This is a genomic window from Streptomyces sp. S3(2020), from assembly GCF_013044505.1.
Taxonomy (GTDB): domain Bacteria; phylum Actinomycetota; class Actinomycetes; order Streptomycetales; family Streptomycetaceae; genus Streptomyces.
Genome location: NZ_JABERD010000001.1, coordinates 112,921 through 216,332 on the forward strand (window position 1 = coordinate 112,921; position 103,412 = coordinate 216,332).

General features: G+C 70.9%; 104 protein-coding genes and 2 pseudogenes (1 of these 106 running past the window's edge). 63 read left to right on the top strand and 43 right to left on the bottom strand.

The window, feature by feature from the left end:
• The 11 genes in view from HLK59_RS00535 to HLK59_RS00585 are tightly spaced (at most 11 nt apart) and all read left to right on the top strand, a layout consistent with a single transcriptional unit that may run on beyond the window.
• A protein-coding gene (locus tag HLK59_RS00535) for an ABC transporter permease (RefSeq protein ID WP_171139116.1) crosses the window boundary here: on the top strand, positions 1 to 1,726 show its 3' portion. 386 nt of this gene lie to the left of the window's left edge; 1,726 of the gene's 2,112 nt are visible here — the last part of the coding sequence; the start codon falls outside the window, past its left edge; its stop codon occupies positions 1,724 to 1,726.
• Positions 1,707 to 2,417, top strand: coding sequence for an ABC transporter ATP-binding protein (locus tag HLK59_RS00540; protein ID WP_171139117.1), 711 nt, complete (start codon positions 1,707 to 1,709; stop codon positions 2,415 to 2,417). Before HLK59_RS00535 ends, HLK59_RS00540 begins: the two co-directional genes overlap by 20 nt.
• Positions 2,414 to 3,121: an ABC transporter ATP-binding protein gene (locus tag HLK59_RS00545; protein WP_171139118.1), complete on the top strand. Its 708-nt coding sequence runs from the start codon at positions 2,414 to 2,416 to the stop codon at positions 3,119 to 3,121. Before HLK59_RS00540 ends, HLK59_RS00545 begins: the two co-directional genes overlap by 4 nt.
• The gene (locus HLK59_RS00550; RefSeq protein ID WP_171139119.1) at positions 3,118 to 3,513 is read left to right on the top strand and encodes a hypothetical protein; all 396 of its coding nucleotides are present in this window, start codon (positions 3,118 to 3,120) and stop codon (positions 3,511 to 3,513) included. Before HLK59_RS00545 ends, HLK59_RS00550 begins: the two co-directional genes overlap by 4 nt.
• Positions 3,479 to 3,796, top strand: coding sequence for a hypothetical protein (locus tag HLK59_RS00555; RefSeq protein ID WP_171139120.1), 318 nt, complete (start codon positions 3,479 to 3,481; stop codon positions 3,794 to 3,796). The genes HLK59_RS00550 and HLK59_RS00555 overlap by 35 nt, the downstream gene beginning before the upstream one ends.
• Before the next feature lie 11 nt (positions 3,797 to 3,807).
• Positions 3,808 to 5,106 carry an amidohydrolase family protein gene (locus tag HLK59_RS00560; RefSeq protein ID WP_171139121.1) on the top strand — a complete coding sequence of 433 codons (1,299 nt, stop codon included), beginning with the start codon at positions 3,808 to 3,810 and terminating at the stop codon, positions 5,104 to 5,106.
• Positions 5,103 to 5,861 carry an SDR family NAD(P)-dependent oxidoreductase gene (locus HLK59_RS00565; protein WP_171139122.1) on the top strand — a complete coding sequence of 253 codons (759 nt, stop codon included), beginning with the start codon at positions 5,103 to 5,105 and terminating at the stop codon, positions 5,859 to 5,861. Before HLK59_RS00560 ends, HLK59_RS00565 begins: the two co-directional genes overlap by 4 nt.
• Positions 5,861 to 7,084 (top strand): CaiB/BaiF CoA-transferase family protein, encoded by a 1,224-nt coding sequence (locus HLK59_RS00570; protein WP_171139123.1) that lies wholly within the window; start codon positions 5,861 to 5,863, stop codon positions 7,082 to 7,084. The genes HLK59_RS00565 and HLK59_RS00570 overlap by 1 nt, the downstream gene beginning before the upstream one ends.
• The gene (locus tag HLK59_RS00575; RefSeq protein WP_171139124.1) at positions 7,081 to 7,881 is read left to right on the top strand and encodes an enoyl-CoA hydratase; all 801 of its coding nucleotides are present in this window, start codon (positions 7,081 to 7,083) and stop codon (positions 7,879 to 7,881) included. The genes HLK59_RS00570 and HLK59_RS00575 overlap by 4 nt, the downstream gene beginning before the upstream one ends.
• The gene (locus tag HLK59_RS00580; RefSeq protein ID WP_171139125.1) at positions 7,866 to 9,002 is read left to right on the top strand and encodes a thiolase family protein; all 1,137 of its coding nucleotides are present in this window, start codon (positions 7,866 to 7,868) and stop codon (positions 9,000 to 9,002) included. The genes HLK59_RS00575 and HLK59_RS00580 overlap by 16 nt, the downstream gene beginning before the upstream one ends.
• Entirely contained in the window at positions 9,002 to 10,150 is a 1,149-nt protein-coding gene (locus HLK59_RS00585; RefSeq protein WP_171139126.1) for an acyl-CoA dehydrogenase family protein, read from the top strand. Before HLK59_RS00580 ends, HLK59_RS00585 begins: the two co-directional genes overlap by 1 nt.
• Positions 10,151 to 10,156: 6 nt before the next feature.
• Here HLK59_RS00585 and HLK59_RS50675 read toward each other — a convergent pair.
• The 3 genes and pseudogenes from HLK59_RS50675 to HLK59_RS00595 all read right to left on the bottom strand — a co-directional run.
• Positions 10,157 to 10,309, bottom strand: a pseudogene (locus HLK59_RS50675) (DUF6336 family protein); the annotation flags it as partial.
• A gap of 71 nt (positions 10,310 to 10,380) precedes the next feature.
• Positions 10,381 to 11,403 carry a phosphotransferase family protein gene (locus tag HLK59_RS00590; protein ID WP_171139127.1) on the bottom strand — a complete coding sequence of 341 codons (1,023 nt, stop codon included), beginning with the start codon at positions 11,401 to 11,403 and terminating at the stop codon, positions 10,381 to 10,383.
• Positions 11,403 to 12,689: an acyl-CoA dehydrogenase family protein gene (locus HLK59_RS00595; protein WP_171139128.1), complete on the bottom strand. Its 1,287-nt coding sequence runs from the start codon at positions 12,687 to 12,689 to the stop codon at positions 11,403 to 11,405. Before HLK59_RS00595 ends, HLK59_RS00590 begins: the two co-directional genes overlap by 1 nt.
• Positions 12,690 to 12,726: 37 nt before the next feature.
• On the opposite strand from HLK59_RS00595, the gene HLK59_RS00600 reads away from it, so the two are divergent.
• From HLK59_RS00600 to HLK59_RS00610, 3 genes are read left to right on the top strand one after another with little or no spacing between them, the layout of a single operon-like run.
• Positions 12,727 to 13,380: a TetR/AcrR family transcriptional regulator gene (locus HLK59_RS00600; RefSeq protein WP_171139129.1), complete on the top strand. Its 654-nt coding sequence runs from the start codon at positions 12,727 to 12,729 to the stop codon at positions 13,378 to 13,380.
• Complete coding sequence (locus HLK59_RS00605) at positions 13,377 to 13,829, top strand: VOC family protein (RefSeq protein WP_171139130.1); 453 nt, start codon at positions 13,377 to 13,379, stop codon at positions 13,827 to 13,829. The genes HLK59_RS00600 and HLK59_RS00605 overlap by 4 nt, the downstream gene beginning before the upstream one ends.
• Positions 13,826 to 14,650 carry an SDR family oxidoreductase gene (locus HLK59_RS00610; RefSeq protein ID WP_171139131.1) on the top strand — a complete coding sequence of 275 codons (825 nt, stop codon included), beginning with the start codon at positions 13,826 to 13,828 and terminating at the stop codon, positions 14,648 to 14,650. Before HLK59_RS00605 ends, HLK59_RS00610 begins: the two co-directional genes overlap by 4 nt.
• On the opposite strand, the gene HLK59_RS00615 is transcribed toward HLK59_RS00610, so the two are convergent.
• Genes HLK59_RS00615 through HLK59_RS52270 form a run of 3 tightly spaced genes read right to left on the bottom strand, consistent with a single transcriptional unit; the run spans position 14,634 to position 16,454 of the window.
• The gene (locus HLK59_RS00615; protein WP_171139132.1) at positions 14,634 to 14,939 is read right to left on the bottom strand and encodes a DUF1330 domain-containing protein; all 306 of its coding nucleotides are present in this window, start codon (positions 14,937 to 14,939) and stop codon (positions 14,634 to 14,636) included. The two genes, HLK59_RS00610 and HLK59_RS00615, sit on opposite strands and share 17 nt — an antisense overlap.
• Before the next feature lie 49 nt (positions 14,940 to 14,988).
• Positions 14,989 to 15,177, bottom strand: a complete 189-nt coding sequence (locus tag HLK59_RS00620; RefSeq protein WP_171139133.1) for a ferredoxin — start codon at positions 15,175 to 15,177, stop codon at positions 14,989 to 14,991.
• On the bottom strand, positions 15,177 to 16,454 hold the full coding sequence (locus HLK59_RS52270) for a cytochrome P450 (protein WP_171139134.1): 1,278 nt from the start codon (positions 16,452 to 16,454) through the stop codon (positions 15,177 to 15,179). The genes HLK59_RS00620 and HLK59_RS52270 overlap by 1 nt, the downstream gene beginning before the upstream one ends.
• Before the next feature lie 122 nt (positions 16,455 to 16,576).
• On the opposite strand from HLK59_RS52270, the gene HLK59_RS00630 reads away from it, so the two are divergent.
• The 5 genes from HLK59_RS00630 to HLK59_RS00650 all read left to right on the top strand — a co-directional run bounded on the left by HLK59_RS00630 (position 16,577) and on the right by HLK59_RS00650 (position 20,736).
• The gene (locus HLK59_RS00630) at positions 16,577 to 16,948 is read left to right on the top strand and encodes a carboxymuconolactone decarboxylase family protein (protein WP_171139135.1); all 372 of its coding nucleotides are present in this window, start codon (positions 16,577 to 16,579) and stop codon (positions 16,946 to 16,948) included.
• Entirely contained in the window at positions 16,945 to 17,790 is an 846-nt protein-coding gene (locus HLK59_RS52275; RefSeq protein WP_206326598.1) for an NAD(P)-dependent oxidoreductase, read from the top strand. Before HLK59_RS00630 ends, HLK59_RS52275 begins: the two co-directional genes overlap by 4 nt.
• 87 nt (positions 17,791 to 17,877) lie before the next feature.
• Positions 17,878 to 19,149, top strand: a complete 1,272-nt coding sequence (locus HLK59_RS00640) for an aromatic ring-hydroxylating dioxygenase subunit alpha (protein WP_171139136.1) — start codon at positions 17,878 to 17,880, stop codon at positions 19,147 to 19,149.
• Positions 19,150 to 19,159: 10 nt separating this feature from the next.
• Positions 19,160 to 19,492 carry a hypothetical protein gene (locus tag HLK59_RS00645; RefSeq protein WP_171139137.1) on the top strand — a complete coding sequence of 111 codons (333 nt, stop codon included), beginning with the start codon at positions 19,160 to 19,162 and terminating at the stop codon, positions 19,490 to 19,492.
• Positions 19,492 to 20,736 (top strand): amidohydrolase family protein, encoded by a 1,245-nt coding sequence (locus HLK59_RS00650; RefSeq protein WP_171139138.1) that lies wholly within the window; start codon positions 19,492 to 19,494, stop codon positions 20,734 to 20,736. The genes HLK59_RS00645 and HLK59_RS00650 overlap by 1 nt, the downstream gene beginning before the upstream one ends.
• A 91-nt stretch (positions 20,737 to 20,827) precedes the next feature.
• Here HLK59_RS00650 and HLK59_RS00655 read toward each other — a convergent pair whose 3' ends face one another.
• Both HLK59_RS00655 and HLK59_RS00660 read right to left on the bottom strand, forming a co-directional pair.
• Positions 20,828 to 21,592: a glucose 1-dehydrogenase gene (locus HLK59_RS00655; RefSeq protein ID WP_171139139.1), complete on the bottom strand. Its 765-nt coding sequence runs from the start codon at positions 21,590 to 21,592 to the stop codon at positions 20,828 to 20,830.
• A 6-nt stretch (positions 21,593 to 21,598) separates the two neighbouring features.
• Positions 21,599 to 23,083: an AMP-binding protein gene (locus HLK59_RS00660; protein ID WP_171139140.1), complete on the bottom strand. Its 1,485-nt coding sequence runs from the start codon at positions 23,081 to 23,083 to the stop codon at positions 21,599 to 21,601.
• 75 nt (positions 23,084 to 23,158) lie between these two features.
• On the opposite strand from HLK59_RS00660, the gene HLK59_RS52280 reads away from it, so the two are divergent.
• Positions 23,159 to 24,325 carry an acyl-CoA dehydrogenase family protein gene (locus HLK59_RS52280; RefSeq protein WP_171139141.1) on the top strand — a complete coding sequence of 389 codons (1,167 nt, stop codon included), beginning with the start codon at positions 23,159 to 23,161 and terminating at the stop codon, positions 24,323 to 24,325.
• Between the two features lie 34 nt (positions 24,326 to 24,359).
• On the opposite strand, the gene HLK59_RS00670 is transcribed toward HLK59_RS52280, so the two are convergent.
• The 8 genes from HLK59_RS00670 to HLK59_RS00705 form a co-directional block, all read right to left on the bottom strand.
• On the bottom strand, positions 24,360 to 25,322 hold the full coding sequence (locus HLK59_RS00670) for an electron transfer flavoprotein subunit alpha/FixB family protein (RefSeq protein ID WP_171139142.1): 963 nt from the start codon (positions 25,320 to 25,322) through the stop codon (positions 24,360 to 24,362).
• A 36-nt stretch (positions 25,323 to 25,358) separates the two neighbouring features.
• Positions 25,359 to 26,144 carry an electron transfer flavoprotein subunit beta/FixA family protein gene (locus HLK59_RS00675; protein WP_171139143.1) on the bottom strand — a complete coding sequence of 262 codons (786 nt, stop codon included), beginning with the start codon at positions 26,142 to 26,144 and terminating at the stop codon, positions 25,359 to 25,361.
• 62 nt (positions 26,145 to 26,206) lie between these two features.
• Entirely contained in the window at positions 26,207 to 26,953 is a 747-nt protein-coding gene (locus tag HLK59_RS00680; RefSeq protein WP_171139144.1) for a GntR family transcriptional regulator, read from the bottom strand.
• 16 nt (positions 26,954 to 26,969) lie between these two features.
• Positions 26,970 to 28,160: a CaiB/BaiF CoA-transferase family protein gene (locus HLK59_RS00685; protein WP_171139145.1), complete on the bottom strand. Its 1,191-nt coding sequence runs from the start codon at positions 28,158 to 28,160 to the stop codon at positions 26,970 to 26,972.
• Between the two features lie 117 nt (positions 28,161 to 28,277).
• Positions 28,278 to 28,544 (bottom strand): hypothetical protein, encoded by a 267-nt coding sequence (locus HLK59_RS00690; RefSeq protein ID WP_171139146.1) that lies wholly within the window; start codon positions 28,542 to 28,544, stop codon positions 28,278 to 28,280.
• 38 nt (positions 28,545 to 28,582) lie between these two features.
• Positions 28,583 to 30,043, bottom strand: a complete 1,461-nt coding sequence (locus tag HLK59_RS00695) for a FadD3 family acyl-CoA ligase (protein ID WP_171139147.1) — start codon at positions 30,041 to 30,043, stop codon at positions 28,583 to 28,585.
• Positions 30,040 to 31,218 (bottom strand): amidohydrolase family protein, encoded by a 1,179-nt coding sequence (locus tag HLK59_RS00700; RefSeq protein WP_171139148.1) that lies wholly within the window; start codon positions 31,216 to 31,218, stop codon positions 30,040 to 30,042. The genes HLK59_RS00695 and HLK59_RS00700 overlap by 4 nt, the downstream gene beginning before the upstream one ends.
• A gap of 38 nt (positions 31,219 to 31,256) precedes the next feature.
• A complete protein-coding gene (locus HLK59_RS00705) occupies positions 31,257 to 32,819 on the bottom strand; it encodes an AMP-binding protein (RefSeq protein WP_171139149.1) in 1,563 nt (520 codons plus the stop codon).
• A 97-nt stretch (positions 32,820 to 32,916) separates the two neighbouring features.
• Between HLK59_RS00705 and HLK59_RS00710 the strand changes: the two genes are divergently transcribed.
• Entirely contained in the window at positions 32,917 to 33,636 is a 720-nt protein-coding gene (locus tag HLK59_RS00710; RefSeq protein ID WP_171139150.1) for an enoyl-CoA hydratase/isomerase family protein, read from the top strand.
• A gap of 162 nt (positions 33,637 to 33,798) precedes the next feature.
• On the opposite strand, the gene HLK59_RS00715 is transcribed toward HLK59_RS00710, so the two are convergent.
• From HLK59_RS00715 to HLK59_RS00730, 4 genes are read right to left on the bottom strand one after another with little or no spacing between them, the layout of a single operon-like run.
• Positions 33,799 to 34,572: an SDR family NAD(P)-dependent oxidoreductase gene (locus HLK59_RS00715; protein WP_171139151.1), complete on the bottom strand. Its 774-nt coding sequence runs from the start codon at positions 34,570 to 34,572 to the stop codon at positions 33,799 to 33,801.
• Complete coding sequence (locus tag HLK59_RS00720; protein ID WP_171139152.1) at positions 34,569 to 35,405, bottom strand: TauD/TfdA family dioxygenase; 837 nt, start codon at positions 35,403 to 35,405, stop codon at positions 34,569 to 34,571. The genes HLK59_RS00715 and HLK59_RS00720 overlap by 4 nt, the downstream gene beginning before the upstream one ends.
• 25 nt (positions 35,406 to 35,430) lie before the next feature.
• Positions 35,431 to 36,645, bottom strand: coding sequence for a CoA transferase (locus HLK59_RS00725; RefSeq protein ID WP_171139153.1), 1,215 nt, complete (start codon positions 36,643 to 36,645; stop codon positions 35,431 to 35,433).
• Positions 36,642 to 38,090, bottom strand: coding sequence for an aldehyde dehydrogenase family protein (locus HLK59_RS00730; RefSeq protein ID WP_171139154.1), 1,449 nt, complete (start codon positions 38,088 to 38,090; stop codon positions 36,642 to 36,644). The genes HLK59_RS00725 and HLK59_RS00730 overlap by 4 nt, the downstream gene beginning before the upstream one ends.
• A gap of 205 nt (positions 38,091 to 38,295) precedes the next feature.
• On the opposite strand from HLK59_RS00730, the gene HLK59_RS00735 reads away from it, so the two are divergent.
• From HLK59_RS00735 to HLK59_RS00775, 9 genes are all read left to right on the top strand, one after another.
• On the top strand, positions 38,296 to 39,093 hold the full coding sequence (locus HLK59_RS00735; RefSeq protein WP_171139155.1) for an NAD(P)-dependent oxidoreductase: 798 nt from the start codon (positions 38,296 to 38,298) through the stop codon (positions 39,091 to 39,093).
• A 69-nt stretch (positions 39,094 to 39,162) separates the two neighbouring features.
• Positions 39,163 to 40,023 carry a mycofactocin-coupled SDR family oxidoreductase gene (locus HLK59_RS00740; RefSeq protein ID WP_171139156.1) on the top strand — a complete coding sequence of 287 codons (861 nt, stop codon included), beginning with the start codon at positions 39,163 to 39,165 and terminating at the stop codon, positions 40,021 to 40,023.
• A 49-nt stretch (positions 40,024 to 40,072) separates the two neighbouring features.
• A complete protein-coding gene (locus tag HLK59_RS00745; RefSeq protein ID WP_171139157.1) occupies positions 40,073 to 40,264 on the top strand; it encodes a ferredoxin in 192 nt (63 codons plus the stop codon).
• 73 nt (positions 40,265 to 40,337) lie between these two features.
• Positions 40,338 to 41,702 (top strand): cytochrome P450, encoded by a 1,365-nt coding sequence (locus tag HLK59_RS00750; protein WP_171139158.1) that lies wholly within the window; start codon positions 40,338 to 40,340, stop codon positions 41,700 to 41,702.
• 32 nt (positions 41,703 to 41,734) lie between these two features.
• Positions 41,735 to 43,390, top strand: coding sequence for an OB-fold domain-containing protein (locus tag HLK59_RS00755; protein WP_171139159.1), 1,656 nt, complete (start codon positions 41,735 to 41,737; stop codon positions 43,388 to 43,390).
• Positions 43,391 to 43,406: 16 nt separating this feature from the next.
• The gene (locus HLK59_RS00760; protein WP_171139160.1) at positions 43,407 to 44,306 is read left to right on the top strand and encodes an alpha/beta fold hydrolase; all 900 of its coding nucleotides are present in this window, start codon (positions 43,407 to 43,409) and stop codon (positions 44,304 to 44,306) included.
• Positions 44,307 to 44,311: 5 nt separating this feature from the next.
• Entirely contained in the window at positions 44,312 to 44,815 is a 504-nt protein-coding gene (locus tag HLK59_RS00765) for a DoxX family protein (RefSeq protein ID WP_171139224.1), read from the top strand.
• A complete protein-coding gene (locus tag HLK59_RS00770) occupies positions 44,815 to 45,633 on the top strand; it encodes an NAD(P)-dependent oxidoreductase (RefSeq protein WP_171139161.1) in 819 nt (272 codons plus the stop codon). The genes HLK59_RS00765 and HLK59_RS00770 overlap by 1 nt, the downstream gene beginning before the upstream one ends.
• 84 nt (positions 45,634 to 45,717) lie before the next feature.
• The gene (locus tag HLK59_RS00775; protein WP_171139162.1) at positions 45,718 to 46,071 is read left to right on the top strand and encodes a hypothetical protein; all 354 of its coding nucleotides are present in this window, start codon (positions 45,718 to 45,720) and stop codon (positions 46,069 to 46,071) included.
• Between the two features lie 12 nt (positions 46,072 to 46,083).
• Here HLK59_RS00775 and HLK59_RS00780 read toward each other — a convergent pair whose 3' ends face one another.
• The gene (locus tag HLK59_RS00780) at positions 46,084 to 47,070 is read right to left on the bottom strand and encodes a helix-turn-helix domain-containing protein (protein WP_171139163.1); all 987 of its coding nucleotides are present in this window, start codon (positions 47,068 to 47,070) and stop codon (positions 46,084 to 46,086) included.
• Between the two features lie 83 nt (positions 47,071 to 47,153).
• Positions 47,154 to 48,128, bottom strand: coding sequence for an alpha/beta hydrolase (locus tag HLK59_RS00785; RefSeq protein WP_171139164.1), 975 nt, complete (start codon positions 48,126 to 48,128; stop codon positions 47,154 to 47,156).
• 225 nt (positions 48,129 to 48,353) lie between these two features.
• Between HLK59_RS00785 and HLK59_RS00790 the strand changes: the two genes are divergently transcribed.
• Both HLK59_RS00790 and HLK59_RS00795 read left to right on the top strand, forming a co-directional pair.
• Complete coding sequence (locus HLK59_RS00790; protein WP_171139165.1) at positions 48,354 to 49,319, top strand: TerC family protein; 966 nt, start codon at positions 48,354 to 48,356, stop codon at positions 49,317 to 49,319.
• A 79-nt stretch (positions 49,320 to 49,398) separates the two neighbouring features.
• A complete protein-coding gene (locus tag HLK59_RS00795; RefSeq protein ID WP_171139166.1) occupies positions 49,399 to 50,280 on the top strand; it encodes an LLM class F420-dependent oxidoreductase in 882 nt (293 codons plus the stop codon).
• On the opposite strand, the gene HLK59_RS00800 is transcribed toward HLK59_RS00795, so the two are convergent.
• Positions 50,256 to 50,498 (bottom strand): hypothetical protein, encoded by a 243-nt coding sequence (locus tag HLK59_RS00800; RefSeq protein WP_171139167.1) that lies wholly within the window; start codon positions 50,496 to 50,498, stop codon positions 50,256 to 50,258. The genes HLK59_RS00795 and HLK59_RS00800 overlap by 25 nt on opposite strands.
• Positions 50,499 to 50,612: 114 nt before the next feature.
• On the opposite strand from HLK59_RS00800, the gene HLK59_RS00805 reads away from it, so the two are divergent.
• Positions 50,613 to 51,518: a LysR family transcriptional regulator gene (locus HLK59_RS00805; protein WP_171139168.1), complete on the top strand. Its 906-nt coding sequence runs from the start codon at positions 50,613 to 50,615 to the stop codon at positions 51,516 to 51,518.
• A gap of 33 nt (positions 51,519 to 51,551) precedes the next feature.
• A complete protein-coding gene (locus HLK59_RS00810; protein WP_171139169.1) occupies positions 51,552 to 52,202 on the top strand; it encodes a hypothetical protein in 651 nt (216 codons plus the stop codon).
• Between the two features lie 117 nt (positions 52,203 to 52,319).
• Here the strand turns inward: HLK59_RS00810 and HLK59_RS00815 are convergent, their stop codons facing one another.
• Positions 52,320 to 52,883, bottom strand: a complete 564-nt coding sequence (locus tag HLK59_RS00815) for an NAD(P)H-dependent oxidoreductase (RefSeq protein WP_171139170.1) — start codon at positions 52,881 to 52,883, stop codon at positions 52,320 to 52,322.
• Between the two features lie 99 nt (positions 52,884 to 52,982).
• Between HLK59_RS00815 and HLK59_RS00820 the strand changes: the two genes are divergently transcribed.
• The 3 genes from HLK59_RS00820 to HLK59_RS00830 are packed head-to-tail and all read left to right on the top strand — an operon-like array spanning position 52,983 to position 55,955.
• Positions 52,983 to 53,663 (top strand): TetR/AcrR family transcriptional regulator, encoded by a 681-nt coding sequence (locus HLK59_RS00820; RefSeq protein ID WP_171139171.1) that lies wholly within the window; start codon positions 52,983 to 52,985, stop codon positions 53,661 to 53,663.
• A 27-nt stretch (positions 53,664 to 53,690) separates the two neighbouring features.
• Positions 53,691 to 54,737 carry a LacI family DNA-binding transcriptional regulator gene (locus tag HLK59_RS00825; RefSeq protein WP_240982103.1) on the top strand — a complete coding sequence of 349 codons (1,047 nt, stop codon included), beginning with the start codon at positions 53,691 to 53,693 and terminating at the stop codon, positions 54,735 to 54,737.
• A 39-nt stretch (positions 54,738 to 54,776) separates the two neighbouring features.
• Positions 54,777 to 55,955, top strand: a complete 1,179-nt coding sequence (locus tag HLK59_RS00830) for a 4-hydroxybenzoate 3-monooxygenase (RefSeq protein ID WP_171139173.1) — start codon at positions 54,777 to 54,779, stop codon at positions 55,953 to 55,955.
• A 37-nt stretch (positions 55,956 to 55,992) separates the two neighbouring features.
• On the opposite strand, the gene trxA is transcribed toward HLK59_RS00830, so the two are convergent.
• A complete protein-coding gene (gene trxA / locus HLK59_RS00835) occupies positions 55,993 to 56,379 on the bottom strand; it encodes a thioredoxin (RefSeq protein WP_171139174.1) in 387 nt (128 codons plus the stop codon).
• Between the two features lie 133 nt (positions 56,380 to 56,512).
• On the opposite strand from trxA, the gene HLK59_RS00840 reads away from it, so the two are divergent.
• The gene (locus HLK59_RS00840; protein ID WP_171139175.1) at positions 56,513 to 57,940 is read left to right on the top strand and encodes an NAD(P)/FAD-dependent oxidoreductase; all 1,428 of its coding nucleotides are present in this window, start codon (positions 56,513 to 56,515) and stop codon (positions 57,938 to 57,940) included.
• Between the two features lie 76 nt (positions 57,941 to 58,016).
• Here HLK59_RS00840 and HLK59_RS00845 read toward each other — a convergent pair whose 3' ends face one another.
• Positions 58,017 to 58,661 carry a peptide deformylase gene (locus HLK59_RS00845; RefSeq protein WP_171139176.1) on the bottom strand — a complete coding sequence of 215 codons (645 nt, stop codon included), beginning with the start codon at positions 58,659 to 58,661 and terminating at the stop codon, positions 58,017 to 58,019.
• Between the two features lie 139 nt (positions 58,662 to 58,800).
• On the opposite strand from HLK59_RS00845, the gene HLK59_RS00850 reads away from it, so the two are divergent.
• A complete protein-coding gene (locus HLK59_RS00850; RefSeq protein ID WP_171139177.1) occupies positions 58,801 to 60,198 on the top strand; it encodes a PepSY domain-containing protein in 1,398 nt (465 codons plus the stop codon).
• Between the two features lie 63 nt (positions 60,199 to 60,261).
• On the opposite strand, the gene HLK59_RS00855 is transcribed toward HLK59_RS00850, so the two are convergent.
• From HLK59_RS00855 to HLK59_RS00865, 3 genes are read right to left on the bottom strand one after another with little or no spacing between them, the layout of a single operon-like run.
• Positions 60,262 to 60,609: a tetratricopeptide repeat protein gene (locus tag HLK59_RS00855; protein WP_171139178.1), complete on the bottom strand. Its 348-nt coding sequence runs from the start codon at positions 60,607 to 60,609 to the stop codon at positions 60,262 to 60,264.
• Positions 60,610 to 60,658: 49 nt separating this feature from the next.
• Positions 60,659 to 61,105: a winged helix DNA-binding protein gene (locus HLK59_RS00860; RefSeq protein ID WP_171139179.1), complete on the bottom strand. Its 447-nt coding sequence runs from the start codon at positions 61,103 to 61,105 to the stop codon at positions 60,659 to 60,661.
• Positions 61,102 to 61,593, bottom strand: coding sequence for a MarR family transcriptional regulator (locus HLK59_RS00865; RefSeq protein WP_171139180.1), 492 nt, complete (start codon positions 61,591 to 61,593; stop codon positions 61,102 to 61,104). Before HLK59_RS00865 ends, HLK59_RS00860 begins: the two co-directional genes overlap by 4 nt.
• 119 nt (positions 61,594 to 61,712) lie before the next feature.
• Here HLK59_RS00865 and HLK59_RS00870 point away from each other — a divergent pair, with 119 nt between their 5' ends.
• The 7 genes and pseudogenes from HLK59_RS00870 (at position 61,713) to HLK59_RS00900 (ending at position 68,642) form a co-directional block, all read left to right on the top strand.
• A complete protein-coding gene (locus tag HLK59_RS00870; RefSeq protein WP_171139181.1) occupies positions 61,713 to 62,678 on the top strand; it encodes a pirin family protein in 966 nt (321 codons plus the stop codon).
• Positions 62,679 to 63,186: 508 nt separating this feature from the next.
• A complete protein-coding gene (locus HLK59_RS00875; protein ID WP_171139182.1) occupies positions 63,187 to 63,741 on the top strand; it encodes a hypothetical protein in 555 nt (184 codons plus the stop codon).
• Between the two features lie 8 nt (positions 63,742 to 63,749).
• A pseudogene (locus tag HLK59_RS00880) lies at positions 63,750 to 63,929 on the top strand (site-specific integrase); the annotation flags it as partial.
• Between the two features lie 1,008 nt (positions 63,930 to 64,937).
• The gene (locus tag HLK59_RS00885) at positions 64,938 to 66,326 is read left to right on the top strand and encodes a glycoside hydrolase family 43 protein (RefSeq protein WP_171139183.1); all 1,389 of its coding nucleotides are present in this window, start codon (positions 64,938 to 64,940) and stop codon (positions 66,324 to 66,326) included.
• A 63-nt stretch (positions 66,327 to 66,389) separates the two neighbouring features.
• On the top strand, positions 66,390 to 67,067 hold the full coding sequence (locus HLK59_RS00890) for a PAS domain-containing protein (protein ID WP_171139184.1): 678 nt from the start codon (positions 66,390 to 66,392) through the stop codon (positions 67,065 to 67,067).
• Between the two features lie 94 nt (positions 67,068 to 67,161).
• Positions 67,162 to 68,139, top strand: a complete 978-nt coding sequence (locus HLK59_RS00895) for a pyridoxal-phosphate dependent enzyme (RefSeq protein WP_171139185.1) — start codon at positions 67,162 to 67,164, stop codon at positions 68,137 to 68,139.
• Between the two features lie 140 nt (positions 68,140 to 68,279).
• Positions 68,280 to 68,642: a cupin domain-containing protein gene (locus tag HLK59_RS00900; protein WP_171139186.1), complete on the top strand. Its 363-nt coding sequence runs from the start codon at positions 68,280 to 68,282 to the stop codon at positions 68,640 to 68,642.
• 171 nt (positions 68,643 to 68,813) lie between these two features.
• On the opposite strand, the gene HLK59_RS00905 is transcribed toward HLK59_RS00900, so the two are convergent.
• The 4 genes from HLK59_RS00905 to HLK59_RS00920 all read right to left on the bottom strand — a co-directional run bounded on the left by HLK59_RS00905 (position 68,814) and on the right by HLK59_RS00920 (position 73,634).
• Positions 68,814 to 70,166: a VWA domain-containing protein gene (locus HLK59_RS00905; protein ID WP_171139187.1), complete on the bottom strand. Its 1,353-nt coding sequence runs from the start codon at positions 70,164 to 70,166 to the stop codon at positions 68,814 to 68,816.
• Positions 70,163 to 71,020, bottom strand: a complete 858-nt coding sequence (locus HLK59_RS00910; protein WP_171139225.1) for a MoxR family ATPase — start codon at positions 71,018 to 71,020, stop codon at positions 70,163 to 70,165. The genes HLK59_RS00905 and HLK59_RS00910 overlap by 4 nt, the downstream gene beginning before the upstream one ends.
• A 511-nt stretch (positions 71,021 to 71,531) precedes the next feature.
• A complete protein-coding gene (locus HLK59_RS00915) occupies positions 71,532 to 72,845 on the bottom strand; it encodes an FtsX-like permease family protein (RefSeq protein ID WP_171139188.1) in 1,314 nt (437 codons plus the stop codon).
• Positions 72,846 to 72,848: 3 nt separating this feature from the next.
• Positions 72,849 to 73,634, bottom strand: coding sequence for an ABC transporter ATP-binding protein (locus HLK59_RS00920; protein WP_171139189.1), 786 nt, complete (start codon positions 73,632 to 73,634; stop codon positions 72,849 to 72,851).
• 169 nt (positions 73,635 to 73,803) lie between these two features.
• Between HLK59_RS00920 and HLK59_RS00925 the strand changes: the two genes are divergently transcribed.
• Genes HLK59_RS00925 through HLK59_RS00945 form a run of 5 tightly spaced genes read left to right on the top strand, consistent with a single transcriptional unit; the run spans position 73,804 to position 76,940 of the window.
• Positions 73,804 to 74,484, top strand: a complete 681-nt coding sequence (locus HLK59_RS00925) for an ABC transporter permease (protein WP_171139190.1) — start codon at positions 73,804 to 73,806, stop codon at positions 74,482 to 74,484.
• Positions 74,481 to 75,152, top strand: coding sequence for an ABC transporter permease (locus tag HLK59_RS00930; protein WP_171139191.1), 672 nt, complete (start codon positions 74,481 to 74,483; stop codon positions 75,150 to 75,152). Before HLK59_RS00925 ends, HLK59_RS00930 begins: the two co-directional genes overlap by 4 nt.
• Positions 75,149 to 76,084, top strand: a complete 936-nt coding sequence (locus HLK59_RS00935) for an ABC transporter substrate-binding protein (RefSeq protein ID WP_171139192.1) — start codon at positions 75,149 to 75,151, stop codon at positions 76,082 to 76,084. The genes HLK59_RS00930 and HLK59_RS00935 overlap by 4 nt, the downstream gene beginning before the upstream one ends.
• A gap of 30 nt (positions 76,085 to 76,114) precedes the next feature.
• On the top strand, positions 76,115 to 76,684 hold the full coding sequence (locus tag HLK59_RS00940) for a hypothetical protein (RefSeq protein WP_171139193.1): 570 nt from the start codon (positions 76,115 to 76,117) through the stop codon (positions 76,682 to 76,684).
• 22 nt (positions 76,685 to 76,706) lie between these two features.
• Positions 76,707 to 76,940, top strand: a complete 234-nt coding sequence (locus tag HLK59_RS00945) for a hypothetical protein (protein ID WP_171139194.1) — start codon at positions 76,707 to 76,709, stop codon at positions 76,938 to 76,940.
• A gap of 164 nt (positions 76,941 to 77,104) precedes the next feature.
• On the opposite strand, the gene HLK59_RS00950 is transcribed toward HLK59_RS00945, so the two are convergent.
• Positions 77,105 to 78,259, bottom strand: coding sequence for an ATP-binding cassette domain-containing protein (locus HLK59_RS00950; protein ID WP_171139195.1), 1,155 nt, complete (start codon positions 78,257 to 78,259; stop codon positions 77,105 to 77,107).
• Positions 78,260 to 78,466: 207 nt separating this feature from the next.
• On the opposite strand from HLK59_RS00950, the gene HLK59_RS00955 reads away from it, so the two are divergent.
• Complete coding sequence (locus HLK59_RS00955) at positions 78,467 to 81,520, top strand: alpha-L-rhamnosidase (protein ID WP_171139196.1); 3,054 nt, start codon at positions 78,467 to 78,469, stop codon at positions 81,518 to 81,520.
• On the opposite strand, the gene HLK59_RS00960 is transcribed toward HLK59_RS00955, so the two are convergent.
• The 6 genes from HLK59_RS00960 to rhaI all read right to left on the bottom strand — a co-directional run bounded on the left by HLK59_RS00960 (position 81,493) and on the right by rhaI (position 89,240).
• A complete protein-coding gene (locus tag HLK59_RS00960) occupies positions 81,493 to 82,161 on the bottom strand; it encodes an LUD domain-containing protein (RefSeq protein ID WP_171139197.1) in 669 nt (222 codons plus the stop codon). The two genes, HLK59_RS00955 and HLK59_RS00960, sit on opposite strands and share 28 nt — an antisense overlap.
• Positions 82,158 to 83,660, bottom strand: a complete 1,503-nt coding sequence (locus HLK59_RS00965; RefSeq protein WP_171139198.1) for a LutB/LldF family L-lactate oxidation iron-sulfur protein — start codon at positions 83,658 to 83,660, stop codon at positions 82,158 to 82,160. Before HLK59_RS00965 ends, HLK59_RS00960 begins: the two co-directional genes overlap by 4 nt.
• Positions 83,657 to 84,412, bottom strand: a complete 756-nt coding sequence (locus HLK59_RS00970) for a (Fe-S)-binding protein (protein ID WP_171139199.1) — start codon at positions 84,410 to 84,412, stop codon at positions 83,657 to 83,659. Before HLK59_RS00970 ends, HLK59_RS00965 begins: the two co-directional genes overlap by 4 nt.
• 71 nt (positions 84,413 to 84,483) lie before the next feature.
• Positions 84,484 to 85,920, bottom strand: a complete 1,437-nt coding sequence (locus tag HLK59_RS00975) for a rhamnulokinase family protein (RefSeq protein ID WP_171139200.1) — start codon at positions 85,918 to 85,920, stop codon at positions 84,484 to 84,486.
• Positions 85,921 to 85,925: 5 nt separating this feature from the next.
• A complete protein-coding gene (locus HLK59_RS00980) occupies positions 85,926 to 87,965 on the bottom strand; it encodes a bifunctional aldolase/short-chain dehydrogenase (RefSeq protein WP_171139201.1) in 2,040 nt (679 codons plus the stop codon).
• Between the two features lie 114 nt (positions 87,966 to 88,079).
• Positions 88,080 to 89,240 (bottom strand): L-rhamnose isomerase, encoded by a 1,161-nt coding sequence (gene rhaI / locus HLK59_RS00985; RefSeq protein ID WP_171139202.1) that lies wholly within the window; start codon positions 89,238 to 89,240, stop codon positions 88,080 to 88,082.
• Between the two features lie 295 nt (positions 89,241 to 89,535).
• On the opposite strand from rhaI, the gene HLK59_RS00990 reads away from it, so the two are divergent.
• The 10 genes from HLK59_RS00990 to HLK59_RS01035 all read left to right on the top strand — a co-directional run bounded on the left by HLK59_RS00990 (position 89,536) and on the right by HLK59_RS01035 (position 100,075).
• The gene (locus HLK59_RS00990) at positions 89,536 to 91,053 is read left to right on the top strand and encodes a sugar ABC transporter ATP-binding protein (RefSeq protein ID WP_171139203.1); all 1,518 of its coding nucleotides are present in this window, start codon (positions 89,536 to 89,538) and stop codon (positions 91,051 to 91,053) included.
• Positions 91,050 to 92,090: an ABC transporter permease gene (locus HLK59_RS00995; RefSeq protein WP_171139204.1), complete on the top strand. Its 1,041-nt coding sequence runs from the start codon at positions 91,050 to 91,052 to the stop codon at positions 92,088 to 92,090. The genes HLK59_RS00990 and HLK59_RS00995 overlap by 4 nt, the downstream gene beginning before the upstream one ends.
• Positions 92,083 to 93,072 carry an ABC transporter permease gene (locus HLK59_RS01000; RefSeq protein WP_171139205.1) on the top strand — a complete coding sequence of 330 codons (990 nt, stop codon included), beginning with the start codon at positions 92,083 to 92,085 and terminating at the stop codon, positions 93,070 to 93,072. Before HLK59_RS00995 ends, HLK59_RS01000 begins: the two co-directional genes overlap by 8 nt.
• Positions 93,073 to 93,102: 30 nt before the next feature.
• Positions 93,103 to 94,182, top strand: coding sequence for a rhamnose ABC transporter substrate-binding protein (gene rhaS / locus HLK59_RS01005; RefSeq protein ID WP_171139206.1), 1,080 nt, complete (start codon positions 93,103 to 93,105; stop codon positions 94,180 to 94,182).
• A gap of 17 nt (positions 94,183 to 94,199) precedes the next feature.
• Positions 94,200 to 94,520 carry an L-rhamnose mutarotase gene (locus tag HLK59_RS01010; RefSeq protein WP_171139207.1) on the top strand — a complete coding sequence of 107 codons (321 nt, stop codon included), beginning with the start codon at positions 94,200 to 94,202 and terminating at the stop codon, positions 94,518 to 94,520.
• Positions 94,521 to 94,551: 31 nt separating this feature from the next.
• Positions 94,552 to 95,976: a BNR repeat-containing protein gene (locus HLK59_RS01015; protein ID WP_171139208.1), complete on the top strand. Its 1,425-nt coding sequence runs from the start codon at positions 94,552 to 94,554 to the stop codon at positions 95,974 to 95,976.
• 79 nt (positions 95,977 to 96,055) lie between these two features.
• Positions 96,056 to 97,081, top strand: a complete 1,026-nt coding sequence (locus tag HLK59_RS01020) for a LacI family DNA-binding transcriptional regulator (protein ID WP_171139209.1) — start codon at positions 96,056 to 96,058, stop codon at positions 97,079 to 97,081.
• 103 nt (positions 97,082 to 97,184) lie between these two features.
• Positions 97,185 to 98,486, top strand: coding sequence for an alpha/beta fold hydrolase (locus HLK59_RS01025; RefSeq protein ID WP_171139210.1), 1,302 nt, complete (start codon positions 97,185 to 97,187; stop codon positions 98,484 to 98,486).
• 28 nt (positions 98,487 to 98,514) lie between these two features.
• A complete protein-coding gene (locus tag HLK59_RS01030) occupies positions 98,515 to 99,258 on the top strand; it encodes a PIG-L deacetylase family protein (RefSeq protein WP_171139211.1) in 744 nt (247 codons plus the stop codon).
• A gap of 103 nt (positions 99,259 to 99,361) precedes the next feature.
• On the top strand, positions 99,362 to 100,075 hold the full coding sequence (locus tag HLK59_RS01035) for a hypothetical protein (protein WP_171139212.1): 714 nt from the start codon (positions 99,362 to 99,364) through the stop codon (positions 100,073 to 100,075).
• Here HLK59_RS01035 and HLK59_RS01040 read toward each other — a convergent pair.
• Together HLK59_RS01040 and HLK59_RS01045 are read right to left on the bottom strand one after the other, a co-directional pair.
• Positions 100,040 to 101,116, bottom strand: a complete 1,077-nt coding sequence (locus HLK59_RS01040; RefSeq protein WP_171139213.1) for a hypothetical protein — start codon at positions 101,114 to 101,116, stop codon at positions 100,040 to 100,042. The two genes, HLK59_RS01035 and HLK59_RS01040, sit on opposite strands and share 36 nt — an antisense overlap.
• A 333-nt stretch (positions 101,117 to 101,449) precedes the next feature.
• The gene (locus HLK59_RS01045; protein WP_171139214.1) at positions 101,450 to 101,650 is read right to left on the bottom strand and encodes a DUF5999 family protein; all 201 of its coding nucleotides are present in this window, start codon (positions 101,648 to 101,650) and stop codon (positions 101,450 to 101,452) included.
• Positions 101,651 to 101,800: 150 nt separating this feature from the next.
• Between HLK59_RS01045 and HLK59_RS01050 the strand changes: the two genes are divergently transcribed.
• Positions 101,801 to 102,628 (top strand): pentapeptide repeat-containing protein, encoded by an 828-nt coding sequence (locus HLK59_RS01050; RefSeq protein ID WP_240982105.1) that lies wholly within the window; start codon positions 101,801 to 101,803, stop codon positions 102,626 to 102,628.
• A 12-nt stretch (positions 102,629 to 102,640) separates the two neighbouring features.
• Here the strand turns inward: HLK59_RS01050 and HLK59_RS01055 are convergent.
• Positions 102,641 to 103,412, bottom strand: a 772-nt coding sequence (locus tag HLK59_RS01055) for a cytochrome P450 (RefSeq protein WP_171139216.1), incomplete at its 5' end; no start/stop codon positions are given.

The following is a 103,412-nucleotide window of genomic DNA, read 5'->3' on the forward strand; positions in this document are numbered from 1 at the left end:
CCGGACCCCCTTCCACCTCGGCCCCGCCACCGTCACCTGGCACCAGGCCCTCACCATGACCGTCGCCGTGGCGGTCGCGGCGGGCCTGTGGTTCCTCCTCAACCGCACCCGCACCGGCGCCGAGATGCGCGCCACGGTCGACGACCGCGCCCTGGTGCAGCTGACCGGCGCCGACCCGGTCCGGGCCAGCCGCGTCGCCTGGATCCTCGGCACCCAACTCGCCGCGATCGGCGGCATACTGATCGCCCCGACCGTCGCCCTCGACGCCTCCCAGCTCTCCCTCCTCATCGTCAGCGCCTACACCGCCGCCGTCTTCGGACGGCTCCGCAGCCTCCCCCTGACCTTCGCCGGCGCCATCGTCGTCGGCTGCCTGGAGAGCTACCTCACCGGCTACCTCCCCCAGAACGACTACCTGCCGGGCCTGCGTCTCGCCGCCCCCGCCCTGCTGCTCTTCCTGGCGTTGCTGGTCTTCCGCCATCCCCGGCTGCGAGGGCGGGACCGCCGGCTGGTCCAGGTCCCGGCCCCGACCCTGCGCGGTACGGCGGTCTTCGCGCTGTCGACCGTCGCCTTCGCCGTCGTCCTCGCCACCACCCTGGGCGAGGCGGACCTCGTCACCTACGGCCCGATCTTCTCCCTGGGCATCGTCGCCCTCTCCTACATCCCCCTGGCCGGATACGCCGGACAGATCTCCCTGTGCCAGCTGAGCATGGCCGGCATCGGAGCCGTCGTCTGGGGGCACCTCGGCACACACGGCGGGCTGTGGGCGCTGGCGGCCGCGATCGCGGTGTCGGCGGCGGCCGGGGCGCTCATCGCGGTGCCCGCACTGCGGTTCTCCGGCGTGTATCTCGCCCTGGGCACCGCGGCGTTCGCGGTCGTCCTCGACCGCTGGATCTTCACCCTGCCCTCGTTCGACGTTATCGGCGTACGGATCGCGCTGTTCGACCAGGGCTCGGTGGAGATGGCGGGTCCGAGCCTCTTCGGCCTACGGCTGGACTCCGAGGCCGAGTTGATGGTCCTGGCCGCGGTCTGCCTCGGCCTCGCCTCCCTCGGTGTCGCCCGGCTGCGCCGCAGCGGCTTCGGACGCCGGCTGATCGCGCTCCGGGACAGCGAGGCGGCGTACGCCACGCTCGGCGGCAACCTCCTGACCACCAAGGTGCTGGTGTTCTCCCTGTCCGCGGGCATCGCGGGACTCGGCGGCGCGCTCTACGGCATGCAGCAACGGTCCATCACCGCCGAGCAGTTCAGCCTCGTCGCCGGACTGCCCATCTTCCTGGTCGCCGTGATCGGCGGCCTCGGCGCGGTGGGCAACGGCCTGTTCGCCGGCACGGCCTTCGTCGGCCCGAACCTGCTGATCGGCCTGGCCTCCTGGACCCAGAACATCGTCAGCGTCCTGCCCGCCCTGGCCGGCATGGGCCTCGGCCACAGCCCCCAGGGCATCATCACCAGATTCCGCCGGCAGTGGGAGCCCCTCGGCCGCGACCGCATCGCCCTGCCCGCGCTCCTCGGCGGGCTGACACTCGGCTGGCTGCTGCGGCTCACCGACCTCGTCAACGGCTGGACGTACCTGCTCGGTTCACTCGTCCTCGCCTACGCCCTGCGCGGCTGTGCGGCCGCCCGCCAGGCCCCGAGGACCGAGCCGGACGTCCCGGTCGAATGGTGGGGCGTACGACGTCCCTGGCGCCCTCAGGACGGGGAGGTGCTGGCCCGTGCCACTGCTGGACGTTAGCCAGGTGACCGTCGCCTTCGGCGGCAACCGCGCCCTGGACGGCGTGGGCCTCCAAGCCGAACGCGGCCGGGTCACCGGCCTCATCGGACCCAACGGGGCGGGCAAGAGCACCCTGTTCGACGTCGTGTCCGGGCTGCGCAGGCCCGCCACGGGCAAGGTCGTCCTCGACGGCCGGGACGTCACCCGGCTCGGCCCCGCCCGCCGCTCCCGGCACGGGCTGGCCCGCACCTTCCAACGCCTGGAGCTCTTCGGCCGGCTGAGCGTCCGCGACAACCTCCTCGTCGCCGCGGAACTCGGCCCCGACCGAGGACGGGCGGCGGAGACCGCCGACGGCATCCTCGAACGCCTGGGCCTCACCGGCATCGCCGACGCGAGCGCCGACACCCTGCCCACCGGAGTGGCCCGCCTGGTCGAGGTCGGCCGCGCCCTCGCCGTACGCCCCGGCCTGCTCCTCCTCGACGAACCCGCCGCGGGCCAGGACGGCGAGGAGACCGAGCGGTTCGCGGGTCTGCTGCGCTCGCTCGCCGCCGACGGGACGGCCGTCGTCCTCGTCGAGCACGACATGGGACTGGTGATGAGCGTGTGCGACGAGGTGTACGTGCTCGACCTCGGCAAGGTCATCGCCGTAGGGCCCCCCGAGGTGATCCGCACCGACGAGACCGTGCTGGCGGCCTATCTGGGGGACGCGTGAACACTCTGCTCGAACTGCGCGCCGTACGCGCCGCCCACGAGGGCATCACCGTCCTGCACGGAGTGGACCTGGCCGTCGCCGCCGGCCAGGTCGTGGCGCTGCTCGGCCCCAACGGCGCGGGCAAGACGACCACCTTGCGGGTCGCCGCCGGAATCCACCCCGCGCTCTCCGGTCAACTCCTCCTCGGCGGACGGGACATGACCGGGGCGAACCCGCGCGACCTCGCCCGGGCCGGCATCTGCCTCATCCCCGAGGGCCGCGGGGTGTTCCCCAACCTGTCGGTCCGCGACAACCTCCTGATGATGACCTTCACCGGCCGCGGCCGCGAGGAGATCGAGGAGACCGCGTTCACCCGCTTCCCCGTCCTCGCCAGGCGGGCCGGACAGGCGGCCGGCACCCTCTCCGGCGGCGAGCAGCAGATGCTCGCCCTCGCCCGCGGACTGGCCACCGACCCCGCCGTCCTCCTCCTCGACGAACTGTCCATGGGACTGGCCCCGTTGGTCGTCTCCCGCCTCTACGAACAGGTCGCCGAGATCGCCCGGCAGGGCGTGGCCGTCCTGGTCGTCGAGCAGTTCGCGGCAGCCGTCCTCGGCATCGCCGACCACGCCGCCGTCCTCGTGCGCGGCCGGGTCGGGCGGCAGGGCAGCCCGGACGACGGCCTGCGCGACGAACTGTCCGCCCTCTACCTGGGGAGTTCCGCATGACACCCACCGAGCCACGAACAGACTCCCGTGCGGATCGTTTCGTCCGCGAACTCGCCGAGCTCAGGATCCCCGACCCGGCCGCCACCCGCTCCGCCCTCTGGCTCCGCCTCGGCGGCACCCTGATGGCCGCGGGGCTGCTGCTCGCGCTGTCGGCCTACTTCGTCACCCACAACACCCAGAACCCCCTCGACCAGCGCGACGGCCTCGCCCTCGGCCTCGGCGGCATCGCCGCCACCGTCGTCGGCGCCGCGCTGTTCCTGCGCCACTCGCTCACCGGCTTCCTGCGGTTCTGGATGGCCCGCCAGTCCCACGACCTGGCCGTGCTAGCCGACCGTCTGTGCGAAAGGGACCTGAACCATGACCTCACCGGCACCGACACTGCGCCCCGGTGACCAGCTCGCGGGAACACAGGCCACCACCCGGGTGGTCGTCGTCCGCGCCCCCGCCGGCCGGCGCCCGGAGATCACCTGCGGCGGCACCCCGATGATCCCCGCGACCGGCGCACCGCCCGCACCCGCCACGGACGCCGCCCCCGACACCCTTCTGGGCAAGCGCTACGTCGACGCCGACGGCACCCTCGAACTGCTCTGCACCAGCGCCGGAGCCGGGGAACTCGCCTGCGACGGCGTCCCCATGACCGTCAAGGCCGCCAAGCCCCTGCCCGCCTCCGACTGAAAGGCACGCGCATGCTCAAGGACGACATGATCCTGATCAGCGTCGACGACCACATCATCGAGCCGCCCGACATGTTCGTGAACCACCTCCCGGAGCGGTACCGCAAGGACGCCCCCCAACTCGTGCACCGCGACGACGGCACCGACGTCTGGCAGTTCCGGGGCGTCACCATCACCAACTCCGCGCTGAACGCGGTCGCGGGCCGCCCCAAGGAGGAGTACGGCGTCGAACCGCAGGGCCTCGACGAGATCAGGCCCGGCTGCTACGACGTCCACGAACGCGTCAAGGACATGAACGCGGGCGGTGTCCTCGCCCAGATGAACTTCCCCTCCTTCCCCGGCTTCTCGGCCCGCCTCTTCGCCACCGAGGACACGGACTTCTCGCTCGCGCTGGTCCGGGCGTACAACGACTGGCACATCGACGAGTGGTGCGGCGCCTACCCCGGCCGCTTCATCCCCATGGCGCTGCCCGCCATCTGGGACGCCGAACTGTGCGCGGCCGAGGTCCGCCGGGTCGCCGAGAAGGGCTGCCACTCGCTGACCTTCACGGAGAACCCGGCCGTGCTGGGCTACCCGAGCTTCCACGACGAGTACTGGAACCCGCTGTGGCGCGCCCTGTCCGACACGAACACCGTGATGTCCGTGCACATCGGATCGTCGGGCCGCCTCGCGATCCCCGCCGCCGACTCGCCGCCCGACGTGATGATCACGCTCCAGCCGATGAACATCGTCTCGGCCGCCGCCGACCTGGTGTGGTCCCGCCCGGTCAAGGACTTCCCCGACCTGAAGATCGCCCTGTCGGAGGGCGGCACGGGCTGGATCCCGTACTTCCTGGAGCGCCTGGACCGCACCTACGAGATGCACTCGACGTGGACCCTCCAGGACTTCGGCGGCAAGCTCCCCTCCGAGGTCTTCCGCGAGCACTTCCTGACCTGCTTCATCACCGACAAGCTCGGCGTACGGCTGCGGCACGAGATCGGCATCGACAACATCTGCTGGGAGGGCGACTACCCGCACAGCGACTCCCTGTGGCCGGACGCGCCGGAACAGCTCCACGACGTCCTGGAGTCCTGCGACGTCCCCGACTCCGACGCCTCGAAGATCACCTACGAGAACGCCATGCGCTGGTACTCCTTCGACCCCTTCGCGCACATCCCGCGCGAGCAGGCCACGGTGGGCGCCCTGCGCAAGGCGGCCGAGGGCCACGACGTCAGTGTCCGCTCGCGCAGCCATCAACTGGTCGAGCCCGCGGAGAAGCTGGCCTCGTTCCGGTCCAAGGCCCGCGCGGCGGCCGCGGCGGCCGCCCAGTGACGGGACTCTTCGACCTCACGGGCCGCTCGGCGCTGGTGACGGGAGCGGCGGGCGGCATCGGAGCGGCGGTCGCCCACGCCCTCGCCGAGGCGGGCGCCGCCGTCCTCGTCACGGACGTGGACGGTGCCGCCGCCGCGGCCGTCGCCGGGAAGATCACGGCCGCGGGCGGTACGGCGGACAGCGCGGCGCTGGACGTACGGGACCGGACGGCGGCCGACGCGGCGGTGTTCCGGGCCGCCGCGCCGACCGACGGCACGCTGCACATCCTGGTGAACAACGCCGGCGTCACCGCGCCGGCCATGTTCGCGGATCTGGACGAGGAGAGCTTCCGCCGCCTCCTCGACATCCATGTCCTCGGCACCTTCACCTGCTCCCAGGCCGCGCTACCCCTCCTGCCCGTCGACGGCACCGGACGCATCATCAACGTCACCTCGTCGGCCGGTCTGACCGGCACCCTCGGGCAGGTCAACTACTCCGCCGCCAAGGCCGCCGTCATCGGCATGACCAAGTCCCTGGCGCGGGAACTGGCCCGCAAGCAGATCAAGGTCAACGCCCTGGCACCGCTGGCCGCGACCCCCATGACCGAGACCATCCGCACCCACGAGAAGTTCGCCCCGACCATGCTCGCCCGTATCCCGCTGGGCCGCTGGGCCGAGCCCGAGGAGGTCGCCGGAGCCTTCGTGTTCCTCGCCTCGGACGCGGCCTCCTTCGTCACCGGGCAGGTACTGCCGGTGGACGGGGGCCTGGTGATCTGATGCCGGACTCGCCAAGGAAGGGGCCGCTGGAGGGCGTCACCGTCGTCGCCCTCGAACAGGCCGTCTCCGCCCCCTTGTGCACCCGGGCCCTGTGCGACCTGGGGGCCCGTGTCATCAAGGTGGAGAACCCCGACGGCGGCGACTTCGCCCGCCACTACGACGACGTCGTGGGCGGCATGGCCGCACACTTCGTCTGGGCCAACCGGGGCAAGGAGTCGGTGACACTCGACCTCAAGTCCGAGACGGGCATGGCGGTCCTGCACCGGCTGCTGGACCGCGCCGACGTCCTGGTCTCCAACCTCGCGCCGGGCGCCACGGCCAAGCTCGGCCTCGCCCCCGAGGACCTGGCCACCCGCCACCCCGACCTGATCGCCGTCGAGATCGACGGATACGGCCAGGGCGGCCCGCTCTCCCACAAACGCGCCTACGACCTCCTCGTCCAGGCCGAGGCGGGCGCCTGCGCCATCACCGGCCGGCCCGGAGCCCCGGCGAAACCGGGACCGCCGGTGGCGGACGCGACGACAGGGCTGTACGCGGCACTGTCGATCGTGGCGCTGCTGTACGCGGGGGAGCGGCGTCCGGTCACGGTGAGCCTGTTCGACGCCATGACCGAGATGATGGGCTACGCCCTCACCCACGCCCGGCACTCCGGTGTGGAACAGGAACCCCGCGGCATGGGCTCCCCGGCCGTGGCACCGTACGGCGCCTACCCCACGGCCGACGCCCGGACGGTCGTCCTCGGCACCACCAACGACCGCGAATGGCAGCGCCTGGCAAGGGAGTTGCTGGACCGCCCCGACCTGGCGGACGACGAACGCCTCAGGACCAACCCGGGCCGGGTGGCGCACCGGGAGCTGCTCGACACGGAGATCGGTGCCTGGTGCGCCCGGCACGACCTGGCGCACATCCAGCGGTGCGCGGACCAGGCGGGCATCGGCAACGCCCGCTACAACACACCCCGCGACGTCATCGCCCACCCCCAGCTGGCGGCTCGCGACCGCTGGCGCAGTATCGACACCCCGGGCGGCCCGATCCCGTCGCTGCTGCCGCCGCCCGTCATCGCCGGGTACGAGCCGCCGATGGGGGCCGTACCGGGGCTGGGCGAGCACACGGCGAGGGTGCTGGCCGAACTGGGCTTCACCGACACGGAGATCGACGGGGAGACCGACGCGGAGAACGACGGGGAGACCGACGCGGAGAACGACGGGGAGACCGGCGAGTGACCGTACTGCTGTCGAGCGACACCGGGGGCGTACGGACCCTCACCCTGAACCGGCCGCACCGCAAGAACGCGATCGACCCCGAGCTGTGGAGCGCCCTGCGGGACGCCCTCACCGAAGCGACCGGCGACGGGGTGCGGGCCCTCGTCCTCACCGGCGCCGGGGGAGCCTTCTGCTCCGGCGCCGACCTCAGGACCGTGGACACCAGGCACCCCCTCGACAAACTCCGTGCCCTGAACGAAGTCGCCCTCCTGCTGCACGAGTTGCCGATCCCGACGATCGCCAAGGTCGACGGCGTCGCCGTCGGCGCGGGCTGGAACCTCGCCCTCGGCTGCGACCTGGTCGTGGCCACCCCGCAGGCCCGCTTCGCACAGATCTTCACCCGCCGAGGCCTCTCCCCGGACTGCGGCGGCACCTGGCTGCTGCCGAAGCTCGTGGGACTGCAACAGGCGAAACGGCTCGCGCTGCTGGCCGACATGATCGACGCCGAGGAGGCGCGGTCGCTGAACCTCGTCACCTGGGTGGTGCCGGGCGAGCGGATCGACGACTACGTCAGCGACCTCGCCGAACGGCTGGCCGCCGGCCCGCCCGTGGCCCTCGCCCAGACCAAGGCGCTGCTCAACGAGGGGACCGACCGCACCCTGCGCGAGGCGCTCGCCGGGGAGGCCCGCGCGCAGGCGGTCAACTTCGCCACGACCGATGTACCGGAGGCGTACGCGGCGTTCACGGAGAAACGCGAACCGCACTTCACCGGCCGCTGGTACCGACCATCGAAGGACCCTTCATGCGCGAAGCAGTGATCGTCGAGGCCGTCCGCACACCCGTCGGCAAACGCCACGGCGGCCTGTCCGGCATGCACGCGGCCGACCTCTCCGCCGTGGTCCTGGAAGCGCTCGCCGAGCGCACCGGCATCGATCCGGCGGTCGTGGACGACGTCGTCTGGGGCTGTGTCTCCCAGGTCGGCGACCAGTCGAGCAACATCGGCCGCTACGCCGTCCTCGCGGCCGGCTGGCCCGAGTCGATCCCCGGTACGACGGTCAACCGGGCGTGCGGTTCGAGCCAGCAGGCCCTCGACTTCGCCGCGCAGGCGGTGATGTCCGGCCAGCAGGACGTGGTGGTCGCGGGCGGCGTCGAGGTGATGAGCCGGGTGCCGCTCGGCTCGGCGCGGGCGACGGGGATGCCGTACGGGCCCAAGGTGCTCGCCCGCTACCGGGACTTCTCCTTCAACCAGGGGATCTCCGCCGAGAAGATCGCGGAGAAATGGGGTCTGTCGCGGACGCGGCTCGACGAGTACGCGGTGCTGTCCCACGAGCGGGCGGCGGCCGCGCAGGACAGCGGGGCCTTCGAGGGACAGATCGTGTCCGTGGCGTCGACCGGTGCGGACGAGGGGGTACGACGGGACAGTACCGTCGACCGGCTGGCCGCGCTGAAGCCCGCCTTCGCCGACGACGGCGTGATCCACGCCGGGAACTCCTCCCAGATCTCCGACGGGGCGGCGGCGCTGCTGGTGACGACTCCGGAGAAGGCGCGGGAGCTGGGCCTGACCCCCCTGGTGCGCTACCGCGCGGGAGTGGTCGTGGGCGCCGACCCGGTGCTGATGCTCACCGGTCCGATCCCCGCGACGGAGAAGGTGCTCCGCAAGGCGGGCGTGGGCCTGGCCGACATCGGTGTCTTCGAGGTGAACGAGGCCTTCGCGCCGATCCCGCTCGCCTGGCTGACCGAGACGGGCGCCGACCCGGCCCTGCTGAACCCGCTCGGGGGCGCCATCGCGCTGGGGCATCCGCTCGGCGCGTCCGGCGCGGTCCTCGCCACCCGCATGATCCACCACATGCGCGCCCACGGTCTCCGCTACGGACTGCAGACCATGTGCGAGGGCGGCGGCACGGCCAACGCCACGGTTCTCGAACTCCTGGGGGTGTGATGCGACGCGACGTCTTCGACGGCGACCACGAGGACTTCCGCAAGCTGGTAAGGGAGTTCGTGGCCAAGGAGGTCGTGCCGCGGTACGCCACCTGGGAGAAGGACGGCCGGCTGCCACGCACGCTCTTCGAACAGCTCGGCTCCCTGGGCGTGTTGGGCATGGCGATCCCGCGGGAGTACGGGGGAGCGGGGCTCGACGACTACCGCTACAACGTCGTGCTCCAGGAGGAGGCCGCCCGCGCCCTGGTCACCCTGGGCACCGTCCGCACCCAACTCGACGTGATCCTGCCCTACTTCCTGGCCTACGCCGATGACGCACAGCGCGCCCGCTGGTTCCCCGGTCTGGCGGCGGGCAGTCTGCTGACGGCCATCGCCATGACCGAACCGGGAACGGGCTCGGACCTGGCGGGCATCCGTGCGACGGCGGTACGCGACGGGGAGACGTACGTCCTCAACGGGTCGAAGACCTTCATCACCGGCGGCTTGCTCGCCGACCTGGTCATCGTGGTCGCCCGTACCTCCACCGACCCCGAGAACCGCCGGGCGGGTCTGACCCTGCTGGTCGTGGAGGACGGCATGCCCGGCTTCACCCGCGGCCGGGTCCTGGACAAGATGGGCATCAAGGTCCAGGACACCGTCGAGCTGTCCTTCACCGACGTACGCGTCCCGGTGGCCAACCGACTGGGGGAGGAGGGCGCGGCCTTCGGCTACCTCGGCCACAACCTCCCGCAGGAACGGATGACGGTCGCGGTCGGCTCGGTCGCCCAGGCCCGGGCGGCGCTGGACACGACGGTCGACTACGTCCGGGAGCGACAGGTCTTCGGCAGGCCGGTCGCGTCCTTCCAGAACACCAAGTTCGAACTCGCCGCCGTCTCCGCCGAGATCGAGGCCGCCCAGGCCATGCTGGACCGCGCGGTCCTCGAACTCGTCGTCGGCGAACTCTCCGGCGCGGACGCGGCCAGGGTCAAACTCCTCTGCACGGAGACACAGGCCCGAGCGGTCGACCGCTGCCTCCAACTCTTCGGCGGCTACGGCTACATGGCGGAGTACCCGATCTCCCGCCTCTACGCCGACGCCCGCATCACCCGCATCTACGCCGGCACCAGCGAGGTGATGAAGGTGATCATCGCGAAGTCGCTGGGGCTGTGAGGACCGTCAGCGGTTGAGCCAACTGTCATAGGAGGCACGGTCGATGAGATCGGCCAGGCCGAGCGCGGCGGGGGCGACGACGAGCACGGCGACCCCGAACCGTACACAGCCGGGGGCGAACACGCTGACCGCGTCGGCCTGGGTCCTGACCGTCGACCAGTCCCGCCAGCGGCACCCGCCCCGTACAGCGCGCCCCGTCCCTGCCCACGATCATGGACGCACCTTAACGGTCATGCCCCGTAGCGTGTCGTCTCCGCCAGGTCGGCCGCGCTCTTCATCAGGTCGAGCACCATCGGTCCGAAAGCCTGCAACTTCTCGTTGTCGCCGGCCCGTTGGAACCCCTGCTCAAGGACGACACCCAGCTTCCACTGGGCGAGGACGTCGTAGTAGTCCATGTCGTCGACCTGGCGGCCCAAGACGTCGGAGTAGTGGTGGATCAGCGCGTCACGGGAGGGCATGCCCGTGAGGTCGACGTAGGACGCTGTCGCCGCCTCGGGGGCGTTGGTGTCGTCGGGCCAGCCGCGGAGCATCCAGGCGAGGTCGAGTTTGGGGTCTCCCACCGTGCCCATCTCCCAGTCGACGATGGCGGCGAGGCGGGCGGGGGCGCCGTGGCGGTACATGACGTTGGCGAACTGGTAGTCGCCGTGCATGAGGCCGGGGACGTAGTCGAGCGGCTTGTGGACGCGCAGCCAGGCCGCCGCGGTCTCGAAGCCGGGCAGTTCGCGGGTCCTCACCCGTTCCAGATAGCGGCTCCAGCGGTCGACCTGGCGTTCGTGGAAGCCCTCCGGGCGCCCGAGGTCGTGCAGCCCCTTGGCCTTCCAGTCCACGCGGCCGAGCAGGGCGACCCCTTCGGCCAGCTGGTACGCGAGCCCCGCACGGGCGGCGAGGTCCGTGTCGAAGGGGGCCGTCCAGCCCCGGCCCACGTTCATCGGCGACCAGCCGTCGACGAACTCCATGAGATAGAAGGTGCGGCCCAGGACGGACGGGTCCGCGCAGACCGCGATCGCGCCGGTGTGCGGGACGTCCGTGCCGTTCAGCGCCTCGATGATCCGCCACTCCCGGAAGATGCCCTCGTCACGGGCGGCGGGCGCGGTGGCCGGGGGGATCCGCAGCGCGCAGTGCAACTCGCCGCGGCGGATCTCGTAGATCTCGTTCTGGGCGCCGCCCGAGACATAGGCGTGCTCGATCGGCTCGCCCTTGCCCGGCAGCCCGGACTCGTCCAGCCAGCCCGCCAGGCGCTCGACGTCGATCATCAGGCCTCCAGGAAGTCGGCGTACTTGGCGCGTGCCGCCTCGACGCGCTTCGGTAGATAGGCGCTGGGCCACAGGTCGTCGCTCGGTTTGTGGTCGCGCAGCACCTGCCGGGCCACCGTCACCTTGTGCACCTCGGTGGGCCCGTCGGCGATACCGAGGACGCTCGCGCCCAGCAGCATCCGGAACAGGGGCATGTCGCCGCTCACGCCGAGGGCACCGTGGACCTGGATGGCGCGGTGCGCGACGTCGTGCAGGACGCCCGGCAGCAGCACCTTGACCATCGCGATGTCCTTGCGGACCTTGCGGTAGTCGTTGTACTTGTCGATCTTCCACGCGGTGTGCAGCACGGCGAGACGGAACTGCTGGAGCTGTGCCCACGAGTCGGCTATGTGCCCCTGCACGAACTGCTTGTCCGCCAGCACACTGCCCTGCGTGTGCCGGCTCAGCGCCCGCTCGCACATCATGTCGAAGGCCTTGCCCGCCAGCCCGATCGTGCGCATCGCGTGGTGGATCCGCCCGCCGCCGAGCCGCGTCTGGGCGATCACGAAGGCCTGGCCCTCGCCCCCGAGCAGCGCGTCCGCCGGGACCCGTACCCCCTCGTAGCGCACGAGCGCGTGCGAGCCCCGTTCCTCGGGCTCACCGGCGAGAGCGACGTTCCGCTCGATGACGATCCCCGGGGTGCCGGCCGGGACCAGGAACATCGACATGCTCTTGTACGGGTCGCCCTCGGGATCCGTCACGGCCATGACGATGAAGAACTCGGCCGTCTTCGCGTTGGACGAGAAGTACTTCCACCCGTCGATGATCCACTCGTCACCCTCGCGCACCGCCCGTGTCGTGAACTCCTTCGGGTCGGCGCCCGCCTGCGGTTCGGTCATCGAGTAGCAGGAGAAGATCTCGCCCTCCAGCAGCGGCCGCAGATACCGCTCCTTCTGCGCCTCGGTGCCGTAGTGGGCGAGGATCTCGGCGTTCCCCGTGTCCGGGGCCTGGCAGCCGAAGACGATCGGGGCCCAGGAGGCGCGGCCCAGGATCTCGTTGAGCAGGCACAGCTTGACCTGTCCGTGTCCCTCGCCGCCCAGCTCGGGGCCGAGGTGGGTCGCCCACAGTCCGTGGGCGCGCACCTCCTTCTTCAGCGGGTCCAGGACCCGGCGGAGGTTCTCGTCGGGCGGGGTGAACTGGAGGCCGTCCCACAGGAGATCGAGGGGCTCGACCTCCTCCCGCACGAAGCGGTCCGCCCAGTCGAGCTGTGCCTGAAATTCGGGTTCGGTTTCGAAGTCCCACGACATTGTGTCTCCCTCCGGCGGCTGTCAGAATAGCGTTCTCATGAACGAGAACACAATTCCCCTGTCACGGAACAGCGTTGCCGACCGCATCGCGCAGCGTGCGCTGGCGAGTCGGGGAGCCCACTACGCGACCGAGGTGCGCGCGCTCCTCGACGCGGCACTGGAGGTGATGCGCCATCGCGGCACGGCCTCCCGGCCGCGGGTCGCGGACATCGTGGCGGCGGCCGGACTGTCGAACGAGGCGTTCTACCGGCACTTCCGCTCGAAGGACGCCCTGGTCGCCGCGCTCATGGAGGACGGCGCCGAGCGGCTGTGCGGCTACATCGCCCACCAGATGGCCAAGGAGTCCACCCCTCGGGACAAGGTCCGCCGCTGGGCCGAGGGCGTCCTCTCGCAGGCCATGGACGAGGACACCGCGGCGACGACGCTCGCCGTGATGTGGAACGCGGGCACGGTGGCCGAGGGCTTCCTCGCCGGGCCCCCGACCGCCGCCGGCCTCCTGGCGACGCTGCTGCGCGAGCCGTACGCCGAACTCGGCAGCGCCGACCCGGACCTGGACGCGTCCCTGGCCGCCCACGCGACCGTGGGCCGGCTCGCGGACCACCTGTGGCGACGGGAGCGGCCCACGGCGGCCGACGTCGACCACATCACACGGTTTCTGCTCCGTACCGTCGATCAGGAGGTGGGCCCGTGAAGGCCGCCGATCAGTTCCACATCGGGTTGGTCGTCGACGACCTCGCCGCGGCGGCGGCCGAGCTGTCGGCCGTGTTCGGCTACGAGTGGTGCGCCGAGACGGGCGCCGAGGTGAAAGTGACCCTGCCGGCCGGGGACACCGTGCTCGACCTCAGGAACGTGTACTCGACGACCACACCCCGTCTGGAGCTCGTGCGCAGCATCCCGGGCACGCTGTGGGAGCCGGGCTCGGGCGTCCACCACCTGGGCTACTGGTCCGACGACGTGGCCGCCGACTCCGCCGAGCTCACCCGGTACGGCTACCGGACCGAGGCCGTCGGGAGACGGCCCGACGGCATGCCGTACTGGGCCTTCCACCGCAGCGGCACCGGACCGCTCGTCGAGCTCGTGAGCCGTGAACTCCAGCCGGTGCTGGAGCGGTTCTGGGCGAGCGAAGGGGTGGCGTCATGACGACCGTGGGGATCGTGACCGGGGCGGGCCGCGGCATGGGCCTGGAGTGCGCGCGCCGGCTCACCGGCGCGGTGGACCGGCTGCTGCTCGTCGACCTGGACGAGAAGACGGTCACCGAGGCGGCCTACGCGCTGTCCGGACAGGGCGCGGCGGTCGAGCCGTTCGCCCTGGACGTCACCGACCGCGAGGGACTCGCGCGTCTCGCGGACCGCGCCGCGGAACTCGGCACGCTCCGCGCCGTCGCCCACGCCGCCGGCATCTCGCCGACCATGGCCGACTGGCGCCGCATCCTCACCGTGGACCTCGTCGGCACGGCCCTGCTGGCCGAGGCGCTGCGCCCGCTCGCCACCACCGGGACGGCGACCGTGTGCTTCGCCTCCATGGCCGCGCACATCGGCATCCCCGAGCCGAACCCGGTGGCGGACGCGGCGCTCGCGGACCCGCTGGACGACCTGTTGCCCGACCGCCTCCATGACGCGCTGGGCCCGGCCGTCGAGGACCCGGGCGTCGCCTACTCCTGGGCCAAACGCGGCGTGCACCTCCTCGTCCGGCGCGAGGCGGTGCGCGTCGGTCCCGTCGGCGCACGCGTCTGCTCGGTGTCACCCGGCATCGTCACCACCCCGCAAGGACTCCAGGAGGCGGCGCACCACCCCTCGATGAAGGCGCTCGTGGACGGATCGGCCCTCGGCCGCGAGGGGCGACCCGAGGAACTCGCCTCTGTCGTCGCCTTCCTGCTCTCCGCCGACGCGTCGTTCCTGACCGGCGTGGACGTGCTCGTGGACGGCGGGGTGTGCGCGGCCCTGGCTACGCGCCGGGCATGACGAAGCCGGTCACGATCACGGCGTGGGACTCGGCCGCCGCCTGCCGCAGCGGCTTCGCCTTCTCGTAGGCCGGCGACTCGTACCAGGCGCGGGCCGCCTCCACCGACTCGAATTCGAGTACGACGGTCTGGTCGCCGTGCCACTCACCCTCCAGGACCTGGGGCGAGGGGTCGGCGGCCAGCACGGCGGCCCCGCTCTCGGCCAGCGAGGCCCCGGCGGCGCGGCCGTACGCGGCCATGCCGGCCGGGTCCTTGATGGCCTCGGTCACGATGACGTACGCCTTCGGCATGGCTCTCCTCGAAGCTCGAAGTCAGCTGTGCGAAGTCAGCTGCTCGAAGTCAGCTGACGGTGATGGCGCGCTCGGGACACATCCCGGCGGCGGAGCGCACGACGTCCTCGAACTCGACGGGGACGTCCGGGGTCTCGACCACGGCGTAGCCGTCGTCGCCGATGTCGAACACCTCGGGGCAGAGCGAGCAGCACACACCGTGCCCCCGGCAGCGGTCGTCGTCCACGGTGACCTTCATCAGGCCTCGCTCCACTCCAGGCCGAGGTGGGTGAGCCCGCGCAGGATGAAGGTCGGGACGTACTGGTAACGGCGGGCGTCGGCCGGGCCGTGCGCACGCTCCGAGACACGGATGTCGGAGGTGCGGTCCAGGAGCCGTTCGATGGTCACCCGGGCCTCGGCGCGGGCCAGCGGGGCGCCGGGGCAGGCGTGGACGCCGCGGCCGAACGCCATGTGCCGCCGCACGTTCGCCCGGGCGACGTCGAACGCGGCCGGGTTCTCGAACTGGCGCGGATCGCGGTTCGCGGCGCCGTTCAGCACCATCACCGTGGTGCCCGCCGGGATGTCGACCCCGCCGACCGTCGTCGGCACCTTCGACAGCCGGAAGTCGCCCTTGACCGGGCTCTCGATGCGCAGCGTCTCCTCGACGAAGTTCGGGATGCGGTCGCGTTCGGCACGCAACAGCCTTTGCAGCTCGGGCTGTTCGGCGATCAGCCGCAGCGCCGCGCTGAGCAGGCGGACGGTGGTCTCCTGGCCCGCCGCGAAGAGGTTGGCGGCGACCCGGACCACATCGGCGACCTCGGGTGTCGAGCCGTCCGGGAAGGTCGCGGTGGCCAGCCCCGTCAGCACGTCCGCGCGGGGTTCGCGGCGGCGCTCCTCCACATAGGTGGTGAAGCGGCCGTACAGGTATTCCAGCGGGGAGTGGTGCAGTGTGTCGTCGCCGGTGCTGCCGATCCCGGCCTCGTCCTGCGGCTGCCGCCGGAGCTTCGCCATGAACTCCTGGCGGTCGTCCTCGGGCACGCCGAGCAGGTCGGCGATGACGAGCAGGGTGAAGGGTCCGGCGAAACCGCCGATGAACTCCCCTTCGCCCGGGGCGAGATACGTGTCCAGGAGACCGTCGGCGAGATGCCACATGGACGCCTCGTTCTCCTTGAGGCGCTTCGGTGTGATCAGCCGCATCAGCAGTGCGCGGTGGTCCGTGTGCGTGGGCGGATCGAGGGTGGGCAGCTGGTCGCTCATCGGGAGCTCGTCGCGGTGCCGCTCGATGAGCCCGCTGATGTCGTCGCCCGCCAGCGGCACCGGGAAGCCCGGGAAGGGGCCGCTGACGGAGACGCAGGCGGAGAAGGCGTCGGTGTCGTTGTAGACCTGCAACGCCTCTTCGTAGCCGGTCACCATCACCACGTCGTGATGGCTCTCGCGCCGCACGGGACACTGCCCGCGCAGCGCCTCGAAGTAGGGGTAGGGGTCCGCGACGAGCGCCTCGTCCCGGAAGAAGTCGATCGCCTCGAAGTCGTCCACGTCTGCTCGGCTCTCTGTCGGTCAGGGCCCTGACGTCGAGGGACGGTAGCACAATTCTCCATTTGCTGGAATCGTGGATGTGCGTTTACGAGAGCGACATTCTCATTCAAGTGGGGAGACCGATGGAAGAGTCCGAGGCGCTGAGCGCCGCCCGCGGTATGCGCCGGTCCGTGCTCGGCGACACCTACGTCGACGGCGCCACCGCCGACCCCGACCCCGTGGCCGTCGAGTTCCAGGACTACCTCACCGCGACGGCGTGGGGCGTCTGGACGCGTGGCGGTCTGACCCCGCGTGACCGCAGCCTCCTCGTCCTGGCGATGACCGCCGCGCTCGGCCGCATGGAGGAGTTCCGCGTCCACACCGAGAGCGCGCCCCGCGCCGGCGTGACCGACGCCGAGGTCGACGAATTGCTGTTCCAGATCGCCGCCTACGCCGGTGTACCGGCGGGGAGTTCCGCCCGCCGGATCGTCACGGCCGTACGGAGGGAGCGGTGACCGTCGGCTTCGTGGGCCTCGGCAACATGGGCGGAGTCCTGGCCGCGAACCTCGTCGCCACCGGTCATGACGTGGTGGCCCACGACGCCCTCGGCCCCCAGTGTGCGCCCGAGGGGTCCACCTACGCCCCTGACGTGGCCGAAGTCGCCCGCGCCGCCGACGTGTTGGTGCTCAGCCTCCCCGACGGCACCGCCTCCGAACAGGTCGCCCGCGCGCTCCTCGCCACCGACGGCCGGCGCGTCCGCCACGTCGTGGACACCTCGACCGTCGGAGTGACCGCGGCCCGGACCGTGGCCGCACTGCTCGCCGCCGAGAAGGTCGGCTATGTCGACGCCCCGGTGTCGGGCGGCGTCGCCGGCGCACGGGCCCGCACCCTCACCGTGATGTACGCGGGCTCCGACGACGACTGTGCCGAGGTCGAGGACGTGCTGGCCGGCCTCAGCGACCGCCGCCACCGGGTCGGCGCGCGCCCCGGCATGGCCCAGGCGCTCAAGCTCGCCAACAACTTCCTGTCCGCGACGACCCTCGCCGCCACCGGCGAGGCCATCGCCTTCGGACTGGCGGCGGGCCTCGACATGGCCACCATGCTCGACGTGCTGAACGGATCGAGCGGCCGCAGCGCCGCCACCGAGGACAAGTTCCCCCGCCATGTCCTCACCGGCCGCTATGCCGCCGGCTTCACCAACTCCCTGATGAACAAGGACGTACAGCTCTATCTGCGCGAGGCGGAGGAGGGCGCGGGCTCGATCGGGGACGCCGTCGGGGCGCTGTGGGAGCGGTTCGCGCAGGTCGAGCCGGGTGCCGACTTCACCCGGATCTATCCGTACGTGGCGGGTTCTTGACGCTCCGACGCGGGCGAGAATAGCATTCTCATGCGGAGAGACTGAGATTATCGTTCCTCCGTACAAGCGACTGGAGGACCAGACCCCATGGCGCACTTCAAGAAGCCCGAAGCGGGCAGCTGGACCGAGCACCTCAAGATCGGCACGGAGCCGGTCAGTTACGAGGACTCGATCTCGCCCGAGCACTACGAACGCGAACGGGACGCGATCTTCCGGAAGACCTGGCTGAACGTCGGCCGTGTCGAGCAACTCCCCAAGCGGGGCAGCTTCTTCACCAAGGAGCTGGACGCGGCCCGCACCTCGGTCATCGTCGCGCGCGGCACGGACGACGAGGTGCGCGCCTTCCACAACGTGTGCCGGCACCGCGGCAACAAACTCGTGTGGAACGACTTCCCGCGCGAGGAGACCAGCGGGGTCTGCCGCCAGTTCACCTGCAAGTACCACGCCTGGCGCTACGACCTGGAGGGCAAGCTCGCCTTCGTCCAGCAGGAGCAGGAGTTCTTCGACCTCGACAAGTCGCAGTACGGGCTGAAGCAGGTGCAGACGGAGGTGTGGGAGGGGTTCGTCTTCGTGAACCTCGACCCCGACAACGCCACCCCGCTACGGGAGTACCTGGGCGAGTTCGCGCACGGCATCGAGGGCTATCCGTTCCACAAGATGACGCAGGCCCACAAGTACCGGGCGGAGATCGGCGCCAACTGGAAGCTCTTCATCGACGCGTTCGCCGAGTTCTACCACGCGCCGATCCTGCACGCCGGGCAGTACACCTCCGACGAGGCCCGCAAGATCCAGAAGTACGGCTACGAGGCGCTGCACTACGACATCGACGGCCCGCACAGCATGGTCTCCTCCTGGGGCGGCATCGCCCCGCCGCACGACCGCGCGATGGTCAAGCCCATCGAAGGCGCCCTGCGCAGCGGTCTGTTCGGCCCGTGGGAGGCACCGGACATCGGTATGGAGACGGCCGACCTGCCGCCGGCCATCAACCCGACCCGCGACAAGCGCTGGGGCATGGATTCCTTCGTCTTCTTCCCCAACTTCATGCTGCTGGTCTGGCGGCCCAACTGGGTGCTCACGTACCACTACTGGCCGACCGCCTACAACAGCCACATCTTCGAGGCGACCTGCTACTTCGTCCCCCCGGAGAACGCCTTCCAGCGCCTCCAGCAGGAGCTGGCCGTCGTGTCCTTCAAGGAGTACGGCCTTCAGGACGGCAACACCCTGGAGGCGACGCAGACGATGCTCGAGTCGCGTGCGGTGGGGGAGTTCCCGCTCAACGACCAGGAAGTCCTGCTCCGGCATCTGCACCAGACCGCCCGCCAGTACGTCAGCGACCACGAGCAGCGCACCGCGTCCTGAGGAGCCGACCATGACCACTGCTGTCTTCCCGCCCGAGTTCGCCGCCCTGGAGCCGTTCGCCGACTGGGCGGTGCCGACCGAGAAGGCCCGCTACGCCAAGCGGATCGCCTCCACCATGGATGAGCTCGACACCTTCTACGGCACGGCGTTCCCTCTGCTGAAGGACGGCACGGAGTACCTCCAGAACGTCTCGATGGAGGACATCTCCGAGCCGGACAAGCATCTGCTGTGGCTGTTCTGCGCACTGGTGACCGTCGCCTTCTCGGTGGAGGCCTGGCGTCAGCCCAAGGTCCCCGACACCGGGCCCGCGAGCATCGACGCCGTGGTCGAGCCGGCCGTCTGATGCCCCGTCCCCGAACCCCGCAGCCACCCGTCCGGCTCCGCGGCGCCCGCATGCTCGACGTCGACAAGGGCGAACTCGTCGAGCCGGGCGACCTGTTGATCGAGGGCGACCGCATCACCGCGATCGCCCCGACGACGGTCCCCGAGGACACTGTGGAGATCGACCTCGGCGATCTGACGCTCCTGCCGGGCCTGATGGACATGGAGGTCAACCTGCTGCTCGGCGGCCCCGACCACCGCAGCCCGCTGAACCCGGTCCAGGACGACCCGGCCGTACGCACCCTGCGTGCCGTGGCCAACGCCCGCCGGACGCTCCGCTCGGGCTTCACGACCGTACGCAACCTCGGCCTGTTCGTGCAGACGGGTGGGCTGCTGCTGGACGTGGCCCTCAAGAAGGCGATCGACCTCGGCTGGATCGAGGGCCCGCGGGTGGTCCCGGCGGGCCACGCCATCACCCCGACCGGCGGTCACCTGGACCCCACGATGTTCCAGGCGTTCGCCCCGCACATCATGCCCCTCACCGTGGAGGAGGGCATCGCCAACGGCGTCGACGAGGTGCGCAAGGCGGTCCGCTACCAGATCAAGCACGGCGCCCGCGTCATCAAGGTCTGCGCGTCCAACGGCGTCATGTCCCACACGGGCCCGGCCGGCGCCCAGCAGTACTCCGACGAGGAACTGCGGGCGATAGCCGACGAGGCCCACCGGGCCGGCCTCAAGGTGGCGGCCCACTGCATGGGCGACCGGGCGATCAGGGCCGCGCTGGACGCGGGCATCGACTGCATCGAGCACGGCTTCCTGGCGAGCGACGAGGTCCTGGACCTGATGGTGGAGAGGGGCACGTTCCTGGTGGCGACGACGTACATCGCCGACGGCATGGATGTGTCGAAAGCGGCCCCCGAGTTGCAGGCGAAGGCAGCCGACGTCTTCCCCCGAGCCAAGGCGACGATCAGCAGGGCCATCGAGCGAGGCGTACGGATCGCCTGCGGCACGGACGCCCCGGCGGTGCCGCACGGTAGGGGGGCGAAGGAACTGCTGGCGTTGGTGGACCGCGGGATGACCCCGCTGGCAGCCATCCGCGCGGCCACGACGACAGCCGCAGACCTCATAGACGCGGATGACCGTGGCCGCTTGGAGCCGGGCCTGCTGGCGGACGTGATCGCGGTTCCGGGCGACCCGCTGAGGGACATCGGGGTGACCGAGGACGTCCGGTTCGTCATGAAAGGCGGGCATGTGTATGTGTCTTAGGGGCGCGGGGCTGTGTCGATATGCGGCTACCGCCGCGTGAGCGCGACCAGCCACAACGAACCCGCAGCCGCCGTCGCGCAGAAGCCCCCACTCACACCTTGCGAGTGATCCCCCCGTCCACCCGCACCATCGCACCGGTCGTAAAACTCGACGCCCCGCTGGCGAAATGCAACGCCAGCGGGGCGACGTCATCCGGCACCCCCAACCGCCCCAACGGCACGAACGACGCGTCGAACCCCTCCGCCTCCCACTCCTTGTGCGCCCCCGTCCGCACCGGCCCCGGCAGAATCGCGTTCACCCGCACCTTGGGCGCGTACGCCTCCGCCAGCCCGACGGTGAGCGCGTTGAGGCCCGCCTTGGCGCAGGCGTACGGCAGTTCGTGGACGCTCGCCAGCAACGACCCCGCCGTACCGATGTTGATGATCGACCCGCCCCCGTGGTCCGCCATGTACGTGGCGGCCAGTACCGCGAGCCGGAACGGACCCTTCAGATTCACGGCGAGGGTCTTGTCGTAGAGCTCCTCGCTGACGCTGTCGAGGCTCTCGTACGGCGGCGACATGCCCGCGTTGTTGACCAGCACGTCGAGCCGGCCGAACTCGGCGAGGGTCTGTGCGACCAGGCCCTCGCAGTCGGCCCATCTGCCCACATGGCAGGCGATGCCCACCGCCCGCCGCCCGGTGGACGCCCGTACCTCCTCGGCCACCGCCCGGCACGCCTCGATCTTGCGGGAGGCGACGACGACGTCGGCGCCGGCCTCCGCGAGGGTTCCCACGATGGCCCGGCCGATGCCGCGCGACCCGCCGGTGACCACGGCCACCTTGCCGGTGAGGTCATGGAGTTCCGTGAAGGAGGTCATGGGCGATCAGCCCTTCCGTATCGTCGTCAGCAGCTGGCGCCGCAGGAGCTTTCCGGTGGGGGTGTACGGGAGTTCGTCGCGGAAGACGACCACGTCCGGTGTCTTGGAACCCCGCAGCCGGCCGCGCACCCAGGCGCGCAGCGCGTCCGCGTCGACACTCGCCCCCGGGTGGGTGACCACGAACGCGGCGATCCGCTCGCCCCACTCCTCGTCGGGCACCCCGACCACCGCGGCCTCGCGCACGGCGGCATGCCGCAGCAGCACGTCCTCGACCTCGGCCGGGGCGATGTTCTCCCCGCCCCGGATGATGGTGTCGTCGGCGCGGCCCTCGATGAACAGATAGCCGTCGTCGTCGAAGCGGGCGAGATCGCGCGTGTGGAACCAGCCGTCCGGCGCCGGGAGCGTGGCATCCCCCCTGTACTCCCCGGACACCTGCGGCCCGCGCACCCACAACTCACCCGCCACACCGGCCGGTTGGGCGGCGCCCGACGCGTCCCGGATCTGCGCCTCCACCCCCGGCACCATGCGACCGGCCGACCGCAGCCGGGCCCGCACCGCCGGATCGGCCGAGGACAGGGCGGCCCGGTGGTCCTCGGGCCCCAGCAGCGCGATGGTCGAACTGGTCTCGGTCAGACCGTAGGCATTGGTGAACCCGGTGTCGGGGAAGGCCCGCAGCGCCGCCTCCAGCACGGTGTGCGGCATACGGGCCCCGCCGTACGCCAGCGACCGCAGCGTGGGCACCCCGGCCGGCCGCCCGTCCAGATGCTCGACGACACGGGCCAGCATGGTGGGCACGACCATGGCGGACGAAACCCCTTCGGAGCGCACCAGCCGCAGCCAGTCCCCGGGTTCGAAAGCGCTCAGATGCACCATGCGCCGCCCCGCGTAGAGGTTGCTGAGCACGGAGCCGACGCCCGCCACGTGGTACGGCGGGACACTGGCCAGCACGGCGTCGTCCGGGGCCGCGGAGCCGAACTCCACGGTCTGGAGGATGTAGCTGCTCAGATGCCGGTGCCGCAGCACCGCCGCCTTCGGCGCGGCGGTCGTCCCGCTGGTGAACAGCAGCACGGCCGGGTCGTCCGCGTCCGCCTCCAGGCCCTCGGCCGGCTCCGCCGCCAGTCCCTGCGCCACCAGCGCTTCGGGGGTGAGGACATCGAGCCCCGGGAACGCCTCGGCGAGCTCTTCCTCGGCGATCACCAGAGGCTTCCCGGTGTGCTTCAGCAGACCGGCCAACGCCTCCGCCGACAACCGGTAGTTCACCGGCACCAGCGGCACACCCGCCAGCGCGGCACCGAACAACAGCACGGTGAAGGCAGGGCCGTTGACCCCCGCGAACACCAACTCCCGGGCGCCGGTGCGGTGGACGACGGTCGCGACACCGGCCGCGGCCCGCCGCAGCCGCGCACAGGTCATTCCGGAGTCGCGCGGGCCGACCGCCACCCGGTCCGGATCGCCGGCCGCGGCCATGTCGAGCAACATCGCGATGTTCAAGACGGGGTCTTCCTTTCTCGACGAGTGCGAACGATATTCTACGTACAGGGAAACCTCATTCTCCAGGGAGCGTCCGTGGATTTCGAGCTCACCGAACAGCAGGAGGACATCCAGGCGGGCGTCCGCGCACTGGCCGCCTCCTTCGGACCCGGGTACTGGGCCGAACGGGACGAGCGCGCGGAGTTCCCCTGGAGCTTCTACGACGCCTTCGCCAAGGCCGGCTGGCTGGGCATCGCCGTCCCCGAGGAGTACGGCGGGGGAGGACTCGGTGTCCTGGAGGCCTCGCTGCTGCTGGAAGAGGTGGCTGCCTCGGGCGCCGGTATGAACGGGTGCAGCACCATGCACCTGACCATCTTCGGCCTCAACGTCCTGGCGAAACACGGCAGCGAGGAACTCCGCCGCGAGGTCCTGCCGCACGCCGCCTCGGGTGACCTGCACGTCTGCTTCGGTGTCACCGAACCCGACGCCGGCACCGACACCACCAGCATCTCCACGTTCGCCCGCCGAGACGGCGACCACTACGTGATCGACGGCCGCAAGATCTGGATCACCAAGGCGGGCGACTCCCAGAAGATGGTCCTCCTCGCCCGCACCACTCCCCGCGAGGAGGTCGACAAGCCGACCCAGGGCATCTCCGTCTTCCTCGTCGACGTCGACCGAGGCGCCATGGACATCCGGCCGATCCCCAAGATGGGCCGCAACGCCGTGGCGTCCAACGAGATCTTCATCGACGGACTGCGGGTGCCGGCGGGCGCGCGCATCGGCGAGGAGGGCGAGGGCTTCCGCTATCTGCTCGACGGGCTCAACCCGGAGCGCATCCTGCTCGCCCACGAAGCCCTCGGCCTCGGCAGGGCCGCCCTGGACGCGGCGACCCGCTACGCCCGCGACCGCGTCGTCTTCGGCCGCCCCATCGGCCAGAACCAGGGCATCGCCTTCCCGCTCGCCGAGGCCCTCACCCGGCTCGACGCGGCCCGGCTCATGGCCCGTAACGCGGCCTGGCGCTACGACCGGGGCCTGACGTGCGGTCGCGAGGCCAACATGGCCAAGTTCCTGTGCGCCGACGCGGGCTTCCAGGCCGCCGACCGCGCCGTGCAGACCCTGGGGGGCATGGGGTACGCCCGTGAGTACCACGTCGAACGGTACTTCCGCGAGTCCCGGCTGCTACGGCTCGCCCCCGTCAGCCAGGAGATGGTCCTCAACTACGTGTCCCAGCACGTACTGGGGCTGCCCAGGTCGTACTGACCCGGACAGCCCATAGCCTCGCGTCCGGCTGCGGTCAGCCCTTGCGGGTGTTGATCTCTTCGGTGAGGGCGGGGACGACGTCGAAGAGGTCGCCGACGATGCCGTAGTCGACGAGGTCGAAGATGGGGGCTTCGGCGTCCTTGTTGATGGCGACGATGGTCTTGGAGGTCTGCATGCCGGCGCGGTGCTGGATGGCGCCGGAGATGCCGGAGGCGATGTAGAGCTGCGGGGAGACGGACTTGCCGGTCTGGCCGACCTGGTTGGTGTGGGGGTACCAGCCGGCGTCGACGGCGGCGCGGGAGGCGCCGACGGCCGCGCCGAGGGAGTCGGCGAGGGCTTCGATGAGGGCGAAGTTCTCGGCGCCGTTGACGCCGCGGCCGCCGGAGACGACGATCGCGGCCTCGGTCAGCTCGGGGCGTCCGGTGGCCTCGCGCGGGGTGCGGGCGGTGACCTTGGTGCCGGTGGCCAGCGCGCCGAAGGACACGGCGAGTTCGGAGACCTCGCCGGAGGCCGGGGCGGCTTCCACGGCGGCGGAGTTGGGCTTGACGGTGATGACCGGGGTGCCCTTGATGACGCGGGTCCTGGTGGAGAAGGAGGCGGCGAAGACGGACTGGGTGGCCACCGGGCCCTCGTCGCCGGCTTCGAGGTCGACGGCGTCGGTGATGATGCCGGAGCCGATGCGCAGTGCGAGGCGGGCGGCGATCTCCTTGCCCTCCGCGGAGGAGGGCACCAGCACGGCGGCCGGGGAGACGGCCTCGACGGCGGCCGTCAGGGCGTCGACCTTGGGGACGACGAGGTAGTCGGTGTACTCGGTGGCCTCGTGGGTGAGGACCTTGACGGCGCCGTGCTCGGCGAGCGCGGCGGCGGTGTCGGCGGCGCCCGCGCCGAGTGCGACGGCGACCGGCTCGCCGATGCGGCGGGCCAGGGTCAGCAGCTCCAGGGTGGGCTTGCGGACGGCACCGTCCACGTGATCGACGTAGACGAGAACTTCAGCCATGGGACAGCAACTCCTGTGGGATCAAGGACGGTGGGATCAGATGAACTTCTGGCTCGCGAGGTACTCGGCGAGCTGCTTGCCGCCCTCGCCCTCGTCCTTGACGATCGTGCCCGCGGTACGCGCCGGACGCTGTGCGGCGGAGTCGACCTTGGTCCAGGCGCCGTCCAGACCGACCTCTTCGGCCTCGATGTCGAGGTCGGACAGGTCCCAGGACTGAACCGGCTTCTTCTTGGCGGCCATGATGCCCTTGAAGGACGGGTAACGCGCCTCGCCCGACTGGTCGGTGACCGACACGACGGCCGGCAGCGAGGCCTCCAGCTGCTCGGAGGCGGCATCGCCGTCCCGGCGGCCCTTCACGACACCGTCCTCGACGGAGACCTCGGACAGCAGGGTGACCTGCGGGACGCCCAGGCGCTCGGCGACCAGCGCGGGCACGATGCCCGCGGTGCCGTCCGTGGACGCCATGCCGGAGATCACCAGGTCGTAGCCGGCCTTCTCGATCGCCTTCGCCAGCACCAGCGAGGTACCGATCGCATCCGTGCCGTGCAGGTCGTCGTCCTCGACATGGATGGCCTTGTCGGCACCCATGGACAGGGCCTTGCGCAGCGCGTCCTTGGCGTCCTCGGGACCGACGGTCAGCACCGTGATCTCGGCGTCGTCGGCCTCGTCGGCGATCTGCAGGGCCTGCTCGACCGCGTACTCGTCCAGCTCGGAGAGCAGACCGTCCACGTCGTCCCGGTCGACGGTCAGGTCATCGGCGAAGTGCCGGTCGCCAGTGGCGTCGGGCACGTACTTCACGGTCACAACAATCTTGAGACTCACGGCAATTGCTCCTCTTTCGACTCTCTAGGCTCTTCGGCTCTTCGACAGTTCGGCTTACGGCGTCACCGGCCGCTGCGCCGCAGCCGTACGCGGTACGAGTAGTGCTCGGGCAGGAAGTGGCTGATCGCCAGCTCGACTAGCTGTCCGGCGACCGACTGGTAGACCCGGTCGATGCGCAGCAGCGCGCGGCCCGGCTCGCAGCCGAGGTGTCCGGCGAGTTCGGGGGTGGCCTCCGCGACGGTGATGCTCTGCTCGGCCTCGGCGATCGGCTCGGGCAGCCGGCCGTCCAGGAAGCCGATGACGGTGGAGGCGCTGGGGGTGCTGGGCTCGATGAGTTCGGGTACCGACTCCAGCAACTCACCGACGGCCGGCGGCAGGAAGACGGCGGTGTGGCAGAACGCGGTGTCCTCGTGCAGCCGGAGGAAGGCCAGTTTGTGCACCTGGTCGGTGTGCAGGCCCAGTCGTCCGGCCGCGTCGACGTCGACCCGCCGGTGCAGCGGGGTGACGACGTGCATACGGGTGTCGATGGACAGGCCCATCAGGTCGTCCACCGAGCCGAACTGGCGCAGATACCGCTCGTCGCGGGGCGTGGCGAAGGTGCCGCGCCCCGGCACCCGGTGGACCAGGCCTTCCGCCACCAGGTCCTGGAAGGCCCGGCGCACGGTCTGCCGGCTGATCCCGTAGTGCTCGGCGAGCTGGGCCTCCGTCGGCAGCCGTACCCCCTCGGGGTAGTCGTGCCGCAGGATCGCGGTGCGCAGTTCGCGGGCGAGCTTCAAGTAGGTGCTCTCACGCTGTGGTTGCTCAAGCATCGGCGTCGCCCCGTGATCAGACGACGCCGTCGGCGCGCAGCGCCTCGATGTCGTCGCGGCCGCGGCCGAGCGCGGTGAGGATCGCGTCGGTGTGCTCGCCCACCGCCGGTACGGGGTCCATGCGCGCGGGCAGCCCCGCCAGGTCGGCCGGCGGGAGCAGGGCCTGCACGGTGGCGCCCGGTACACCGACCTCACGCCAGCGGTCACGGGCGGCCAGCACGGGGTGGTCGAGGAACGCGGCGATGTCGTTGACGCCGGCGCAGGCGATGCCGATGTCCTCCAGGTCCTTGAGGAGTTCGTCGGCGTCGGAGCGCGCACAGCGCTCGGCGACCACGGCGTTGAGCTCCTCGCGGTGGGCGACGCGGTCGGAGCCGGTGGCGAAGCGCGGGTCGGTGGTCAGCGCGGGATCACCGAGGAACCGCGCGCACAGCACGGCCCACTCGCGCTCGTTCTGGATGGAGAACAGCACGTCCTTGCCGTCGGCGCTCCTGAAGGTGCCGTAGGGGGCGATGGTGGCGTGCTGGGTGCCCAGGCGCGGGGGCTGGCTGCCGCCGTACCGCGTGTAGTTGGCGGGCTGGCCCATCCACTCGGCCAGTGCCTCGAAGAGGGACACCTCCACCGGGTGGGCCGTGCCCGTGGTGGCGCGCGTGTACAGGGCGGTCAGGACGCCGCTGTAGGCGTACATCCCGGCGGCGATGTCGGCGACCGAGATCCCGACCCGCGCGGTCTCCTGGGGGGTTCCGGTCAGCGACACCAGGCCGGTCTGGCACTGCACCAGCAGGTCGTAGGACTTGCGGTCGGCCCACGGGCCGTCCGTGCCGTATCCGGAGATCGTGCACGGGATCAGCCGCGGCCGGCGCTCGGTGAGCGTGCCGGTGTCGAGGCCGAGCCGGTCCGCCGCGCCGGGGGCCAGGTTCTGTACGAAGACGTCGGCGCCGTCCAGCAGATCGTGCAGGATCTCCCGGCCGCGCGGGTCCTTGAGGTCCAGGGTGAGGGATTCCTTGGAGCGGTTCAGCCAGACGAAGTAGCTGGAGTGTCCGTGGACCGTCGTGTCGTAGCGGCGCGCGAAGTCACCGCCGCCCGGCCGCTCCACCTTGATGACCCGGGCGCCGAGGTCGGCCAGCTGCCGGGTGGCATAGGGGGCGGCCACCGCCTGCTCCAGGCTGACGACCGTGATCCCGGACAGAGGAAGCTTCGGGACGCTCATATGGCCCATTTGTACGGCCAAATCGAGGACCCTGTCAAAGTGATCCAAGTCATGTGGGCGTGGTCCTGTCCGGGCGGGGAGGAAGGACCCCCGGTCCTCCCTCCTCACCCCGCGTGATCAGGACTGGCGGCTCGGATGGCAGAGCACCATCACCGCGCGGGCGACGAGTTCGCCGGCGCCGCCGAGCTCCTGCCGGTAGCGGTCCGTCATCTCCCGTACGGTCTCGGTGAACTCGGGATCGACGGCGCGGGCGCGTGCGGGGGGAGGCAGCTCCTGTGCCATGGCGCGGCGACGGGCGAGGAGGGTGATGATCTCCTCGTCGAGTCGCTCTATCCGGTCCGGTGACGGGTCCGCCGTCAGGTCGGCGGTGCTGTTGGTCGTCACTGTGAATCTCCGTTCTCCCGCGGGTGACGCGACGGGCCTCATCGCAATTGGTCCTTCAACACCTTGCCCGTGGCACCGATCGGCAACTCCTCCCGGAACTCCACGGATCGGGGCACCTTGTAACCGGCCATGCGTTCCCGGCTCCAGGCGATCAGCTCGTCCGCCGACACCGGGCCGTGCGGGACGACGAAGGCCTTGCCCACCTGGCCCAGCCGAGTGTCGGGGACGCCCACCACCGCGGCCTGGGCGACCGCCGGGTGCCGGAGCAGGAAGCCCTCGATCTCGGCGGGGTAGGCGTTGAAGCCGCCCACCACGAACATGTCCTTCTTCCGGCCGACGATCCTCAACCGTCCCCGGTCGTCGAGCGTGCCCAGGTCGCCGGTGTGCAGCCAGCCGTGAGGGTCGATCGCCTCGGCCGTCGCGGCGGGGTCGTCGAGGTAGCCGAGCATGACGCTGTAGCCGCGCACCAGCACCTCGCCGTCGTCGGCGACGCGGACCTCCAGTCCGTCGCAGGGGAGGCCGACGGTCGTGGCGATCTCCTCGAAGGAGTCGCCGGACCGGGAGGCGGTGACCGTGCCCGCCTCGGTCAGGCCGTACCCCGTCATGATCGTCCGGAAGGGCAGTTCGCTCCTGATCCGGCGGATGAGCTCCACGGGGATGTCCGCCGACCCGGTCACCGCGGCCCGCAGCGAGGAGAGGTCCCGGCCGCCCTTCGCCTCCGCCTCCAGCAGGGAGTGGTAGAGCGTGGGCGGGCCGGGCAGCATCGTCACCCGCTCGCGTTCGACCAGGTCGAGCACCTGGTCCACGTCGAAGACCGGCACCGGGAGGATGGTCGCGCCCCGGATGAGGGAGGCGATACAGCCCGCCTTCCAGCCGAACATGTGGAAGAACGGGTTGACGATCAGATAGCGGTCACCCTCGCGCAGGTCCGCCAGATCGCACCACTCCGCGAACAGCCGCAGGTTCTGCGCGTGGCTCATCAGGACACCCTTCGGGCGGCCCGTCGTCCCCGAGGTGAAGATGATGTCGGAGAGGTCCGATCCGCTCACCTCGCACTCGTACGGCGATCCGCTCGCGAGGAAGTCCGACGTGAGGTCGATCACCGGAACGCCGGGCGGGCCGGTGAACTCCAGATCCAGGAAGCCCTGTTGGACGAGCAGGGCCTTGGCTCGGCCCCGTACGACGATGTCGTGCGCCTCGTCCGCCTTGAACCGGGTGTTGACCGGCACCAGCACCCCGCCGGCGGCGAGCAGGCCGAAACCCGCGACGAGCCATTCGGCGGAGTTGGGCGCCCAGATCGCCACCCGGTCGCCCTTGGAGACCCCCAGCTCTCTGAAGGCGCCCGCCGCTTGGCGTACCCGCTCGGCGAGTTCGGCGAAGGAGAGCCGCAGCGGGCCGTCGACGACCGCTTCGGCGTCCCCGAAGCGGTCGGCGGCGCTCAGCACCATCCGGGGGATGGACTCCCATGTCCCGCTGGGATCGGCCCGGCCAGAGGTCATGCGGGGATCAGCCGGGCCAGATTGCCACCCATGATCTTGGCCTGGTCGGGCACGCTCAGGCCCTGGATGGCGTTGACGTACGAGGTCGGCTGGGACAGGCCCTCGGGGTGCGGGTAGTCCGAGCCGAACAGGATGCGGTCGACGCCGATGAGGTCGACCAGGCCGCCCAGGTCCTCCTCGTAGAACGGACTGACGTGGATGCTGTTCTTCACCGCCGCCACCGGGTCGCCGAGGAACTCGTTCGGCATCTTCTTGTAGACGTCGGCGAGTTGGTCGAGCAGCGGGGCCACCCACGAGGAGCCGTTCTCGATCAGGGCGATCTTCAGCTCGGGGAAGCGGAACAGCGCGCCGTGGCACACCCACGCGGCCACCGCGTCCTGGATCGGCCGCCACTCGGACACCGTACGGAAGGCGTTGGGCTTGAACGGCAGCATCTCGTTGACACCGCCCTCCCAGTCGCTCGTGTACTTCGCGTAGCCGCTGTCGGAGGAGTGCATCGCGACCAGCACACCCGTCTCCACGACCCGCTTCCAGAACGGGTCGAACTCCTCCAGCGCGAAGGACCGGGAGCCGCCGTACCCCGGCACCGGGGCCGGACGGATGAGGACGGCCTTCGCACCGCGCTCCACCGCCCAGTCGAGCTCGGCGATCGCCTTCTCGACGATCGGCAGGGTGATGACCGGGGTGGTGAAGATGCGGTCCTTGTAGTTGAACGACCAGGTCTCGTACAGCCATTCGTTGAGCGAGTGGATCACCGCGTGGATCAACTCCGGGTGGTGGCGCATCCGTTCCTCGATGAGGCTGGCGAGCGTCGGGAACATCAGCGTCCGCTGGACGCCGAGTTCGTCCAGCAGCTCAAGACGCGGCCCCGGTTCACGGAACGCCGGGATCGAGCGCATCGGGTCGCCGAAGATCTCCCGGCGGGACTTGCCGTCGGGGTTGCCGACCCGGAAGTACTCCTCCATGGCGCCCGGGCGGGCGACGACCTCGAAGGTCGGGTTCGGGATGTACTCGCTGATCTGGCCCAGGATCGCGATCTTCGTACGGCCCTTGACCTGCACGTACTGGATCGCGCCCTCGTACTCCTTGGGGAGGTGCCTGGTCAGCGCCTCCTCGGTCTCGTACAGGTGGTTGTCCGCGTCGAAGAGCGGATACGGCAGCGCACGCGACGTCATGAGACCCTCCTTGGCGAATTGCGAGAATCATATTCTCATCATGTGCGTACGGCAATGTCCTGCCGGAGTCGGAACTTCTGGACCTTGCCGCTCGCGGTCCTCGGGAAGTCGGTCACGCCGTGCAGCTCCTCGGGCCACTTCTGCCTGGCCAGACCGGAGTTGTCGAGGTGGGCGCGCATCTCGTCGAGGCCGGGGAGGGGGTGGTCGGGCAGCATGCGCAGGAATGCGGCGGCGTGCTCGCCGAGCCGGGCGTCGGGGGCGGCGACCACCGCGGCCTCCGCCACGCCGGGCAGGGCCAGGAGGACTTCCTCGACCTCCAGGGCGCTGATGTTCTCGCCGCCGCGGATGATGATGTCGGACTTGCGGTCGGTGATGGTCAGATAGCCGTCCTCGTCGAGGACGCCGATGTCGCCGGTGTGGTACCAGCCCTCGTCGTCGAAGAACCGCTCGGTCAGTGCCGGGTCGGTGTAGCCGAGGCACAGGTCAGGGCCGCGGCTGAGGATCTCGCCGTCCTCGGCCAGGCGTACCTCCACACCCGGCCGCGCGTCCCCGTCCGTGAAGAGCCGTTTGGCCTCGGGAGCGTCGAACCGTGACGACGTGATCGAGGGGTGCTCGGTGCTGCCGTAGGCCCGGAAGACATGTACCCCGAGGCCGGCCAGCCGGGTCGTGACCGCCACCGGCACCGAGGAACCGCCCAGCCCCGCGTACCTCATGTGCCGCAGGTGGGCCCGGGTGAAGTCGGGGTGGTCGAGCAGGCTCGTGACGTAGTAGGGGGCGCCGCCGCCGATGTGGAGGTCGTGCTCTGTCATCAGCCGCAGTGCCCGGCCCGGGTCCCACACGTCGGTGAGGTTGACCGGGGAGCCCTCCAGGACCGGGATGAGGAAGGCGTTCACCATGCCGATGAAGTGGCCGACCGGGGCCGCGGTGAGCTGGTGGCCGCGGTCGGGCGGGTAGCTCGCGGTGAGCTGGCGGGTCTCGTGGCCGAGCGTCTGGTGGCTGTGGACCACGCCCTTGGGGTCGCGGGTCGTGCCCGAGGTGAAGGCGATGAGGGCGGGGCCCGTCGGGTCGGCGGGCAGGGCGCCGGGGAGCGGGGTGTCGCTCAGCAGCTCCTCGAAGTCCTCGGCGTGCGGATCCCGTCGCGGGTCACGGCCGACCACCGCGACCACGGGCACGTCCGCGCACAGCTCGGCCCGGAACTCCAGCCGGCCGAACCGCTGGGCGGTCACGAAGGCCTTCGGTCGCACCGCGTCGAGGATGTAGCCGACCTCCTTGCGCCCGTAGAAGTGCACGATCGGCACGACGGCCGCGCCGAGGAACGCCGAGGCCCAGAACACCGCGGCGGCCTCCATCCAGTTGGGCAGCTGGAAGGCGACGGTGTCGCCGGGGCCCACGCCCCGCTCCCGCAGTCCGCCCGCCAGACGGCGCGCGACCCGCTCGACGTCATGGAACGTTCCGGACCAGGGGCGGACGGCCGAGTGCACCCGGAACTCGGCGTCGGGCGCCGCCGCCAGGCCCCGTGCGAGCAGATCCCCGATCGTGTCCTGGGTCCACCAGCCCTCTGCCTCGTAGCGCTTGGCCAACTCTGCGGGGATCCTTCGCATGTGCCTGCTACCTCCCGTACTTCGGTGCGGCTCCGATCGGCGGCGCATACGCTATTCTCGTATTTGGAGAATGCCAATATCCCTCGGGGGGAATCACGTGATCGACCTCGAACTGGACGATGGCCTGGCCGTCGTCACGATCGACCGCCCGCACGCCCGCAACGCCATCTCGCTCGCCACCATGGGCGAGCTGGAGAAGGCGCTCGACGCGGCGGAGGGCGCGCGGGCGCTGGTGGTCAAGGGGGCCGGGGAGCGGGCCTTCGTCTCCGGGGGAGACCTCAAGGAACTCGCCGCGATCCGCACCGAGGACGAGGCGGTGGCGATGGCCCGGCGGATGCGGGGCATCTGCGACCGGATCGCCGCCTTCCCCGGACCCGTCGTCGCCGCGCTCAACGGACATGCCCTGGGCGGCGGGGCCGAGGTCGCGGTGGCCGCCGACATCCGGGTGGCCGCGGACGACATCAGGATCGGCTTCAACCAGGTGACCCTGGAGATCATGCCCGCGTGGGGCGGGGCCGAACGGCTGGCCGCGCTGGTGGGACGGGGGAGAGCGCTGATGCTCGCGGGCAGCGGCGCCGTGCTCGACGCCGCGGAGGCACAGCGCCTCGGACTCGTCGACCAGGTGTTTGCGCGGGCGGCCTTCGAAGACGGCTGGCGGGCCCTGGCCAGGTCTCTCGCGACGGTCCCCGCCGGTGAGGTCAAACGTGTTGTCTCCGACGGCACTTCGGCCGACGACGCGGTGCGCGCCTTCGCTCGGCTGTGGGTGGCCGACGCGCACTGGGCGGCGGCGGAACGGGTGTTGGCGCGCGGAAAGTGACGCGCCCCGCGTGCGGCGACCGCGCGGGGACCGACCAGCCCACGGAGGTGACGATGCACGCCTGCGCGCTGGCGGCGCCCCGGATGCGGACCGGTGGCAGCATCGTCGACCGGCCCGCGGGTTGGTCGCGGCCTTTCCGGCGGAGCGCTCGGTGGCGACCCCTCAGGTGTTGCGCCCCCCGTTCACCCCGATCACCTGCCCCGTGACATACCCCGCCTCCTCGGACACCAGGAAGGAACACGCGGCGGCGATGTCCTCCGGTCGCCCGGCACGCCGTACCGGGGTCAGCTCGGCGTGATGGGACACCGAGCCGCCCAGGAGGCCGCGCTCCTCCGAGTCGCGCAGCATCGGGGTGTCCACGAACCCCGGGGGGATGGTGTTCACCGTGATGCCCGCCGGGCCGAGTTCCAGGGCGAGTGACTTGGTGAGGCCGATGAGGCCGGCCTTCGAGGCGACGTAGTGGGCCATGTACTGCTGGCCCGACTGGGCGCTGGAGGACGAGATGTTGACGATGCGGCCCCAGCCCGCGTCCTTCATGCCGGGCACGACGGCCTGGCAGAAGTAGAACGGGCCGTTGAGGTTCACGGCCATGATCCGGTTCCAGGACTCGTCGGTGATCTTCAGAAAGCCCTGGGTCGCGGACACCCCGGCGTTGTTGACCAGGACGAGCGCGGGCCCGCCCAGCGTCTCCCGCACCCGCCGTACGGCGTCGTCCACCTGCGGACGGTCCGACACGTCGACCCCGCCGAAGGCGACCGCCTCGTGCCCCTTCTGGCGGGCCTCCTCGGCGACCCGCTCGGCCGCCTCCGTGTCGAGGTCCAGGACGGCGGTCGCGAACCCGTCCTCCGCCAGCCGGAGCGCGATGGCCCGCCCGATGCCCGAACCGCCGCCCGTGACCAGGGCGGTACGCCGCTCCCCGGGCCGCTCCCCGGTCACGCGACCAGCTCCTCGCCCGCGAGGGAGGTCCGGTGCATGAGCCGGGAGGAGGCCTCGCCGTAGGGCAGGGCGCGATGCAGCATGCCGGTGTTGTCCCAGATGACGAGGTCGCCCTGGCGCCAGCGATGGCGGAGGGTGAACTCCGGCTGTGTCGCCCGGTCCAGGAGGTCGTCCAGCAGCGCCCGGCCCTCGGCGGCCGGACGGCCGACGACCTCGCCCGCCGTCGCCCCGATGAGCAGGGACCTGCGACCGCCGGCCCGCGTCCAGACGAGCGACTGCTCGCGCGCCGGGTTGCGGTCCCAGGCGGCCCGTTCCCTCGGCGACGGATCGGGCGTGACGAGCAGTTGCGAGGCCGCGAAGCTGTGCACGACCCGCAGGCCGTCCAGCTCCGCCCGCTCGGCGCTCGACATCGCCTCGTACGTGGCGAAGGTGTTGGCGAACTCCGTGTCGCCCCCGCCGTCGTCCGAGATGTGGCGTGCCGTCAGAAGTGTCGCCTTGTTGGGCACTTCGTCCGTCGTGCCGTCGATGTGCCAGTGGAAGGTGCCCTCGCGATAGGCGGCCAGCGGGCTCTTCGAGGGGTCGCGGGTGATGCGCTGGATGTCGGGGTGGGTCGGGTGGCCGCCCATCGGAAGCGGTACGACCTGTCCGAGCAGCCGGCTGAAGGCCACCAGGTCGTCGTCGCCGATGTGCGCCTCGCGGTAGATCACGACCCCCCGCCGGTCCAGGGCCGCCTGACACTCCTCGGCGACTCCCTTGTCGACCAGCCTGTTCCCGGACAGACCGGTGATCTCGACGCCGGTGGTCGGGGTGATGTCGGTGACGGTGACTGTCATGCGCGTTCCCTTTCTGTGACGGGGCTCAGGTCACCGCTCCCGCGGCCTTGAGCGCGAGGATGCGGTCCCAGTCCAGGCCGAGCTCCAGGAGGATCTCCTCGGTCTGCGCCGCGAACTCCGGTGCCGGACCGCCCGGTTGCGCGGCCTCGACGTCGAACTGCACCGGGCTCGCCGCCAGTTCCAGCTCCCCGGCCCGCACGACGTACTCGTTGGCGCGCACCTGGGCGTCGCCGCCCACCTGAAGGGAGTCCTGCACCGGGGCCCACGGTCCGGCCAGCGTCGCGAAACGCTCGGTCCACTCGGCGAGGGTGCGGCCCGCGATCACCTCGCGCAGGATCTTGACCGCCTCCTCGGTGTGCGCGGCGAGGTCCGAGGCGGTGGCGAAGCGCGGGTCCTCGGCCAGTTCGGGCCGGTCCACGTGGCGGCACACATCGGCCCAGAACTTGCCGGGCTGCATCATCACGAAGGCGAGACAGCGCTCGTCGGCCGTGCGGTACAGCCCGGACAGCGGGTTGGTGGGGGAGCCGTGCCCGCCCAGGGGCGGCGCGGTCATCGGCCGGTCGAGGTGGAGGGAGAGGGCGATCCCGTGGCCCATCGCCCAGACACCGCTGCCCAGCAGGGAGACGTCCACGACCGGTGCCTCGCCGGTGCGCTCGCGCTGGAGCAGGGCCGCCGCGATGCCGCCGGCGAGGTTGGTGCCGGAGATGGTGTCGCCGTAGGCGGGGCCCGGCGGCGGGATCATCCCCTCGACGCCGGGCGGGGTGAGGCTGGCGGCGGTGCCGGCCCGGGCCCAGAAGGCGGTCATGTCGTAGCCGCCCTTCTCCGCCTCCCGGCCGCGCGGACCGAGCGCACTGCCCCGGGCGTAGACGATCCGCGGGTTCACCTCACGGATGTCGGCCACGTCGATCCCGAACCTCCGCCGGGCCGAGGGCAGGAAGCTCGTCAGGAACACGTCCGAGCGGCGGGCCAGGTCGTACAGCACCTCCCTGCCCTCGGGCCGTGCCATGTCGAGGCCGATGCTGCGCTTGCCCCGGTTGGCGTGCTCGACGTTGGGGTTCGGATCGCCCTCGACCTTGAACGTGCCGGTCTGCCGCAGACCGCGCTGCGGATCGCCGTTGACGGCGTGCTCCACCTTGACGACGTCCGCGCCCCAGTCGGCGAGGACGGCACCGGCGGACGGCACGAAGCCGTACATCGCGACCTCGAGAACCCGTATGCCGCTCAGCGGCCCGGTGCTCATACGACCACCGCCCCGAAGGTCTTGCGCTCCATGAACTCCTCCAGCCCGTCCACGCCCTTCTCCCGCCCGATGCCCGACTGCTTGTAGCCGCCGAAGGGCGTGTCGGCGAAGAAGTAGTTGCCGCCGTTGATGCTGAACGTGCCCGTGCGGATCCGCCGGGCCAGCGCGATCGCCCGCTCCTGGTCGGCGCTGTGGACCGCGCCGGACAGGCCGTACACCGAGTCGTTGGCGATCCGGACCGCGTGGTCCTCGTCGTCGTAGGGGATGAGGGCGAGCACGGGTCCGAAGACCTCCTCCTGCGCCAGTTCGCTCGCCGGGTCCACGCCGGTGAGGAGCGTCGGCGTGTAGAAGAAGCCCGGGTCGACCCGCTTGCCGCCGGTCACCAGCCTCGCGCCCGCCTCGACGGCCCGGCGGACCATGCCGTCGACCTTGTCGCGCTGCCGCTCGCTGATCAGCGGGCCCAGGTAGGTCCGGGGGTGTGCGGGATCGCCGTACCGCACCCGCTCCAGCGCGGCCGCGACCTGCCCGGCGATCGTGTCGTGGTGCTCGCGCGGCACCAGCATCCGCGAGGTGATCGCACAACTCTGGCCCGCGTGCAGGCAGATCATGTACGCCGCGTACGTCGACGCGGCCGCGAAGTCGGCGTCGTCGAGGACGATCAGGGCCGACTTGCCGCCGAGTTCGAGGAAGACCCGCTTCACCGTGCCGCTGGCGGCGGCCATGATGCGGCGGCCGGTCGCGGTGGACCCGGTGAAACTGACCATGTCGACGTCCGCGTGGGTGGTGAGCAGTTCCCCGACGGCCGCGTCCGACGACGTCAGTACGTTGACCACGCCCGCCGGGATGTCGGTGTGCTCCGCGATCAGTTCGCCCAGGGCGAGGGTGACCAGCGGGGTGTCGGGGGCGCCCTTGAGGACGACCGTGCAGCCCGCGGCGAGCGCCGGGGCCAGCTTCGCCAGGGCGAGTTGGGTGGGGTAGTTGTACGGGACGATCGCGGCGAGGACCCCGCCGGCCTCCTTCTCCACCCAGCGGTGGTGCCGCTGCCCCAGGTACTCGACCACGCCGAGGTCCTCGGTCAGGGGGTGGGTCTTGAGGAGGTCCGCGTAGTAACGGACCAGCCCGACCGGCTCGTCGAGCTGCTGGCTGTGCGTGAGCATCCGGGGCGCGCCGACCTCGGCGATGGTCAACTCCCGCAGCTCCTCCAGGTGTTCGGTGAGCGCGGTGTGGAGCTGGTCGAGGCAGTGGACACGGAACTCGGTGTCGGTGGACCAGCCCGTGGTGTCGAACGCGCGGCGGGCGGCCGCGACGGCGGCTCGGGCCTGTTCGGCCGTGGCGTCGGGAGCGTGGCCGAGCACGTCACCGGTGGCCGGGTTGAGCGTGGCGAACGTCCGGTCGCCCTCGACGAGCCGTCCGTCGATGAGCAGCCGCCTGTCCGGGGGTGGCATCCCGTCTCCTTCCCGCTGGAAATGGCGTTCTCGGATTGGGAGAACACTACAGGGGCCCAACTTCCGCGTCACGGCCTCGGTCTGGATCAGTCGGGCGTGTCACGCGCTGACATAAATTCGCCACGCGGGACTTCCGGGCGCCACGAATTTGAAAGTAGGGTTCTCGCATTCGGAGAAGGGAGATTCTTGTGATCCGAGTCGGAACGTGACGCGCGTCGGGCTCATCGGAGCCGGTCGCATGGGGCGGCCCATGATCCGCAGGCTCGCCGAGGCGGGACACACGGTGAGTGTCCTGGGCCGGTCGGCCGGTTCCCGTGCCGCGCTCGCCCAGGAGCCGGCCCGGGTGGTCGACCGGGCCCGCGAGGTCGGCGAAGGCGCCGATGTCGTCCTGGTCTGCGTCCACACCGACGCACAGGTGCGCGAAGTCTGCCTCGACAGCGGCCTGTCGCGGACCCTGCCGAGCGGATGCGTCCTCGTCGTGCACACCACCGGCGACCCGCACACCGTCGAGGAGATCGCACAACGCGGCATCGCCGTGGTCGACGCCCCCGTCAGCGGCGGCCCGCCCGACGTGGCCGCCGGTCACCTCACCCTCTTCGTGGGCGGCGCCGACGACACCGTCGCCCGCGTCCGCCCCGTCCTGCGCAGCTACGGCGACCCGGTGCTGCACGTCGGCCCGCTGGGCGCGGGGCAGCGGGTGAAGCTCGTCAACAACACCGTCTTCGCCGCCCAGATCGGACTGCTCTCGCACGCGGCCCGGCTCGGCGCACAACTCGGCCTGGACGAACGGCTTCTGCTGGACGCCCTCACCCACGGCAGCGCGTCGAGCCGCGCGCTCGCCGGAGTCGTACGCCGCGGCTCGGTCGCCGAGTTCGCCCGGTCCACGGCCGAGTTCCTCGGCAAGGACCTCGACGTCGTCCGCGCGGTCGCCGCCGGACTCGGCGCCGATCTCGGCGCACTGGACCAGGTGCTCGGCGCGGCGACGTCCGCCGGCACCCCCTGACCCCATCGACCTGTGCGGCGCCCACGGGCGTCCCTGGACCAACCGACCTACAACGTAAGGACACCACCCATGGGACGAGTCGAGGGCAAGGTCGCGTTCATCACCGGAGCCGCCCGCGGCCAGGGCCGCAGCCACGCGGTACGCCTCGCCGAGGAGGGCGCCGACATCATCGCGGTGGACCTGTGCCGCGACTACGAGACCGTCGGCTATCCGATGGCCACCCCCGAGGACCTCAAGGAGACGGCCCGCCTGGTCGAGGAGCAGGGCCGCCGCGTCGTCGCCCTCCAGGCCGACGTGCGGGACGTGGCCGGACTGCGGACGGCACTGGAGACCGGGCTCGGCGAACTCGGCGGCCTGGACATCGTCGTGGCCCAGGCCGGCATCGCCCCGCTGCGCGGCGAACCCAAGCTCCAGGCCTGGTGCGACGCCATCGACGTCGACCTGATCGGCAGCATCAACGCCATCCAGATCTCCCTCCCGCATCTGCGCGAGGGCGCCTCCGTCATCGCCACCGGCTCCACCGCCGCCCTCATGGAACACGGCATCGTCGACACCCCCGGCTCCAACCCGGGCGGCTCCGGATACGCCTACGCCAAGCGCGCCCTGTCCGAGTACGTCCACGAACTCGCCCGCAACCTGGCCCCGTTGAAGCAGCGCGCCAACGTCGTCCACCCCACCAACGTGGACACCCGGATGCTCCAGAGCGAGCCGATGTACAAGTCGTTCCGCCCCGACCTCGAACACCCCACCCGCGAGGACGCCGAGCCCGCGTTCGCCGTACAGCAGGCCATGCCGGTCCCCTACGTCGAACCGGTCGACATCAGCAACGCCGTCCTCTTCCTCGCCTCCGACGAGGCCCGCTACATCACCGGTACCCAACTGCGCGTCGACGCCGGCGGTTACCTCAAGTGGTACGACTGGCGCCGCTGAGTGCCAGGGACAAGCGCCAGGGACAACGGAAACGACAGGGAGGCAAGCCGTGAAGGTCCGCGTCGATCCGGAGCGCTGCCAGGGCCACACGCTCTGCTGGATGACCGCTCCGAAGGCGTTCCAGCTGGACGAGGTCGACGGCCACTCCTCGGCCGTCAGCGAGGACGTACCGGCCGATCAGGAAGAGGACGTGCGGGAAGCCGTGCACTCGTGCCCGGAACGGGCCGTCCAGATCTTCTGAAGACCCAGATCTCCTGAGGACCCAGATCTCCTGAGGACCCAGATCTTCTGAAAGACAGGGAAGGGGAGGCTTCATGAGCGAGGCCGCCGGCGGCGACGACCGCAAGAAACACCAGGTGCACTTCGACCGGCACACACCCGAGTACCGGCACCAGTTCGAGTCGATCACCCACGAGTTGCACACCAAGTGCCCCATCGCCTGGACCGACACCCACGGCGGCCACTGGGTCGCGAGCGGCAACCGCGAGGTCTTCGAACTGGCCCGGTCCGCCGAGTTCCTCTCCAACGACCATGACGTCAAGGGGGAGCGGCGCGGATACAAGGGCATCACCATCCCGCCACCGCCGCGCGCCGCCGAAGTCCAGGGCGGCTTCCTGGAGATGGACCCGCCGGAACAGCGCCACTACCGCCAGACCCTCAACCCCTACCTCTCCCCGGCGGCCGTGAGCCGCTGGATCCCACTCGTCGACGAGGTGGTGCGCGCCTGCCTCGACGACCGGACCGAGGACGGACGGATCGACTTCGTCGACGACCTCGCCAACGTCGTACCGGCCGTCCTCACCATGGCGATGATGGGCCTTCCGCTCAAGGACTGGACCGTCTACAACGAACCGGCGCACGCCGGGGTCTACACCCCGCCCGACTCACCGGACATGGAGCGCGTCACCGAACTGGGCCGGAACATGGGCCTGTCGCTCTACACGGCGATCCAGGAGATCCGCAGCCACCCCAGGCCGGGCCTGGTGGACGCCCTGGTGCGCGCCGACATCAACGGCAGGTCCCCGGACGACATGGAGCTGCTCGGGGTGCTGGCCCTCCTCATCGGCGGCGGTTTCGACACCACCACCGCCCTCACCGCGCACGCCCTGGAGTGGCTCGGCGAGAACCCCGGGGAGCGTGACCGGCTCAGCCGCGAACGGGACACCCTGCTGGACTCCGCGACCGAGGAGTTCCTGCGCTACTTCACGCCCGCGCCCGGCGACGGCCGCACGATCTCCGCCGACTGCGAGATCGCCGGCCAGCGCTTCGAGGAGGGCGAACGCCTCTGGCTGTCCTGGGCGATGGCCAACCGCGACCCGTCCGTCTTCCCCGACCCCGACCGCGTCGACCTCGAACGCAAGGGCAACCGGCACAGCAGCTTCGGTCTCGGCATCCACCGCTGCATCGGTTCCAACGTCGCCCGTACGGTGTTCAAACGCATGGTCACGGCCGTCCTGGACCGCATGCCCGACTACCGCTGCGACCCCGACGCCACCGTGCACTACGAGACCATCGGCGTCATCCAGGGCATGCGCCACCTCCCGGCGACCTTCACCCCGGGCGAGCGCCTCGGCCCTCCGCTGGAGGAGACCCTGGAGATCCTCCAGAAGGCCTGCGACGAACAGCGCCTCGCCGAGCCCGTCACCGTCCGCACGGGCCGGGCGAACATCAGCCGCTGAGCCCGCCGCACTCCGAGAGGAAGGACAACCCCGTGGCCGGACCCCCCGGACGCCCCCTGCCCCAACTCACCGACCAGAACGCGTTCTTCTGGACGTCGGGGGCGGACGGACGGCTGCGGATCCAGGAGTGCGCCTCGTGCGCGTCCCTGATCCACCCGCCTCAACCCGTGTGCCGCCACTGCCGCGGCCACGACATGGGCGTACGGACCGTCTCCGGCCACGCGACCCTCATCGGCTTCACCGTCAACCACCGCTTCGGACTGCCCGGCCTCCCCGCCCCGTACGTCGTCGCCCAGGTCGCGCTGGAGGAGGACGACCGCGTCCGGCTCACCACCAACGCCGTCGGGTGCGACCCGGACGACCTGGTCCTGGGCATGCGCATGGAGGTCGTCTTCGAGCAGGCCGGACAGGGGCCCGCGGCGGTGTGGCTGCCGCTGTTCCGGCCCGCGGCCGAACAGGGCGCACCGGCACCGCTGCCCGAGGACGAAGTCGCTCCGCCCGTACGCCCGATGGCCGCCACCGAGAAGTTCGAGGACAAGGTCGCGCTCACCGGTGTCGGCAGCTCCCGGCTCGGCCGCCGACTCCTGGTCCCGCCGCTCTCCCTCACCGTCGAGGCCTGCGAACAGGCGGTCGCCGACGCCGGTCTGACCTTCGACGACATCGACGGCCTGGCCACCTACCCCGGAGCCGGCCCCTTCGGCGGCTTCGCCGAGGGCGGCGTCACCGCCCTGGAGTCCGCCCTCGGGATCCGCCCCACCTGGCACAACGGCGGCGGCGAGACCTTCGGTCCCGGCGGCTCCCTCATCTCCGCGATGCTGGCCGTGGCCGGCGGACTGGCCCGGCACGTGCTGTGCTTCCGGACCCTGTGGGAGGCGTCCTACGGCGAACTGGTCAAGCAGGGCCGCATCCAGCCGCCGAGCAGCCCCGACGCCGGCTGGCTCAAGCCCTTCGGCGCGACCTCCGCCGCCCACACCCTGGCCCAGAACGCCGGGCGCCACTTCCACAAGTACGGCACCACCCGCGAGACCCTCGGCTGGATCGCCCTCAACCAGCGCGCCAACGCCGGCCTCCACCCCACCGCCGTCTACCGCGACCCGATGACCATGGACGACTACCTGCAAGCCCGCCCCATCACCACCCCGTTCGGGCTCTACGACTGCGACGTCCCCTGCGACGGAGCGGTGGCCGTGATCGTCTCCCACGTCGACACCGCCCGGGACCTGGCCCAACCACCCGTGCTCGTCGAGGCGGTGGGCACCCGGATCACCGAGCGCCTCGAATGGGACCAGAGCACCCTCACCCACGAACCCCAGGTCATCGGCCAGTCGGCCCATCTGTGGACCCGCACCTCGCTGCGCCCCGACGACGTCGACGTGGCCGAACTCTACGACGGCTTCACCTTCAACTGCCTCTCCTGGATAGAGGCGTTGGGCTTCTGCGGCATCGGCGAGGCGAAGGACTTCCTGGACGGAGGGAAGAACATCGCCCGCGACGGCGTACTGCCCCTGAACACCCACGGCGGCCAGCTCTCCCACGGACGCACCCACGGCATGGGCCTCGTCCAGGAGGCCATCGTCCAACTGCGCGGCACCGCGGGCCCCCGCCAGGTGCCCGGCGCGCGCGTCGCCGTGGTCAGCTCCGGAGGGCTCACGCCCAGCGGAGTCCTTCTCCTCAGGACGGACACGTGAACCACAGGACGGATACGTGAATCACAGCGCCATCGACATCGACGGCACCCCCCTGTCGTACCGCGCGAGTTGGGCCCCGCGGCCGCGCGCCGTCGTCCTCGCCCTGCACGGCGGCGGCACCGACTCCGCGTACTTCGACTGCCCGGGCCGGCCCCGGCTGTCCCTGATCCGGACCGGTCAGGCACTCGGCTTCACGGTGATCGCCCTCGACCGGCCGGGCTACGGCGCCTCGCACGCCCACCAGGAGAAGGTGACCGACCCGGTCCACCGCGTCGAGCTGGCCTACGCGGCCCTCGACCGGCTGCTCGCCTCCCGCCCGCACGGCGCGGGAGTGTTCCTCATGGCGCACTCGGCGGGCAGCGAACTGGCCATCCGCATGGCGGCCGAGGAACGCGGGCGCGCCCTGCTGGGCCTGGAGGTCGCCGGAACCGGCCAGGAGCACCACCCGCGCTTCACCGCACGCTGGACCGAGCACGGGCAGCTGGGCATCCGCCGGCCCGCGCGCAGCCGGATGCGCGATCTGCTGTGGGGACCGGCCCACCTCTATCCGCCCGACGTCTTCGGCGGCACCGCCATCGGCGCGCCCTCGCCCGCCTATGAGGCCCAAGCACGCGACTGGGTGCGGGAGTTCCCCGAACTGGCCGCCCGGGTGCGGGTCCCCGTGCACTACACCCTCGGCGACCACGAGGCGGTGTGGAGTCCCGGTGAGCGGGCGCTGAAGGACTTCGCCTCGGTGTTCACTTCCTCACCTCGCGTCAGGGTTCACGAACAACCCGACAGTGGCCACAATCTGAGCCTGGGTCACTCGGCCCGGGCTTACCACCTCGGAGTCCTGTCGTTCGTCGAGGAGTGCGCGGTGTTCCACGAGAACGCGCGCCCCGAGGACGTCGACTCCTCGCAGGGAAGGGCGGGTTGAGTGCCATGGACGACTTCGCGCTGCTGCTGATACGGCTGGTCCTGGGCGTCGTGATGATCGCGCACGGCCTCAACCACTGGCGCGGCGGCGGCCGTATCGAGGGCACCGCCCGCTGGTTCACCGGCCTGGGCCTGCGCAACGGCACCCTCCAGGCCTGGATGAGCGTCGTCACCGAGATCGGCGCCGGGGCCTTCCTGGTGCTCGGTTTGTTCACCCCGCTGGCCTGTGCGGCCGTCGTCTCGGTGATGCTCGTCGCGGGTCTGCTCGCCCACCGCCGCAACGGCTTCTTCGTCTTCAAGGAGGGCTACGAGTACGTCCTCACCCTCGCCGTCGTCGCCCTGGCACTGGCCGTACTGGGACCGGGCCGGGTGTCCGTGGACGAGGCGAGCGGCATCGACGTCACCGGCTGGGCGGGCGGCGCCCTCGCCCTGGGCGTCGCCGTGGCGGCCACGGCCGGGCTGCTCGCCGTGTTCTGGCGCCCCGCACCCCCCGAACAGGAGGCAAGCTGATGCGAGTCGGTTTCATCGGGCTGGGCAGCCAGGGCGCGCCCATGGCCCGCAGGATCGTGGCCGCCGGGTTCGAGACGACGCTCTGGGCACGCCGCCCCGCCACCCTGCTCCCCTTCGAGGACACCTCGGCGAAGCGTGCCGGGTCCCCCGCCGAACTGGCGTCGGTCAGCGACCTGGTCTGTGTGTGCGTCGTGGACGACGCCGACGTGGAGGAGGTCCTCACCGGAGGGTCCGGCGTCCTGTCGGGCCTGCGCCGGGGCGGGGTGGTCGCGGTGCACAGCACCGTCCACCCCGACACCTGCCGCCGCCTCGCCGACGTGGCCCGCACCCACGGGGTCACCCTCATCGACGCGCCCGTCAGCGGCGGCGGACCGGCCGCGGCGGAGGGCAGGTTGGTGGTGATGGCCGGGGGAGAGCAGGGCACCGTCGCCTACTGCCGCCCGGTCTTCGAGACCTACGGCGACCCGGTCGTCCACATGGGCCCGCTGGGGGCCGGCCAGGTGGCCAAGCTCCTGAACAACGTCCTGTTCACCGCCCACCTCGCCACCGCCGCGAGCACTCTCGCCCTCGGCCGGGACCTGGCCGTCGACCCCGCCGCCCTGGCCCGTGTCATCTCCCACGGCAGCGGCAGGAGCTTCGCCCTGGACCGGGTCACCGCCGCGGGCGGCACCCTCGACCGGCTGGCCGCCCACGCCGGACCGCTGCTGCGCAAGGACGTCCGCCTGCTCACGGACGTCGCCACGACCGCGGACGCGGCCACGGGCGTCGTCACCTCGACCGCGCGGGAGGCGCTGGCGCTGATGGACCAGATGCGCTGAGCCGCGAAACCCGGTGGTGAGCGTCTCGCCGCCCCCGGTAGGGTCACCGCGTTCCGACCCACCCCGCACGGAGAGCGACTCCCCATGACCGGCCCCCGACCGACGACGACCCTCTGGCGCCCCACCGGCCCCGTCGAGCTGGACCTGGTCCGCGAGCTGAACTGGCGCGCCTGGCCGCCCCGGCAGCCCGAGCAGCCGATCTTCTACCCCGTCCTGAACGAGGACTACGCCGTGAAGATCGCCCGGGACTGGAACGTCAAGCACGACGGCGCCGGCTTCGTGACCCGCTTCGAGGTCGACTCGGAGTTCCTGCGTCGCTACCCCGTCCAGCAGGCGGGCGGCGAGACGATCCTGGAGCTGTGGGTGCCGGCCGAGGAACTCGACGAGTTCAACGCGCACATCGTCGGCGAGATCGAGATCGTCCACGAGTTCCGTTGACGGTGACCGCGCCTACGAGCGGGCCAAGTGGCGCATCGTCAGGGCCAGTTGCAGGCGGAACCGGTCCTGAGGGGTGCGCACCGGCCAGCCCAGCAGATGCTCGGCGTGCGCCAGCCGGTCCTGGAGCGTGGAGTGGTGCACGTTGATCTCCGCGGCGGCCGCCCGCAGACTCGCCGTCGACGCGACGGCGTGCAGCGTGGCCAGGAGCCACGGTGTCGCCGCGGCCGCCGACTCCAACGCGAGGACGTCGGGCGGGGGTTCGGCCCCCGGTACGACGAGACCGGCGAGGAGAGCCGTGCCGCCCAGCTCGTCGGCGTACACCACACGCTGACCGGGATCCTGTGCGGTGCCCTCCGCGGTGAACCGCAGCGCGGTGCGCGCCGCGGCCCAGGACTGCGGCAGGTCGAGCACGGGCACGGCGGGGCCCACACCCAGACGGCCGCCGGGAAGTTCCGCGGCGCGCTGCTCGGGGACGATCCGGGGCAGACCGTCGGCGGCGGCCACGGCGCGCGCGGGCGCCGCCGGGTCGAGGCCCAGCCGCCGCGCCGCGTGCAGCCGGGCCGCCTCCGGGGCCGTGGCGTCCAGCAGTGTCTCCACCAGGGCCGGATCCTCGACCGGGGCCCGGCCGCGGGTGCGGTCGAGGACGAGCCGCACGGCACCGGCGGCCCGTTCCAGGATCACGGCGTCCACCACGCTCGGCTCCGCCGCCCGCTCCAGCCACAGCGCGGGCACCCCGCCGGGCGTCAGCGCCGCCGACGGCCAGGCCGGATCCGGTGGCAGATCCGAGTCGCGGCGCGCACCGTCCGCCGTCACCCGCACCTGCACCCGCCGGTCCGCGTCGACCAGCCGCGCGGGCACCCCGGCCAGTACCGCGGCCCCGCGCACCAGTGCCTCCAGACCGGCCCGTGACTCGGCCAGCCGGTCGAAGTAGGCGATCACCTGGACGGCGGCACCGGCGTCCGGGTCCAGCGCGGTCAGGCGCCCGGCCAGCTCTTTCATGGGTCCATGGTGCGGCATGCGGTGCCCGGCCGGGAGCCCCGCGGCTCACTCCGGGCACCACCCGGTGTCCGGGCGCCGCACGCTCACGTGTCGAGGAGCCTGCGCAGCCAGTCCAGATGCGCCGCCCGGGTCCGCTGGGACAGGGCCGCCTGCGGGGCGAAACCGTCGAAGCCGTGGAAGCCGCCCGGCCACACATGCAGCTCGGCGATCCCGCCGGCCTGCCAGATCCGGGAGGCGTAGGCGACGACCTCGTCCCGGAAGGTCTCCGCGGAACCCACGTCCAGGAACGCCGGGGGCAGCCCGGTCAGGTCCTCGGCGCGGGCCGGTGCCGCGTACCCGGGAACGTCCGGGCCACCGCGCAGCTCACCGAGCAGGGCCGTCCAGCCGGTCTCGTTGGCCGTACGGTCCCAGACGCCCAGACCCGCCATCTGGTGCGCGGACGGGGTGTCGTTGCGGTCGTCCAGCATCGGGCACATCAGCACCTGGCCGAGCGGCCGCGGGCCCTTGCGGTCCCGGGTGAGCAGGGCGAGGGCCGCGCACAGTCCGCCGCCCGCGCTGGCGCCCGCGAGGACGATCCGCTCCGGGTCGGCACCCAGTTCCCCGGCATGCTCCGCGGTCCAGACCAGCCCGGCGTACGCGTCCTCGATCTGCGCGGGATAGGGGTCCTCCGGGGCCAGCCGGTACTCCACCGACACCACGACGGCGTCCAGCTCCTTCGCCCAGGCCAGCGCCACGTCCACGCCCACCCGGTTGGTGCCGAGGACCATGCCGCCGCCGTGCACGTGGTAGACGACGGGGCGCGGACCCGCGGCCGAGGGCGCGGCGGGCCGGCAGATCAGCAGCGATATCTCGGGCGCGCCCTCGGGACCCGGCACCACACGGTCCTCGACCTCGAAGAACCCGTCGAGCGTCAGGTCGAGCTCGGCGAGCATCTGGATGCCGGGGCCCTGGCGTATCTGCTCGATGTCCTCCAGGGTCATCCCCGGGGAGATGAACTCCTTGATCAGTTCCAGGGCTCCGGCGAGCTCCGGGTCGAACGGCGGCGGTACCAGGCTCATGTCTTCTCCTCACGCGAGAACGCGGCGGCTCGTGCGGACATGATTCGCGCCCTGCCCGCCGGCCGGGGCGCCGCCGTACGGCGGAACCTGCCCGCCGTACGGCGGGTGGCACCGGAGCGACCTGTGACCTTGCCATGTCATGACTTATTGTTCACCCGACAAGGGTGGAAGGGACCAGACCCTGAGGCAACGCTGTGGAAGCCCCACCCGCACCAGGAGTAACAAGTGAACGTGTCCCTCTCCGTCTGGCTGCTGACGGTAGCCGCCCTGTGCGTGCTCGTCGCCGTCGACTTCTTCATCGGCCGCAAACCCCACGACGTGTCGATCAAGGAAGCCGGCATCTGGACGGTCGTCTGGGTCGTCCTGGCCTGTCTCTTCGGCATCGGCCTGCTCATCTTCAGCGGCGGAAAGCCGGCCGGTGAGTTCTTCGCCGGGTTCATCACCGAGAAGTCGCTCAGCGTCGACAACCTCTTCGTCTTCGTCCTGATCATGGCGAAGTTCTCGGTGCCCACGCAGTACCAGCAGCGGGTCCTCATGGTCGGCGTGCTGCTGGCCCTGGTGCTGCGTGCCGGGTTCATCGCGGCCGGCGCGGCGATCATCTCCACGTTCTCCTGGGTTTTCTACCTCTTCGGCGCCTTCCTGATCTGGACCGCCTGGAAGCTCGTCCAGGACGCCCGCAAGGACCAGCACGAGGAGGAGTACCAGGAGAACAAGCTCCTCAAGATGGTCGAGCGGCGCTTCGGCGTGGCCGACCGCTACCACGGCACCAAGCTGTGGATCGAGGAGAACGGCAAGCGGGTCATGACCCCGATGCTGGTCGTCATGCTCGCGATCGGCTCCACCGACGTGCTGTTCGCGCTCGACTCCATCCCCGCCATCTACGGCCTCACCGAGGACCCGTACATCGTCTTCACGGCGAACGCGTTCGCGCTGATGGGGCTGCGCCAGCTGTACTTCCTCATCGGCGGCCTGCTGAAGAGGCTCGTCCACCTCAGCTACGGCCTGTCGATCATCCTCGGCTTCATCGGCGTCAAGCTGGTGCTGCACGCCCTGCACGAGTCCGGCGTCCATGTGCCCGAGATCAGCATCCCCTTCTCGCTCGGCTTCATCGTGCTGGTCCTCGCCGTCACGACCTTCACGAGCCTCAGGGCCTCCAGGAAGCAGGAGGAGCAGGAAGCGCGGGTGTCCTAGCCGAGCCTCTTGACTTCGAGAGCGCTCCAGCACCTAGCGTCACCAGGGTCGGTGAAGACCTTGGTGAACGGAGACGGCCATGCGCGTGGGCGTGCACATCAACCGGTTCGACCATCCCGGGGGAGCGCCCGCGCTCGGCGCCGAACTGGCCGCCGCGGGCGACGCCGCCGAGGCCGCGGGACTGAGCTGGCTGTCGGTGATGGACCACTACTTCCAGATGGAGTTCAACGACCGGGCCGAGGACCCCATGCTGGAGGCCTACACGACCCTCGGCTATCTCGCGGCCCGCACCTCCACGGTCCGGATCGGGGCCCTGGTGACCGGGGTGACCTACCGTCACCCCGGACTGCTCGCCAAGATCGCCACCACGCTCGACGTCCTGTCCGGCGGCCGGGCCACCCTCGGGATCGGCGCCGCCTGGTACGACCGGGAGCACGCGGGCCTCGGTGTGCCGTTCCCGCCCCTCGCCGAACGCTTCGAGCGGCTGGAGGAGACCCTGCGGATCTGCCTCCAGATGTGGGACCCGGACGCGAACGGCCCCTTCGAGGGCAAGCACTACCGGCTCGCCGAGACGCTGTCCGTACCGGCCCCGGTCAGCGACCCGCGCCCCGAGATCATGATCGGCGGAGGCGGCGAGAAGAAGACGCTCCGGCTGGTCGCCCGGTACGGCGACGCCTGCAACCTGTTCACCACCACGCCCGAGGAGGTCGCGCACAAGCTCGACGTCCTGCGCGGCCACTGCGACACCGAGGGCCGCGACTACGACACGATCCGCAAGACCGTCGCCTACTCCGGTGACCCGCTCGCCACCGGTGACCTCGACGCCTTCACCCGGGACATCACGGGCTACACCAAGCTCGGCATCGACACCGTGATCCTCTCCCCGCGCACGGGGGAGCCGGCGGCGTTCATCGAACGGTTCGCGGCCCCCGCCGTTCAGCGGCTGGCGGGACTCGACTGAGGGACGGCGGGCCGGCCGCGGGAGACGATCCGCATCCCGCGGTCGTCGATCATCCGCACCTGGAGCGAGCCGCAGCCGCACCGCGTCCACACCGTGCGGCCCGCCGCGGTGTTGTGCCGGGACACCACCTGGAAGGGCTCGGCACCGTCCGGCCATCCGCAGTGCGGGCAGACCGTGCCGGCCGTGGTCGTGCCGGTCGTGCCGGTCGTGCTGGTCATGGGAACTCCTTGTACGTCGTGGCTGGTTGACCGTCGCGACACCATCAGGGTGCGACCTCGCCACCATGCACGTCCAGGTTGACTTTCCGGACCCGACCTTGAAGCGTGGACTTCATGATTGACCTCCGCCGGCTTCACGTCCTGCGAGCGGTCGCGCACTACGGCACGGTGACCGCGGCCGCCCGCGCCCTGCACTTCACCCCGTCCGCCGCCTCGCAGCAGATCCGTCAGCTCGCCCGAGACCTCGGCGTGGACCTTCTCGAACCACAGGGCCGGGGTGTCCGCCTGACCCCGGCCGCCGAGAGCCTGCTCGCACACGCCGACGCCATCCAGGCCCGCTGGGAACAGGCCGAACTGGACCTGCGCGCCGAACAGGAGTCTCCCGCGGGGCCGTTGCGGGTCTGCGGGTATCCGGTGGCGATCTCGGTGCTGCTGGCGCCGATGGCGGTCCGGCTCAAGGAGCGGCATCCGCGCCTGGCCGTGCGCATCCACGAGGCGGGCGTGCCGGAGAGCTTCGATCTGCTCTTCGAGGGTGAGGTCGACCTCGCGATCGTGGAGGCCACCCCGCAGAACCCGCCGCTGAGCGACGCCCGCTTCGACCAGCAGCCGCTGCTGGACGACCCGTTCGACCTGGTCGTGCCCGACGGTCATCCGCTGGCCGGGCGCGAGCGTGTCGACCTCTCGGACGCGGCGCACGAGGACTGGATCGCGCCCATGCCGGACAGCCCCTGCCGTACGCACGTCATGTCCGCGTGCGGGGAGGCCGGTTTCAGCCCCGCCGTGGTCCACCAGGCGGTGGACTGGAACGTCACCGCCCATCTGGTCGCCCACCGGCTCGGCATCGCACTGATCCCACGACTGGCCCAGCTCACTCCGGACCTGCCCGTCACCCGGGTGCCCTGTACGGGCAACCCGCACCGCAGGATGCTCACCTGCACGCGCCGAGGGGGACATGAACGCCCCGCGGTCGAGGCCGCGTTGACGGAGTTGCGAATGCTGGCGCCGGGGGCCGTGGCCTGAGCGTTGTCAGTGCCGTTTGGCACCATGGGGATCATGAGCCGCAACATCAGCTACAACACCGCCGACCAGAACGACATCATCGGCTTCCTCGGCGCCGGTGAACTGACGGCGGACCAGCAGCGCATCCTCGGCAATGTCCGCAAGTACGCCGAGGCGCACCAGGCCGACCTCGAACGGCAGGGCGTCGACTGGGGCCTGACCGTCCCCGAGGCGCTGGAGCACCTCGTCGCGGGCCGCGCCGACTCGGACGCCGAGTGCGCGGGCAACGCCTACTACACCGCCCTCCAGAAGATCATCGACCGGAACGGCAGCGACCCGTCCCAGGTGGGCACGTTCTCCAGGCCCTCGACCTTCTTCGGGCTGATGGACGACGAGCTGCGCCGCCTCGGTGTCCCCGCCGACCTGCTGCCGGGCGACTTCCTGTTCGCCGGTCCGCCCGACGGCATCCCGTTCCACATCCCGTGCCCCGTGGACGGCACCCCGGACATCGGCCGCCTGCCGCTGGCCAGGGCGAAGCCCGCCGCGGACGCCTACCGCGCCGTCCTGGACCGCGTCGACAGCGCCTTCTCCCATGAACTCGGGCAACTCGCCGGACAGCTGGAGTTCGAGCACGACGAGTGGCGCTCCGCGCAGTCGATCGACTGGTACAGCCAGGACACGATCTTCTTCTCGATCACGGGCTGAACCGGCGCACGGGCGTGAGGGCGCACAGGCATGAGGCCGTCCGCGCATGAGGGCGTTGCGGGCATGGGAAAGGGGCCGGAGCTCCATGCGCTCCAGCCCCTCGCCGCGAGGAGATGATCAGGCGGCAGCGGTCTCGCCGGCGTGGCCGTGCACACGGGCGATGACCTCGGTCAGCTGCTCGGCGACCTCGGCGTCGTCGGCCGGGTGGGTCTCGGCGAAGCGGACCACGGAACCGGGGATGGAGAGCTTGACGTCCTCCAGCACCTTGGCGCCGGCGATGCCCAGCGCCTTGCGGGTCTCGTCCTGCGCCCACACGCCGCCGAACTGGCCGAACGCGGTGCCGACCACCGCGGCCGGCTTGCCGCCGAAGGCGCCGGCGCCGTACGGACGGGACAGCCAGTCGATGGCGTTCTTGAGGACGGCCGGGATGGTGCCGTTGTACTCGGGGGAGAAGAGCAGGAAGCCGTCGGCGGCCTGGGCGGCCTCACGCAGCTTGGCGGCCGGGGCCGGGACGCTGCCCTCGACGTCGATGTCCTCGTTGTAGAACGGGATCTCGGCCAGGCCCTCGAAGAGCTCGACGCTCGCACCCTCGGGAGCGAACTTGACGGCCGCCTCGGCCAGCTGGCGGTTGTGCGAACCGGCGCGAAGGCTGCCGACGAGCGCAAGGATGCGAACAGACATGCGAACTCCAAGATGCTGAAACACTGCCGTCACAAATACGGACCGGGGTCCGTTTAAGTTCTACCACCGTAACCGGACCGCGGTCCAGTTTCATTCCCGATGCTTTACGCTGTCTTCATGTCCGCCTCTCTGCCGCCTTTCCCCAGGCCCCAGGAACCCTCGGGTGAGGCCGAGTTGCTCCAGCTCGGCACCCCGGAGGAGGAGCCCTGCCTGCGCGCCGACGCCGCGCGCAACCGGGCGCGGCTGCTGGAGGCGGCCGCCCGGCTGATCGCCGAGCACGGCGCCGCCGGGGTCACGATGGAGGCGGTGGCCGCCGCGGCCCAGGTCGGCAAAGGAACCGTCTTCCGCCGCTTCGGCGACCGCACCGGCCTGCTGATGGCGCTCCTCGACCACTCGGCGAAGAAGCTCCAGGAGGACTTCCTCGGCGGCCCGCCGCCCCTGGGCCCCGGCTCGCCCCCGCTGGAACGGCTGCGGGCGTTCGGCGTGGCGGTGCTGTACCGCACGGCCGAGCAGCTGGACCTCTACCTGGCCGCCGAGCCGGAGCCGACCCGCCGGTTCTCCCATCCGTCGCACCGCGCGCTCACCATGCACGTCACGGTCCTGCTGCGCCAGATCGTGCCGGACGCCGACTGCGAACTGCTGGCGCGGACGCTGCTCGGATATCTCGACCCCGCCCTGATCCACCACCTGACCAGGGAGTGCGGGATGCCCATGGAGCGACTGGAGGCCGGCTGGGCCGATCTGGTGGCCCGTGTGACGGGCACCGGGGCGACCCACTGAGGAACGGCTCGCACAGGTTCTGCAAAGATGCGTGACGTCATGGTGCAGATACCGAAAACGCCCGCCCCCGCGTCGCCCGCACCGCGCTCCGTGCCCACGAGCGCCGATGTGGCCCGTCTGGCCGGCGTCTCGCGCGCGACCGTCTCCTACGTCCTCAACAACACCAGTGCCGTCCGGATCAGCGAGCCCACCCGCCGCCGTGTCCACGAGGCCGCGAAGGAACTCGGGTACGTGCCGCACGCGGCCGCCCGCAGCCTGCGCGCCGGACACAGCCGCCTGGTCCTGATGCCCGCCCCCACCATCCCCGTCGGCCAGCTCTACGGCCAGTTCATCAACGAACTCCAGTGGGCCCTCAGCCGCCTCGACTACACCGTCGTGCAGCACGGCAGCGTCGGACTGCACGGCGACGAGGCCGCCCGCGCCTGGGCCGAACTGCGCCCGGTCGCCGTCCTGGTGCCCGGCGCCGGGCTCGGCCCGAAGGGCGTCGCCGTCCTCAAGCGCTCCGGCGCCCGTGCCGTCGTCACCCTCGGCCCCGAGTCCGTCGAGGGCGCCCACGCCCTGCTCATGGACCACGAGGCCGTCGGTCACCGAGCCGGCACCCACCTGTACGAGCGCGGCCGGCGCCGCATCGGCGTGGTCGTCCCCGAGGAGGCCGGCCTGGAGGCCTTCTCGCTGCCCCGCCTCGAAGGCGTCCGCAACGCCCTGCGCGGCACCGACGCCACCGTGACCCATCTGCCCCTCGCCCACACCGAGGAGGCCGGCGCCCGGCTCGCCGCCCGCTGGCACGACCTCGACCTCGACGCGGTGTTCGCCTACAACGACGAGTACGCGATGCTGCTGATGCGCGCCCTCCAGGACCAGGGGATCGACGTGCCCGGCGAGACGGCGCTGATCGGCGCCGACGACCTGATGCTCGGCCGGCTCCTGCGGCCCAGACTGAGCACGGTCCACCTCGAACTGCCCTCCGGCCGCGACCTCGCCGAACTGGTGGACCGCGCGGTGCGCAACCCCGGCTCCGTGCCCGAGACGCACAAGGTACTGGGAGCGACGGTGGTGCACCGCGAGTCCAGCTGACAGCCTGAGCCGCAGGCTGTCACTCACGGGAGGCGTGCCATGCGCACGACGGTCGGCATCATCGGCGGCGGCCCCGCCGGACTGCTCCTCGCCCGCCTGCTGCACCGCGTGGGCATCGACTGCGTCGTCCTGGAGGCCAGGACACGGGAATACGTCGAACAGCGCCAGCGCGCCGGAATGCTGGAGCAGGGCACGGTCGACGCCCTGCGCGAGTGCGGGGCGGCCGAACGGCTGGAGGCGCAGGGCCTCGTCCACCAGGGCATCGAGCTGCGCTTCGACCGGGAGCGGCACCACATCGACTTCCCGGTCCTCACCGGCGGCCGCACCGTCACGATCTACGCTCAGACCGAGATCGTGAAGGACCTCGTCGCCCTCCAACTGGCCGACGGGCCACCGCTGTTGTTCGAGGCGGAGGCGCTCGCCATCGAGAAGCCGGAGTCCGCGACACCCCTCGTGCGGTTCGTGCACGAGGGCCGCGAACAGACCCTGAGCTGCGACTGGGTCGTCGGCTGCGACGGCTTCCACGGCATCGCCCGCGACACCGTCCCCGCCGAGGTGAGCCGCGTCCACGAGCACGACTACCCGTACTCCTGGCTGGGGATCCTCGCCGATGTCGCCCCGTCCTGCGACGAGTTGGTCTACGCCCGCGGCGAGCGCGGCTTCGCCCTGCACAGCATGCGCTCGGCGCGGGTGTCACGCCTGTACCTACAGGTCCCGAACGGCACCGACCCGGACGACTGGTCCGACGACCGCGTCTGGGACGAACTCGCCGCCCGCTTCGCCATCGACGCCGACTGGACCCTGCGCCGCGGCCCGATCACCGCCAAGTCCGTCACCCCGATGCGCAGTCACGTCCACGAACCGATGCGCCACGGACGGCTCCTGCTGGCCGGCGACGCCGCCCACATCGTCCCGCCGACCGGCGCCAAGGGCCTCAACCTCGCGGTGTCCGACGTACGCCTCCTGGGCCGCGCCTTCACCGAGCTGCACCGCACCGGCTCCGAGCGACTCCTGGACACCTACTCGCAGTCGTGCCTCGCCCGCGTCTGGCAGGCGACCGGATTCTCGTACGACATGACGACGATGCTGCACACCCGGCCCGACGCGGACCCCTTCGAGGACCGGCTCCAGCTCGCGCGGCTGCGCCGGATCACCGCATCCCGGCACGCCGCCGCCGAACTGGCCGCGAACTACACGGGACTTCCCCTCCAGTGGTGAGCCCCCACCGGGACGCGGTGTCCCGACAGGCCTGCGGTCACTGGCCGTTCTGCTCGGCGTCGGCCTGCTGCTCGGCGACCGACCTGCGGACCTCGTCCATGTCCAGCTTCCGGGCCTGCCCGATCACATCCGTCAGCGCGGCCTCCGGCAGCGCGCCCGGCTGCGCGAACACGGCCACCCGGTCACGGACGATCATCAGCGTGGGAATCGACTGGATCCCGAAGGCCGCCGCCAGCTCCGGCTGCGCCTCGGTGTCCACCTTGCCGAAGACCAGGTCCGGGTTGGCCTCGGCGGCCTTGTCGTAGACGGGCGCGAACTGACGGCACGGCCCGCACCAGGACGCCCAGAAGTCGATCAGCACGAACTCGTTGTCCGTGACCGTCTGGTCGAAGTTCTCCTTGGTGAGCTCCACGGTCCTGCTCATGGCGTGCATCCCTCTTCCTGGTGTCGGGGCCTGATGTCGGGCGAAGCCGTCGTCGCAAACACGGCGGGCCGCGTAGGTATTCCGCGCGCGTACCCATGTGGCCCGAGCGCACACCACCCACCAGACTGACCCCATGACGGAAACGGAATCCATCGCGCACACCACCTACGACGTAGTGGTGCTCGGGGCCGGGCCCGTGGGGGAGAACGTGGCCGACCGCACCCGTGCGGCCGGTCTCTCCACCGCGGTCGTGGAGAGCGAACTGGTCGGCGGCGAGTGCTCCTACTGGGCCTGTATGCCCAGCAAGGCCCTGCTGCGCCCGGTCATCGCCCAGGCCGACGCCCGACGCCTGCCCGGTCTCGCACCCGCCGTGCAGGGCCCCCTCGACACGGCCGCGGTCCTCGCCCGACGGGACGAGTACACCTCCCACTGGAAGGACGACGGCCAGGTCCGGTGGATCGAGGGCATCGGCGCCGACCTCTACCGCGGCCACGGCCGCCTCACCGGTCCCCGCACGGTCACCGTGGGCGACAAGGTCCTCACCGCCCGGCACGCCGTGGCCGTCTGCACCGGCACCCGCGCCGTCCTGCCCGACCTTCCCGGACTCGACGAGATCAAGCCCTGGACCAGCAGGGAGGCCACCAGCGCCAAGGCCGCGCCCGGCCGGCTGGTCGTGGTCGGCGGCGGGGTCGTCGCCACCGAGATGGCCACCGCCTGGCAGGCCCTCGGCTCCCGGGTCACCCTCCTGGTCCGCGGCAAGGGCCTGCTGAACCGTATGGAGCCCTTCGCCGGGGAACTGGTCCACGAGGGCCTCACCGAGGCGGGCGCCGACGTCCGCACCGGCACCTCGGTGGCGTCGGTGACCCGCGAGAACGGCACCGTCGTGGTCGTCACCGACGCCGGAGAACGCATCGAGGCCGACGAGATCCTCTTCGCCACCGGACGCGCCCCGCGCACCGACGACATCGGCCTCGACACGGTCGGCCTGGCACCCGGCTCCTGGCTGGAGGTCGACGACAGCCTCCGCGTCACCGGCAACGACTGGCTCTACGCCGTCGGCGACGTCAACCACCGCGCCCTCCTCACCCACCAGGGCAAGTACCAGGCCCGCATCGCGGGCGCCGCCATCGCCGCCCGCGCCTCCGGCGTCCCCCTCCTGGAGACGGACCCCTGGGGCGCGCACGCCGCGACCGCCGACCACTCCGCCGTACCCCAGGTCGTCTTCACCGACCCCGAGGCCGCCGCCGTCGGCCTCTCCCTCGCGGAGGCCGAACAGGCCGGCCACCGGGTCCGCGCCGTCGACTACGAGCTCGGCAACGTCTCCGGCGCGAGCCTGTACGGCGAGGGCTACCGGGGCCGCGCCCGCATGGTCGTGGACATCGAACGCGAGATCCTCCTCGGCGTCACCTTCGTCGGCCCGGGCGTCGGCGAACTCATCCACTCCGCCACCGTCGCCGTCGCCGGAGAGGTCCCGATCAGCCGGCTCTGGCACGCCGTACCGTCCTACCCGACGATCAGCGAGGTGTGGCTACGGCTCCTGGAGAGCTACCGCGACAACTGAGTCACGCGGAGCGCCCGCACGGCGCGGTCGTCACGGGTCACCATGACGACCGCGCCCGGACCCGTGCGAGGGGACGTCACGGCAGGTCGAAGCCGAGCGACCGCGCGGCCTCCGCCGGTGTCGGCTGCGCCCATCGCTCCGCCATCGCCCGGGCCGACGACAGCGAACGCGGCTCCGCCCGGTCGAGGTAGAGCGTGCCGTCGAGGTGATCGGTCTCGTGCTGCACGATCCGGGCCGGCCACCCGGAGAACACCTCGTCCACCGCCCGCCCGCGCTCGTCCTCGCCCGTCAGCCGCACCTCGGCGTGGCGCGCCACGACGGCCTGCCAGCCCGGCACGCTCAGACAGCCCTCGAAGAAGGCGGCACGCGCGGTGCCGACCGCGGCGTACGACGGGTTGACCAGCACCCGGAACGGCTGCGGCACCCGTCCGCGCGCCACCCTGATCTCGTCCGGCACCGGCGCCGGGTCCTCGATCACCGCGATCCGCAGGGGTACGCCGACCTGCGGAGCCGCCAGGCCCACGCCCGGCGCCGCGTGCATGGTGACGCGCAGCGCCTCCACGAACCGGGCCAGCAGCGCGGGGTCCAGCTGCCCCTCGAACCGCTCGGTGCCGCGGCGCAGCACCGGATCGCCGGCCGCCACGATCGGCAGCGGGCCCTCGCCCGCCAGGAGTTCCTCGACCAGATCGGCAAGGGGCGCGTGATGACGGGGAGTTGCCATCGCGCCAGGATGCCACGCCCCCCTCCCCACCCACGTGTGACGCAGGTCACTTCGATCTCCGGGAACTCGAAGGCCTCATCCCCCGACTACTGGACCGGTACCGCCGAGAAACGTCCCCTGCCCCAGAAAAGAACCGCCGATGACCTCCGCTCTCACGAGGACCACGGACGAGGCCCCGAAAGCCGCCGATCCGACGCCGTCACGCAGCAGTTGGGCGCCGCTCCGCCCCCTGATGCTGCGCCTGCACTTCTACGCCGGACTGCTGGTCGCGCCGTTCCTTCTGGTGGCCGCCTGCACCGGACTCCTCTACGCCGCTTCCTTCCAGGCCGAGAAGATCGTCTACGCCGACGAGCTGACCGTCTCCGAGGTCGGCGACACCAAGCTGCCCATCTCCGAGCAGGTCACCGCCGCCCGCAAGGCCCACCCCGAGGGCACCGTCGCGGCCGTCCGCCCCTCCCCGGAGGACGACGCCACGACCAGGGTCCTGCTGTCCGGCGTCAAGGGCGTCGACGCCGACCACACCCTCGCCGTCTTCGTCGACCCGTACACCGCCGAGGTCGAAGGCGCCCTGGAACAGTACGGCTCGACCGGCGCACTGCCCCTGCGCACCTGGATCTCCGGGCTGCACCGCAATCTGCACCTCGGTGAGACCGGCCGCCTCTACAGCGAGTTCGCGGCGAGCTGGCTGTGGGTGATCGCGAGCGCGGGCCTGGTGATGTGGTTCACCCGCCGCCGGGCCCAGCGCAAGCTGCGCGGGACCAGCGGGCGGCGCCGCACCCTCGGCCTGCACGGCGGCGTCGGCGCCTGGGCCGCCGCCGGGTTCCTCTTCCTGTCGGTGACCGGTCTGACCTGGTCCACCTACGCCGGCGCCAACATCGACGTACTGCGCACCGAACTGCACCAGGCCACCCCGTCGATCTCCGCGGCCGCGGGCGGCGACCACTCCGGGCACGGCGCGTCCGCCTCGGCCGGGGACGCCGAGCACGGTGTGGGCCTCGACAAGATCCTGGCGGCGGCGCGGGCCGAGGGGCTCGGCGACCCGGTCGAGATCGTCCCGCCCGCCGACGAGTCGTCGACGTACGTGGTGAAGCAGGTGGGGCGCAGCTACCCCACGAAGCAGGACGCGGTGGCCGTCGACCCGACCTCCGGCGAGGTCACCGACGTGCTGCGGTTCGCCGACTACCCGGTGCTGGCCAAGCTGACCCGCTGGGGGATCGACCTGCACACGGGCGTCCTGTTCGGCCTGGTCAACCAGATCGCCCTGATGCTGCTCGCGCTCTCGCTGATCCTGTTGATCGTGTGGGGCTACCGGATGTGGTGGCAGCGCGGCCGCGGCTCCGCCTTCGGCCGTCCGATCCCGCGCGGGGCCTGGCAGAAGGTGTCCCCGCTGATCCTGCTGCCGTGCGTGGCGGCCATCGCGGTCCTCGGGTACTACGTCCCGCTCCTCGGCATTCCGCTGGCCGCGTTCCTCGTCGTCGACATCGTGCTCGGCGAGATCAGCCACCGGCGGGGCCGCCGCGCCGACGCGGCGGCCTGACCGCAGGACAGCACAGGGGGCCCGGTTCCGTGACGGAACCGGGCCCCTGCTGTCGTGCTCGGCTCAGAGCGTGTCGAAGTCACCCGCGAGCGCGGAGGCGAGGCGGATGTGCGGCCCGGCCTCCTCGTGCCGCCCCTGCCGCTCCAGCGTGCGGCCCAGCATCAGGCGGGCGTACTGCTCCACCGGGTCGCGCTCCACGATGATGCGCAACTCGGTCTCCGCGCGCCGCAGTTGGGCCGAGTGGTAGTAGGAGCGCGCCAGCAGCAGCCGCGGTCCGGTCTGCTCCGGCACCTCCTCGACCAGCCCGTCCAGTACGCGCGCCGCGGCGGCGTAGTCCTTGGCGTCGAAGAACATCCGCGCGCGCTCCCAGCGCTCCGCCGGTGTTCCGTGGTCGTAGTACGTCATCTCCACTCTGACCTCCTTCGAGGCCGTCAACGGAGAAGAGTTGTTCGATATTCCACTACTCGTTGAGGGTGGCGAGCTCGGCGTCGGCGCGCTCGGTGATGAGGGTGAGCACTCGTCCGGCGACGGCGAGATCCTCCTTCGGGATGCCGTCGTAGATCCGGGCCGTGATGGGCGCGGTCTCGGCGGACGTGCGGTCGTACAGCTCCTGCCCGGCGTCGGTGATCCGCACCTGTGACGGCTCCTGGGATGCCAGGAACTTCGCGGCGATCAGCTCGTCGACCACGGAGCGGGCCTCCGCGGCGGCGATCTTCAGGGAGCCGACGACGGTGTCGACGAGGTGGTCCCGCTCGACGGGTCCCTCGGCGACGGCCATGACCCGGAGGGTGACGGACTGCTGGAACGTGGCCCCGTGGCGGGCCAGTACCCGCTCCAGGACCCCGCGGGCCGCGTAGTGGGCCAGGGCTATGCCCCTGGAGTCGAGTAGGGGAGTGGTGGTGGTCATGGCTGCTCCTTGTCGGGCTCGCCGGTGCCGGCGAGCGGATCCAGAGGTGCGTCGAGCAGGGTCGCCAGATCGTGCTTGAAGTCCCGGGTGCGCTCGCTGTCCTGACCGCCGAACGGTGCCAGCAGCTGCTCCAGGAGCCCCTGGACGACCTTGATGGCCTGCCGGGTCGTGTCGCGGCCCTGCTCGGTGAGGGCCAGCTGCACGGCGCGCGGGTCGCGCGGGTCGCGGGTGCGCTCCAGGAGGCCCGCGGACTCCAGCGAGCGCGCCAGCTTGGACACGTAGAGCGGCTCCAGTCCCACGTGGTCGGCGAGGCGCCGCTGGCTGGGGCGCTCGCCGGTGCGCTGCATGCCGTACAGCGACGCCACCAGCGAGTACTGCGCATGGGTGAGCCCCAGCGGAGCCATCGCGCGGTCCACCGCGGTCCGCCACTTCATCGACAGTCGCCACACCAGGAAGCCGGGTGTGGCCTTCTCGGAACCCTCGCTCATGACGAATACAGTACATGGCTACTATGTGCATGGCTACTATTTCTCGAACGGGCCGGGACGCCCGGACAGCCCGGACGACGGACTGACGGGACGCCTCTCGCGGGTCTAGGTTGGGCGCCATGAGCAATCTTGATCGCGAGGCGGCTCCCGCCCTGTGCGGCGGCCGCGGCTTCGTGGTGGCGGAGCCCGTTCGCGAACTCCTCAGCCCTCGCACCGTCAAGCTCGGCGAGTCCACCGAGGTCCGCCGGCTGCTGCCCAACCTGGGACGGCGCATGGTCGGCGCGTGGTGCTTCGTCGACCACTACGGCCCCGACGACATCGCCGACGAACCCGGCATGCAGGTGCCGCCCCACCCCCACATGGGCCTGCAGACGGTGAGCTGGCTGCACCAGGGCGAGGTGCTGCACCGCGACTCGACCGGCAGCCTCCAGACGATCCACCCGCGCGAGCTCGGCCTGATGACCTCCGGACGGGCCATCAGCCACTCCGAGGAGAGCCCCAAGTCGCACGCCCGCTTCCTGCACGGCGCCCAGCTGTGGGTCGCCCTCCCCGACAGCGACCGCCACACCGACCCGCGCTTCGAACACCACGCCGACCTGCCGGTCGTCACGGCCCCCGGCCTCACGGCCACCCTGATCCTCGGCACCCTCGACGGCGCGACCTCGCCCGGAACGACGTACACCCCCATCGTCGGCGCCGACCTGACCCTCGCCCGCGGCGCGGACGTACGCCTCCCGCTGGAACCGGACTTCGAGTACGCCGTGCTGTCCATGTCCGGCGAGGCCCGGGTGGACGGCGTTCCGGTCCTGCCCGGCTCCATGCTCTACCTCGGCTGCGGCCGCACCGAACTGCCCCTGCGCGCCGACTCGCAGGCCTCCCTGATGCTCCTGGGCGGCGAGCCGTTCGAGGAGGAGCTCATCATGTTCTGGAACTGGATCGGGCGGTCCCAGGAAGAGATCGTGCAGGCGCGTCAGGACTGGATGGAAGGACGACGATTCGGCGAGGTGAAGGGCTACGACGGAGCTCCGCTCCCGGCTCCGGAACTGCCGCCCGTGGCGTTGAAACCACGCGGACGGGTGCGTTGACCTGCGGAGACGCTTGAGCGCGGGCTGTGATGTCGGGTGGCGGGCTTTGAGGCGGCGCAGCGTCCTGCTGCGGGGCGGCTGCGGCAGAGCTCTCAATCGGGCTGTGGACCCAAGCCCGCCAAGGGCGGCAATGCCGCCACCGAATTCTGGGTCCGGGTCGGTAACGCCACGAAGCAGCTGCACGGCGACGACCTCCTGCGGTACCTGGAAGAGCACTGGGGGTGAGCCGGGTCAGGTTCAATCGCCCGCAAGTCACGGACCAGCCAGCTGTAGGCCAAGTTTGCTGCCTGCTGTTCAAGGCCCGTCGAGAGCTGTTGCTCCTGCAAGGTCGGAAGGCGGAAAACGGATGAGTGGACGGCGGGGATCTGCTGCCAGGGATCGTTCGGCACGTTCGGCACGTCCGGTTCTTGGGTGAGACTCATGTCGACGGCCGTGGCGTCGTGATGGATGGTGAGGAACACTCCGTACCGGTGACCGTGTGTGGTCGCCAGGATGGATAATCCCCCGCATGGACCAGGGAATTGCGGCGTTGCTGGGTGCAACGGTAGGTGTTGTAGGCACCGTTGCGGCGTCGACGATCTCCAGTGCGTCGACCCGGCGGCAGCTGGAGGGGCAAGCCAAAGCCGAGCACTCCCAGTGGCGCAGACAACTGCGGCGCGACGCCTACAGCGCCTTTCTGGCCCCGGCCAACGAGTCTCGCAGCGCTCTGAAGACGGCTGCACGAGCGCTGGTTGGCGATGCCCCGGATCTGGCGGAAGCTGATCGACGGCTCCAGATAGCGCAAGATCAGTTGGCGCTGGTGCAGGCGGCTTGGGCCAGCCTCGCAGTCGAGGGACCCGAGTCGGTGGAGCATGCCGCCCACAGCGTCCACCTGGGGCTCCACTCGATGCATACGACGCTTCTCGCCTGGCGCGAATCCTCGGGGGCCTCGGATCGCAACGTCAACTTCGTGGAGCGCCACGCCGTCGAGGTGACCATGGTCTCCGAGCGCCTCGGCAACTTCACGTCGGCGGCTCGCGGCGCCTTGGACGACACGGACATTCCCTCGAACAGGCGCAAGTGAGGGTGCGGCGCCGACCCCGCCCCGGAAAGGTCATCAGTCCCCGCGACGTCTGCCCGGGCACCTGGTTCGCCCGGCTGTCGTACGGTCAGGCCCGCGCCCTGCTGGACGAGCGCACGGCCGTCGGTGGTGTACCGGGAACGGGCTGGGATCTTCACGAGTGGCGGCATTTCGGTCTCACCCACCTCGGCGAGGCGGACGGCAGCAGGAGCTGACCGCAGTCGGCCCAGAGGCCCCGATGGCGCATCACTGCGGGTAGCGCACGATCAGCTGGGCCTCGACGTCTCAGTCGGGTGCCTGATGAAGGTGCGGGACGTCAGCGGCCCAACTGCCGTGCAGGCCCGGGGTCGATCAGGACAGAGTCCGTGAGCTGCCCGCCGACGCGAGCCATGCCGGCAAAGACGATGAGGTGCTCTGTCGTACCCGAGGAATGGGCGGCGGACTCCTGTGCCGCTCCGGAGCGGATGCGAACCCGGTCGCCCAGGTGTCCATGTCCCCCAAGGGCCGCCGGGTTATTGGCCGTTGAGGGGCCGTCGGCCTCGGATGTGACACCCAATCAGACGATGTGGCTGGTAGTCCACAGAGCTGCGGCGACAGATGAATTCAACGGCCCTCGATGCCAGCGACTGCCGGGTTGCCGTGTCGCGCTGCGCCCCATGATGGAGGCGGCCCGGAAGAACGGCAGCGGCCAGAAGACGGGGAAGGTCGCGCTGAAGTGGGGGAAGCCGGCCGCAGGGGATCGACACCCAGCCGCGGGTCGCCGTACGGCGCCCGCTGGTTCTCGTAGCGCGTGACGAGCCAGGGTGTGCGCCGTCCTCCAACCGGGCACGGGTGGCGGGACGTTCGGTCCGCAGTCGCAGCATCTCCGGGGGCGGGTCGCAGGGGCAGCCGGGCGCGCGGGCCATGGGGAAGTCGGGAACGGTCTCGGTCGTCTTACTCCTCTCGCTCCTCGGGGTGGGGGGAAGGGAGTTGACGTCATGGAAGCCCTCGAAGCCGACAACTGCCGGTCGTCCGGCTGACAGGAACCGGATCCGGCCGGAACTCACGGCCCGCGCACGGCGATCCCGCCACGTCCGTCCCACAGGAATCAACAAGCTCTGTGAGAACGATTGACGCGACCTCGGCCTCCTTCTACCTTCTGATCGACTTACCGAACCTCGTTCGATATATCGGCAATCGGTGTCCCCTTGGAGAAGCGAATGAGCGCAGTCCCCCACCTTTCGCGTCGACGGTTCCTGGGCGCGGCCGCGACCGTGCCGCTGGCCACCACCGGCGCGCTGGCCCTCGGTGCCGGCACCGCCCACGCCGCCGACTCGGCGTACGTCATGGGCTACTTCACCGAGTCCAACACGATGCTGGAGGCCAACTACGGCCTGCATCTCGCCGTCAGCACCGACGGTCTCCAGTGGACGCCGCTGAACCAGAACGCCCCCGTGGTGACCCCGACCCTGGGCGCGCAGGGGCTGCGCGACCCGTTCATCATGCGCAAGCAGAACGGCGCCTTCGTGGTGCTGGCGACGGACCTGAACGGCACCGACTGGACGTACGACAGCGTCTACATCCACGTCTGGGACTCCACCGACCTGCGCACCTTCACCGGCTACCGGCTGCTGAAACTGCACGACATGACCGACACCCACAGCTGGGCGCCGGAGGCCTACTGGGACGCCTCGCGCGGCCAGTACGGCATCCTCTACTCGTCGGTGAACAGCAGCGGCCACAACGTCATCATGGTCAGCTACACCACCGACTTCGTGACCACCTCGGATCCGCAGGTCTTCTTCGACCCCGGCTACGACGTCATCGACGGCGACCTGGCCGTGGACGTCAACGGCGTCAACTACCTGTACTTCAAGAAGAACCAGACCCTCGCCGGTGCCCGCTCCACCTCCCTGACGCCGGGCAGCTTCACGGAGTTCGGCACGGCCGCCGCGCACGGCGGCACCGAGGCCCCGACCCTGGTGAAGTCCCTGACGACCGGCACCTGGTACCTGTGGGGCGACACCTACACGCCCAACGGTGTCTTCTACGCCTGGCAGTCGAGCGATCTGGCGGCCGGCACCTGGACGGCCGTGAACCAGCGTCTCTACACACAGCCGCTCAACTCCAAGCACTGCACGATCGAGACGATCACCTCGGCCGAGTACACCAACCTCGTCGCCAAGTGGGGTGCCCCGGCCTGGAACCGGATCAAGTCGTACAACTATCCGGCCCGTTACGTGCGCCACAGCAACTACGTCGGCCGGATCGACGAGTACCCCTTCGACCCGTACACCGACTCGCAGTGGAAGCTCGTGCCCGGTCTCGCCGACAGCGCCGGTGTCTCCTTCCAGTCGGTCAACTACCCGACCCGCTATCTGCGGCACTACAGCTACAACCTGCGGCTGGACGTGAACGACGGCACGTCCGCGTTCGCCGGCGACGCCACCTTCTACCGTACGGCCGGGCTCGCCGACTCCTCCTGGTCGTCGTTCCGTTCGTACAACAACCCGACCCGCTACATCCGTCACTCGAACTACGTGCTGCGCATCGACCCGATCTCCACGAGCACCGAGCAGCAGGACGCCACGTTCTCCGTCGGGTACTGACGGCCTGGACGGTTTGAACGACTTGGACTACACGTCCAGAAGCTGGACGTGTAGTCTGGATTCATGACGTCCGAGCGAGCACTGCGAGCGGAGCGGGATGCGATCGTCGCCGCCCTGAGACCCGTCGTCGACGGGCTGGTGGCGACGTTCGGCCCCGTGTGCGAGGTGGTGCTGCACGACTACCGCGACCCCGACAGGTCCGTGGTCGCCCTCGCCGGTTCGGTGACCGGGCGTGCGGTGGGCGGGGCGATGAGCGAGATCGGCATGCGGATCGTCGCCCGCGGGGACGCGGCGGGCGACGAGCTCAACTACGTCACCCGGACCCAGTCCGGCAGGACGGTCAAGTCGTCCACGATGGTGCTGAGGGACTCCACGGGCACGGTGTTCGGCGCCCTGTGCGTCAACCTCGACGTGACCGCCGCGAGCGAGGCCCACGCGCTGCTCGGCGCGCTGGCCGGGATCGCCGGCACGCCCGTCGAACTGCCGGTCACCGCCTTCGGCGACGACATCGACTCGGTCGTCGACGCCATCCTCGACACGCACCGCCACCAGCCGTGGGGCGCCCTCGCCCGGACGGAACGCCTCGCGTTGTTCCGGAGCCTCGACGACCGCGGGGTCTTCGCCGTGCGCCGTGCGATCGAGCAGGTCGCGGCCCGCCTCGGTATCTCCCGCGCCTCCGCCTACAGCTACCTCTCCCAGGCCCGCGCCACGATCGCGGACGCGGAGGCGGCTGCCGAGTGACGACCGCGGACGCAGACACCGCGACGACCGCGGACCCAGACACCCTGACGACCGCGGACTCGGACACCGTGACGACCCCCGACGGAGGCACAAAGTGACGACCCCGACCCCGCTTGTCACCCTCGACGACATCCGCGACGCGGCCCAGCGGCTCAAGGGAGTCGCCCACCGCACGCCCGTACTCCGCTCCCGCACCCTCGACGCCCGCGTCGGCGCCGAGACCCTCCTCAAGTGCGAGAACTTCCAGCGCATGGGTGCCTTCAAGTTCCGTGGTGCCTACAACGCGGCCTCCCGGCTGACGCCCGAGCAGCTGTCCCGCGGCATCGCCACGTACTCCTCCGGCAACCACGCCCAGGCGGTCGCCCTGGCCGCCCGCGAGCTCGGCAGCACCGCGGTGATCGTGATGCCCGAGGACGCCCCGCGCTCCAAGCGGGAGGCCACCGTCGGCTACGGCGCCGAGATCGTGACGTACGACCGCTACACGGGCGACCGTATCGCCGTCGCCGAAGCCCTGGCCGCCGAGCGCGGGCTCGCCCTTATCCCGCCCTACGAGCACCCGCACGTCATCGCGGGACAGGGCACCGCGGCTCTCGAACTCCTGGAGGAGGTGGGTGAGTTGGGTGCGCTGCTGGCACCCGTCGGCGGTGGCGGGCTGATCGCGGGCAGCGCCACGGTGGCCAAGGAGCTCCACCCGGGCATCCGGATCGTCGGCGTCGAACCCGAGAGCGGTGACGACACCAAGCGCTCCCTGGAGGCCGGCCGGCGCGTCGAGATCCCGGTGCCCCGCACCATCGCCGACGGTCAGGCGCTGCACACGCCCGGCGAGCTGACGTTCTCGGTGAACCGGCGGCTCGTCGACGCGATCGAGCTGGTCACCGACGACGAGATCCGGGACGCGATGCGGTTCGCGTTCGAGCACCTCAAGATCGTCGTCGAGCCGAGCGGCGCGACTCCGCTGGCCGCGCTGCTGTCCGGTCGGGTGGCGGAACTCCCGGACCGGGTCGGGGTGATCGTCTCCGGCGGGAACGTCGACGCCGCGCGATTCGCGGAACTCTGCGGCGTCCGGTCCTGAGCCGGATCTCCGTCGAATGGCGGCTCCAAGTGGTCGGGCGGACGATGGAGTGGTAGGGGGCCGGCCACCCGCGGCGGTGCACGGGGCCGCCGGGAGGCCTGCCCCGGTCGCGGTGAAGCGCGGCCGGAAGGGAGTGCGTCATGTTGGAAGTGAAGACGCTCGACAAGCCGGACGAGCGGCGTGATTTCCCCCGCGGCCACCTGGAAGCCGTCCATATGACGGACCTCGACTTCGCCGTGGGGACCATGGAGCCGGGCTGGCGCTGGAGCGAGTCCGTCGGCCCCATCGCGGGCACCGAGAGCTGTCAGATGCACCACAACGGTTACGTCGTCCAGGGGCGTATGCACATTCGCATGGACGACGGCGGCGAGGCCGAGGTCGGGCCGGGCGACGTGTTCGTCGTCTCCGCGGGGCACGACGCCTGGGTGGTGGGCGACGAGCAGGTCATCCTGTACGACTTCCAGGGCCAGACAGCGAGGGAGTTCGCGAAGTCGGGCGACTGATCCGCCTGCCGCACGGAAGCCGATCGGTCTGTCCTGCGTCAGGCTCTGGAGCGGGCTCCGCGCCAGACGGGTACACCGATCGGTTTCTCGTGCGTCGCACGGTGACGCCCCGAAGCCCACCCCCGAGACCTGCCAGGTGTACGCGCTCTCCCTCATCGCGCAGCAGGGCGGTCAGATCGGCAGGAGTCGACCCACCAGCGTGCCCAGCTGCTTCACGTTGCGGCACTCGTGCATCTCGACGAGTTCGGCGTACTCCGGCGCGGCGGAGTCGCCGGTACCCCACTGCGTGTGCTGCTCGGGGTTCAACCAGTAGACGCGCCGGGCCCGTTCGGAGATCTGCCGTACGGCCGCGAGGTTGGGGTCGCTCATGTTCGTACGGGCGTCCCCGAGGACGAACACGGTCGTGCGCGGGCCGACCGCGTCGCCGTAGCGCTCCGCGAACTCGCCCAGCGCCATACCGTAGTCACTGCTGCCGTTATAGCCCGTCAGCTCGGCCTGTGACCGGATGCGGGTGCCGAGTCCCGCCGCGTCGGCCGCGCCGTGCTCCAGTAGTCCCGTCACCTCGTCGATCCGGTTGACGAAGGCGAACACCCGCACCTTGCTGAACTGGTCGTGCAGGGCCTGCACCAGCAGCATCGTGAAGTCGGAGAAGCCGGAGACCGAGCCCGACACATCGCACAGCAGCACCAGTTCGGGCCGCGCCGGGCGGCGCCTGCGCAGCACCGGCTTCATCGGCACCCCGCCGGTCGACAACGAACCGCGCAGGGTCCGCCGTAGATCGATCGTGCCCCGGGCCGCCCGGCGCCGACGGGCCGCGAGGCGGGTCGCCAGCTTCCGCGCCAGCGGCTGAACCGTCCTGCGCAGCTCGGCCAGTTGGTCCTTCCCGGCGAACAGGAAGTCGACCCGGTCGGCGGTGGGCCGCACCGCCCGCCGGGCGAGATCGTCCCGATCTCGGCGCTCGGCCACCCGCCGCCGCGCCTCCGTTGCCACCAGCGCGCGGAAGGACTCGATACGCCGCCGGATCTCGTCGTCGAGCAGCCGGTCGGCGAAGCCCGAACTCCCGCCCCGCGCCCGGATGTCGGCGCGGACGCGGGCGAGCAGCGTCTGCGGGCGGAGCCGGTCGAGTGTCTGGTACGACGACCAGCCGTCCGAGGCGGGGGAGGAGCCGTATCCGCCGAAGCCGTCGACGGCCTCGACCGCCAGCCGGGCGATCAGGGCCTCGTCGCCCGCGGCGAGGGCGGCCGCCAGCCGGTCGCGCAGGTCGTCGCGGTCCGTCGTGCCGGCCTCGGGTGCTCCGACGCCCCGCGGGAAGTAGAGGTCGAAGACCGGGTCGAACACCGGCCGTTGGGCCGTGCCGTGCAGCAGTGTCGCCGCCAGTCCCTCGCGCAGCAGTTCCCGGTCCGCGAGGCCGAGCGCCGCCATCGCCCGGGCCGCGTCCACCGTCTCGCCGGTGCCGACACGGACGCCGTGGGCGCGCAGCGCGGCGACGAGCGACGTGAGCCGCTCGGCGACCGGCGTGCTCACAGGGCGTCCAGGTCGAGCTTCGCCGCCGCCCTGAGGACGTCGTCCTGATGCTTGAGGAGGACGCCCAGGGTGTCGCGTACGACGGTCTCGTCGAGTGTGTCGGCGCCGAGCGCGAGGAGGGTGTGCGCCCAGTCGATGGTCTCCGCGACCGACGGGAGCTTGCGCAGGTCCATCGCCCGCAGCGCCCCCACCACCCGGACCACCGACTCGGCGAGCGCCGCGTCGAGCCCCGGCACCTTCAGCCGTACGATGCGGCGCTCCAACTCCTCCTCGGGGAAGCCGATGTGGAGGAACAGGCAGCGGCGCCGCAGTGCCTCGGACAGTTCACGGCTCGCGTTGGAGGTGAGGACGACGAAGGGGCGGCGGGTGGCGGTGATCGTGCCCAGCTCCGGCACGGTGACCTGGAAGTCGCTCAGCACCTCCAGGAGCAGGCCCTCGACCTCGACGTCCGCCTTGTCGGTCTCGTCGATCAGCAGGACCTTCGGGTCGTCCCCGCGGATCGCGGTGAGCAGCGGACGGGTGAGGAGGAACTCCTCGCTGAAGATGTCCGTGCGGGTCTCGTCCCACGTCTCGTCGCGGCCCGCGCTGATCCGCAGCAGCTGCTTGGCGTGGTTCCATTCGTACAGCGCCCGGGACTCGTCGACGCCCTCGTAGCACTGGAGCCGTACCAGCTCCGCCCCCGCCACCTGGGCGACGGCCTTGGCGAGCTCCGTCTTGCCGACGCCGGCGGGGCCCTCCACCAGGAGCGGCTTGCCGAGCCGGTCGGCCAGGAAGACGGTCGTGGCGACCGAGGGGGAGGCGAGGTATCCGGTCGCCGCGAGACGTGCGGAGACATCGTCGACGGAAGTGAACAGCAACGGGGCCTCCAGGTCGGCGGTGTGGGCGGTGTGGGTGGTCCACGGCGGTCCACCTATCTAAGCGCTTGTTCAGCGCCTGTGTCACCCCGGATCCGGGCCCGCGACTCCTCGACGCCGCGGCCGAGCCCTTCTACCGCTCGCGCGCCCTTCCCCGGCTCGCAGGACGCCGGCACCCCGCGCGAGCGGATCCCGTACGTCGTCGAACGACTGGAGGAGGCCCGTGACCCGCAGGTGGAGACGGTGGACGGGCTGGTCACCACCACGGTGACGGCCCTGCTGGACGCGGCAGGCGTGGCGTGGGCCCGTCGGCGGGGTCGATCCGGGGGCGTCGCCGTCGTCCGGCGACAGGGGAGGGGCGACCGCCGAAGCAGTCGCCCCTCCCCGTGCACTTCCTTCCGAGCGGACTCATCGAAGTCCGGTGTGGCACCGTGCCCCGCAGGGGCGCGGGGAACTGCGCGACCAGCCCCCACCGGCCCGCGTGTGTGCCACCGCCCACCCGACGGACCGCTCACGCCGCAAGCCCCACCGCTTCCGTCGCCGGAGTACGCAGTACCTTGCGGGCCGTCACCAGACTCGTCCCCAGCGTGACCACCACGGCGACCGAGACCACCGCGAGCCAGATACCGAAGGTCTGACCCGGCAGCACCGAGTCGGTGCGGACCACGGTGAAGGGGACGATCCCCGCCAGCGCGGCGACCGTGCCGAAGAAGACCCCGGTGACCGTCAGGACCAGTGTCTCGGCCGCGACCGTACCGAGCACCTGGTTCGGCGTCGCCCCGGCCAGCCGCTGCTGCCCGAACTCCCGGCGGCGATAAGTGGTGGCCGCGTACAGCGAGTTGACCAGCATCACGCAGACGAACACCACGATGATCCCGACGACCGTGAGGTTCAGCGTCTGAAGGTTCTTCGCGTCCACCGACTTCACGAGCCCCGACGCCTCGATGGCGTCGCTCTCCACCGACTGCATGGTGAGCGTGGCCGTGGCCATCGCCGTGAACAGGATCAGCGACATCAGGATCCCGGCGACATGCCCGGCCCGCTCCCGCAGATTGCGCACGGCCAGCCAGCCCGCCGCACCCGACAGGCGCAGCCGGTCCAGGACGCCTTCGAGGAGCCGCGGCGCCAGCAGCGCGAAGCCCACCGACAGCAGGATCGCCCCGTACGCCGGCGGTGCCATCAGCGCCTCGTCCTTGCCGGAGAAGACGAACGTGGAGGAGACCGACAGGGCGCCGGCCACGAGAGCGGCGCAGGTGAAGAACCTCCGCGCCCGGCCGTGCCCCCGGCGCTGTCCGCGCGTCACCCGCCGTACCGCGAGAAACGCGGCGCCCACGGCGGCGAGCAGCGTGACGGCGACACCCGACAGCAACGCGACCGGACCGAAGGCGGGGTCGACCGAGGCCGCCACCTGACCGTTGTCCTGGAACACGTCCAGCAGCACCCGGCCGCCGAGCACCGCCGGGCCGATCGCCAGCGCGGCGCCCACCAGGGCCACGGCCACCGCCTCGCCGACCACCATCCGCCTGAGCTGCGCCGGGGTCGCCCCCGAGCAGCGCAGCAGCTCCAGCTCGGCGGCCCGCTGGCGCACGTTGACGGTGAGCGTGGAGGCCACGGCGAAGAACACCAGCAGGGAGCCGTAACCGCCGACCACGCTCGCCGCGGTCGTGAGCGTCTCCGCGCTCACGGAGTCGACACCGCTCCGCGCCGCCGTGTCGTGCATCGAGTTGAACGTCATGATGACCGCCGCGCCCAGGAAGGCGGACAGCAGCGTCGCGAGGAACCGTCCGGGACGTCGCCGGATCGACCGCATGGCCAGTAGCAGCATGGCTCACACCCCCGCCGTCACGTCGTCGCCCAGGTGCGCGAGGCGCTCGGCCACCGCGTCCGCGGTCGGCGCGGACAGCCCGCCGGCCAGCCTGCCGTCGGCGAGGAACAGCACCGAGTCGGCGTACGAGGCGGCGACCGGGTCGTGCGTCACCATCACCACGGTCCGCCCGTGCACCCGCACCGCCTCCTGGAGCAGCCGCAGCACATCCCGCGCGCTGCGCGTGTCCAGGGCGCCCGTCGGCTCGTCCGCGAAGATCACCCGGGGTTCGGCGACCAGCGCCCGGGCGATCGCGACCCGCTGCCGCTGACCGCCGGACAACTGGTCGGGACGGTGCCCGAGCCGGTCGCCGAGCCCGACCTGGTCCAGGACCTCCCGGGCCCGCTTCCGGTCGACGCGCTGTCCGGCGAGCTTCAGCGGCAGCACCGTGTTCTGCGCGACGGTGAGCGTCTCCAGCAGGTTGTACTGCTGGAAGACGAACCCGATCCGGCCCCGCCGGAACTTCGTCAGCTCGGCCTCCCCGCCGCCCGTCAGCTCGGTGCCGTCCACGACGACGATGCCGCCGTCCGGCCGGTCCAGCCCCGCCGCGCACTGGAGCAGCGTCGACTTGCCGGAACCCGACGGACCCATCACCGCGGTGAAGGTGCCCCGGCCCAGGCTGAGCGTGACCCCGTCCAGAGCGGTGACGGCGCTGTCGTCGCTGCCGTAGGTCTTGGTGACCTTGACCAGCCGCAGTGCCTCGGCGGCGGGTCCCGTGTCGTGCGTACGTCGCGAGCCTGTGCGAAACATCGTCATCACCCCTCGGTCCGGCACTCCGTGTGCCCTGACAGAGAAACTACGGAGACGGCGCGGGGAGTACATGGGGCCCAGAACCCGTATCGGAGGGTGTACCCAGCGACACCCCCGTACGGGTCACCACAACGCGCCGACCCCCTGGCCCGCCCGGTGCAATGGAGTCGTGACCGCGCCCCCGGACGACTGCCTCGCGCGCAACGAGTGGATCTGCGGCGAGTATCTGAGCACCCGCCGACAGATCCTGTGGGACGCGGTCGTCCAGCATCTGGAACTCACCGCGGTCTCGGTGCTCATCGGCCTCGTCATCGCCCTGCCGCTCGCCGTGCTGGCGCGCCGCTGGGGCTGGGCGTCCGGTCCCGTCCTCGCCGTCACGACGATCCTCTACACGATCCCGTCCCTGGCGATGTTCTCCCTGCTCCTGCCCGTGTACGGGCTCTCCGCGGGCCTCGTCGTGGCCGGCCTCGTCCTCTACTCGCTCACCCTGCTCGTACGGAACATCCTCGCCGGACTGCGCGCCGTCCCCGAGGAGACCCGGCAGGCCGCCCGCGGCATGGGCTACGGCCCGATCCGCCTCCTGCTCACCGTCGAACTGCCGCTCGCGCTGCCCGCCGCGATGGCCGGACTGCGCATCGCCGTGGTCTCCGCCGTGTCACTGGTGACGGTGGGCGCGATCGTCGGCTACGGCGGGCTCGGGAACCTCATCTACGCGGGCATGAACACCTACTTCAAGGCGCAGGTCCTCACCGCCTCCGTCCTGTGCGTCGTGATCGCCGTCGCGGCCGACGTGCTGCTCCTGGGCGTGCAGCGGCTGATCACCCCGTGGACGAGGGCGGCCCGCGGATGACCACCCTGACCGACGCCTGGGACTGGCTCACCGACTCCGCCCACTGGGCGGGCGACGACGGCATCTGGCACCGGCTGCTGCAACACCTCGTCCTCACCGTCGTCTGCCTGGTCATCAGCTGCCTGATCGCCCTCCCGGTGGCCCTCGTCCTCGGCCACCTCGGCAAGGGCGGCGCCCTGGCGGTCAACATCTCCAACGTCGGCCGCGCGGTCCCCACCTTCGCCGTGCTGGTCCTTCTCCTGCTGACCCCCGTCGGGGACTGGGGGGAGGGCCCGACCGTCGTCGCCCTGGTGCTGTTCGCCCTCCCGCCCCTGCTCACCAACGCCTACGTGGGGATGCGCGAGGTCGACCGCAGCGTCGTCCGGGCGGCCCGGGGGATGGGCATGACGGGGCGGCAGATGCTGTTCCAGGTGGAGCTGCCCCTCGCGCTCCGCATGGTGCTGACCGGGGTACGCATCGCCGCCGTCCAGCTCGTCGCGACCGCCACCATCGCCGCGCTGGCGGGCGGGGGAGGGCTGGGCCGGATCATCACCGCCGGCTTCAACCTCGCCAGCACACCGCAGGTGGTGGCCGGAGCGGTGCTCGTCGCGGCGTTCGCACTGGTCGTCGAGGGCGCCTTCGAGGTCGCCGAGCGGCTGGCGCCCAGGTGGACGAGGGGGACGCGATGAGGCGATGCGCGGGGACGGCCCTCGTCCTCCTGCTGACCGGCTGCTCCACGGGCCCGTCCCTGGAGAACCGGAGCGCGGTCACCGCCGCTCCCGGCGACAGCCACCATCTGACCGTCGGATCCGCCGGGTTCACCGAGAGCGACCTGCTCGCCCAGATGTACGCGCTGCTGCTGAACCAGGCCGGGTACGACACATCGCTGCTCACCGTCGCCAACCGCGAACTGTACGAACCGGCCCTGGAATCCGGCCAGATCGACGTCGTGCCCGAGTACGCGGCCACCTTCGCCGACTGGCTCAACGCCAAGACCAACGGCGCCGACGCGACCCCCGTCGGCTCACCCGACCTCGACGCCACGATGACGGTCCTGCGCGGACTGGCCGCACCCCGCGGGCTCACGGTCCTGGACGCGGGCAGGGCCGTCGACCAGAACGCCTTCGCCGTGAGCGCCTCCTATGCCAGGGAGCACGACCTGAAGACCCTGAGCGACCTCGGCGCCTCGGGACTGGAGGTGCGGCTCGCCGCCGGTGACGAGTGTGTGCAACGGCCCTACTGCGAACCGGGGTTGAAGAAGACCTACGGCATCGACATCACCGGCGTCGACCCCAAGGGCGTCGGCACCACCCAGGCCAAGCGGGCCGTGCAGAGCGGCCAGGACCAGATGGTGCTGACCACCACCACCGACGCCACCCTGACCGACTTCGGCCTCGTCCTCCTCACCGACGACAAACACCTCCAGAACGCCGACTACATCGTCCCCGTCGTCAACCGCTCCCGCGCCGGCAGCGAGGGCGTCACCAAGGCGCTCGGCAAGCTGAACGACGTCCTGACCACGGCCGACCTGGCCTCCATGAACCAACAGGTCGACAGCTGGCGGCGGTTGGCGAAGGACGTGGCGCGGAGGTATCTGGAGGACAAGGGGCTGTTGAAGTGAGATGTCAGTGGGGCGCCGTACATTGCGGGCATGGGTGTCTATCTGGTGAGTGTCGACGCACAGGACTGGCGCGGTGACCACGAGGGTGGTCACGGAGCGATCGCCTCGGCGCTCGACGACGAGTTGAGCAGGCGCGGGCTGCCGCCGTACGCGTCCGTTCCGCGGGAGAGCCGCGCTCTTGAGTTCGAGGAGAAGCTGAGCCCTCCCATGGACGGCTTCGTCGAGCTGTGCCGCGCGTATCTGACGCGCGACGAGGTGGAGACGCTGTGCGGCTGGTCGGTCCTGGTTCCGGTGTCGCTGGACCAGGAGATATCCGTGCCGGTCGGTTCCGCCTACACGGACACGACCGTGGTCGCCGGAGCACCTCAGGTGCTCGCGCTCGCGGAACGGTTGGCGTCGGCGATCGCACTGCCGCCCATGCCGCCCGTCACGAACAGGAACCTCGGCCTGACGTCCTGGTTCCTCGACGGCCCCGCGAAGGAGACCGCCGTCGGCCCCGGACCGTGGGGCGACGACCTGGACGCCTCCTTCTACGTGGCGCTCTACCTACGCGCCGCCCAGCACTCCCTGCACCGCGGCTGCCCGATCGTCTACAGCTGACGTGCGGTCCTACGATCACACCATGCCGAGCGCCCCGCAGCACTGGACCGCACGCCACTTCTCACAGGCCAATCCCGCCGGCCCCGGCCCCGGCTGCGACAGCGCACCGGACCTGCTGCGGCGGCTGGCCGAGAGCATCGAGGAGCTGGGCCCCGCCGAGATCCAGCACATCGTCGTCGAGTCGGAGCCGACCGAGCACGGACACTGCTGGTCAGGGACCGTCTACTTCCATCTGCCCGAGGACGACACCGACTGACCCCCGATACGCCGTCGAGGCGAGCATCGGGGCCCGCGGAGCCCGCAGGGCCCGCAGGGGCGCGGGGAACTGCGCGCCCAGCCACAACGACCCCGCAGCCGACACGCGACCATCGCACCGGACCCACCCCACCGCACCCACCCCACCCCCACCCAGCGGAGCGCTCACGCATCGGCCACCGAGTCGAACCGCACCTGATCCCGCGCCACCCCCAGCGCATCCGCGTCCACCGACCTCCGCAGCGCCTCATGCAGCTTCGCCGGAGTCAGCACACCCAGGAAACGCGCCCCGTCCAGCACCGCGACCCACCCCGCGTCGTGCTGGAGCATCACGCCGAACGCCTGCTTCAGCGGCGCGCCCACCGGCACCCAGGCATTCATCCGGTGCGCCCGGTCACCGACCGTGCCGCCCGCCCCGAGGTCGTCGACGCCGACCCAGCCGTGCAGTTCGCCCTGGTTGTCGAGGACGACGGCCCAGCGCGCACCCTCCGCACCCAACCGCGCCGCCGCCGTCCCGGCCGGCTCGTCCAGTCGGGCCAGCGGCGGTTGTTCCAGGTCGTCGGCCTCGACTTCGGTGACCGAGAGCCGTTTCAGCCCACGGTCGGCGCCCACGAACTCGGCCACGTACGGTGTCGCGGGCGCCCCGAGGACCGTCCCGGGTGTGTCGAACTGCTCGATCCGGCCCTGCCCGTACACGGCGATCCGGTCGCCGAGGCGTACCGCCTCCTCGATGTCGTGCGTGACCAGCAGCACCGTCTTGCGCACCGCGGCCTGCATCCGCAGGAACTCGTCCTGCAACTGCTCCCGCACCACCGGGTCGACCGCACCGAACGGCTCGTCCATCAGCAGCACCGGCGGATCCGCGGCCAGCGCCCGCGCGACGCCGACCCGCTGCCGCTGTCCGCCGGACAACTGGTCGGGATAGCGCGACCCGTACCGCTTCGGGTCCAGGCCCACCAGATCGAGCAGCTCGGCGGCGCGCGCCCGCGCCTTTGCCCGCTTCCAGCCGATCAGCGCCGGCACGGTCGCCGTGTTGTCGAGGACCGTGCGGTGCGGGAAGAGCCCGACCTGCTGGATGACGTACCCGATCCGGCGCCGCAGCCGCACCGGGTCGACGCCGGCGATGTCGTCGCCGTTCACGAGGATCCGCCCCGAGGTCGGCTCGATCAGCCGGTTGACCATCATCATGGTGGTCGTCTTGCCGCAGCCGGACGGGCCCACGAGGGTGACGAGTTCACCCTCGGACACCTCGAAACTCAGGCCGTCCACGGCCGTCGTGCCGTCCGGATACCGCTTGCCGACCTGCTCGAACCGGATCATGCACTCACGCTAACGGCGTGCGTCGCCCACCGCCTTCCCGCAAGGTCCCACCGGCTGGCGAAGAGCGGGTTCCGGTTTTGAACGGTTTCAATCACCAAGGCGAAAATCTCACCGCCCAGCCGGTAGACACGCTTCCCGATCGACACTAGCTTCAACCGCCAACCGAGCTGAATCGATACAACTCCGAGCAGCCGAAGGGACTACGGCATGACCGACGGAGTCGACAGCACGAACGGCGGGACAGTACGCCGCAGAACGGTTCTCACCACGGCCCTGAGCGCCGTACCGGTGGCCATGGCGGGCGGCGTCGGCGGTGCGGGAGCGGCCTCGGCCGCACCCGCCGCGGACCGCGACGCCGTCGAGGGCCTCACGGTCGAACACCGCACGAACCCGCTCGGCGTGGACGCGGCCCGCCCGAGGTTCGGCTGGCGCACGGCGTCCGCCACCCGCGGTCGCCGCCAGACGGCGTACCGGATCCTGGTCGCCTCCTCGCCCGACCGCCTGGCCGACGGCCAGGGGGACGTGTGGGACAGCGGACGCGTCACCTCCGCGCGGTCGGTGGCGGTCCGCTACGACGGTGACGGCCTGCGCCCCTCGACCCGCTACCACTGGACGGTCCGGGTCTGGGACGAGAACGGCCGCGCTGTCCCCGCCGCCCCGACCGCGCACTTCGAGACGGGCCTGCTGAGCACCGACGGCGTCACCGGCTGGGACGGCGCCCGGTGGATCACCATGGCCGGCAAGGCACCGAACAGCGAAGGCGCGCCCCTGCTGCGCACCGAGGCGGCCCTCGACGGCGGGCGCGTGCGCGCGGCCCGGCTCTACGTCTCCGCCCTCGGCGTGTACGACGCCTACGTCAACGGCCACCGGGTCGCGGTACCCCAGGGCGGCACCACCACCCTCGAACTCCTCGCGCCGGGCTGGACGAACTACGACGCCCGCGTCAGCTACCTGACCTACGACGTCACTGCCCTGCTCGCCGGGGAGCGAACGGTCACGCTCGCGGCGGTGCTGGGCAACGGCTGGTACAACAGCCGTGTCTCCGAAGGCAGTTCCTACTACTCCGCGGACGGCGACCGGCTCGCCCTCAAGGCCAGGCTGCTGATCCGCTACGCCGACGGCTCGACCCGGTCCGTCGTGACCGCGCCCGGCGACGACTGGAAGGCCACCGACACCGGCCCCTACCGCGCCGACGACATCTACGACGGACAGACCTACGACGCCCGCGAGGAGATACCCGGCTGGACGGCCGGCGGCTTCGACGCCTCCGCCTGGTCCGGCGTCGAGGAGCACGACTTCACGACCAGGTTCCCGGACTCCCGGCTCGTGGCCTACCCGGGCGAGACGGCCCGCCTGATGCCCGAGTGGGACCGCGAGCCCGAGTCGATCACCGTGTACGGCGACGCGTTCCGCGAGAGCCGCACCGCCGCCCTCCCCGTCACGCTCCACCCCGGCGAGACCGCCGTGATCGACCTCGGCCAGAACCTGGTCGGCGTCCCCCGCTACTCCCTCAGCGGCCCCGAGGGCGCCCAAGTCGCCTTCAAACCGGGCGAGATGCTCAACGACACCAGTGAGGGCGCGGACGGCCCCGAGGGCTCCGTCTACCGGGCCAACCTCCGCGCCGCCAAGGCCACCAGCACATACACCCTCAAGGGCGACCCGCAGGGCGAGACCCACCAGGACTCCCTGACCTTCTACGGCTTCCGCTACGTCTCCGTCACCACCACCGACACGGTTGCGCTCACCGACTTCACCGGCCGGGTCGCCACCTCCGCGATCCACGACATCGGCACCGTCACCACGGACGACACCGACATCAACCAGCTGATCAGCAACGTCCGTTGGGGCCAGCGCGGCAACTACCTGTGGGTGCCCACCGACTGCCCGCAACGCGACGAACGCCTCGGCTGGACCGGCGACACCCAGCTCTTCTCCCACACCGGCCTCTACAACGCCGACACGGTCAACTTCCTCAGCCACTTCGAGGAGTCCCTGATCGACTCACAGCGGATCTACGGCCTGGACGGCGCCCAGTTCACATGGGTGGCCCCCGGCAACCGCTACAACCAGCCCGTCCCGGCGAGCGGTTGGGCGGACTGCGGTGTGGTCGTGCCGTGGACGGTGTGGCAGATGTCCGGCGACACCACCGTCATCGACCGCAGCTGGGCCGCCATGACCGAGTACCTGGACTGGATCCACCGGCGCACCGGCGACACCTACGCCGGGCAGGGTGCCATCTTCGGCGACTGGCTGGCCTTCCAGGACACCAGCACCCAGCTGATCAGCGACGTCTACTACGGCCACAGCGCCCGCCTCATGGCGGACATGGCCCACGCCACCGGGCGCGCCGCCGAGGCCGGCGCGTACGAGGACCTCTTCTCGCGCGTCAAGCGGGCCTTCGTCACCAAGTACCTGGCCACCGACGCGAGCACGGGACAGGTCACCGTCCGCTCCAGCCTGGGCAAGGCACCCGAGTGGCTCGGCGGCACACCCGAGGACGACAGCCAGACCGCCCTCCTGTGGGTCCTCAAGCTCGGCTTCTACGACACCGAGGCCCAGCGCCGCCAACTGGTCGCGCTGCTCGCCGACAACATCGGCAACGACGAGGCCTACAAGGCCGCCCACCCCGACAGCACCCGCGTGCGGCACGGCGAGAACACCCTCGCCGTCGGCTTCCTCGGCGTGAACGTGCTCGCCCCCGTCCTCACCGGCGAGGGGCGCGCCGACCTCGCGTACGCCCTGCTCCACCAGGACGCGATGCCGTCCTGGCTGTACTCGGTGCGCAACGGCGCGACGACCATCTGGGAGCGCTGGAACTCGTACTCGAAGGACGACGGTTTCGGGCCGGTCGAGATGAACTCGTTCAACCACTACTCCTACGGCGCGATCATGGAGTGGATGTACGAGAGCATGGCCGGCATCGCCAAGGACCCGGCCCACCCCGGGTTCAAGCACTTCTTCCTCGCGCCGCACCTCGACCCGACCGGCAGGATCACCCGGGTGTCCGGCTCGCACCGGTCGCCGTACGGCGAGATCGTCAGCGCGTGGACGGTCGGTGACCGCGAACTGACCTACCGGGCCGCGGTCCCCGCCAACAGCACGGCCACCCTGCGTATCCCCACGACCGACCCCGACACCGTCCGCGAGGGCCGGACACCCCTGTCACGCGTCAGGGGCGTGACCTACGTGGGCTTCGCGGACGGCGTCGCCTCCTACCGACTCCCGTCGGGACGCTACGAGTTGACCTCCGCGCTCGACTGATCCTGCACCAGCACCACCTCCAGGGTGCGCGGACCGTGCACCCCCTCGACCCGGTCCAGCTCGATGTCACTGGTCGCCGAAGGACCGGAGATCCATGTCAACGGGCGGGCCGGGTCGAGGCGTTCGAGAGCCTGCGGCACGGAGGAGACGACCTGCTCCGGGACCCTCACGACACAGATGTGGTGGTCGGGCACGAGGGTGATGCGGCGGCGGCCCTGGTCGGGGGAGCCGTCCAGCACGATGGTGCCGGTCTCGGCGATGGCCACCGCGCACGCCGTGACCACACTGTCGATCCGGTCCAGCTCGTGAGGGGTGCTCTCGAAGCGGTCCGGCACCTGGTCCGCCTCGGCCTCGGCGAGCCAGGACGGTTCGAGACCCGGCGGCACGAGCACCGTCTTCGCGCCCTGCGCCGCCAGCATCCCCGCGATCGTCACGGCCAGGTCGTCGGCGGCGCAACGGTGCACGATCGCCCGGTAGTCCGCGAGGTTCTCGGCCAGCAGATCGACGGTCTGCGCGACACTGCGGTCGCCGTGCTCCCGCAGATAGTCCCGCGCGACCGCCCGCTCGTACGGCGTGTCGTCCTGCGGTACGTCGGCGAGCGCGCGCCGTACCCGGCCCAGGATCCGTTCCCTGCTGCTCACTTCGCCCCGTCCTTTCCACCGTTGGTGCGCTGCCACCAGTCCCGGAACGGCTCGGCCGGCACCTGCGGCAGCTCCCGGGTGCCGCTCCACGCCTTGCCGGGGCCCGGCAGGGTGCGCGGGTGGAGGCGGCGGGTGCGGGAGGCGAGGCGCTGGCCGGTGCGCAGGGCGCCCGGGTGGGCGAACGCCCAGCGGGCCGCCCGCATGGCCGCCCGCTCGGCGGCATGTCCCTTGGCCGGCTTCAGCACGACCTTGTTGCCCTCGCGGACCACCGGACCGCCCTGGACGACCCGTTCCCGCAGATGCACCAGCACCTCGGGGATGTCGATGGCGACCGGGCACACCTCGTAGCAGGCCCCGCAGAGCGAGGACGCGTACGGCAGCGAGGCGTCGATCTCGCTTGCCGTGCCCCTCAGTTGAGGGCTGAGGATGGCGCCGATCGGGCCCGGGTAGACCGAGCCGTAGGCGTGGCCGCCGGCCCGCTCGTAGACCGGGCAGACGTTCAGGCACGCCGAGCAGCGGATGCAGCGCAGGGCCTGGCGGCCGACTTCGTCGGCGAGGGTGTCGGTGCGGCCGTTGTCGATCAGGACGAGGTGGAAGGCGCGCGGACCGTCCTCGTCCGAGGTGCCGGTCCACATCGAGGTGTACGGGTTCATGCGCTCGGCCGTCGAGGAGCGGGGGAGTGTCTGGAGGAAGACCTCCAGGTCCTGCCAGGTCGGCAGGATCTTCTCGATGCCGACGACCGAGATCAGTGTCTCGGGCAGGGTCAGACACATCCGCCCGTTGCCCTCGGACTCCACGACCACCAGCGTGCCGGTCTCGGCGATCATGAAGTTGGCGCCGGAGACACCGACCTTGGCGCGCAGGAACTTCTCGCGGAGGTGGAGGCGGGCGGCGTCGGCGAGTTCGGCGGGCGTGTCCGTGAGCCCGTCGGGGGCGGGGCGCCCCCACTCGCTCATCTCGCGCGCGAAGATGTCCCGGATCTCGCCGCGGTTGCGGTGGATGGCGGGAACGAGGATGTGCGAGGGCCGGTCCTTGCCCAACTGCACGATGAGTTCGGCGAGATCGGTCTCGTAGGCGCGGATGCCCTCCTCCTCCAGCGCCTCGTTGAGCCCGATCTCCTGGGTGGCCATCGACTTGACCTTGACGACCTCCGACTCGCCCGTCTCCTTGACGAGTCGGGTGACGATCCGGTTGGCCTCGTCGGCGTCGCAGGCCCAGTGGACGGTGCCGCCCGCCGCCGTCACCGACTCCTCCAACTGCACGAGATACCGGTCGAGATGACGCAGCGTGTGGTCCTTGATGCGCTTGCCCGCCTCGCGCAGCTCCGCCCAGTCGGAGACCTCGGTGACGGCCTTCTCGCGCTTGGCGCGGATGGTGTGCGTGGCGTGCCGCAGATTGCCGCGCAGCGTCTGGTTGTTGACGGCGTCGTGCGCGGCCTTGGGGAAGGCCGGGTGGGTGGGTGGGGGAAACACAGGCATTCCTACGAACGTTCCGCTCATGCGGCCGGCTCCTCCTCCGTGCTCGCCAGGATCTCCGCGATGTGCACCGGCCGCATCTCCGTGCTCAGCCGGGCCATCGTGCCGCCGATGTGCATCAGACAGGAGTTGTCGGCCGCGCACAGCACGTCGGCGCCGGTCGACTCGGCGTTGCGCACCTTGTCCGCGCCCATCGCCGCCGAGACATCGGAGTTCTTCAGTGCGAAGGTGCCACCGAACCCGCAGCACTCCTCCGCACCCGGCAGTTCGACCAGTTCCAGCCCCTTCACGGCCTGGAGCAGCCGCCGGGGCCGGTCGCCGAGCCCGAGGCCGCGCAGCCCGTGGCAGGTCGGGTGGTAGGTCACCTTGTGCGGGTAGTGGGCGCCGACATCAGTGACCCCGAGGACGTCCACGAGGAACTCGGTGAGCTCGTACGTCTTGGGGACCACGGGCGCCAGCGTGGTCGCGAGGCCGTCCCCGCGCCCCTCGGCCCGGGCCCGCTCACCCATCCGCGGATACAGCTCCCGCACCATCGCCCCGCACGACCCGGACGGCGTGACGATCGCCTCGTACTCCCCGAAGACATCGGAGAAATGCCGGGCCATCGGCTCCGCCTCATGACGGTAACCGGTGTTGTAGTGCGCTTGCCCGCAACAGGTCTGGGCCATCGGGAAGTCGACCTCGACGCCCAGTCTGGTCAGCAGTTTCACCACGGCGCGCCCGGTGTCCGGATAGAGCGTGTCGTTGACACAGGTCAGGAACAGGGCGACACGCATCGCGGCTCCTTGTGGTCGATCATCGGATGAGTGAAGGGTAGTGCGGCCGGGAGGCGTGGGGGAGACCCCGCTCACCGATCGGCGAGCCGGGCCTCCGCCTCGCGCCACGGTGCGGTGTCCCCCTGGGGCTCGTACCGGGTCAACGGCTGTGTGCGGGTGAGCAGTCGCCGGCCGTCCGCGAGGTCGCCGACGAGCCCGTGCGCCCGGGCCTGGACCAGGACGTTCCCGAGGGCCGCCGCCTCCGTCGGGCCCGCCACCACCGGCAGCCCGCAGGCGTCGGCGGTCAGCTGGCAGAGGAGCGCGTTACGGGTGCCGCCACCCACGACGTGCACGACGTCGACCGGATGCCCGGCGAGCCGCTGGGCGTCGGCGATCGCCCTGCGGTGCGCGAGGGCCAGCGAGTCGAGGATGCAGCGCGTGATCTCGGCGGGCGAGGAGGGCACCGGCTGCCCCGAGGCACGGCATGCCTCGGCGATCCGCTCCGGCATCCGCCCCGGTGCGAGGAACGCCGCGTCCCCCGCGTCCACCACCGACCGCAGCGGCGGCACCTTCGCCGCGTCCAGCAGCAGCGCCCCCAACTCCGGTTCGCCCCAGGCCCGTACGCACTCCTGGAGCAGCCACAGCCCCATGATGTTCCGCAGGTAGCGGACCGTCCCGTCCAGCCCCAGCTCGTTGGTGAAGTTGGCGGCCCGGCTCTCCTCGGTCAGCACGGGCGCGTCCAGTTCGAGGCCGGCCAGCGACCAGGTGCCGGTGCAGATGTAGGCGAACCGTTCGCCCCCGGCCGGTACGGCGGCCACCGCGGACGCGGTGTCGTGCGAACCGACGGCCGTCACCGGTACCGGTCCGGCGAGCCCGGTCTCCTCCAGCACCTCGGGCCGCAGCACACCGGCCGGATCGCCGGGCCGCCGCAGCGGCGCGAAGAGGTCCAGGTCGATCCCGAGCCGCGCGGCGATGTCGTACGACCACTCGCGCGTCCAGGGATCGATCAGCTGGGTCGTCGAGGCGTTGGTGAGCTCGGTGCCCTGCTCGCCGGTCAGCCAGTACGTGAGGAGGTCGGGGATGAGCAACAACCGCTCGGCACGCGAGAGTTGCTGCGTGGTGCGGGCCGCCGTCAGCTGGTACAGCGTGTTGAAGGGCGCGTACTGCAACCCGGTGGCCGCGTACAGCTCCTCGGCCGGCACGGTCGCCCAGACCTTCTCGGCGATGCCGTCGGTGCGGGCGTCCCGGTAGTGCACGGGGTTGCCGAGCAGCGCCCCGTCGGTGTCGAGGAGCCCGTAGTCCACGGCCCAGCTGTCGATGCCGACCGAGTCGACCTGGCCGGCCGCCCGGAGTCCGTCCAGGACACCGCCGTAGAGCGAGAGGACGTCCCAGCGCAGTCCTTCGGGCACCCGGACCGGGCGGTTCGGGAACCGGTGGGCCTCGGTCAGTTCCAGGCTGTCCGGGCCGACGCGGCCGACCATGACACGTCCGCTGGACGCGCCGAGGTCGACCGCGGCGTACGACTTCACGCCCGTCACCGCAGGAAGGCGGCCGCGACGCCGGCGTCGACGGGGATGTGCAGTCCGGTGGTGTGGGTCAGCTCCCCGCCGGTGAGGGCGAAGACGGCGTTGGCCACGTGCTCGGGGAGCACCTCGCGCTTGAGGATGGTCCGCTGCGCGTAGAACTCGCCCAGCTTCTCCTCCTCCACCCCGTACACGGCGGCCCGCTGGGCACCCCAGCCGGCGGCGAAGATCCCGGAACCGCGTACCACGCCGTCCGGGTTGATCCCGTTGACCCGGATGCCGTGCTCGCCCAGCTCGGCGGCGAGCAGCCGCACCTGGTGGGCCTGGTCGGCCTTGGTGGCGGAGTAGGCGATGTTGTTGGGGCCGGCGAAGACGGCGTTCTTGGAGGCGATGTAGACGATGTCGCCGCCCAGTCGCTGCGCGATCATCACCCGGGCGGCCTCGCGCGAGACGAGGAACGAACCGCGGGCCATGATGTCGTGCTGAAGGTCCCAGTCCTTGGCCGAGGTCTCCAGGAGCGGCTTGGAGATGGAGATCCCGGCGTTGTTGACGACGAGGTCCACCCCGCCGAAGGCGAGCGCGGCGGCCTTGAAGGCCTCGGCGATCTGCTCCTCGGAGGTCACGTCCACGGTCACGGCGACGGCCTTGTCGGGACCGCCGAGCTCCTCGGCGACGGCGGCGGCGTTGGCACCGTCGAGATCGGCGACGACGACACAGGCGCCCTCGGAGACGAGCCGGTGCGCGATCGCCTTGCCGATGCCACTGCCCGCACCGGTCACCAGCGCGACCCGTGTCGCGAGCGGCTTCGGCTGGGGCATGCGCTGGAGCTTGGCCTCCTCCAGGGCCCAGTACTCGATGCGGAACTTCTCGGACTCCTCGATGGGCGCGTACGTGGAGACGGCCTCCGCGCCACGCATCACGCTGACGGCGTTGACGTAGAACTCGCCGGCCACCCGCGCGGTCTGCTTGTCCTTGCCGAAGGAGAACATGCCCACACCCGGGATGAGCACGATCGCCGGGTCGGCGCCGCGCATCGCGGGGGAGTCGGGCAGCGCGTGCCGCCGGTAGTAGGCGGCGTACTCCTCGCGGTAGGTGGCGTGCAGTTGCCTCAGGCGGGCGACGGCCTCGTCCAGGGGCGCGGCCGGCGGCAGGTCGAGGACGAGCGGTGCCACCTTGGTCCGCAGGAAGTGGTCGGGGCAGGAGGTGCCGAGCGCGGCGAGCCGGGGGTGTTCGGCGGCGGCCAGGAAGTCGAGCACCACGTCGGTGTCGGTGAAGTGCCCGACCTGCGGCTTGTCCTGCGAGGCGAGGGCACGCACATACGGCGCCAGCGCGGCGGCCCGCTCCCTGCGCTCGGCCTCGGGAAGGGCGCCGTAGCCCTCGATGGCGGGCCCGAAGGGCTCGGCCTTGCCGCGCTCCTCCAGGAACGCCTCGGCGGTGCGGATGATGTGCAGCGAGTTCCGCTCGCACTCCTCCGCGGTGTCCCCCCAGGCGGTGATGCCGTGCCCACCGAGCACGCACCCGACGGCCTGCGGGTTGGCGGCCTTGATCGCGGCGATGTCCAGCCCCAGCTGGAACCCGGGGCGCCGCCACGGCACCCAGGCGACCGTGTCCCCGAAGCACTCGGCGGTCAGCTTCTCCCCGTCGGCGGCACAGGCGAGTGCGATCCCGGAGTCCGGATGCAGATGATCGACATGCGCCGCCTCCACCAGCCCGTGCATGGCGGTGTCGATCGAGGGAGCGGCCCCGCCCTTGCCGTGCAGGCAGTAGTCGAAGGCGGCGACCATCTCGTCCTCACGCTCGACGCCGGGGTAGACGTCGACGAGCGCCCGCATCCGGTCGAGCCGCAGGACCGCCAGCCCGCCCTCGGTCAGCGTCCCGAGGTCACCCCCGGACCCCTTGACCCACATCAGCTCCACATCACCCCCGGTGACGGGATCGGTGTCGGTGCCCTTCGCGGAGGCGTTGCCCCCGGCGTAGTTGGTGTTACGGGGGTCGGCGCCGAGCCGATGGGACCGGGCGAGGAGAGCGGCGGCTTCGGGGTGGGTGGCCATGACGTTCAGTCCTTGTCTAGGAGGGGAGGTGCAGCGCCCCTCTAGGGGCGCGGGGAACTGCGCGACCAGCCACAGACGGCCCGCAGTCCGCAGATCACAGAACCCGGCAGACGCTCACGCACCCCATCCGGCCTGCTCGCCGCCGACTCGCTCGGCGACGATCTTCTCGGCCCACCCGGACCGGGCGTACGCACCGATGGGATCGGCGTCCAGCCCCATCTCCTCGCGCACCTCACGAAGCAACGGCCGCACGTCCGTGTTGTACGCGTCCATCACCACGGCATTCGCCGCGAGCACATCACCGGCCGCCTGCGCCTGGCCCAGCGCGACGCCGTCGACCAGCAGCGCCTTCGCCGTCGCCTCCTGCACATTCATCACCGAACGGATGATCGCCGGAATCTTCGCCTCGATGTTGTGGCACTGATCGAGCATGAACGCGACGTCAGGAGTGAACCCGCCCCCACGCACCACCTCGTACATGATCCGGAACAGCTGGAACGGATCAGCCGCACCCACCATGAGGTCGTCATCCGCGTAGAACCGAGAGTTGAAGTCGAACCCGCCGAGCTTCCCCTCCCGCAGCAGCGTCGCGACGATGAACTCGATGTTGGTACCCGGAGCGTGGTGCCCGGTGTCGACCACGACCTGCGCCTGAGGTCCCAGCTTCAGGCAGTGGGCGTACGCCGTCCCCCAGTCCGGCACGTCCGTCGTGTAGAAGGCCGGCTCGAAGAACTTGTACTCCAGCAGCATCCGCTGCCCGTCCCCGAGCCGCTCGTACACCTCGGCGAGCCCTTCGGCCAGCCGGTCCTGCCGGGCCCGGATGTCGTCCTGCCCGGGATAGTTCGTGCCGTCGGCGAACCACAGCTTGAGGTCGGCGGAGCCGGTCGCGTCCATGATGTCGACGCACTCCAGCAGGTGATCCACCGCCTTGCGCCGCACCGAGGCCTCGGGATGACAGATGCTGCCGAGCTTGTAGTCGTCGTCCTGGAAGGTGTTGGAGTTGATCGCGCCGAGCTTCACGCCGCGGTCCTCGGCGTGCTTGGCCAGCGACGCGTAGTCGTCGACCTTGTCCCAGGGGATGTGCAGCGCGACGGTCGGCGCGACACCTGTGAAGGCGTGCACCTGCGCGGCGTCGTCCAGCTTCTCCCGCGGCGTACGCGGAACACCCTGTTGCGCGAACACCTTGAAGCGGGTTCCCGAGTTCCCGTACGCCCACGACGGTGTCTCGACTGCCTGTGTCTTGAGCGCGGCTTTCACCGCGGCGAGCTCGGTCACTTCGGGGCTCCTGTGACGTCGGTTCGGAAGGCTTTTGAAAGGTTCCAAGAAAGCGTTCCGAGAAAGCTTCGGTGTGAAACGATTCAAGACGGGAAGCTATGAGGCCCTCGCGAGGGTGTCAACCCCTGCGACCAAGGCTGTTGCCCGTGACCCGGCTGTGACCTACGTGCATCGAAATATTTTCGACACGAACCCATTGACGTGACATGGGCTGCGTGCCTAACGTCCCGGCAACCAAGTTGAAACCTTTCACGACGCCGTGAGGCAGGCCCCGGGCGTCGTCGAGGAGCCCCTCATGACCCACCCGTCCGAAGCGGGTCCATCCCCGGTGCTGGCGCTCAAGGACATCTCGAAGTCCTTCGGCGCCGTGCGCGCCCTGAGGGACGTGTCCCTGGAGCTGTTCCCCGGCGAAGTGCACGCCCTCGCCGGCGAGAACGGCGCGGGCAAGTCGACCCTCATCAAGACCCTCGCGGGGGTGCACCGGCCGGATGCCGGCCAGGTGCTGCTCGACGGCGCGCCCGTCGTCTTCCACGGCCCCGGCGACGCCCGCGACGCCGGTATCGCCGTGATCTACCAGGAGCCCACGCTCTTCCCCGACCTGTCGATCGCCGAGAACATCTTCATGGGCCGCCAGCCGCGGCGCGCTCTCGGCCGCATCGACCACAAGGCCACCCACGCGGCCACGGCCGCCCTGATGCAGCGGCTCGGCGTCGAACTCGACCCCGACCGCCCCGCGCGCGGACTGTCCATCGCGGACCAGCAGATCGTCGAGATCGCCAAGGCGCTCTCCTTCGACGCCCGCGTCCTGATCATGGACGAACCGACCGCGGCCCTGACCGGCAGCGAGGTCGCCCGGCTCTTCGGAGTCGTGCGCACCCTGCGCGAACAGGGCGCCGCGGTGCTGTTCATCTCCCACCGGCTGGAGGAGATCTTCCAGATCTGCCAACGCGTCACCACACTCCGCGACGGCGCCTGGATCTCCAGCGAGCCCGCCGAGGGCATGACCGAGGACGACCTCGTCCGCCGGATGGTCGGCCGCGACCTCGACGAGCTCTACCCCAAGCAGGACGTCGAGGCCGGCGAGGTGGCGCTGAGCGTGCGCCGGCTGACCCGCGAGGGCGTCTTCACCGACGTCTCCTTCGATGTGCGGCGCGGTGAGATCGTCGGCCTCGCCGGACTCGTCGGCGCCGGGCGCACCGAGGTCGCGCGGGCCGTGTTCGGCATCGACCGCTGGGACGCGGGGGAGGTCGAGGTCGACGGGAAGCCGATCACCAACGGAGCCCCGTCGGTGGCGATGTCCTCCGGGCTCGCCCTCGTCCCGGAGGACCGGCGCGCCCAGGGCCTGGTGATGGACATGTCCATCGAGCGCAACATCGGCCTCACCGGACTCCGTACGACCGTGAAGGCCGGCCTGATGGACCGCGGCGCCGAGCGCAGCCGCTCCCTCGACTGGGCGGTCCGACTCCAGGTCAAGTACGCCCGCATCGCCGACACGGTCAACACCCTGTCCGGCGGCAACCAGCAGAAGGTCGTCCTCGCCAAGTGGCTGGCCACCGGCCCCAAGGTACTGATCGTCGACGAGCCCACCCGTGGCATCGACGTCGGCACCAAGGCCGAGGTGCACCGGCTGCTCAGCCAACTGGCCGCCGACGGAGTGGCCGTCCTGATGATCTCCTCCGACCTGCCCGAGATCCTCGGCATGGCCGACCGCGTGCTGGTGATGCACGAGGGCCGCCTCACCGCCGAGATCCCGCGCTCCGAAGCCACCGAGGAAACCGTGATGGCCGCAGCCACGGGGAGGGCCGCCGCATGACGGTGACCACCACCGACAAGACCCCCGTCGCCGAGGTGCCCAGGTCCAGCGGCACCCGACTGGTCGACCGGGTCTTCAAGATGCGCGAACTCGCCATCCTGGTCGTCTTCCTGGTGATGATCGGTGTCACCCAGGCCGGCAACAGCGAGTTCCTGTCCGAGCAGGGCATCAAGGACCTCCTGCTCAACGCGACCATCCTGGTCCTGGTCGCCACCGGCCAGTCCCTCGTCGTCATCACCCGCAACGTCGACCTGTCCGTCGGCTCCACCCTCGGCATCAGCGCCTTCGCCGCCGGTACGTACCTCCAGGGCGGCGGCAACTCCGTCGTCGCGATCGCGCTCGCGGTGCTGCTCGGCATCGGCTGCGGACTGGTCAACGGACTGCTCGTCAGCCTCGGCCAGGTGCCCGCGCTCGTCGTCACCCTCGGCACCCTCTACATCATCCGCGGCATCGACTCCATCTGGGTCGGCTCCCGCCAGATCACGGCGGCCAACCTGCCCGACGGGTTCATCGACTTCGGCTCCGGCGGCATCTCGGCGGTGCCCTACCTGGCGCTCATCGCGCTGGCGGTGCTGGTGGCCACCGCCTACTACCTCAAGCACTTCGGCAGCGGCCGCGAGCTGTACGCCCTCGGCTCCAACCCCGAGGCCGCCCGGCTCGCCGGCATCCCCGTCCGCAAGCGGATCCTCGCCGCGTACACCTTCTGCGGGGCCCTCGCCGGACTCGCCGGCGCGATGTACCTGGCCCGGTTCGGCAACGTCGACTCCGGCACCGGCAACGGCTACGAACTCACCGTCGTCAGCGCGGTCGTGGTCGGCGGCGTCGTCTTCACCGGCGGCTCCGGCAGCGTCTACGGCGCCGCCCTCGGCGCCCTGCTGCTGACCTCCATCAACAGCGTGCTGCCCGCCCTCGGCGTGAGCTCCGTGTGGGTGCTCGCCATCAACGGCATCCTGCTCATCCTCGCCATCGCGGTCGACCGGGTCGTCGCGCTGCGCGTCGCCTCGGCCCTGAAGAAGAGGAACGCCCGCCATGCCTGAGTCTCTTACGCGAGCCATCCGCTGGGACACGGTCGTCGGCGCCGTTCTGATCGTCGTGCTCCTGCTGTCCTTCGCGACGGTCGACGGTTTCGGAAACGCCTTCAACCTGTCGTTCCTGATCGGCAGCACCCTTCCGATCGCCATGATCGCCCTCCCGATGACCCTTCTGGTCGTCTCGGGCGAGATCGATCTCTCCGTCGCCTCCACCGCCGGTCTCTCCGGCGCGGTGATGGGCGCCCTGTGGAACCAGGGCATGACGATCGAGACGATCATCCCGATCTGCCTGCTGCTCGGCGTGGTCTGCGGTCTCGTCAACGGCCTGCTCGTCACCCGGCTCGGGCTGCCCTCCCTCGCCGTCACCATCGGCACCCTCGCCGCCTACCGGGGCATCGCACAGATCGTGCTCGGCTCCGACGCGGTGACCGACTTCCCGACCCAGTACCTGGACTTCGCGTCCGGACGCATCGGGGACACCTTCATCCCGTACGCCTTCCTGCCCTTCCTCGTGCTCTTCGCGATCGCCCTGGTCGTCCTGCACGCCACGCCGTTCGGACGGTCCACGTTCGCGATCGGCGCGAGCGAGGAGGCCGCGCGGTTCGCCGGCATCCGGGTCAGGCGGCAGAAGCTGATCCTGTTCACGGTGACCGGGCTGATGGCCTCGCTCACCGGGATCTTCTGGGCGTTCCACTACGCGAGCGCCCGCTACGACAACGCGACCGGGCTCGAACTGTCCGTCATCGCGGCCGTACTGCTCGGCGGCATCGACTTCGACGGCGGCAAGGGCACACTCGGCGGCGCCATCGCCGGCGTGTTCCTGCTCGGGGCGCTCCAGAACGTGATGAGCCTCCAGGACGTCTCCGCACAGTCGCAGATCGTCGTCACCGGCATCCTTCTCGTCCTCTCCGTGCTGGGCCCCCGGGTCGCACGCCAGATCGCGGTGGCGAGGGCGGGCCGCAGAGCCGCCTCGACTCCGACCTCGTAAATCCGCTCACCCTCGTAAAGGACCTTCATCATGCGCAAGTCATCGCTCCGCCGTGCCTGCGCGGCCCTCGCCGCCGGAACCTCTCTCGCCCTGGCCCTGACCGCCTGTGGTGGCACCACCAAGAAGGACGTGGAGAACGAGGGCGCCTCCGCCTCCTCCACCGCCAAGGCCGACCCGAACGCGGCCACCAAGAAGGGCCTGACCGTCGGCTTCCTGCCCAAGCAGGTCAACAACCCCTACTTCACCTCCGCCGACAAGGGCGGCGAGGCGGCCCTGAAGGAGCTGGGCTCCAGCTACAAGGAGGTCGGCCCCTCCAACGCCACCGACACCGCCGGGCAGGTGAGCTACGTCAACACGCTCACCCAGCAGCAGGTCGACGCGATGGCCATCTCCGCGCAGGACCCGGGCGCCCTGTGCACCGCGACCAAGCAGGCCATGAAGAACGACATCAAGGTCGTCACCTACGACTCCGACACCAAGGCCGACTGCCGCAACGCCTTCGTCTCGCAGGCCTCCGCCGAGGACCTGGGCCGCACCGAGGTGCAGCTGCTCGCCGAACAGATCGACTACAAGGGCGAGATCGCGATCCTGTCCGCCGCGCAGACCGCCACGAACCAGAACACCTGGATCGGCTTCATGGAGGACGAGCTCAAGGACCCGAAGTACAAGGACATCAAGCTCGTCAAGACCGTGTACGGCAACGACGACGCCCAGCAGTCCTTCCAGCAGACCCAGGGCCTGCTCCAGGAGTACCCGAACCTGAAGGGGATCATCTCCCCGACCACCGTCGGCATCAAGGCCGCCGCCCAGTACCTGTCGGGCTCCAAGTACAAGGGCAAGGTCAAGCTGACCGGCCTCGGCACCCCCAACGACATGCGCAAGTACGTCAAGAACGGCACCGTCGAGGCGTTCGAGCTGTGGGACCCGGCGAAGCTCGGCGCGCTGGCCGCGCAGACGGCCGTGGCGCTGGTCTCGGGCCAGATCACCGGTGCTGAGGGCGAGACCTTCAAGGCCGGCGGCACCACGTACACCATCGGCAAGGACGGCGTGATCAACCTCGGCAAGCCGACCGTGTTCGACGCCAAGAACATCGACCAGTTCAACTTCTGAGTTCCCAAGGGGTGTTGATGCAGCGCGTGTGCTTCCTGCTGAAGGTCAGGGCCGACCGCCTCGACGAGTACCGCGAGCGGCATGCCGCCGTGTGGCCCGAGATGCTCGACGCACTCTCGGTCACCGGCTGGCACAACTACTCGCTCTTCCTCAGAGAGGACGGCCTGTTGGTCGGCTACTTGGAGACCGAGGACTTCGAGGCCGCCGTGGCCGGCATGGAAGCCACCGACGTCAACGCCCGTTGGCAGGCTGAGATGGCGCCGTTCTTCGAGTCGCTGGACGGCGCCCGGCCCGACGAGGCCATGAAACCGCTCACGGAAGTGTTCCACCTCGCCTGACCCTCCCCATCAGGACCATCTGGAGCCGCACATGAGAAGACGCACGCTGCTGGCAGGTGCCATCGTGACCGCCATGTCCACCTCCGCCCTCACCAACGGCACCGCCCGCGCCGCCGACCCCGGCCCCTCGGTCACACGGACCGGCACCACCACGCTCGACAGCCAGGCCGTCTTCTTCGTCTCCTACGACGGCCTGGTCAACAACAACTCGTTCCAGAAGAACGGTCTGTTGACCTACAAGGGCTACCAGTACGCCGTCTGGTACACCGCCGACAAGAACGCCGTCGTCGCACGCCGCGTCCTCGGCGCCGGCACGTGGTCGACGGTCCAGGTCGGCCACACGCTCAAGGCCAGCGACTCCCACAACGTCATCTCCATGGGCGTCTCCAAGGTCGACGGCCGGCTCCACCTCAACATGGACTCCCACAGCGACGGCTTCACCTACGTCAAGTCGGTCGCCGGACTCCTGGACAACCCGTCCGGCCTCAGCTGGACCACGGCCCGCTTCGGCACTCCCCAGTCGACGCTCGACGGCCTGGCCCTCACCTCGCAGTTCACCTACCCGCAGTTCATCTCCACTCCCGAGGGCAAGCTCCAGCTCAGCTACCGGGTCGCCGTCTCCGGCAACGGCCGCAACGCCCTCGCGGAGTACGACGGTTCGACCTGGACCAACCTCGGCGAGTGGTCCAGCTCCACCGGCACGTACACCAGCGAGCACGGCTCCTCGACGGTCCGCAACATGTACCTGCACGGCATCGACTACGACGTCAACGGCCGACTGCACTCTTTCTTCACCTGGCGTGAGCAGAACGGCGCCGTGATGTGCTCCAGCGGCGGCATCACCAACCACGACACCGGCTACGTCTACTCCGACGACCGCGGCCGCACCTGGCGCAACAACGCCGGCACCGCCGTCGGGACCACCGGCGGCACCGACAAGGTCGCCGTCACCGACAGCGGCCTGGTGATCGACTCGCTGAACCCGGACCACTCCCTGATGAACCAGGAGAGCCAGTTCACCGACTCCGCCGGCCGGCCGCACGCGATCATCAGCTACGTGCCAGGCCGCTTCGGCCAGTGCACGACGAACTACGTGTCCGACCGCACCGCGAACGGCCGTGCCTTCCACGTCCGCAAGAACGCGTCCGGCACCTGGCAGAAGACCGAGATACCGGTGGTGCTGGGCTCCAGCCAGCGCACCAAACTGGTCCTGGACAAGTACGACAACGCCTACGCGATCTTCCCGTTCGGCCGGATCGCCGGAGCCTCCGCGGCCTCCGGGTACACCGACTGGGCGATCCTCTTCGACGGCAGCGGCCTCAACGCCTTCGGCGAGGTGGTGATCGACGAGATGCGGATCAAGGCCGACAACGTCCTGTCCGTCATGTACCAGGAGAAGTCCAGCGGTACCACGCCCTCGGCACTGCACGTCGTCGACTTCGCGCTTCCCGCCTGATCGAAGTCGTCCTGGGGCGGCGTGCCGGTAATGTGAAGACCAGCCCGCCGCCCCTCGTTCACCTGGAGGTCCCTGCCTGATGGCTCAGTCGGTGGGTATCAAGGACGTCGCCCGTGCCGCCGGAGTGTCGGTGGGCACGGTGTCGAACGTGATCAATCGTCCGGACTCCGTCGCCACCGAGACCCGGGCACGCGTGCTGTCCGCGATCGACCGGCTCGGTTACGTCCGCAGCGAGTCCGCGCGCCAGCTGCGCGCGGGCCGCAGCCGGATCATGGGCCTGCTCGTCCTCGACATGGGCAACCCGTTCTTCGTGGACGTCGCGCGCGGCGCCGAGCGGGCCGCCCGTGACGCCGGGCTCGGTGTCATGGTCTGCAACAGCGCGCAGAGCCCCGGCGAGGAGGCCGAGTACCTCTCCCTCTTCGCCGAGCAGCGGGTCCGGGGCGTGCTGCTGACCCCGGCCGACGCGACCGGCCGCAACATCGAGGGCTTCCGGCGCCACGGCATCCCCTTCGTCCTCGTCGACCGGGTCGCCGAGGGCACCACGGAGTGCTCCGTCTCCGTCGACGACGTCGCGGGCGGCGCCCTCGCCGTGCGCCACCTCATCGACGCCGGACACCGCAACATCGCCTACGTCAGCGGTCCGCCCGGCTTCAACCAGGTCCGCGACCGCCGCACCGGCGCCCTCCACGCGCTCGCCGAGGCGGGCCTCGCCCCCGAGGTGCTGCGCGAGCTGCCCACCGAACGCCTCGACGTCGCCGCGGGACGGGACGCCGGTGCCCGTCTCCTGGGCCTCGCCGACCGCCCCACCGCCGTCTTCTGCGCCAACGACCTCCTGGCCCTCGGCGTGCTCCAGGCGATGTACGCGGCCGGGATAAACGTCCCCGACGACCTCGCCATCGTCGGCTACGACGACATCGAGTTCGCCGCCGCCGCGGCCGTCCCCCTCACCTCGGTCCGCCAGCCCGCCGTCACCATGGGCGCCCTCGCCGCGGAACTGCTCCTGGAGGAGACGGAGGCGGAGACCGCGACGCGCCGCCACGAGCATCGACGGGTGGTGCTCCAGCCGGAACTGGTCGTACGGCGCTCCAGTCTCTCCGCCCGCTGATTCACCGTTCAGTCCGATTTCATGATCCCGGGCATCGGATATCGGACGGACATGTGCTGAACTGGGACGCGCCTGAACCAGTCCGTCCGTCCCGGGAGCCCCGTTGACCGCCACCTACCGCCAGCCCGGCGTCGTCCTCACCGACCACCGCTTCACCGTGCCCCTCGATCACAGCGACCCCACGGGGGAGACGATCGAGCTCTACGCCCGTGAGGTGGTCGCCGGTGACAAGGCGCGGCAGCCCTTGCCCTGGCTGGTCTACCTCCAGGGCGGCCCCGGCTTCGGCGCCAACCGCTTCGTCGGCAGGCCCGCCTGGCTCGGCCGCGCCCTCAAGGAGTTCCGCGTCCTGCTGCTGGACCAGCGCGGCACCGGCCACTCCACGCCCGCCAACCGCCAGACGCTCCCGCTGCGCGGCGGCCCCGCCGAACAGGCCGACTACCTCACGCACTTCCGCTCCGACTCGATCGTGCGCGACTGCGAGTCGATCCGGCCCCGGCTCACCGGTGGCGCCCCCTGGACCGTCCTCGGCCAGAGCTTCGGCGGCTTCTGCGCGGTGAACTACCTCTCCAGCGCCCCCGAGGGCCTCAGCGCCGCCGTGATCACCGGCGGCCTGCCCTCTCTCGACGCCCACGCCGACGACGTCTACCGCGCCGCCTTCCCGCGCATCGAGCGCAAGGTCGCCGCGCACTACGCCCGCTACCCGCAGGACATCGAGCGGGCCCGCCGCATCGCCGACCACCTCCTCCACCACGAGGTCGTGCTGCCGAACGGCTACCGCCTGACCGTCGAGGCCTTCCAGTCGCTCGGTATCGTCCTCGGCGGCGGCGAGGGCAGCCACCGCCTGCACTTCCTCCTGGAAGAGGCCTTCGTCCGCACCCCGAACGGCCCCGCGCTCGCCGACGCCTTCCAGGAAGAGGTCCAGAGCCTCCTCTCGTACGCGGGCCACCCGCTCTACGCCCTCGTCCACGAGGCGATCTACGGCCAGGACGCCCGGCCCACCGACTGGTCGGCCGAACGCGTCCGCACCGAGTTCCCCCAGTTCGACGCCGCCAAGACCCTCGCGGGCGACGGACCGCTGCTGTTCACCGGCGAGTCCGTCCACCCCTGGATGTTCGAGACCGACCCGGCGCTGCGCCCGCTGCGCGAGACCGCCGAACTCCTCGCCGCCCGCACCGACTGGACGCCCCTGTACGACCGGGCCCGCCTCGCCGCCAACGAGGTGCCCGTCGCCGCGGCCGTCTACCACGACGACATGTACGTCGACACCGCCCACTCCCTGGCGACGGCCCGCTCGATCCGCGGTCTGCGGACCTGGGTCACCGACGAGTTCGAGCACGACGGCGTCCGGGCCGGCGGTCCCCGCGTCCTGGACCGGCTGCTGGCCCTCACCCGCGACGAGGCGTGATGTCAGAGGCGCGGATTAGTCTCGGACCATGACAGAGCCGACGATCACTCAGCTTCTGCCCATGCCCGAGGACTGGCGGCGCGCCCTCGCGGTCGTGGCCCACCCGGACGACCTGGAGTACGGCTGCTCGGCCGCGATCGCCGGCTGGACCGACGGCGGCCGGGAGGTCGCCTACGTCCTCGCGACCCGCGGCGAGGCGGGCATCGACACCCTGGAGCCCGCCAAGTGCGGCCCGCTGCGCGAGCAGGAGCAGCGGGCCAGTGCCGCCGTCGTCGGGGTGTCGACGGTGGAGTTCCTCGACCACAAGGACGGTGTGATCGAGTACGGCCTCGACCTGCGCCGCGACATCGCCGCCGCGATCCGCCGCCACCGCCCGGAACTGGTCATCACCCTCAACCACCGCGACACCTGGGGCGGCGTCGCCTGGAACACCCCGGACCACGTCGCGGTCGGCCGCGCCACCCTCGACGCGGCCGGGGACGCCGGGAACCGCTGGATCTTCCCGGAGCTGACGGAACGCGGCCTGGCCCCCTGGAACGGCGTCCGCTGGGTCGCCGTCGCCGGTTCCTCGACCCCCACCCACGCGACGGACGCGTCAGTCGGCCTGGAACGCGCGGTGCGCTCCCTGCTCGAACACCGCACGTACATCGAGGCGTTGACGGACGAGGACCCGGAGACGTACGCGAGAGGCTTCCTGACGGGGAACGCCTCGGCGACGGGGGAGCGGTTCGGCGGGAAGCCTGCCGTGGCGTTCGAACTGTTCGGCCGGTAGCGGTAACCGACACCCCTGCACGAGTGTGCGAGGCACGCGGCTATCCTCGTTCGACCCGATGAGCAGGGCGACCACGCCCGTGTGCAGGACGAGGGACCCGGAGTTGAGTCGGATACGTGTCGCGCTGGGGCTCGGCGCGGTCTCCATGGGCACGGCGTGGGCCATCGGCGGTGTGGCGGGCCTGCGGGAGGTCGTGGCCGTCCTGTCGGTGGCCGTTCCGGTGCTGCTGGTGCTGGCGGGGGTGGTCCTGATGCTGCGGGCGGCCGTGCCGCGCGGCCAACTGGGCGGCCCTCTGGCCCTCATGACCGTGGGCATCGCCGTACTCGCCCTCAGATTCGACATGCCACACCTGCCGGACCTGTCACGTCAGGCACCGGTCGTGCTCATTCTGGGAGGAGTCTTCGTGGCACTGTTCCGCGGCCGGTCCGGTACGGGCATCGACACCGGGGTGAGGTGCTGTACGTCGTTGCTCTATCCGCACCCGAAGCTGAAGCTGGAAGGGAGGGCACCCAAGAAGCTTGTCCTGCGGGCCCTGTTGTTCGGCGCCGTGTACGTCGACCTGACGGATTGTGAGTTTCCCCGTTCAACACGCCTGGTCGTCGACGTCACGGTGTTGTGGGCACGTGTCGAACTCAAGCTGCCTGCCGACTGGACGGTCCTGGCGGGGCGGGTGGAACTGACGCCGGGAGTGCAGTGCTTCGGGGATCTCTCGCAGCCGGTCTTCGCCACCCCGCATCCGGTTCGGGGAGAGACGACGACCGTCGTCGTGAACGTGCAGGGGCTAGGCGGAGTCGTCTCCCTGACCCGAGGGGCCTGAGGCCGGGCCGCCGGGAGCGGGATCCGGGTGCTTGTAGACCACGCCGAGCAGGTCTTCCTTGGCCAGTGCCTCGGGGCTGGCGAAGAACCTCGTGAGTTTCGTGTTCTGCTCGTGTTCCTCCTCCGGCGTGTCGGGCGGTTTGAGGTGCAGTGCCGTGAGCATGTCGAACCGGTGCAGGTCGAAGGCCGCTGCCAGCAACTGCCGGTGGCCCGTGGCCACCTGCATCGCACCGCGATAGGCCGCGATGCTCAGCAGCGCGGTGACGACGGGCGCCAGACTCCAGGCATCGAGACGGCCTACCAGCGGAGTGCCGGCCAGGGTGGCGAGTCCGAAGCAGACACTCAGCGCGCAGGTGGTGTCGAGCAGATCGAGTTGCTGGTTGATGGCTGTGGTGAGGCTCGGGGAAAGCTGCGGAGAGAGACGGTGTGACACCGTCGGCAGATCCAGTCCGTACCGTCTGCCGCTCTCGTCCTCGGCTTCCCGCAGGATGTTGCCGAGCATGGTCGGCATCAGCCGGTCGCGGTCCCCGTCATTGGCGTGGGGAACGGGGTGTGGCCCAGTCGGATAGCGCAGGACCAGGCGGTCGGCTCGGGCGGCGATGCGGGCGGCGCGGCGTCTGCGACGTGCGAGGGGCACCACGTCGGTGAACTTGGTGCCGGGCCGGTCGAGCACCCTCAGTCGGCTGACGACTTCGGCGGTGTGAAGGCGTCGGCGGTGGCGCTCGGTCGCCAGGGCTCCGGCGGCTTCGGGGAGTGCCCTGCCCTGCCAGTAGCCTTCGAGCATCTGTACCAGAGCGACCTGGAAGGGGCGCAGCAGGAGGCCGACGAGCAGGCAGGCGAATGCGGCGAAGGCGAGCCATTCGGGATGGTCCTTGGCGTCATCGGCGAGGCGGCTGACGTGAATTCCGCCCCCCGAGTACGCGCCGGTCATGATCAGCGCGGTCACGTATCCGGTGAGGACCGCGGCCGGGAGGACGCTGACCAGGGTGAAGCGGGCACCCCCCAGCGCCTTGCCGGCGGCCTGCGAAAGCCCGGACAGCACAGGCTCAACCTCCTGAAGCGGGCGGCGGTACGGGGTCCATGGGTGAGCCGCACTCCTCGCAGAGCTCCACGCCCCGCGGCTTCTTCGTGAAGGAGTGAGTCCACCGGCAGGGGGCGTTCGAACACTCGTAGTCCCGGCCGGAACTCGCGCCCTGCCCGCGCGACATGTTGGAGTCCCCGTACCGGAGGACGAGCACGCCCAGCACCGCTATGAGGCGAAGCCCCAACGCGACGCGGAACCGAACCCTCACCTCGTGCTCCCCCGGGTGGAACGGCAGTGCGCACAGTATGGGGCGTGTACATGCCTCCCGGTAAGACGTTTCCGCGGTCCGGCTCAGGCGGCCACGACGAGCGCCCCGACCCCCCGCCGAGGGCTCACCACCCGTCCGTCCGGGAGGAGTTCGCCGGTGTCGTCGAAGACGATCGTGCCGTTGCACAGGAGATGCCAGCCCTGTTCGGGGTGGGAGGACACGATGAGCGCGGCGTGGTGGTCCGTGCTGTCGGCGGTGGGGCACGCGGGCTGGTGGCTGCACATGATGTCTCTCCGGGGTCTTCGGCGGGGTGGTTCTCCTGCTTCCGTCGGCCTGCTTCTCCAGTGGTAGCCGACTTTGTTTTCTCTTGTATGTGGAGACCCCCACAGAGCAGAAAATTCATCGGTGAGTTCTCGTTCCGTATGCTGGAAACCATGCAAGATCACATAGCTGGCCCCGCCGATCTGCGCGGCGACTGCGAGAGCTGTTTCGGGCTGTGCTGTGTCGCCCTGCCCTTCACGGCGTCGAGGGATTTCGCCGTGGACAAGCCGGCCGGCAAGCCCTGCTCGAACCTCCAGGACGACCATCGCTGCGGCATCCACGCCCGGCTGCGGCAGAAGGGCTTCACCGGCTGCACGGTCTACGACTGCTTCGGCGCCGGCCAGAAGGTCTCGCAGGTCACCTTCGGCGGCCGGGACTGGCGCACGGGCCCGCGTGAGGACGCCCGCCGCATGTTCGACGTGTTCCCGGTGGTCCGGCAACTGCACGAGCTGCTCTGGTATCTCACCGAGGCCCTCACCCTGCCCGCCGCCCGCCCGGTCCACACCGACCTGCGCCGCCTGCTGGAGCGGACAGAGCGGCTCACCCGTCGGACCCCGGAAGAGCTCGGCGTCTTGGACGTGGCCGCGCACCGCCAGGAGGTCAACGTCCTGCTGCTCAGGACCAGCGAACTGGCCCGCGTGGGCACCGGCGGAAAGAAGAAGGACCGCCGGGGCGCCGACCTGATGGGCGCCCGCCTCAAGGGCGCCGACCTGCGCGGCGCGAACCTGCGCGGCGCCTACCTCATCGCCGCCGACCTCACCGGCGCCGATCTGCGCGGCGCGGACCTGATCGGCGCCGACCTGCGCGACACCGACCTCACGGACGCCGACCTGACCGACGCGTTCTTCCTGACCCAGCCGCAGCTGAACGCGGCCAGGGGGAACACGGGCACGAGGCTGCCGGAGTCGGTCACCCGCCCCGGGCACTGGACGCGCCCCTGAGGACAGCCCGGCTCAGTCACCGGCCCCGTGCACAGGGCACCGGGGCTCCGAAGCCGCGGTCTCCGTCTCCTCCACGGCCGCCCGCCCCACCGTCGCCGGCGCCCTCCGCCGCTCCAGCCGTAGCCGCAGCCCCTCCGGCATCAGTGTCAGCCGCTCCGTCACCCGCAGCCGGTAGTCCGGGTCGGCCCCCAGCTCGTACCGTCGCAGCAGCAGACCCAGCACCAGCGTGGCCTCGTGCAGCGCGAACTGCCGTCCGATGCAGGCCCGTGCCCCCGTGCCCCACGGCTTGAAGGTGTGCGGGGCCCGGGTCCGTACGGCCTTCGGGTCGAAGCGGTCCGGATCGAACCGCTCGGCGTCCGCACCCCACACCTCGGGATCGCGGTGCAGCATCGGCGTGAGGACCAGCGTCCACGCACCCCGCCGCATCGGATGCTCCCCGGCCAGCACCGTGTCGTCGAGCGCCTCCCGGGCGAAGGCGGGCGCCGTCGGCCACAGCCGCAGCGACTCGTCCAGCACCCGGCGCACGTAGCGCAGCTTGGCCACCTGGTCGTAGCCGGGCACGGCCGTGTCGCCCCAGACCCGGTCCACCTCGGCACGCGCGCGTGCCGCGACGTCCGGGTGCCGGGAGAGGTAGTGCAGGGCGAAGGAGAGAGCGCCCGAGGTGGTCTCGTGGCCGGCCACCAGGAAGGTGATCACCTGGCGCCGGACGTTCTCCGCGGACAGCCGTTCCCCGGTCTGCGGATGCGCCGTCTCCAGCATCCGGTCCAGCAGATCCCCGCCCCCG

Bases quoted from the DNA above. Each gene is read 5' to 3' on its own strand.
- HLK59_RS00720 (WP_171139152.1), bottom strand. From the start codon at position 35,405: ATGACAGTCACCGTCACCGACATCACCCCGACCACCGGCGTCGAGATC.
- HLK59_RS01020 (WP_171139209.1), top strand. From the start codon at position 96,056: ATGGCTCAGTCGGTGGGTATCAAGGACGTCGCCCGTGCCGCCGGAGTG.
- HLK59_RS00830 (WP_171139173.1), top strand. From the start codon at position 54,777: ATGCGCACGACGGTCGGCATCATCGGCGGCGGCCCCGCCGGACTGCTC.
- HLK59_RS01045 (WP_171139214.1), bottom strand. From the start codon at position 101,650: ATGTGCAGCCACCAGCCCGCGTGCCCCACCGCCGACAGCACGGACCAC.
- HLK59_RS00585 (WP_171139126.1), top strand. From the start codon at position 9,002: ATGCGACGCGACGTCTTCGACGGCGACCACGAGGACTTCCGCAAGCTG.
- HLK59_RS00620 (WP_171139133.1), bottom strand. From the start codon at position 15,177: ATGAAGGTCACCGTGGACGACGACCGCTGCCGGGGGCACGGTGTGTGC.
- HLK59_RS00870 (WP_171139181.1), top strand. From the start codon at position 61,713: ATGAGCAATCTTGATCGCGAGGCGGCTCCCGCCCTGTGCGGCGGCCGC.
- HLK59_RS00865 (WP_171139180.1), bottom strand. From the start codon at position 61,593: ATGAGCGAGGGTTCCGAGAAGGCCACACCCGGCTTCCTGGTGTGGCGA.
- HLK59_RS00655 (WP_171139139.1), bottom strand. From the start codon at position 21,592: ATGACCTCCTTCACGGAACTCCATGACCTCACCGGCAAGGTGGCCGTG.
- HLK59_RS00645 (WP_171139137.1), top strand. From the start codon at position 19,160: ATGACCACTGCTGTCTTCCCGCCCGAGTTCGCCGCCCTGGAGCCGTTC.
- HLK59_RS00890 (WP_171139184.1), top strand. From the start codon at position 66,390: ATGACGTCCGAGCGAGCACTGCGAGCGGAGCGGGATGCGATCGTCGCC.
- HLK59_RS00995 (WP_171139204.1), top strand. From the start codon at position 91,050: ATGACGGTGACCACCACCGACAAGACCCCCGTCGCCGAGGTGCCCAGG.
- HLK59_RS00965 (WP_171139198.1), bottom strand. From the start codon at position 83,660: ATGAGCGGAACGTTCGTAGGAATGCCTGTGTTTCCCCCACCCACCCAC.
- HLK59_RS00875 (WP_171139182.1), top strand. From the start codon at position 63,187: ATGGACCAGGGAATTGCGGCGTTGCTGGGTGCAACGGTAGGTGTTGTA.
- HLK59_RS00740 (WP_171139156.1), top strand. From the start codon at position 39,163: ATGGGACGAGTCGAGGGCAAGGTCGCGTTCATCACCGGAGCCGCCCGC.
- HLK59_RS01050 (WP_240982105.1), top strand. From the start codon at position 101,801: ATGCAAGATCACATAGCTGGCCCCGCCGATCTGCGCGGCGACTGCGAG.
- HLK59_RS00825 (WP_240982103.1), top strand. From the start codon at position 53,691: ATGCGTGACGTCATGGTGCAGATACCGAAAACGCCCGCCCCCGCGTCG.
- HLK59_RS01015 (WP_171139208.1), top strand. From the start codon at position 94,552: ATGAGAAGACGCACGCTGCTGGCAGGTGCCATCGTGACCGCCATGTCC.
- HLK59_RS00680 (WP_171139144.1), bottom strand. From the start codon at position 26,953: ATGCTTGAGCAACCACAGCGTGAGAGCACCTACTTGAAGCTCGCCCGC.
- HLK59_RS00840 (WP_171139175.1), top strand. From the start codon at position 56,513: ATGACGGAAACGGAATCCATCGCGCACACCACCTACGACGTAGTGGTG.
- HLK59_RS00570 (WP_171139123.1), top strand. From the start codon at position 5,861: ATGCCGGACTCGCCAAGGAAGGGGCCGCTGGAGGGCGTCACCGTCGTC.
- HLK59_RS00785 (WP_171139164.1), bottom strand. From the start codon at position 48,128: ATGAGCCTGGTACCGCCGCCGTTCGACCCGGAGCTCGCCGGAGCCCTG.
- HLK59_RS00970 (WP_171139199.1), bottom strand. From the start codon at position 84,412: ATGCGTGTCGCCCTGTTCCTGACCTGTGTCAACGACACGCTCTATCCG.
- HLK59_RS00560 (WP_171139121.1), top strand. From the start codon at position 3,808: ATGCTCAAGGACGACATGATCCTGATCAGCGTCGACGACCACATCATC.
- HLK59_RS00800 (WP_171139167.1), bottom strand. From the start codon at position 50,498: ATGACCAGCACGACCGGCACGACCGGCACGACCACGGCCGGCACGGTC.
- HLK59_RS00650 (WP_171139138.1), top strand. From the start codon at position 19,492: ATGCCCCGTCCCCGAACCCCGCAGCCACCCGTCCGGCTCCGCGGCGCC.
- trxA (WP_171139174.1), bottom strand. From the start codon at position 56,379: ATGAGCAGGACCGTGGAGCTCACCAAGGAGAACTTCGACCAGACGGTC.
- HLK59_RS00610 (WP_171139131.1), top strand. From the start codon at position 13,826: ATGACGACCGTGGGGATCGTGACCGGGGCGGGCCGCGGCATGGGCCTG.
- HLK59_RS00930 (WP_171139191.1), top strand. From the start codon at position 74,481: ATGACCACCCTGACCGACGCCTGGGACTGGCTCACCGACTCCGCCCAC.
- HLK59_RS00555 (WP_171139120.1), top strand. From the start codon at position 3,479: ATGACCTCACCGGCACCGACACTGCGCCCCGGTGACCAGCTCGCGGGA.
- HLK59_RS00940 (WP_171139193.1), top strand. From the start codon at position 76,115: ATGGGTGTCTATCTGGTGAGTGTCGACGCACAGGACTGGCGCGGTGAC.
- HLK59_RS00860 (WP_171139179.1), bottom strand. From the start codon at position 61,105: ATGACCACCACCACTCCCCTACTCGACTCCAGGGGCATAGCCCTGGCC.
- HLK59_RS00920 (WP_171139189.1), bottom strand. From the start codon at position 73,634: ATGTTTCGCACAGGCTCGCGACGTACGCACGACACGGGACCCGCCGCC.
- HLK59_RS00615 (WP_171139132.1), bottom strand. From the start codon at position 14,939: ATGCCGAAGGCGTACGTCATCGTGACCGAGGCCATCAAGGACCCGGCC.
- HLK59_RS00810 (WP_171139169.1), top strand. From the start codon at position 51,552: ATGAGCCGCAACATCAGCTACAACACCGCCGACCAGAACGACATCATC.
- HLK59_RS00630 (WP_171139135.1), top strand. From the start codon at position 16,577: ATGGAAGAGTCCGAGGCGCTGAGCGCCGCCCGCGGTATGCGCCGGTCC.
- HLK59_RS00955 (WP_171139196.1), top strand. From the start codon at position 78,467: ATGACCGACGGAGTCGACAGCACGAACGGCGGGACAGTACGCCGCAGA.
- HLK59_RS00775 (WP_171139162.1), top strand. From the start codon at position 45,718: ATGACCGGCCCCCGACCGACGACGACCCTCTGGCGCCCCACCGGCCCC.
- HLK59_RS00750 (WP_171139158.1), top strand. From the start codon at position 40,338: ATGAGCGAGGCCGCCGGCGGCGACGACCGCAAGAAACACCAGGTGCAC.
- HLK59_RS00915 (WP_171139188.1), bottom strand. From the start codon at position 72,845: ATGCTGCTACTGGCCATGCGGTCGATCCGGCGACGTCCCGGACGGTTC.
- HLK59_RS00695 (WP_171139147.1), bottom strand. From the start codon at position 30,043: ATGACCTCTGGCCGGGCCGATCCCAGCGGGACATGGGAGTCCATCCCC.
- HLK59_RS00550 (WP_171139119.1), top strand. From the start codon at position 3,118: ATGACACCCACCGAGCCACGAACAGACTCCCGTGCGGATCGTTTCGTC.
- HLK59_RS00580 (WP_171139125.1), top strand. From the start codon at position 7,866: ATGCGCGAAGCAGTGATCGTCGAGGCCGTCCGCACACCCGTCGGCAAA.
- HLK59_RS00820 (WP_171139171.1), top strand. From the start codon at position 52,983: ATGCTTTACGCTGTCTTCATGTCCGCCTCTCTGCCGCCTTTCCCCAGG.
- HLK59_RS00805 (WP_171139168.1), top strand. From the start codon at position 50,613: ATGATTGACCTCCGCCGGCTTCACGTCCTGCGAGCGGTCGCGCACTAC.
- HLK59_RS00950 (WP_171139195.1), bottom strand. From the start codon at position 78,259: ATGATCCGGTTCGAGCAGGTCGGCAAGCGGTATCCGGACGGCACGACG.
- HLK59_RS00795 (WP_171139166.1), top strand. From the start codon at position 49,399: ATGCGCGTGGGCGTGCACATCAACCGGTTCGACCATCCCGGGGGAGCG.
- HLK59_RS00705 (WP_171139149.1), bottom strand. From the start codon at position 32,819: ATGCGAAGGATCCCCGCAGAGTTGGCCAAGCGCTACGAGGCAGAGGGC.
- HLK59_RS00725 (WP_171139153.1), bottom strand. From the start codon at position 36,645: ATGAGCACCGGGCCGCTGAGCGGCATACGGGTTCTCGAGGTCGCGATG.
- HLK59_RS01010 (WP_171139207.1), top strand. From the start codon at position 94,200: ATGCAGCGCGTGTGCTTCCTGCTGAAGGTCAGGGCCGACCGCCTCGAC.
- HLK59_RS00815 (WP_171139170.1), bottom strand. From the start codon at position 52,883: ATGTCTGTTCGCATCCTTGCGCTCGTCGGCAGCCTTCGCGCCGGTTCG.
- HLK59_RS00730 (WP_171139154.1), bottom strand. From the start codon at position 38,090: ATGCCACCCCCGGACAGGCGGCTGCTCATCGACGGACGGCTCGTCGAG.
- HLK59_RS00700 (WP_171139148.1), bottom strand. From the start codon at position 31,218: ATGACGTCGCGTGCGCTGCCGTATCCGCTCTTCGACGCGGACAACCAC.
- HLK59_RS00670 (WP_171139142.1), bottom strand. From the start codon at position 25,322: ATGGCTGAAGTTCTCGTCTACGTCGATCACGTGGACGGTGCCGTCCGC.
- HLK59_RS00935 (WP_171139192.1), top strand. From the start codon at position 75,149: ATGAGGCGATGCGCGGGGACGGCCCTCGTCCTCCTGCTGACCGGCTGC.
- HLK59_RS00600 (WP_171139129.1), top strand. From the start codon at position 12,727: ATGAACGAGAACACAATTCCCCTGTCACGGAACAGCGTTGCCGACCGC.
- HLK59_RS00850 (WP_171139177.1), top strand. From the start codon at position 58,801: ATGACCTCCGCTCTCACGAGGACCACGGACGAGGCCCCGAAAGCCGCC.
- rhaS (WP_171139206.1), top strand. From the start codon at position 93,103: ATGCGCAAGTCATCGCTCCGCCGTGCCTGCGCGGCCCTCGCCGCCGGA.
- HLK59_RS01030 (WP_171139211.1), top strand. From the start codon at position 98,515: ATGACAGAGCCGACGATCACTCAGCTTCTGCCCATGCCCGAGGACTGG.
- HLK59_RS00770 (WP_171139161.1), top strand. From the start codon at position 44,815: ATGCGAGTCGGTTTCATCGGGCTGGGCAGCCAGGGCGCGCCCATGGCC.
- HLK59_RS00990 (WP_171139203.1), top strand. From the start codon at position 89,536: ATGACCCACCCGTCCGAAGCGGGTCCATCCCCGGTGCTGGCGCTCAAG.
- HLK59_RS00640 (WP_171139136.1), top strand. From the start codon at position 17,878: ATGGCGCACTTCAAGAAGCCCGAAGCGGGCAGCTGGACCGAGCACCTC.
- HLK59_RS00980 (WP_171139201.1), bottom strand. From the start codon at position 87,965: ATGGCCACCCACCCCGAAGCCGCCGCTCTCCTCGCCCGGTCCCATCGG.
- HLK59_RS01000 (WP_171139205.1), top strand. From the start codon at position 92,083: ATGCCTGAGTCTCTTACGCGAGCCATCCGCTGGGACACGGTCGTCGGC.
- HLK59_RS00595 (WP_171139128.1), bottom strand. From the start codon at position 12,689: ATGTCGTGGGACTTCGAAACCGAACCCGAATTTCAGGCACAGCTCGAC.
- HLK59_RS00685 (WP_171139145.1), bottom strand. From the start codon at position 28,160: ATGAGCGTCCCGAAGCTTCCTCTGTCCGGGATCACGGTCGTCAGCCTG.
- HLK59_RS00590 (WP_171139127.1), bottom strand. From the start codon at position 11,403: ATGATCGACGTCGAGCGCCTGGCGGGCTGGCTGGACGAGTCCGGGCTG.
- HLK59_RS00780 (WP_171139163.1), bottom strand. From the start codon at position 47,070: ATGAAAGAGCTGGCCGGGCGCCTGACCGCGCTGGACCCGGACGCCGGT.
- HLK59_RS00945 (WP_171139194.1), top strand. From the start codon at position 76,707: ATGCCGAGCGCCCCGCAGCACTGGACCGCACGCCACTTCTCACAGGCC.
- HLK59_RS00900 (WP_171139186.1), top strand. From the start codon at position 68,280: ATGTTGGAAGTGAAGACGCTCGACAAGCCGGACGAGCGGCGTGATTTC.
- HLK59_RS00845 (WP_171139176.1), bottom strand. From the start codon at position 58,661: ATGGCAACTCCCCGTCATCACGCGCCCCTTGCCGATCTGGTCGAGGAA.
- HLK59_RS00765 (WP_171139224.1), top strand. From the start codon at position 44,312: ATGGACGACTTCGCGCTGCTGCTGATACGGCTGGTCCTGGGCGTCGTG.
- HLK59_RS00885 (WP_171139183.1), top strand. From the start codon at position 64,938: ATGAGCGCAGTCCCCCACCTTTCGCGTCGACGGTTCCTGGGCGCGGCC.